At 71.7% G+C, this 112943-nt stretch carries 104 protein-coding genes and 4 pseudogenes (2 of these 108 cut by a window edge); 60 read left to right on the top strand and 48 right to left on the bottom strand.

From position 1 onward, the window contains the following. Positions 1–3317, top strand: the 3' portion of a protein-coding gene (locus WBK31_RS13825; RefSeq protein WP_406674961.1) for a CHAT domain-containing protein. It extends 94 nt beyond the left edge of the window; the window shows 3317 of its 3411 coding nt (coding positions 95–3411); the start codon falls outside the window, past its left edge; its stop codon occupies positions 3315–3317. Beyond that, on the top strand, positions 3314–4033 hold the full coding sequence (locus tag WBK31_RS13820; protein WP_378789275.1) for a hypothetical protein: 720 nt from the start codon (positions 3314–3316) through the stop codon (positions 4031–4033). The genes WBK31_RS13825 and WBK31_RS13820 overlap by 4 nt, the downstream gene beginning before the upstream one ends. Here WBK31_RS13820 and WBK31_RS13815 read toward each other — a convergent pair. The 5 genes from WBK31_RS13815 to WBK31_RS13795 all read right to left on the bottom strand — a co-directional run bounded on the left by WBK31_RS13815 (position 4005) and on the right by WBK31_RS13795 (position 8815). After that, a complete protein-coding gene (locus WBK31_RS13815; protein ID WP_378789277.1) occupies positions 4005–5444 on the bottom strand; it encodes an ATP-binding protein in 1440 nt (479 codons plus the stop codon). The genes WBK31_RS13820 and WBK31_RS13815 overlap by 29 nt on opposite strands. Next, positions 5441–6121 carry a response regulator transcription factor gene (locus WBK31_RS13810; protein ID WP_406674960.1) on the bottom strand — a complete coding sequence of 227 codons (681 nt, stop codon included), beginning with the start codon at positions 6119–6121 and terminating at the stop codon, positions 5441–5443. The genes WBK31_RS13815 and WBK31_RS13810 overlap by 4 nt, the downstream gene beginning before the upstream one ends. Continuing rightward, positions 6118–6636, bottom strand: a complete 519-nt coding sequence (locus WBK31_RS13805) for a hypothetical protein (RefSeq protein ID WP_364050323.1) — start codon at positions 6634–6636, stop codon at positions 6118–6120. The genes WBK31_RS13810 and WBK31_RS13805 overlap by 4 nt, the downstream gene beginning before the upstream one ends. Positions 6637–6647: 11 nt before the next feature. Then, the gene (locus tag WBK31_RS13800) at positions 6648–7853 is read right to left on the bottom strand and encodes an acyltransferase family protein (RefSeq protein WP_406674959.1); all 1206 of its coding nucleotides are present in this window, start codon (positions 7851–7853) and stop codon (positions 6648–6650) included. A 197-nt stretch (positions 7854–8050) separates the two neighbouring features. Then, on the bottom strand, positions 8051–8815 hold the full coding sequence (locus WBK31_RS13795; RefSeq protein WP_364050317.1) for an SGNH hydrolase domain-containing protein: 765 nt from the start codon (positions 8813–8815) through the stop codon (positions 8051–8053). 122 nt (positions 8816–8937) lie between these two features. On the opposite strand from WBK31_RS13795, the gene WBK31_RS13790 reads away from it, so the two are divergent. After that, complete coding sequence (locus WBK31_RS13790; RefSeq protein WP_406674958.1) at positions 8938–9912, top strand: threonine/serine dehydratase; 975 nt, start codon at positions 8938–8940, stop codon at positions 9910–9912. Between the two features lie 22 nt (positions 9913–9934). Here the strand turns inward: WBK31_RS13790 and WBK31_RS13785 are convergent, their stop codons facing one another. Beyond that, on the bottom strand, positions 9935–10612 hold the full coding sequence (locus WBK31_RS13785) for a TetR/AcrR family transcriptional regulator (protein WP_364050311.1): 678 nt from the start codon (positions 10610–10612) through the stop codon (positions 9935–9937). Between the two features lie 143 nt (positions 10613–10755). On the opposite strand from WBK31_RS13785, the gene WBK31_RS13780 reads away from it, so the two are divergent. Next, positions 10756–11619: an NAD(P)H-binding protein gene (locus tag WBK31_RS13780; RefSeq protein ID WP_364050308.1), complete on the top strand. Its 864-nt coding sequence runs from the start codon at positions 10756–10758 to the stop codon at positions 11617–11619. A gap of 4 nt (positions 11620–11623) precedes the next feature. Here WBK31_RS13780 and WBK31_RS13775 read toward each other — a convergent pair whose 3' ends face one another. From WBK31_RS13775 to WBK31_RS13750, 6 genes and pseudogenes are all read right to left on the bottom strand, one after another. Further along, a complete protein-coding gene (locus WBK31_RS13775) occupies positions 11624–15301 on the bottom strand; it encodes an NACHT and WD repeat domain-containing protein (RefSeq protein WP_406675494.1) in 3678 nt (1225 codons plus the stop codon). Further along, positions 15302–15586: pseudogene (locus WBK31_RS13770) on the bottom strand (serine protease); the annotation flags it as partial. Further along, positions 15587–15859, bottom strand: coding sequence for a hypothetical protein (locus tag WBK31_RS13765; RefSeq protein WP_378789293.1), 273 nt, complete (start codon positions 15857–15859; stop codon positions 15587–15589). Beyond that, the gene (locus WBK31_RS13760) at positions 15856–16215 is read right to left on the bottom strand and encodes a CU044_2847 family protein (protein ID WP_364050299.1); all 360 of its coding nucleotides are present in this window, start codon (positions 16213–16215) and stop codon (positions 15856–15858) included. Before WBK31_RS13760 ends, WBK31_RS13765 begins: the two co-directional genes overlap by 4 nt. A gap of 421 nt (positions 16216–16636) precedes the next feature. Beyond that, positions 16637–16795 (bottom strand): hypothetical protein, encoded by a 159-nt coding sequence (locus tag WBK31_RS13755; RefSeq protein ID WP_406675586.1) that lies wholly within the window; start codon positions 16793–16795, stop codon positions 16637–16639. 73 nt (positions 16796–16868) lie between these two features. Beyond that, positions 16869–17021, bottom strand: a pseudogene (locus WBK31_RS13750) (hypothetical protein); the annotation flags it as partial. A gap of 82 nt (positions 17022–17103) precedes the next feature. Here WBK31_RS13750 and WBK31_RS13745 point away from each other — a divergent pair. The 3 genes from WBK31_RS13745 to WBK31_RS13735 all read left to right on the top strand — a co-directional run bounded on the left by WBK31_RS13745 (position 17104) and on the right by WBK31_RS13735 (position 18940). Next, on the top strand, positions 17104–17415 hold the full coding sequence (locus tag WBK31_RS13745; RefSeq protein WP_406674957.1) for a carboxymuconolactone decarboxylase family protein: 312 nt from the start codon (positions 17104–17106) through the stop codon (positions 17413–17415). Between the two features lie 177 nt (positions 17416–17592). Next, positions 17593–17859 (top strand): YciI family protein, encoded by a 267-nt coding sequence (locus WBK31_RS13740; RefSeq protein ID WP_364050293.1) that lies wholly within the window; start codon positions 17593–17595, stop codon positions 17857–17859. 97 nt (positions 17860–17956) lie between these two features. Continuing rightward, positions 17957–18940 (top strand): oxidoreductase, encoded by a 984-nt coding sequence (locus tag WBK31_RS13735; protein WP_406674956.1) that lies wholly within the window; start codon positions 17957–17959, stop codon positions 18938–18940. A 197-nt stretch (positions 18941–19137) separates the two neighbouring features. Here the strand turns inward: WBK31_RS13735 and WBK31_RS13730 are convergent, their stop codons facing one another. Beyond that, positions 19138–19728, bottom strand: coding sequence for a hypothetical protein (locus tag WBK31_RS13730; RefSeq protein WP_364050287.1), 591 nt, complete (start codon positions 19726–19728; stop codon positions 19138–19140). Positions 19729–19864: 136 nt separating this feature from the next. Here WBK31_RS13730 and WBK31_RS13725 point away from each other — a divergent pair, with 136 nt between their 5' ends. Then, positions 19865–20275 (top strand): hypothetical protein, encoded by a 411-nt coding sequence (locus tag WBK31_RS13725; protein WP_364050284.1) that lies wholly within the window; start codon positions 19865–19867, stop codon positions 20273–20275. On the opposite strand, the gene WBK31_RS13720 is transcribed toward WBK31_RS13725, so the two are convergent. The 7 genes from WBK31_RS13720 to WBK31_RS13690 form a co-directional block, all read right to left on the bottom strand. Beyond that, positions 20241–21617: an AI-2E family transporter gene (locus WBK31_RS13720; RefSeq protein ID WP_406674955.1), complete on the bottom strand. Its 1377-nt coding sequence runs from the start codon at positions 21615–21617 to the stop codon at positions 20241–20243. The two genes, WBK31_RS13725 and WBK31_RS13720, sit on opposite strands and share 35 nt — an antisense overlap. Before the next feature lie 458 nt (positions 21618–22075). Beyond that, positions 22076–22954 (bottom strand): carbohydrate ABC transporter permease, encoded by an 879-nt coding sequence (locus tag WBK31_RS13715; protein ID WP_364050278.1) that lies wholly within the window; start codon positions 22952–22954, stop codon positions 22076–22078. Then, positions 22951–23805, bottom strand: a complete 855-nt coding sequence (locus tag WBK31_RS13710) for a sugar ABC transporter permease (RefSeq protein WP_364050275.1) — start codon at positions 23803–23805, stop codon at positions 22951–22953. The genes WBK31_RS13715 and WBK31_RS13710 overlap by 4 nt, the downstream gene beginning before the upstream one ends. Positions 23806–23978: 173 nt before the next feature. Then, positions 23979–25376 carry an ABC transporter substrate-binding protein gene (locus tag WBK31_RS13705; protein WP_406674954.1) on the bottom strand — a complete coding sequence of 466 codons (1398 nt, stop codon included), beginning with the start codon at positions 25374–25376 and terminating at the stop codon, positions 23979–23981. Positions 25377–25543: 167 nt separating this feature from the next. Next, complete coding sequence (locus tag WBK31_RS13700) at positions 25544–27691, bottom strand: alpha/beta hydrolase (RefSeq protein WP_406674953.1); 2148 nt, start codon at positions 27689–27691, stop codon at positions 25544–25546. A 178-nt stretch (positions 27692–27869) separates the two neighbouring features. Continuing rightward, positions 27870–28850 (bottom strand): LacI family DNA-binding transcriptional regulator, encoded by a 981-nt coding sequence (locus tag WBK31_RS13695; RefSeq protein ID WP_364050266.1) that lies wholly within the window; start codon positions 28848–28850, stop codon positions 27870–27872. Positions 28851–29006: 156 nt separating this feature from the next. Then, positions 29007–30047 carry a substrate-binding domain-containing protein gene (locus WBK31_RS13690; RefSeq protein WP_364050263.1) on the bottom strand — a complete coding sequence of 347 codons (1041 nt, stop codon included), beginning with the start codon at positions 30045–30047 and terminating at the stop codon, positions 29007–29009. A gap of 179 nt (positions 30048–30226) precedes the next feature. Here WBK31_RS13690 and WBK31_RS13685 point away from each other — a divergent pair, with 179 nt between their 5' ends. Genes WBK31_RS13685 through WBK31_RS13670 form a run of 4 tightly spaced genes read left to right on the top strand, consistent with a single transcriptional unit; the run spans position 30227 to position 35102 of the window. Beyond that, entirely contained in the window at positions 30227–31543 is a 1317-nt protein-coding gene (locus WBK31_RS13685) for an ABC transporter substrate-binding protein (RefSeq protein ID WP_406674952.1), read from the top strand. Positions 31544–31603: 60 nt separating this feature from the next. After that, positions 31604–32503 (top strand): sugar ABC transporter permease, encoded by a 900-nt coding sequence (locus WBK31_RS13680; protein ID WP_364050257.1) that lies wholly within the window; start codon positions 31604–31606, stop codon positions 32501–32503. Continuing rightward, on the top strand, positions 32487–33404 hold the full coding sequence (locus tag WBK31_RS13675; protein ID WP_364050254.1) for a carbohydrate ABC transporter permease: 918 nt from the start codon (positions 32487–32489) through the stop codon (positions 33402–33404). Before WBK31_RS13680 ends, WBK31_RS13675 begins: the two co-directional genes overlap by 17 nt. Before the next feature lie 45 nt (positions 33405–33449). After that, entirely contained in the window at positions 33450–35102 is a 1653-nt protein-coding gene (locus tag WBK31_RS13670; protein ID WP_406674951.1) for a GH39 family glycosyl hydrolase, read from the top strand. Here WBK31_RS13670 and WBK31_RS13665 read toward each other — a convergent pair. After that, a complete protein-coding gene (locus WBK31_RS13665) occupies positions 35099–35869 on the bottom strand; it encodes a FadR/GntR family transcriptional regulator (protein WP_364050248.1) in 771 nt (256 codons plus the stop codon). The genes WBK31_RS13670 and WBK31_RS13665 overlap by 4 nt on opposite strands. Before the next feature lie 138 nt (positions 35870–36007). Between WBK31_RS13665 and WBK31_RS13660 the strand changes: the two genes are divergently transcribed. From WBK31_RS13660 to WBK31_RS13640, 5 genes are read left to right on the top strand one after another with little or no spacing between them, the layout of a single operon-like run. Next, entirely contained in the window at positions 36008–37276 is a 1269-nt protein-coding gene (locus tag WBK31_RS13660) for an extracellular solute-binding protein (RefSeq protein ID WP_364050245.1), read from the top strand. A 2-nt stretch (positions 37277–37278) separates the two neighbouring features. Beyond that, complete coding sequence (locus WBK31_RS13655) at positions 37279–38214, top strand: sugar ABC transporter permease (protein ID WP_364050242.1); 936 nt, start codon at positions 37279–37281, stop codon at positions 38212–38214. Beyond that, complete coding sequence (locus WBK31_RS13650; RefSeq protein ID WP_364050239.1) at positions 38214–39041, top strand: carbohydrate ABC transporter permease; 828 nt, start codon at positions 38214–38216, stop codon at positions 39039–39041. The genes WBK31_RS13655 and WBK31_RS13650 overlap by 1 nt, the downstream gene beginning before the upstream one ends. 34 nt (positions 39042–39075) lie before the next feature. Continuing rightward, the gene (locus WBK31_RS13645; protein WP_406675493.1) at positions 39076–40179 is read left to right on the top strand and encodes a mandelate racemase/muconate lactonizing enzyme family protein; all 1104 of its coding nucleotides are present in this window, start codon (positions 39076–39078) and stop codon (positions 40177–40179) included. A 26-nt stretch (positions 40180–40205) separates the two neighbouring features. Next, positions 40206–42230 (top strand): right-handed parallel beta-helix repeat-containing protein, encoded by a 2025-nt coding sequence (locus tag WBK31_RS13640; protein WP_406674950.1) that lies wholly within the window; start codon positions 40206–40208, stop codon positions 42228–42230. Between the two features lie 91 nt (positions 42231–42321). On the opposite strand, the gene WBK31_RS13635 is transcribed toward WBK31_RS13640, so the two are convergent. Both WBK31_RS13635 and WBK31_RS13630 read right to left on the bottom strand, forming a co-directional pair. After that, positions 42322–43608, bottom strand: a complete 1287-nt coding sequence (locus tag WBK31_RS13635) for an MFS transporter (RefSeq protein ID WP_406674949.1) — start codon at positions 43606–43608, stop codon at positions 42322–42324. Positions 43609–43778: 170 nt separating this feature from the next. Beyond that, positions 43779–44567 (bottom strand): MBL fold metallo-hydrolase, encoded by a 789-nt coding sequence (locus WBK31_RS13630; RefSeq protein ID WP_378789304.1) that lies wholly within the window; start codon positions 44565–44567, stop codon positions 43779–43781. Positions 44568–44654: 87 nt separating this feature from the next. Between WBK31_RS13630 and WBK31_RS13625 the strand changes: the two genes are divergently transcribed. After that, a complete protein-coding gene (locus tag WBK31_RS13625) occupies positions 44655–45254 on the top strand; it encodes an ABATE domain-containing protein (RefSeq protein ID WP_364050225.1) in 600 nt (199 codons plus the stop codon). Positions 45255–45423: 169 nt separating this feature from the next. Here WBK31_RS13625 and WBK31_RS13620 read toward each other — a convergent pair whose 3' ends face one another. Then, positions 45424–46734 (bottom strand): PHB depolymerase family esterase, encoded by a 1311-nt coding sequence (locus WBK31_RS13620; RefSeq protein ID WP_378789306.1) that lies wholly within the window; start codon positions 46732–46734, stop codon positions 45424–45426. A gap of 662 nt (positions 46735–47396) precedes the next feature. Between WBK31_RS13620 and WBK31_RS13615 the strand changes: the two genes are divergently transcribed. From WBK31_RS13615 to WBK31_RS13580, 8 genes and pseudogenes are all read left to right on the top strand, one after another. Next, positions 47397–48749, top strand: a complete 1353-nt coding sequence (locus WBK31_RS13615) for an endo-1,4-beta-xylanase (RefSeq protein WP_378789308.1) — start codon at positions 47397–47399, stop codon at positions 48747–48749. A gap of 391 nt (positions 48750–49140) precedes the next feature. Then, positions 49141–51165, top strand: a complete 2025-nt coding sequence (locus WBK31_RS13610; protein ID WP_406674948.1) for an RICIN domain-containing protein — start codon at positions 49141–49143, stop codon at positions 51163–51165. Between the two features lie 59 nt (positions 51166–51224). Then, positions 51225–52652: a non-reducing end alpha-L-arabinofuranosidase family hydrolase gene (locus tag WBK31_RS13605; RefSeq protein ID WP_378790251.1), complete on the top strand. Its 1428-nt coding sequence runs from the start codon at positions 51225–51227 to the stop codon at positions 52650–52652. 118 nt (positions 52653–52770) lie between these two features. Then, positions 52771–53364: pseudogene (locus tag WBK31_RS13600) on the top strand (LacI family DNA-binding transcriptional regulator); the annotation flags it as partial. Positions 53365–53449: 85 nt separating this feature from the next. Next, positions 53450–53827, top strand: coding sequence for a substrate-binding domain-containing protein (locus tag WBK31_RS13595; protein ID WP_406674947.1), 378 nt, complete (start codon positions 53450–53452; stop codon positions 53825–53827). 177 nt (positions 53828–54004) lie between these two features. Further along, positions 54005–55018: a LacI family DNA-binding transcriptional regulator gene (locus WBK31_RS13590; RefSeq protein ID WP_364070784.1), complete on the top strand. Its 1014-nt coding sequence runs from the start codon at positions 54005–54007 to the stop codon at positions 55016–55018. A gap of 351 nt (positions 55019–55369) precedes the next feature. Further along, positions 55370–57169 (top strand): MFS transporter, encoded by a 1800-nt coding sequence (locus WBK31_RS13585; protein WP_406674946.1) that lies wholly within the window; start codon positions 55370–55372, stop codon positions 57167–57169. Further along, positions 57166–60453 (top strand): DUF6493 family protein, encoded by a 3288-nt coding sequence (locus WBK31_RS13580; RefSeq protein ID WP_406674945.1) that lies wholly within the window; start codon positions 57166–57168, stop codon positions 60451–60453. The genes WBK31_RS13585 and WBK31_RS13580 overlap by 4 nt, the downstream gene beginning before the upstream one ends. Before the next feature lie 131 nt (positions 60454–60584). Here WBK31_RS13580 and WBK31_RS13575 read toward each other — a convergent pair whose 3' ends face one another. The 5 genes from WBK31_RS13575 to WBK31_RS13555 form a co-directional block, all read right to left on the bottom strand. After that, a complete protein-coding gene (locus WBK31_RS13575) occupies positions 60585–61277 on the bottom strand; it encodes an aspartate/glutamate racemase family protein (protein WP_364070776.1) in 693 nt (230 codons plus the stop codon). Then, positions 61247–62716: a UDP-N-acetylmuramoyl-tripeptide--D-alanyl-D-alanine ligase gene (gene murF / locus WBK31_RS13570; RefSeq protein WP_406674944.1), complete on the bottom strand. Its 1470-nt coding sequence runs from the start codon at positions 62714–62716 to the stop codon at positions 61247–61249. The genes WBK31_RS13575 and murF overlap by 31 nt, the downstream gene beginning before the upstream one ends. 34 nt (positions 62717–62750) lie before the next feature. Then, on the bottom strand, positions 62751–63707 hold the full coding sequence (locus WBK31_RS13565; protein WP_364070770.1) for a D-alanine--D-alanine ligase family protein: 957 nt from the start codon (positions 63705–63707) through the stop codon (positions 62751–62753). Positions 63708–63824: 117 nt separating this feature from the next. Then, positions 63825–64418 carry a response regulator gene (locus WBK31_RS13560; RefSeq protein ID WP_406675492.1) on the bottom strand — a complete coding sequence of 198 codons (594 nt, stop codon included), beginning with the start codon at positions 64416–64418 and terminating at the stop codon, positions 63825–63827. Beyond that, positions 64333–65607 carry a sensor histidine kinase gene (locus WBK31_RS13555; protein WP_406674943.1) on the bottom strand — a complete coding sequence of 425 codons (1275 nt, stop codon included), beginning with the start codon at positions 65605–65607 and terminating at the stop codon, positions 64333–64335. Before WBK31_RS13555 ends, WBK31_RS13560 begins: the two co-directional genes overlap by 86 nt. Before the next feature lie 117 nt (positions 65608–65724). Between WBK31_RS13555 and WBK31_RS13550 the strand changes: the two genes are divergently transcribed. The 6 genes from WBK31_RS13550 (at position 65725) to WBK31_RS13525 (ending at position 72998) form a co-directional block, all read left to right on the top strand. Further along, the gene (locus WBK31_RS13550) at positions 65725–66423 is read left to right on the top strand and encodes an ABC transporter ATP-binding protein (RefSeq protein ID WP_364070763.1); all 699 of its coding nucleotides are present in this window, start codon (positions 65725–65727) and stop codon (positions 66421–66423) included. After that, the gene (locus tag WBK31_RS13545) at positions 66420–68723 is read left to right on the top strand and encodes an FtsX-like permease family protein (RefSeq protein WP_364070761.1); all 2304 of its coding nucleotides are present in this window, start codon (positions 66420–66422) and stop codon (positions 68721–68723) included. Before WBK31_RS13550 ends, WBK31_RS13545 begins: the two co-directional genes overlap by 4 nt. Before the next feature lie 144 nt (positions 68724–68867). Beyond that, positions 68868–69590: a polyprenyl diphosphate synthase gene (gene uppS / locus WBK31_RS13540; RefSeq protein ID WP_406674942.1), complete on the top strand. Its 723-nt coding sequence runs from the start codon at positions 68868–68870 to the stop codon at positions 69588–69590. Next, on the top strand, positions 69587–71002 hold the full coding sequence (locus tag WBK31_RS13535; protein ID WP_406674941.1) for an oxygenase MpaB family protein: 1416 nt from the start codon (positions 69587–69589) through the stop codon (positions 71000–71002). The genes uppS and WBK31_RS13535 overlap by 4 nt, the downstream gene beginning before the upstream one ends. 364 nt (positions 71003–71366) lie before the next feature. Then, complete coding sequence (nhaA, locus tag WBK31_RS13530) at positions 71367–72614, top strand: Na+/H+ antiporter NhaA (protein ID WP_364070753.1); 1248 nt, start codon at positions 71367–71369, stop codon at positions 72612–72614. Between the two features lie 27 nt (positions 72615–72641). Further along, the gene (locus tag WBK31_RS13525; protein ID WP_364070751.1) at positions 72642–72998 is read left to right on the top strand and encodes a metalloregulator ArsR/SmtB family transcription factor; all 357 of its coding nucleotides are present in this window, start codon (positions 72642–72644) and stop codon (positions 72996–72998) included. Between the two features lie 100 nt (positions 72999–73098). Here WBK31_RS13525 and WBK31_RS13520 read toward each other — a convergent pair whose 3' ends face one another. Then, positions 73099–74478: a pyridoxal phosphate-dependent decarboxylase family protein gene (locus WBK31_RS13520; protein ID WP_406674940.1), complete on the bottom strand. Its 1380-nt coding sequence runs from the start codon at positions 74476–74478 to the stop codon at positions 73099–73101. A 96-nt stretch (positions 74479–74574) separates the two neighbouring features. After that, complete coding sequence (locus WBK31_RS13515) at positions 74575–74949, bottom strand: VOC family protein (protein WP_364070747.1); 375 nt, start codon at positions 74947–74949, stop codon at positions 74575–74577. A gap of 126 nt (positions 74950–75075) precedes the next feature. On the opposite strand from WBK31_RS13515, the gene chrA reads away from it, so the two are divergent. The 4 genes from chrA to WBK31_RS13495 all read left to right on the top strand — a co-directional run bounded on the left by chrA (position 75076) and on the right by WBK31_RS13495 (position 78158). Next, positions 75076–76230, top strand: coding sequence for a chromate efflux transporter (gene chrA, locus WBK31_RS13510; protein WP_406674939.1), 1155 nt, complete (start codon positions 75076–75078; stop codon positions 76228–76230). Between the two features lie 36 nt (positions 76231–76266). Then, positions 76267–77049, top strand: a complete 783-nt coding sequence (locus WBK31_RS13505) for a MarR family transcriptional regulator (RefSeq protein ID WP_406674938.1) — start codon at positions 76267–76269, stop codon at positions 77047–77049. Then, complete coding sequence (locus WBK31_RS13500) at positions 77046–77402, top strand: MerR family transcriptional regulator (protein WP_406674937.1); 357 nt, start codon at positions 77046–77048, stop codon at positions 77400–77402. Before WBK31_RS13505 ends, WBK31_RS13500 begins: the two co-directional genes overlap by 4 nt. A 141-nt stretch (positions 77403–77543) precedes the next feature. After that, positions 77544–78158 (top strand): TetR family transcriptional regulator, encoded by a 615-nt coding sequence (locus WBK31_RS13495; protein WP_364070738.1) that lies wholly within the window; start codon positions 77544–77546, stop codon positions 78156–78158. A gap of 133 nt (positions 78159–78291) precedes the next feature. Here WBK31_RS13495 and WBK31_RS13490 read toward each other — a convergent pair whose 3' ends face one another. From WBK31_RS13490 to WBK31_RS13475, 4 genes are all read right to left on the bottom strand, one after another. Continuing rightward, complete coding sequence (locus WBK31_RS13490; RefSeq protein WP_406674936.1) at positions 78292–79254, bottom strand: phosphotransferase; 963 nt, start codon at positions 79252–79254, stop codon at positions 78292–78294. A 364-nt stretch (positions 79255–79618) separates the two neighbouring features. Beyond that, entirely contained in the window at positions 79619–79870 is a 252-nt protein-coding gene (locus WBK31_RS13485; protein WP_378789339.1) for a hypothetical protein, read from the bottom strand. A gap of 56 nt (positions 79871–79926) precedes the next feature. After that, entirely contained in the window at positions 79927–80586 is a 660-nt protein-coding gene (locus tag WBK31_RS13480; RefSeq protein WP_364070731.1) for a response regulator transcription factor, read from the bottom strand. Beyond that, complete coding sequence (locus WBK31_RS13475; protein WP_364070729.1) at positions 80583–81776, bottom strand: sensor histidine kinase; 1194 nt, start codon at positions 81774–81776, stop codon at positions 80583–80585. The genes WBK31_RS13480 and WBK31_RS13475 overlap by 4 nt, the downstream gene beginning before the upstream one ends. On the opposite strand from WBK31_RS13475, the gene WBK31_RS13470 reads away from it, so the two are divergent. From WBK31_RS13470 to WBK31_RS13460, 3 genes are read left to right on the top strand one after another with little or no spacing between them, the layout of a single operon-like run. Beyond that, positions 81775–81945 (top strand): hypothetical protein, encoded by a 171-nt coding sequence (locus WBK31_RS13470; protein ID WP_364070727.1) that lies wholly within the window; start codon positions 81775–81777, stop codon positions 81943–81945. The genes WBK31_RS13475 and WBK31_RS13470 overlap by 2 nt on opposite strands. 50 nt (positions 81946–81995) lie before the next feature. Beyond that, positions 81996–82376 (top strand): DUF6223 family protein, encoded by a 381-nt coding sequence (locus WBK31_RS13465; RefSeq protein WP_406674935.1) that lies wholly within the window; start codon positions 81996–81998, stop codon positions 82374–82376. A gap of 41 nt (positions 82377–82417) precedes the next feature. After that, positions 82418–82771 (top strand): DUF6223 family protein, encoded by a 354-nt coding sequence (locus WBK31_RS13460; RefSeq protein WP_364070722.1) that lies wholly within the window; start codon positions 82418–82420, stop codon positions 82769–82771. Positions 82772–82842: 71 nt separating this feature from the next. On the opposite strand, the gene WBK31_RS13455 is transcribed toward WBK31_RS13460, so the two are convergent. Together WBK31_RS13455 and WBK31_RS13450 are read right to left on the bottom strand one after the other, a co-directional pair. After that, a complete protein-coding gene (locus WBK31_RS13455) occupies positions 82843–83427 on the bottom strand; it encodes a hypothetical protein (RefSeq protein WP_364070721.1) in 585 nt (194 codons plus the stop codon). Continuing rightward, positions 83424–83768, bottom strand: coding sequence for an ArsR/SmtB family transcription factor (locus WBK31_RS13450; RefSeq protein ID WP_406674934.1), 345 nt, complete (start codon positions 83766–83768; stop codon positions 83424–83426). Before WBK31_RS13450 ends, WBK31_RS13455 begins: the two co-directional genes overlap by 4 nt. An 85-nt stretch (positions 83769–83853) precedes the next feature. Between WBK31_RS13450 and WBK31_RS13445 the strand changes: the two genes are divergently transcribed. Beyond that, a complete protein-coding gene (locus WBK31_RS13445; RefSeq protein WP_364070717.1) occupies positions 83854–85038 on the top strand; it encodes an MFS transporter in 1185 nt (394 codons plus the stop codon). Positions 85039–85052: 14 nt separating this feature from the next. After that, positions 85053–85511: a hypothetical protein gene (locus tag WBK31_RS13440; RefSeq protein WP_364070714.1), complete on the top strand. Its 459-nt coding sequence runs from the start codon at positions 85053–85055 to the stop codon at positions 85509–85511. Positions 85512–85696: 185 nt separating this feature from the next. Here WBK31_RS13440 and WBK31_RS13435 read toward each other — a convergent pair whose 3' ends face one another. After that, entirely contained in the window at positions 85697–86782 is a 1086-nt protein-coding gene (locus WBK31_RS13435) for a bifunctional NAD(P)H-dependent oxidoreductase/GNAT family N-acetyltransferase (RefSeq protein ID WP_364070797.1), read from the bottom strand. A gap of 37 nt (positions 86783–86819) precedes the next feature. On the opposite strand from WBK31_RS13435, the gene WBK31_RS13430 reads away from it, so the two are divergent. Then, positions 86820–87284: a MarR family transcriptional regulator gene (locus tag WBK31_RS13430; protein WP_364070712.1), complete on the top strand. Its 465-nt coding sequence runs from the start codon at positions 86820–86822 to the stop codon at positions 87282–87284. Between the two features lie 5 nt (positions 87285–87289). Here the strand turns inward: WBK31_RS13430 and WBK31_RS13425 are convergent, their stop codons facing one another. After that, positions 87290–87910 (bottom strand): YoaK family protein, encoded by a 621-nt coding sequence (locus tag WBK31_RS13425; RefSeq protein ID WP_406674933.1) that lies wholly within the window; start codon positions 87908–87910, stop codon positions 87290–87292. A gap of 162 nt (positions 87911–88072) precedes the next feature. Further along, positions 88073–88537 (bottom strand): hypothetical protein, encoded by a 465-nt coding sequence (locus WBK31_RS13420; protein ID WP_406674932.1) that lies wholly within the window; start codon positions 88535–88537, stop codon positions 88073–88075. Positions 88538–88680: 143 nt separating this feature from the next. On the opposite strand from WBK31_RS13420, the gene WBK31_RS13415 reads away from it, so the two are divergent. Continuing rightward, on the top strand, positions 88681–88995 hold the full coding sequence (locus tag WBK31_RS13415; protein WP_364070705.1) for a hypothetical protein: 315 nt from the start codon (positions 88681–88683) through the stop codon (positions 88993–88995). Positions 88996–89025: 30 nt separating this feature from the next. Here WBK31_RS13415 and WBK31_RS13410 read toward each other — a convergent pair whose 3' ends face one another. After that, entirely contained in the window at positions 89026–89634 is a 609-nt protein-coding gene (locus WBK31_RS13410) for a helix-turn-helix domain-containing protein (RefSeq protein ID WP_364070703.1), read from the bottom strand. A 219-nt stretch (positions 89635–89853) separates the two neighbouring features. Here WBK31_RS13410 and WBK31_RS13405 point away from each other — a divergent pair, with 219 nt between their 5' ends. The 3 genes from WBK31_RS13405 to WBK31_RS13395 all read left to right on the top strand — a co-directional run bounded on the left by WBK31_RS13405 (position 89854) and on the right by WBK31_RS13395 (position 91046). Beyond that, positions 89854–90078, top strand: a complete 225-nt coding sequence (locus tag WBK31_RS13405) for a hypothetical protein (RefSeq protein ID WP_364070701.1) — start codon at positions 89854–89856, stop codon at positions 90076–90078. 211 nt (positions 90079–90289) lie between these two features. Then, positions 90290–90952 (top strand): GlxA family transcriptional regulator, encoded by a 663-nt coding sequence (locus tag WBK31_RS13400; protein WP_406674931.1) that lies wholly within the window; start codon positions 90290–90292, stop codon positions 90950–90952. Continuing rightward, a complete protein-coding gene (locus tag WBK31_RS13395; protein ID WP_406675491.1) occupies positions 90891–91046 on the top strand; it encodes a helix-turn-helix domain-containing protein in 156 nt (51 codons plus the stop codon). The genes WBK31_RS13400 and WBK31_RS13395 overlap by 62 nt, the downstream gene beginning before the upstream one ends. 12 nt (positions 91047–91058) lie before the next feature. Here the strand turns inward: WBK31_RS13395 and WBK31_RS13390 are convergent, their stop codons facing one another. Then, a complete protein-coding gene (locus WBK31_RS13390; protein WP_406674930.1) occupies positions 91059–91616 on the bottom strand; it encodes a hypothetical protein in 558 nt (185 codons plus the stop codon). A gap of 788 nt (positions 91617–92404) precedes the next feature. Continuing rightward, the gene (locus WBK31_RS13385) at positions 92405–93205 is read right to left on the bottom strand and encodes a hypothetical protein (protein WP_406674929.1); all 801 of its coding nucleotides are present in this window, start codon (positions 93203–93205) and stop codon (positions 92405–92407) included. Between WBK31_RS13385 and WBK31_RS13380 the strand changes: the two genes are divergently transcribed. Next, a complete protein-coding gene (locus WBK31_RS13380; RefSeq protein ID WP_364070690.1) occupies positions 93198–93704 on the top strand; it encodes a hypothetical protein in 507 nt (168 codons plus the stop codon). The genes WBK31_RS13385 and WBK31_RS13380 overlap by 8 nt on opposite strands. Before the next feature lie 22 nt (positions 93705–93726). Here the strand turns inward: WBK31_RS13380 and WBK31_RS13375 are convergent, their stop codons facing one another. Then, entirely contained in the window at positions 93727–95232 is a 1506-nt protein-coding gene (locus WBK31_RS13375) for an MFS transporter (protein WP_406674928.1), read from the bottom strand. 105 nt (positions 95233–95337) lie between these two features. Here WBK31_RS13375 and WBK31_RS13370 point away from each other — a divergent pair, with 105 nt between their 5' ends. Continuing rightward, positions 95338–96201, top strand: a complete 864-nt coding sequence (locus WBK31_RS13370) for a helix-turn-helix transcriptional regulator (RefSeq protein WP_364070686.1) — start codon at positions 95338–95340, stop codon at positions 96199–96201. A gap of 6 nt (positions 96202–96207) precedes the next feature. On the opposite strand, the gene WBK31_RS13365 is transcribed toward WBK31_RS13370, so the two are convergent. After that, the gene (locus tag WBK31_RS13365; protein WP_378789354.1) at positions 96208–96807 is read right to left on the bottom strand and encodes a DUF1707 domain-containing protein; all 600 of its coding nucleotides are present in this window, start codon (positions 96805–96807) and stop codon (positions 96208–96210) included. Between the two features lie 145 nt (positions 96808–96952). On the opposite strand from WBK31_RS13365, the gene WBK31_RS13360 reads away from it, so the two are divergent. From WBK31_RS13360 to WBK31_RS13325, 8 genes are all read left to right on the top strand, one after another. Beyond that, positions 96953–98167 (top strand): cytochrome P450, encoded by a 1215-nt coding sequence (locus WBK31_RS13360; protein WP_378789356.1) that lies wholly within the window; start codon positions 96953–96955, stop codon positions 98165–98167. Positions 98168–98388: 221 nt separating this feature from the next. Continuing rightward, entirely contained in the window at positions 98389–99069 is a 681-nt protein-coding gene (locus WBK31_RS13355) for a CBS domain-containing protein (RefSeq protein WP_364070678.1), read from the top strand. Positions 99070–99074: 5 nt separating this feature from the next. Beyond that, positions 99075–99680, top strand: coding sequence for a CBS domain-containing protein (locus tag WBK31_RS13350; protein WP_406675490.1), 606 nt, complete (start codon positions 99075–99077; stop codon positions 99678–99680). Continuing rightward, the gene (locus WBK31_RS13345) at positions 99677–100360 is read left to right on the top strand and encodes a CBS domain-containing protein (protein ID WP_364070676.1); all 684 of its coding nucleotides are present in this window, start codon (positions 99677–99679) and stop codon (positions 100358–100360) included. Before WBK31_RS13350 ends, WBK31_RS13345 begins: the two co-directional genes overlap by 4 nt. A 41-nt stretch (positions 100361–100401) precedes the next feature. Further along, positions 100402–101292 carry a phosphotransferase gene (locus WBK31_RS13340; RefSeq protein WP_364070674.1) on the top strand — a complete coding sequence of 297 codons (891 nt, stop codon included), beginning with the start codon at positions 100402–100404 and terminating at the stop codon, positions 101290–101292. A 113-nt stretch (positions 101293–101405) separates the two neighbouring features. Continuing rightward, positions 101406–101825 (top strand): hypothetical protein, encoded by a 420-nt coding sequence (locus tag WBK31_RS13335; RefSeq protein WP_364070671.1) that lies wholly within the window; start codon positions 101406–101408, stop codon positions 101823–101825. A 53-nt stretch (positions 101826–101878) separates the two neighbouring features. Next, positions 101879–102265 (top strand): SHOCT domain-containing protein, encoded by a 387-nt coding sequence (locus WBK31_RS13330; RefSeq protein WP_364070668.1) that lies wholly within the window; start codon positions 101879–101881, stop codon positions 102263–102265. A gap of 147 nt (positions 102266–102412) precedes the next feature. Beyond that, positions 102413–103054: a response regulator gene (locus WBK31_RS13325; RefSeq protein WP_378789360.1), complete on the top strand. Its 642-nt coding sequence runs from the start codon at positions 102413–102415 to the stop codon at positions 103052–103054. A 74-nt stretch (positions 103055–103128) separates the two neighbouring features. Here the strand turns inward: WBK31_RS13325 and cydB are convergent, their stop codons facing one another. Further along, positions 103129–104121 carry a cytochrome d ubiquinol oxidase subunit II gene (gene cydB, locus WBK31_RS13320; protein WP_378789362.1) on the bottom strand — a complete coding sequence of 331 codons (993 nt, stop codon included), beginning with the start codon at positions 104119–104121 and terminating at the stop codon, positions 103129–103131. Between the two features lie 16 nt (positions 104122–104137). Further along, a pseudogene (locus tag WBK31_RS13315) lies at positions 104138–105509 on the bottom strand (cytochrome ubiquinol oxidase subunit I). A gap of 225 nt (positions 105510–105734) precedes the next feature. Between WBK31_RS13315 and WBK31_RS13310 the strand changes: the two are divergent. From WBK31_RS13310 to narI, 4 genes are read left to right on the top strand one after another with little or no spacing between them, the layout of a single operon-like run. Continuing rightward, on the top strand, positions 105735–109379 hold the full coding sequence (locus tag WBK31_RS13310; protein ID WP_406674927.1) for a nitrate reductase subunit alpha: 3645 nt from the start codon (positions 105735–105737) through the stop codon (positions 109377–109379). Continuing rightward, the gene (narH, locus tag WBK31_RS13305) at positions 109379–111016 is read left to right on the top strand and encodes a nitrate reductase subunit beta (RefSeq protein WP_406674926.1); all 1638 of its coding nucleotides are present in this window, start codon (positions 109379–109381) and stop codon (positions 111014–111016) included. The genes WBK31_RS13310 and narH overlap by 1 nt, the downstream gene beginning before the upstream one ends. Beyond that, complete coding sequence (narJ, locus tag WBK31_RS13300; protein WP_378789366.1) at positions 111013–111621, top strand: nitrate reductase molybdenum cofactor assembly chaperone; 609 nt, start codon at positions 111013–111015, stop codon at positions 111619–111621. The genes narH and narJ overlap by 4 nt, the downstream gene beginning before the upstream one ends. Further along, positions 111618–112331: a respiratory nitrate reductase subunit gamma gene (narI, locus tag WBK31_RS13295; RefSeq protein WP_364070651.1), complete on the top strand. Its 714-nt coding sequence runs from the start codon at positions 111618–111620 to the stop codon at positions 112329–112331. The genes narJ and narI overlap by 4 nt, the downstream gene beginning before the upstream one ends. Before the next feature lie 47 nt (positions 112332–112378). On the opposite strand, the gene WBK31_RS13290 is transcribed toward narI, so the two are convergent. Further along, positions 112379–112943: the 3' end of an MFS transporter gene (locus tag WBK31_RS13290; protein ID WP_364070649.1), read on the bottom strand. 635 nt of this gene lie beyond the right edge of the window; only the last 565 of its 1200 coding nucleotides appear in the window; the start codon falls outside the window, past its right edge; it ends in the stop codon at positions 112379–112381.

Genomic DNA, 112943 nt, shown 5'->3' with positions numbered 1-112943 from the left:
AGAAACCGTCGAATGGATTATTACAGAAGGCACGGATCGATGGGCTGCCGGAGATGCGATCCGTCGAGCGGGCGATGGCCGGCGAGCGGGTCCTGCCGGGCTGGGGCGTCCTCCTGGAGTCGGGCACGCTCGGCGTCGTCGTCCCGCACCACCCAAGGTTCGTCGAGGACTGCGCCGTCGATCTGCCCGGTGGCTGGGCCGAGGCGGCCGGGGCGCGCGGCGCCGTCCTCCTCGCGGTGGTCCATCCCGGCGCGTGGGACACGGTGGTCGCCGATTTCGAGTCCGCCGCGCAGGACGGGTACGTGCTGGGTGGCCTGGTGGGGTTCGACCGGGTGGTTCACGAGCCCGTGGAGGGCCCGCCCACGCTGCGCATCTTCCACAGCCCGATGGACCACCTGCTGAGCCTGGCGCAGTTCGTCAACGACGGCGTCATGACGCTCGATGAGGCCATGCGCAGGGTGCGGGATGTCCAGGAGCTCTCCGAGACGACGCCGGAGCCGGCCTGGCCCTCTGATGGGGCGCAGCTCGACCTGCTGCTGCGCGCCGGGCCGACGCTGCCCGGCACCGAGGTCCGCGGAGCGTACGCCTACGCGCGGATGCTCACCGAGATCACGGAGGCGCAGGGAGGCACGTACTGGGAGCGGGCCGCGGACCTGACGGTCGAGCACGCGGTCCGGGCGCTCGGGGTCACCGGCGACATGCGCCTGTTCCGGGACGCCGATGCGGTGTCACGGCGGCGCATCGCGATGTATCGACGCGACGGGGAGACGGCGAAGCTCGGGTGGGCGCTGGTCAACGCGGCGCGCCTGCACCTGGCCATGCAGGTGCCGCTCGACCGGGCCGGGGACGCGTACGCCGAGGCGGAGCCAGGGATGATGTCCTGCAGGAAAGCCCGCCGGACCTGGCGCAGGCTCGAGCATTTCACTGAGGCCGCCGGCGAGGAGCTGGACGCGCTGGAGCACAAAGTGGCGGCGATTCCCCTGCTGGAAGAGGCCGCGTCACTGGCCGACGACGCCACCCGTGCACGTCTCCTGGTCTGCGAGGCGCGGATGGGAGCCCGGCCCCGGCCGGGCGACGCCTTCGCGGCGGCGATGGTCAAGGACGGGCCGGAGCCCGCCTGCCGGCTCGCCCTCCTGCGGCTGGTCACCCCGTCCACCGCCGCCAAGGCCGCGAGGATCGTCTTCGCCGAGCCACCGGACGTCTACGCCGGCAGCGAGGGTACCGGCCGGGCGCGCGACGTGGTCTCGCAAGGACTCCAGATCGCCCGCGACGCGCGCGATCGTGCGCTGCTCTCCCGGGTCCTCGCTTGGGCGGACCAGTTGGGCGAGGACGACGACACGGCGTACCTGCGGCAGGTGTGGGAAGCCAGGCTCCACCTCGGCGAGGGCGTGTCATGCTCGGCCGGGGAGAGGAAACTCGCGAAACTGGCGGATCGCTTCCGTGACGAACGGCGCCGCCCGCCGGAGGCGGACGTCCTGCACCTGGCGGCCCACATACGCGAGGCCGGCCTGGCCGACCTGGGGCAGCAGCTCCTGATCGACCACGGATCCATCTGGCGCCGGTCCGCTTCGGGCGTGCTGGCCGCCGCGGATCTGCACGCACTGGCGGCCACTTGCGAGTCGCCATCCGAACAGTGGCCTCACCCGCAGACCCATCACGCGTACGCCGCGGCGAGGTATTCGGAGGTGGGCCTCTTCGACCTGGCGGGCGCCCACCTGGCCCTGTTCCGGCGCTGGCTGCGGGAAGCCGACGACCAGGCGCTGCGGCATGCCGTCGCGGCGCTGATGCAGGCGGCGCCGAGCCTGTACGGCAGCCGTGACCGTGAGCTCGCCGCCACGATCCGCAACGTCGCGCACGCCCTGACGTGGCAGGTGACCCGGCATATCGAGCACATGCCGCTCACCTACCTCCTGTACGCCATGCATTGCGCCAAGGGGGCCGAATTCGCCCGCTGGTACGGCGCCCGTGACCCGCTGGAGAGCCTCCCGCGAGCGATCGCGCCGCTGCTCAGCCGGTGCCGCCAAGCCGAAGCCGAGGTGGATCCCAGGGAGCTGGCCTCGCCGCCCGCATCGACGGATCTGCTGACCCCGTTGGAGGACGACCCGCCCGAGTCCGGGGCCACGGAGGCGGAGATCGTCCGTAACCAGCGCCGGTTCACCGATCGCCTGATCGACATGGGCCTGCTGCACGAGGGGCGGAACGGGAAACCCCTCGACGTGATGGGGCACATCATCCCCCTCCTGCAACAGCGGAACCTGCTGGACGATCGCACGGTGTTGCTGGCCTGGTTCGTACCCGAGCCGGAGCTGATCCCTGGCGATGTCGTGCTGGTCGCGTTCACCCGCGACCACAACGCGGTGCGCGTCGTCGTCCCTGACGGATCCGCGGACGAGCAGGCGTCCGCACACAGACCGCTCACCGACGACGTCCGAAGGATACGCGCGGAGATCGTCGCCGATCCCCTGTTCGACGACCTCACGCCCGACGCTCGGCGCGAACTGGCCGACAACGTCCTTCTCACCGGCAGCGCGAGCGTGCTGGAGGCCTGCCGGCGGCAGGGCAAGGACCGGCTGATCCTCTGGCCGCACGGATCATTGCACTTCTTCCCGTTCCACCTGTGCTCGGTCGGCGGCCGTACCATCGCCGACGACTGGACGGTCACCTCCATCCCGAGTCTTTCCGCACTGGTGCCGCAGACCGCGCGCGTGCGACCCCGCCGTACGGCGGTGATCGCTTCCGCGCTGGGCGGAACCCCTTTCGGGCTGACCGCGGAGGACCTGCTGGAGGAGCACGCCTGCGAGGTCGCCGCCACGGCCGGCGTGCCGGCGATCGTCGGCCCCGAGGCGACCCGGCACCGGCTGCTGCGCGAGCTCGCCGACGCCGACGTCATCCACATCGCCGCGCACGGCACCTCCGACCCCGCCGCGCCGTGGTTCCACTGCCTGTACTTAAGCCCGGATCAGGACGACGACGGCCGGGTGTTCGCCCATGACCTGCTTTCGGTGGACCTGCGCGGCGTCCGGCTGGTGACGCTCGCCGCGTGCGACTCCGCGCTCGGCCGGTTCGACCTGGGCGACAACCTGCGCGGCATCCCCGGAGCGCTGCTCGCCTCCGGCGCCGAGGCCATCGTCGGCTGCCTGTGGCCGGTACGTCCCGAGCCCGCGACGGCCTTCTTCGCGGACCTGCACCGCCGGCTCGGCAGCGCGAGCGTCGTCGACGCATTCCGCGGAGCTCAGCTCGCCACCCGTGCCGCTTATCCCCAATACCGTGACTGGGGGGCGTTCTCCCTCATCCAGGCCAGGATCACGACATCATGAACCTCACCACGCACCCCATCGATCTCCAGCCAGAACGCACCCTGGGCACCCCTCCGGACCTCGATGCGCTGCACGGCAGGCTCTCGTTCGGCTGGGACTGCCTGCCCGTGAGCGAGGGGATCGCGCCCGCCGAGTGGGTCGCGTACGCGGCGGCCGCGCCGGACCGCGAGCTCCGTCACCTCGTGCTGGTCTGCTCGTTCCATCCGGAGAGCCCGGACGCGCGCGGCGAGTTCGTGCGGGCCTCCCTCGGCCTGTCGCTGCGCACGCTCGCCGCCGACGGCCCGCCACCGAACGGCTCAGGTCCGCAGCACGACGATCCCCGTCCGATCGCGCGCGCGATCGAACCGGGCGAGCGGACCGTTCCCGGCGCCGCCGCCCAGTCCAAGATCACGCTGGAGGTCAAGGCGGGGCTGATGAACATCCAGGCGGAACGTCAGTCGCCCGATCCCGCCCCGGCTCACCACGAGTGGATCGTCCGGGGACACGGCGCCGGACAGCCTAAGCCCATGTGGCAATTCCGCCGAGTCCGCAAATATCCCTTGGTCGGCGATCACCACGTGGCGGCTCTCGTCCAGACGGTGCCCGGCCGCGTCAACCTCGCCGACGTCCTGCTCGCCGCGGAGGTGGAACACCATACCTTCGGCATCCGCCGCTACCGTGCCAGGCTCACCCCGGCGCTGTCCACCATCACCGTGTCGGACCCGCAGGCAGGGTGAGTGTCATGACCGTGCCTCTTCCAGGGGCCGGGGCGGCGGTGAGTGCGCCGCCGTGGAGGCGGGCGTTCTCGGCGGCGATGGCCAGGCCGAGGCCGCTGCCCTCGCTGCGAGTGCGCGCGGAGTCGCCCTTGGTGAAGCGGTCGAAGACGTGCGGCAGCAGGTCTGCCGGGATGCCGGGACCGTCGTCGGCGACGATGACGGCCACCCGTTCGGGGTCCGCCTCGACGCGCACGCTCACCGACACGTCCGGGCCTCCGTGGCGCAGCGCGTTGCCGATCAGGTTGGCGAGGATGACGTCCACGCGGCGCGGGTCGAGCCGGACGCGCAGGCCGGTCGGCAGGTCGGTGCGGACGCGGCCGTCCCAGTGGCGCAGCGCCAGCGTCTTGCCGATCAGCTCGCCGAGGTCCACGTCGTCGAGGTGCAGCACGGCCGCACCCGCGTCGAAGCGGGACACCTCGATGAGGTCCTCGATCAGGCGGGTGAGCTTGCGGGTCTCGTCGGAGACCAGAGCCAGCGCCTCGGCGGTGACCGGCGGCAGCCGTCCCGAGGCGGCGTCGGCGTCGAGCACGCCGGTCACGGCCGACATGGCCGCGAGCGGCGTGCGCAGTTCGTGGGAGACGTCGGCGGCGAAGCGGCGGGCCCGCTCCTCCATGGTGCGCAGCGTCTCCGCGTCGGCCTGGAGGGTTGCCGCCATGGAGTTGAACGCGCGGCCCAGGCCGGCCAGCTCGTCGTCGCCGGTGACGGTGACGCGCGTGTCGAGGCCGCCGGCCGCCATCCGTTCCGTCGCGGTGCGCAGGCGGCGCACCGGGCGCAGCAACCTGCGGGCGGCGAGCAGCGCGGGGATGATCGAGGCCAGCGCGACCGGCAGGGCCCCGGCGCGCGCGGCGGCGGCCAGGTCATCGACGTCCTGCTGCTGGGAGGCCAGCGACATGGAGGCGTAGACGGTGAGCGGGGGCGGGTCGTGCGGGCGTCCTGCGGCGGTGACCGGGACGGCCACCGCCAGCCATGGCGTCTCGCCCTGGTGGAAGCGCTGGGCGAGCGCGGTCGTCGCCGTCGCTCCTTGGGCGCGCAGCGGGGCGGGCAGCGGCGGCGCCTGCGGGTTCGCGGCGACGAGCGCCCCGCCCCGGTACGACAGCGCCGTACGCCACCCGCGCGCCCCCGCGGCCCGGTCGAGCTGCACCGCCAGCGCCCGCAGATCCGCCGCCTCGGGGTCGGCGGGCAGGTCGGGGACCCGGGCGGCGAGGTGGCCGCGCAGCTCCTGGAGCAGGTCGGCCTCGGCGCGTTCGGCGATGGCGTCGCGGCCCTGCCGATACGTGACGGCGGCGGCGGTGACCGCACTCAGCGCCGAGACCAGCAGGAACGCCAGCACGAGCTGCGCGCGCAGGCCACGGGCGAGACGCGGGCGGATCACAACGGCCCGAACCGGTAGCCGAACCCGCGTACGGTCTGGATGTAGCGGGGGTTGCGCAAGTCGTCCTCGATCTTGGCGCGCAGCCGCATGACGCACGCGTCCACCAGCCGGTAGTCACCGTGGAACGCGTGCTCCCACACCTGTTCGAGCAGCTGCTGGCGGCTGAAGGTCTGCTCGGGCGCGGCCGACAGGAACAGCAGCAGCTTCAGCTCCGTCGGGGCCAGCGCCACCTCCTCGCCGCGCTTGAGCACCCGCAGCGCGACCCGGTCGATGAGCAGGTCGCCGTACGTTGAGCGGGCGTTACCGGTCGCCGCCTGCGTGGTGCGTCGCAGCACCGCCCGCATCCTCGCCTCGATCACCTCCGTGCTGGCCGGTTTGATCACGTAGTCGTCGGCGCCGGCCTCCAGGCCGACCACCACGTCCACGTCGTCGTCGCGGGCCGACAGGATCACGATCGGCACCTGGCTGAACGCGCGGATGCGGCGGCACGTCTCCAGCCCGCTCATACCGGGCAGCATGAGGTCGAGCAGCACGATGTCGGGCGCGCTCGCCACCAGCTCCGCCAGCCCGTCTTCGCCGGTGGCGACCAGCAGCGTCTCGTGCCCCTGATGGCGCAGGCCGAGGCCCACGCCGCGGCGCACGGCCGGGTCGTCCTCGATCACCAGAACGCGGGTCACGACGTCCCCTCTCCGCCGGCCGGGACCGCCGTGCCGTGGTCGTCGCAGCGGACCTCCCACGCGCGGTCCCCCATGCCCGGCTCGTACACCTCCACGACCGGACCGCCGCCTCCGGCGGCCGTGCAGACGAGCTGGCTCACCGCGAGGTGCGGCAGGTCGCGCACCAGCCAGGGCAGCCGCAGCTCGACCCGCCCGCCGGACGTCCGCGCCCGGACCTGCTCCTTCGTCGCGGGCACCCGCGTGGCAAGGCCGCGGGCGCGCTCGTCGGCGGTGGGCCCGGCGAGCAGCGCGTCCACCGCCTCCTGCACGCCGTCGCCGGCCACGACGGGCCGCGACACCGGCCAGGTGCCCTCGGGCGTGACAAAATAGACGCGCAGCAGCCGCCCGCTCTCCCCGGTCAGGCCGCCCTGGACCGGCTCGCCCACCGGGCGTACGCCGGTGCCGGTGATGCCGCAGCCGGCCGCGAGCGCCGCCACCGCCGCGACGGCCGCCAGGCGGCCGGGCATGCGCGGCATGTGTTCCCCTTTCACTCTTCGAGCCTGCTCACATCGACGGTCCCCGCGCCGGGCCGCGGCTGCGGGATCGCCGCCCACGCCACCGCCGCGACCGTGACGGCTGCGGCCAGCGCCGCCCATCCGCGGCGGCCGGTGGTCCAGCGGGCGCGGTGGCGTACCGGATCCTCGACGAGGGCCTTCGACACTACTGCAGCCGCCAGCGACAGCCCGGCGGCGACCGCCGTCCAGGCCCAGCCGTCCAGCCCGCCGTGGCGGGGCAGCAGCAGGTAGATCGGCCAATGCCACACGTACAGGCTGTACGACACCTCGCCGATCCTGCGCGGCACCGCGCTGCCCAGGACCAGCCCTGCGCGGCCCTCCGGTGCTCCGGCCAGCAGCGCGATCAGCGCGGCGCAGGCCAGCGAGTGGGCGAACATGCCGCCCTGGAACAGGCCCGGCGCCTCCTCCCCCGCCGTCACCGCCCACGCGACGGCCGGCCCGCCCAGCAGCAACGCGCATGTCAGGTCCACGGCCGTGCGCGGCAGGCGGGCCACGGCCTCGCGGACGGGCATGGTCGCGGCCGCCGCCCCCAGCAGCACGGAGAAGGCGCGGGTGTCGGTGCCCTCGTACGCGCGCGTAGTGTCCACCGCCGCCCCCAGCCTGACCATCAGCAGGAGCGACACGACCGCACCCGTGAGCGCCACCACCGCCACCCGCCACCGTTTCCCGCCGAGCAGCGCGACGATGAGCGGCCAGGCCAGGTAGAACTGCCACTCGACCGCGATGCTCCACAGGTGCGCGAACGGGCGGGTGTCCGAGGCGTTCCAGTAGCCGATGCGCTCGGCGATGTAGTGCCAGTTCACCGCCTGGGCGAGCACCCACGGCGTGTCCTGCTGCGCCGTCCTGAGCAGGTCGGTCCTGCCCGCCGCCCAGGCCAGCGGCGGAGTCATCACGATGAGGACGGCCAGCGCGGGCAGCAACCTGCGGGCCCTCCGCTTCCAGAACGCCGCCAGGTTGAGACGTCTCTTTTCCTGCAGCAGCAGGCCCGTGATGAGGAACCCGGACAGCACGAAGAACAGATCGACCCCGAGGAACCCGCCGCTCAGGTGGCCCGCGTGGAACAGCAGCACCCCGATGACCGCGATTCCGCGCAACCCGTCCAGCGCCGCGATGTGGGCCCGGCGAGGGGCGGGCTGCGCGCCGGACGGAGCCGCGCGCCCGCCCTCGGAAGCGCCCACCGCAGCGGGCGCGCAGCCGGCGGCAGAGCCGTCCGGGCGCTTACCGCCGGAGGCGGACGCGATGGGGCGTTCTACGCCGGCAGCGGAGACGGGGCGGTCGTGGCCGGAACCGCTGCCGCCCTCGACCCGCATAAGACGGCCCGGACGTCGCAGTCCGGCCCGCGTCAGACGCCCTGGAAGTCGTCGTCCGGCGCGCATCAGGAGCAGCCGAGCTTGCTGAACCGCTCATCGTCCGTCCACGGGCCGGTGGCCCACGCGGCGGGAGGGGCCGGGGTGAAGCCGGCCAGCTCGCCCAGCCGCTTGGCGAACCACGTGGCGAAGGCCGCCGAGCCCTGCTGGCAGGAGTGAATGCCGTCCTTGCTGCGCTGGGCCTTGTCCGCGGCGTAGTCGGTGCCCCACAGCTCAGAGGCGTCCAGGAAGCGGGCGCCCGGACCCGCCGCGGCCTGGGCTGCCATGGCGGGCGCGGACTTGATGGCGGCGGCGTACGGCCGGTAGAAGTCGTCGATCTTGAACGGCGGCGCGGAGACCAGCACCAGCCGGGCCCCGGCGTCCTCGGCCGTCTCGGCGAGCTTGCGGTAGGCGGCGAGCTGCTGGCGGGCGGTGCCCCAGTCGTACGTGGTGATCTGGTAGGCGATCACCGTCGGGCGGAAGGACGCGATGCGCTCCTTGAGCGCCTTCCACGCCTCGGCGGCCGCCTTGGTGGTGACCGGGTGGTCGCCGGGGACGAGGTTGCCGCCGCCGTCGGAGGTGGCGTTCTCGACCGTCACGCCTGCGGCCTCCAGCGCCGCCTGCACGGCAGGGGCCTCTGCCCCGGCGATCGAGTCGCCCGTCCAGAGCACGCGCACACCGGGCCGGTCGTCAGCGGAGGAGGAGGCGCCGCAGCCCCCGAGCGCGGCGCCGGCCACCACGGCGAGGACCAGGGCGCCGATCGGGCGTGACAGGGGGTGGGGAATGAGTCGCATGCCCCTCAGGCAAGCAGGCCGATCGGCGGGTGGGCCGCGTTGTCACCGTTCCATCACACAACGCGTGATTCGCCGTCACGAACGCCGCCGTACGGGGCCGTTCCGTGACAGGCTTCGCGACCATGAGCGGTCTCGATCATGTCCGGCTCCGGCTCGACCGCATTCGCGCCGCAGCCGCCGCCATCGATCCGGTGTTCCTGGACACGCCGGCCATGCCGTGCCCGTCTCCGGGCCGGGCGCTCGGCTCCTCGATCACGCTGAAGGTCGAGACGCTCAATCCGGTACGCAGCTTCAAGGGACGCGGCACCGAGACCGTCGCCGCCGAGGCCGCCGCGCGGGGCGCGTCCCGCATGGTGTGCGCGAGCGCCGGCAACCTCGGCCAGGCGCTGGCCTACAGCGGCGCGCGCCGGGGCATCGACGTCACCGTGGTGGCCGCCACCACCGCGAACCCGCTCAAACTCGCCCAGATCACCGCACTCGGCGCCGACCTCCGGCTCCATGGCCAGGACATCGAGGACGCCCGCCTGCTGGCCCGCGAGCTCTCCGAGGCCGAGGGCGCGTACCACGTGGAGGACAGCCTCGACCTGGCCACCTGCGAGGGAGCCGCGACGATCGGCCCCGAACTCGTCCGCGACGACCCGGACCTCGACGTCGTGCTCGTCGCTCTGGGCGGCGGCGCGCTGGCCGGCGGCGTCGGCTCCGCCGTACACGCGCTCGCCCCGGGCGCGGAGGTGATCGGCATCCAGCCGACCGGCGCGCCCGCGATGGCCCTGTCGTGGCAGCGCCGTACCGTCGTCGAGACCGACCGCATCGACACGATCGCCGACGGCGTCGCCGGCCGCTGCCCGATCCCGGAGGTCCTGGACGATCTGCTCGTGGTCATGGACGACGTGCTGCTCGTCGGCGAGGACGCGATCAAGGCCGGCATGCGGGCCGTGTACGAGCATGCCGGCCTGGTCACCGAACCCTCGGCCGCTCTCGGCATCGCCGCCGTCATGGAACACCCCGCCCGCTTCACCGGCCGCCGCGTCACCACCGTCCTGTGCGGCAGCAACGTCCTCCCGACCGACTTCGCCCGCTGGGTCCTGGAACCGTGAGCGACCACCCTCCGCTGACGGTTCAGCGCCGGAGCCACTCGTCGAGGAGGGCGGCCTCGGCTCTGGTGAGGGTGGGCAGGCTGGGGAGCAGGGTGCGGAAGGCGGCGATCACGGCTGCGGGGTCCTCGGCGGGGGCGGTGTCGTCGGTGAGTATGGCGCGGGCGACCGCGTCGAAGGCGGCGTCGGCCAGGCGCGGGTCCTTCTGGTCCGGCGGCAGCGTCAGCAGCGTGTGGACGGTGCCGATGCCGGCCGCGTGGATGAGGTTGACCGCGCGTTCCTCGCTCACCTTGAGCCTGCCGGCGACGGCGATCCTGTGGACCAGCTCGGCCAGCATGCGCAGGCCCTCGGCCTGGGCCGGGGTGTCGCGCGGGCGGGCGAGCAGCAGGCTGAAGACGTGGGGGTGGTCGAGGCCGAAGCCGATCTGGGTGTCCCAGCCGGCGCGCAGGTCGGCCACCGGGTCGCCGGTGGGCGCGGTGGCTCGCTTGCGCGCCACGTGCTCGGCGAAGACGTGCTCGACGGCGGCGTCCAGCAGGGCGTCCTTGTCGGGGAAGAAGCGGTAGAGGGCCGGGGGCTGCAATCCGGCTTCCTGGGCGACGCGGCGGGTGGTGACCGCGGCGGGCCCTTGCTCGGTCAGCAGGCGGGCCGCGGTCGTCACGATGCGCTCGCGGGTGAGGTCACGCCGCTGTTGGATCTGCGCCATGTGAACGATGGTACTCCCAGCGCCATCGCGTTGAGAGCAAGCCTTCAGCCGGTTTCGACAACAACGGTAGTAACAACGTTAGTATCAGTGCTAACGTCAGAGGCGTTCCACCTAGAACATCCCGTGCAGACTGGAGCCAACCCATGCTGATCGTCACCGGAGCCACCGGCCGTCTCGGCTCGCTGATCCTCGACCGCCTGCTTGAGCGCGTGCCCGCCGAAAAGGTCGGGATCAGCGTCCGCGACGTGACCAGGGCCGCCGCCCTCGCCGAGCGCGGCGTACGCGTACGGGCCGGAGACTTCACCGAGCCGGACACGCTCAAGCTCGCCTTCGAGGGCGCCGAGCGGGTCCTGGTCATCTCCGCCTCCATCCGGGGAGAGGCCGCCACGGCCGCCAACATCGCCGCGATCGACGCGGCCCGCGCAGCGGGCGCGCGGCGGGTCCTCTACACCAGCCACCAGGCCGCCTCCCCGGCCTCGCTCTTCGCGCCGCAGCCCGTGCACGCGGCCACCGAGGAGCACCTGCGGCGGCTCGGCATCCCCTACACCGCCCTGCGCAACGGCTTCTACGCCTCCACGCTGGAACTCTTCCTCGAGGCGGCCATCGAGACCGGCAGGCTGGCCGCGCCGCTGGACGGCCCGGTGTCCTGGACCTCCCACGAGGACCTGGCGGAGGCCGCCGTCCTCGCGCTGACCGAAGACGGCGTGTTCGACGGCGTCACGCCGCCGCTGACCGCTCCCCGCACGCTCGACTTCGCCGGCGTCGCCGCCATCCTCAGCCGCATCACCGGCAGGACCATCGAGCGGGTCGTCATGGAGGATGAGGAGTGGGTGGCGGCGATGGTCGCCGACGGCATGCCCAGACCGGCCGCCGCGTTCCTGTTGACCATGTTCCTGGCATCGCGTAAGGGGGAGTTCGACGTCACCAGCCCGGCACTGGAGTCCGCGCTCGGACGTCCTGCGAGGTCCGTGGAGGAGGTGCTGGAGGCCGCCGTACGCTCACGCTGAGCGGTCAGGCGGATGGGCAGACGGTTTCCGGTACGTCTCGAGGCAGGCCGCGCCGCTCCTCGGCGTCAAGGTCACGTCCGAGGATGGCGCAGAGCCGCGAGGCCCACAGCTCCGGATCGACCCGGAGCACATCGGCGAACTCGCCGCGATCACGCAGCAACGTTCTGCCTTCGTCGGCCGACGCCATGAACTTCTGCTGGCCGGAAAAGGAGTAGGCCTCCACGTTCACCTCGCCCGAGCCGGTCAAGCGCAAGAAGTGGACGAAACGTCCAAACGTCAGAAAGAAGCCGGGGTTGCCGTCACCGTCCTCCTCCATCCTCCCCACCTGGGAACTTTCAGGCGCCAGGGGTCCGAGCCCGCCGTAGATTTTCCGAGGGTTCTGGCGATCGGCCACCGCCCACAGCTCGATCACCGAACCGCGCGTCAGCACCATGGCATAGCGCCCGCTAGGCTCCACCATCGCGGTGACCATGTCGTCTCCCAGCCGTATGCGCAGGTTCGGCTCCTCCTTACCGGTCGCCAGACTCACTGCGTGCAGGCTGTGGCTGGTCCTGTGCGCAACCTGTATATACCCGGGCTTGTAGTGCCGCAGTACCTGGAAGTCATTGAGCGCCAGCCCGCCTTTGAACACGCCACGCAGGTCGATAGGTTCGGATATGCGCCGACCGTCGCGAGCGTTCCAATGCTCGACCACGGTGCCGGAGACCGTCACGATCTCGTCGTCAGACAGGAAGACGAGGTTCACCTCTGGCTGGCTCCCCGTCGAGTCGCGTGAAGGTAGGCGAGCAGTGAACGTGCTCACCTCGCGCAGGTCAGGCAGGGTGTAGACGGTGATCTTGTTCGAGCCGGACACGTCGGCCACCAGCGTCTGGCTCCGGTTGGTGGCGAGTAGGTGGTTCGCGTCGGAGGGCACGGGAGGGATGGGCGCCGAACCGAGCGTTCTCCCCTTGCCTTCGACCTCCGCGACGACCAGACGGTCCGCGATCTTCCCGCCTCTCTTCCCCGTCCGGAACACAGCTGCTTGACCGCCTCTGAGGAGCACCGGCGGGTTGAACGCGCCAAGCCCGGCATCGCCGTGCAACCGCCACCCTCTCACGTCGGCTTGGCCGCGCTGGACCACGACGGGCTCCTCGGGCGTGCCGAGGAGCGGCCCCATCTTACCGATGGAGGTAATGTCTGGCCCGGTGAATCGTTGTGGCGGCGTGCTCGCTCTATCGCCGACGATCACCCAGGTGCCGCTCCCCTCGTTGACGGCGATGCGATCACCGGTCGCCGACATGGCAGGGTCGTGGCACACGCTGTACCTGGCGGTAGAAACGTAGCGGGTCAGCTCCCGGCCATCCGCGACGCGGAAGACCCGATAGACGGCTTTTTCGGCTGGTTTCCTGCACACGACCGCGACGCTGCCGTCCGCCGAGATGTCGACCCTCGGCGACAGCAACGCGTGCACGTCACGTTCAAACTTCCACACGGCTCCGGTGCGCAGATCGATCCTCACCAAAGGCTCATCATCAGTCAGCAGCGTGCCCACTAACGTGTGCTCGTCGGGACCGAACCAGACCTGCCGCAGCTTCGGCAGCCGTTTCGGCGGGTTCTGGAGCCGCCGCGTCACTAAGTCCCACACCCGCACCTGGCCCTCGAAGGCCGCCGTCGCGATCCGCCGTGCGCCCGGCGAGAAGGAGACGACGTTGTGGCCGCCGTCCCGTCCTCCGAGGGTGAACTTCCGCAGCGCGGCGCCGGGCAGCCGCTGCGCCGGTCCTAGGACGATGTCGCGCTCGGTGTAGCGCACGTCGTGCCAGTACATCGAGTCGCTACCGTCTAGCGTGTACGCGATGCGCCGGACATCCCCGCTGATCAGCGGGAAAGTCGCGTTTCCTGGGAGCCCGAGGTGCTTTCGCAGCACCTTCCCACCGGCCTGCCGATGGAACATCGTCCCCCGACCGCCCTTGGAAACGCCGAACAGCGCGGAGCCGTCGGCGCTCATCGCCATGTTCATGATTTCGCCCTGGAAACCGGAGAGCATCCAGGCCGCGTCGTTCAACGCTTCGTATCGCTGCAACAGGGCGTTCACCGCCTCCTGAGTGGGAGCGACCCGATAGGCGGCGACGGCCGCCAGGGCTGCCAGCCCCGGATCGCTCTCCAGCAAGCCCTCGATGGAACTCGCCAGTATGCGAGAGGTGTTCTCCTTCTCCCGCTCCGCGGTGGCCTGGCTCTGAGTAACACCGAAGGTGGCCAGGCCCGCGATCAGCGCGACCGCAGCCGCCACTGCGGTCCGCAGGAGACGACCGCGCCGCTTATCCGCCCGATCCCGTTTTTGTGACATGGCGATGAAGCGCCGCTGCTCCTCCGTCAGATCCCCTTCGCGCCCGGCCGACCACTGCTCGACCGCCGCGAGCTGCGCACCGGTGAGCAGCGGGCCGCCGCGCTCGTGCCGCCGCAGGTCCTGCTCCAGCTCCGCCTGCCCGGCCAGGAAGCGCCGGTCCTTCTCCACCTGGTCGCGCAGGGCGGGCCAGGCGGTGATCAGGGCCTCGTGGGCGAGTTCGGCGCTCTCCTGCTCGCCCTCGCCGCCGTGCAGCACCAGCAGCCGCGCTTCGGCCAGCTCGGTCGCTATCCGCCACTGCTGGTCGTCCACCTCGTCGCGGGTGAGCCTGCGGCGGAGCAGGATGCCGCCGTCGGGCAGCATCCGTACGAGCCTGGTGAGCAGCCGGCGCGCCGCCCTCTCGCGTTCCTGGCGGCCGGCGAAGAGACGCTTCCACGTTTCGTCCGCGTGTTGCTCCAGCGCGCCGGAGACCCGGCCGAGCTCTTCGTACGCCGCGTTGCGCAGGTGGCCGCCGTCCTGGCGTTCCCATAGCTGCTCGAGCACGAACCCCAAAAGCGGCAGGATGCCCGGCTCGTCACCGGCGTCGTCCAGCATGCGGCGGACCAGACCCGGCTCGTACGAGACCGCAGGGAGCCGCTCCACCGGCTTGGTGATCACCTCTTCGAGCTGACCCGCTGTCATGGGGGCGAGCGGCACCGTACGTCCGCCGAGCAGCGCCGGGCCCAGCTTGGGGTGGCGCAGCACCGCGTCCACCAGGTCGGAGCGGAGTGTGACGAGCACCCGCACGCCGCTCAAGCGCGTGAACAGCACGTCGACCAGTTCGTCGATCTCGGCGGGGGTGCGGTTGAGCAGCGCCTCGGCCTGGTCGAGGACGATGACGAGGTCGCCGGTCGCGTCCCGGCGGACGCGGTGCAGGGTGTCGCCGAGCCCGTGGTCCCGCAGCCAGCTTTCGATCTTGTCCACGCCGTACGAGCGGCCACATGCCTCGTGCAGCTCGGTGGCCAGCACGAACCTTATCGAGGAGATGTCCCCGGCGTTGAAGACCAGCGCCTCGTGCCCGTCCGCCCGGATGCGAGGCACCACGCCCGCCCGAGCCAGCGAGGATTTGCCGCAGCCCGACGGGCCGTAGACGGTCACCGTGCGGGAGGCGTACAGGGCGGCGACGACGGCGGTGATGTCGTCCTCGCGGCCGAAGAACACCTCAGCGTCGCCCTCCTGGTACGGCTTCAGCCCCCGGAAGGGCGAGCGCGGGCGGATGACCGGGCCGAGCGCGGGGATCTCGCGCACGATGGTCCTGGTACGCAGCGCGTACGCCTGCTGCGCCTCCCCCACCGGCTGCGCGGCCACCACGAGCCCGACCACCGCGTTGAGGGTGTCGTCCCAGACGGGGCTGCCGCTGAAGCCGGGCCGGACGTGCGCGGTCTGCCCGTCGGCCCTGGACAGCTCGATCCAGCCCTCACCGGTGGGGCCGCCGAGCCTGCCCTCGAACCAGGTGCCGCCGGGCGCGTCGCGCGGGAAGCCCACCACGCGTGCGCGCCCGCCGCGTACGCCGTCGGCCTCGGCCATCGGCAGCGGGCGGGCCCCGGGGATGGGCTCCCGCAGGCGGAGCACGGCGAGGTCGCCGGTCCGTTCGGCTCTGACCGGCACTCAGGTCTCGACCGAGGCAGGCCATCCGGTGCGGGGGCCGCCGTCCGGCGGGGGCTCGGCGAGCGGCAGCTCCACCCTGACCGGCGTGCCCGCCGCAACCTTGTCGTCGCGGGGCCGGCCCAGCGCGTCCGACACCACGTGGGCGCAGGTCAGCACCAGGTCGGGGGCGATGAGGAAGCCCGCTCCTCCCAAGGAGGCGGCTCTGACCTGGACGATGCCCGCGGCCAAGGTGTCGTACAGGCTGCCCGACCACGCCCGCGCCGTCTCCGTCACCGCTCGGACGCCTCCGGCCGCTCGGGGCGCTTCCACGTCAGGCTCACCGAGAAGTTCGCCTCGCTTGCGGTGCTCGCGATGACCACGTCCGCCTCGGCCGACAACGACACCCCGAATTCCAGCACCATCTCGTCCGGCGCGTTCTCAAGCTCTTTGAAGCGTGTGACGAAGCTTTCGGCGACGGGACGTACAGTGTCCAGCATGCGGCCGAGCGAGCGCCCCGCCCGCGTCACGGCGCCGTCGCCCCGGCCCACCCGCACGAGCCCCTCGTCCACTTCCCTGATCTGGACGCGCACCACGTCGCCGCCGTCGTCGCTCACCGGGACCTCCACCGTGTGCACGGGACGAACACTCACGGCATCCTCCAGACGTTCGCACGGCCGGCCCGGGTGAACGGCACGGCCACAGCTTCTTCACATGGCAGGTCGACTGCGAAACGCGCCGGCTGTATCGGCGAGCAAACGGGCGATTATCCGCAGGTAATCGCTGGAGTTTACCGATCGGCACCCCCGCGCCGCAGGCGATTCGACCGCCGGGAATGTACGACGCAATTGTGCACGCGCCGTCGCCATATAAGAGCCCGCCCGAATATCCTCAAATACCGTAAATATCGGGAAAATCGGCGCGGCTACTCCCGAGGCACTGGACACGCCGCAACCGCCCGCCGCCGAGCCACCGCCGCCCGCGCCCCGAACGGCACCATCCACTACAGCCAGGCCACGGGAGGCCCACCAACTGGGCGCGGCGCAAGGGCGCGCAAGCACCGCCCGACGCGGATCAGGCCGGCTTCGGCAGGTCCAGGCGCGCGAGCCGTTCCGGATCCGTCACGATCGAGATGGCCGTGATACGCCCGCCGGCGACGCTGAACGCCAGCAGCGACAGCGGCCTGCCGTCCGCCCGCCAGGCCACCACCCCGGGCCGCCCGTCCACCAGCACAGGCCGGCTCGCCGCGACCCCAGCCGTCCAGCGGCGGCGCGCGCCGGCGGCCACCGCGGTGCAGCCACGCCTCCTGCACCACGTCCTCGGCGTCGGCGTCGGCGTGCGAGCCCAGCATGCGGTACGCGACCGCGTGCAGCCGGTCGCGCTGCGCCTCGAACGCCGCAGCCACCGAAGCCGCCGAAGCCGCCGAAGCCCCCGACGTCACCGGGCCGGTCTGGGACATGTCGTTACCTTCCTCGCATCCGCTCCGTCATGGGGATGACGAGCCCGCAAGGGCACAGGTAACCGATGAAGGAGCACGACCCATGCAAGCACGGATGAACCGGCCGTCGAACCCGGACGTGACCACCGCCGTCGGGCACCTCTATAAGGCCGTCCACTCGGGCGGCGTCGATCCCCGCCTCCTGGAGCTGGTGCACCTGCGCGCCAGCCAGATCAACGGCTGCAGCCCCTGCGTGTACGCCGGGGTCGCCTCCGCCAAGAAGCACAGGGAGACCGACGAGCGGCTGCACAGCCTGGTGGCCTGGCGCAAGACGCCGTTCTACACCGGCGCCGAGCGTGCGGCGCTCGCGTTCACGGAGGCGGCCACCCGCATCCAGGACGGCGCGCCGGAGTGACCGACGAGATCTGGGACGCCGCGGCCGCGTACTTCGACGAGGACCAGCTCTCGTCGATCATCCTGCACATCGCCTGACCAACTGCTTCAACCGGATCAACCGGGCGATACGCGAGCAGGCCGGCAAGACCTGGTAGCGGGACACCCGAAAGATCGTCTTGGTACTAATGTGACGCCCATGGCGAGATTTGTACTGTTGCTCGAGTTCAAGAACGAGGACGACCGCCTGAAGGTGCGCCCGGCCCACCGGGAGCACCTTCAGGCACTGCTCGAGCAGGGCCGGCTGGTCACCGCGGGGCCGTGGGCCGACGACAAGGGCGCGATGCACATCTACGAGGTCGAGGACGAGGCGGAGTTGCGCGAGATCCTGGATCGCGACCCGTACACGGCGGTGGACGCGTACGACATCGCCTTGCTGAAGGAGTGGACCCCGATCCTCCCGTGACGAGTGGCTTCGTATCAGGACCACCCCGGCGTCCTGATACGAAGCCTCGTTTCGGCCCGCCGCCCGAGATCATGGCTTCCGGATGATCAAATCGGGCATGCTCTGTCGTACGTACCGGAACCCCCGTGAGGTGACGAGCATGGGCACCCCCCGCTCTTGGAGCTTGACCGATATACCCGACCAATCTGACAAGATCGTGGTTGTCACCGGTGCCAACAGCGGCATCGGGTACGTCACGGCGCGCGAGCTGAGCCGGCGCGGCGCGCACGTCGTGCTGGCCTGCCGCGATCCCGAGCGCGGCAAGAACGCGCTGGACAGGATGCGCGCGGAGGTTCCCGACGCGCGGCTGGAGCTGCGGCAGGTGGACCTGGCGAGCCTGGCGTCCGTACGCGAGTTCGCCGCCGGGTGGGACCACGACCGGCTCGACCTGCTGATCAACAACGCGGGCATCGCGGCGGTGCCGTTCGCACGGACCGCCGACGGGTTCGAGTCGCAGTTCGGCGTCAACCATCTGGGGCCGTTCGCGCTGACCGGGCTGCTGCTGCCGCACCTGCGGGCCGCGCCCGCCGCGCGGGTGATCTCGGTGAGCAGCATGGCGCACCGGCTGGTCCGCTTCGACCTGGACAACCTCAACGCAGAACGCTCCTACCGCGCGGCCTTCCACTACGGGCGGACCAAGCGGGCCGTGCTCTACTTCGCCATGGAGCTGCAGCGCCGGGCCGAGGCCGCCGGGCTGAAGCTGCGCAGCATGGGTGTCGAGCCCGGTTTCACCAGGACGAACGTGATGACCGGCGGCGCCAACGCCGCCCGCGGCAAGCTGTATCTGGCCACCATGCGGCTGGCCGAGCGCATCGCGTTCCGGCCGCCCGAGGAGGGGGCGAAGACCTCCCTGTACGCGGCCACCGTGCCCGGCCTGCCCGGAGGCTCGTACATCGTGCCCGACTGGCCGCTCCAGATGCGCGGCGAGCCGACCCGGCGCACTCGCGAGCCCGCCCTGTACGACGCGGTCACGGCCGGCCGCGTCTGGGAGCTGTCGGAGCGCCTCACCGGCGTCACGTACGACCTGCCCAAGCCCGCGTGAACCGCTTGCCGCGACCGGCGGCGCCTCCTTTCCCGCCGCCATCGACGGCGGGTTGGAGGGCAGCGACGCCTTAACGCGAGCTCCGCGCCGACGAGCGGCCCGTCGCCGTCATGCTCGCCGTTCACAGTCCGGCACGTGAGCGGCGACTCGGCCTGACGTCGGTCCGGCGCTCAGGAGTCGGTACGTCGGTCCGGCGCTCAGGAGTCGGTCCTCGTCTGGTCGCCGTCCTGGGATTGCTCCCGGCGGTCGTCCGGCAGGCCCGCCAGCCAGGCGTCGTACGAGCGGCTCTCCCCGCGCCCGCGCACGGCCACGATCACCCCGATCGAAACGAGCACCGCGACTGCGATGCCGCCGGCCAGCCACCACGTCCCGGCGTTCGAGGTGTGCCCGGGGACCGTGATGAGCTGGAGGTCCTTCCCGCCGGAAGGCGTCGGGAAGTTCCTGGGGATGGTGATCTTGTCTTCCTCGGTGAAGAGGTCGTTGTTGGCGCGGAAGTCGTCGAGATCCTCATAGTCCTTGCCTTGAGAATCGATGATGACGAACTCGCCGGTCTCCTTGTGGCGCACCGAATAGAGTTTGATCCACTCGAAGCTCCCGTCCTTCCTGTGCACCAGGACCGGCTGTTCGTACACCTCGGGGCCTGGAGAGCCCGACGGCGATGGCGCGGGTGAGGCGCTCGCCGAGACGGCCGGCGCACAGACGGCGAGCAGCAGGAGGAACGGCAGCGCGATGGCTGAGCGCACGGCACGGGCGGCGGTACGCGGCGCCACGCTCGTCTTGCCCGGCATCGGTCATCCTTTCTGAGCCGAGATCGCCCATCTTAGGGATCACCCGCCGGGACCGGTCCCGGCACAAGGGCCGCAGCGCCCGTACGATCGCGAACCCGCGCGCATCCTCCCCGCGACATCGGGTAACGCAGAGTGCATGGGATACACACCCGATCAGGAGCACCGCCGCCCCGAGGGGGCGGATGACCAGGCGGTACGCGCCGCCGGGATGGTGTCGGAGGCGCTGGAGACGGTCGAGCGCGCACGGGGGCACCTGTACTCGTTCCACCAGCTCACCGGCTCCGCCCACGCGACGTTGCACAAGGCCGTGAAGCTGCTGCGCGAGGGCGGGCACGACGAGCTGGCCAAACTCCTGCAGACCGAGCTGGTCGGCCGCGACGTCCTGCCGGGCCACTGGACGTTCCAGGTCGTGGAGACGTACGACGACTACTACTACGCCGTGTTCCGCGACATCGAGAAGCAGGTGCGGGACCGGCTCACGGGCGGGCGGCGGCACGTGTACGAGGCGGAGCTCAAGCAGCGCTCCCAGGCGGCCGGGGAGGCGTAGACCCGACGGAGGGCCGCTCACCCTCAGCCGCCTCAGGTGCCGCACGCCCCGCCCCGGAGGCCGGACGCCCCTCCTTGGAGGCCGGACGCTCCGCCTCGGTCGTCTTCGCCTGGTCCGCGTCGCCCTCCCCCGGCGTCTCCGGCTTCTCCTCGTCCGGTTCGGGGCCGGGCGGTGCGTCGGCGGGGCCCTCGTCCTCGGCCAGGTACGCCTCCGGCACCTCGGGCATGAGCGGCATCATCTCCTTGCGCGCCACGAACGTGTCCACCAGCGACAGCAGCATGGCCAGCACCGGCACCGCCAGCAGCGCGCCCACCGCCCCGAACAGCTGCGCCCCCAGCAGCACGCCCGCGAACGCGACCCCGGGATGCATGTTCACCGACCGGCCGCTGATGCGCGGCTCCAGCGTCAGGTTCTCCACCTGCTGGTAGAGGATCCCCCAGGCCAGCGCCGCGAGCCCGACCCAGGGCCGGGGCGAGACGAGGCCGACGACGGTGGGCAGCGCGATCGCGATGTACGTGCCGATCGTGGGCACGAACTGGGCCACCACGCCCGTCCACACGCCGAGCGCCAGCCACGACGGCAGGCCGATCAGCATGAACACCAGGGTCGAGCAGAAGGCGTTGATCGCCGCCAGGATGAGCCTGGCGGAGACGTAGCCGCCGGTCTTGACCAGCGACACGTCCCAGATCGTGATGAAGACCTGCTGGACGCGGCCGGGCAGGAGCTGGGCGAGCCAGCGCCGCAGCCGGGGCCCGTCGGCGGAGAAGTAGAACGTGAGCAGCAGCAGCGCGAAGGTGTTGAACACCGCCGCGGTGATCGTGCCGAGCAGCCCGAGCACGCCGCCCACCAGGTCTTGCGCGTAGGTGGCGGCCTGCTGCGGGGTGAGGTTGATGGAGCTGAGGATGGTATCGATGTCGTAGCGGGTGCCGAATCTTCCGTTGATCCAGTCGATGGCGCCGGTGACGACGTCGGGCAGCGCCTGTACGAGCAGCGCGGCCTGCTCGACGAACAGGTTGCCGAACAGGTAGAGGAAGAGGCCCGCGAGCACTGCGATGCCGGCCATCACGAGGACGGCCGCGGCCCCGCGGCGCATGTGCCGTGACAGCTGGCCCACGGCGGGCTCCATGGCGAGCGACAGGAACCAGGCCATCACGACGACGATGACGAGCGATCCGGCGTCGGTGAGGATGAACCTGATGAGGTACACCACGACGGCGACCGCGACGACGGCGAACCCGACCCGCCACACGTTGGCGGGCGACAGCAGCACCTGGACGCGGCGCGGCTCATCGGAGCGGTGCTTCCGGCTGCCGAGGTCGCGCGGCTCGGCGGGCTTGGTCATGGCATTCTCCTGAGCGGACCTGGATTCCACCACCAGTCTCTTCCCCCTGCCAAGCCACCATGCACGATCTCGGCCACGAGATCGACACACTGAGTCGCCACGTCGCCACGTCGCGGCCGCGGCCGGTCCGGTCACCCGCACCGGCCGACGGCGAACGGCGCGGGCGACCGCTCAGCTCGCGGTTCCCCGCGCGGGAAGGCGGAGCGGCCCCGCGCCGGGCCGGCGTGCGAGCGAGCGCGAGGCGGCGCTCAGCTCACAGCCGGACGGTGCGCCTGTTCGATCGCGGCGGGACGTTCCTCGCAGCCCGCGGGGGCGCTCGCCGTAGTTCCAGGACGACTCGCCGGGCCGTACGCCGGGGCTCCACCGGACGCCACCGAACTCGCTGCGGTACCGGCGGGTCTGCCGCGTGGCAATGCCCCCATTTGCCACGCGGCGCCGCCGCGCACAAGCCCCGGCCGCTACCGGAGGCCGCCGACGGAGAGCCCGCCGCGCCAGTGCCGCTGCAGCACGAAGAAGGAGATGATGAGCGGGATGATCGACACCAGCGCGCCGAGGATGATGAGGCTCCACAGCGAGGTGGTGCCGGCGTTGTTGGCCGAGGCGATGCCCTGCCAGAGGCCGAGCCCGACGGTGACGGGGAAGAGCCGGTTGTCCGACAGCATGGCGAGCGGCAGGAAGTAGTTGTTCCACGAGGCCACGGCCGACAGCAGCAGCACGGTGACCACCGCGGGCCGCATCAGCGGGAACGCGACCTGGAGGAACGTGCGGATCTCGCCCGCGCCGTCGGAGCGTGCCGCGTCGAGGATCTCGTCAGGGACCGCGTCGCGCGCGTACACATGCATGAGGTAGACGCCGAACGGGTTGAGCAGCGACGGCAGGATGACCGCCCAGATGGTGTTGGTCAGCCCGGCCTGGGAGAACATCATGAACGTCGGGATCACCAGCGCCGTGGCCGGGACCATGAGCGCGCCCAGCACGAGGGAGAAGCTGAAGCGCCGCCCGATGAAGCGGTATTTGGCGAACCCGTAGCCCGCCATGACGGCCAGGATCGTCGCGCCGATGCCGCCGGCCAGCGCGTAGAGGGTGGAGTTGAGTATCCACCTGCCGTAGATGCCGTTGTCGTAGGTGAACAGCTGCTGCAGGTTGCCGATGTAGTCGATGTTCTCGGCGAACCACAGGGTGTTGCCGCCGCCGAACAGGCCCGCCGCGTCCTTTGAGCTGTTGACGATCACCCACCAGAACGGCACGAGGAAGTACACGACCAGGAAGGCGAGCAGCAGGTGCAGGGGGAGGTTGCGGTTCGGCCGGCGGCCGGTGCGCGTGCTGGCGGTGGTCACAGGAAGCTCCTCCGCTTGCGGGTGAAGAACAGGAAGGCGTAGACGCCGGCGAAGACGACGCCGCCGAGGGCGAAGGAGATCGCCGATCCGTAGGTGAAGTTCGCCAGGCCGAAGGCCTGCTGGTAGGCGTACATGTTGGGGGTGAAGTCGGGGCCGATGGCGCCGGCCGCGAGCGAGCGCAGGATCTGCGGCTCGTTGAAGAACTGCAGGGTGCCGATGAGGGAGAAGACGAGGATCAGCAGCAGCGCGGGCGCGATCATCGGGATCTTGATGCGCAGCGCGATCTGCCAGCCGCTGGCGCCGTCCATGCGGGCGGCCTCGTAGAGTGCCGGGTCGATACCCTGCAGCGCCGCGTACAGGATGATCATGTAGTAGCCGGCCCACTGCCAGGTGACGATGTTGACCAGGCCGTAGAAGATCAGGTTGCTGCTGAGGAAGTCGGGGGCGGTCGCGCCGAACAGGCCGAAGATGTCGGTCAGCGGCCCGAAGCTCTTGCTGTAGAGGAAGCCCCACATGACCGCGCCGATCACCGTGGGGATCGCGTACGGCAGGAAGATCATCAGGCGCGAGAAGCGGGCGAACAGCGACGTGACCGAGTCGAGGATCAGGGCCAGCACCAGCGCGACGATGATCTGCAGCGGAATCGAGACCAGCGAGAAGCGGATGACGAACCAGGTGCCGGAGAGGAAGCTCGGGTCGGTGAACGCCTTTACGTAATTGTCGAGGAAAACGAAACTGGTGCCGCCGATCAGCCTTTTCTGGAACAGGCTGAGATACAGCGCGTACGCCAGTGGCGCGATGAGCAGCGCCAGGAAGACGAGCCCGAACGGCCCTACGAAGAGCCACCCCATCAGATGCTCGCGAAGGCGCACCTTACCGCGACTGCTCGATTTCCTGCCCTGCGTGCGTGGCGCACTCTTCTCCATCGTTAGGGTCATTTCTGGCTCCGGGAACGGTCTTGCTCAGGGGGTCGTATGCGGGCCGGCCGCCACGCTCGGGCGGCGGCCGGTCCCACGGCGTGGCGTCACTGGACGGTGAAGCCCTGCTCCTTGGCGTAGCGGGTGACGTCCTCCTGCAGCTTGTCGGCGGCCTCCGATGCGGTGACGGAGCCGTCGATGAGCGCGCTGACCTGCTTGGTCATGGCGTCGAAGTAGTACTGGCCGAACGGCGCGTACGTCATGCCCTGATAGGCGTTGGCCGCCGGGACGTACACTTCCTTGTTGGCCTGCTGGCCGTCGAAGAACTCGACCTTCAGCTCCTCGAACGCGGGGTCCTTCAGCGCCTTGAGGTTCAGCGGGAAGATGATCTGGTTGGTCCAGCCGTCGGTGAGCGACTCGTTGTCGGCGTAGAGCCCGTAGGCGACCTTCGCCGCCAGCTCGGGGTTCTTGGCCTGGCTGGTCACCGAGAAGGCCGAGCCGCCCCAGTTCACCTGCACCGGGTTGTCGGGGTCCCACTGCGGCAGCGGCGCGACGGCGAACTTGCCGGTGTCCTCGCCCTTGCCGACGCCGGCGCCGGTGAGGTAGCCGGGCGCCCAGGCCGCCGAGATGTAGGTGGCGTACTTGCCGTTGATGACGCCGGAGATGTACTCGGGCGTGAACTGGTCCTGCGTGCCGACCAGGCCCTTCTTCGCCAGCCGCCCCCAGTATTCGAGCACGTCCTTGGACGCCTGGTCGTTCAGCTTGATGCCGATCGTGTCCTTCTGCGCCGGGTCGTAGGTGAACGGCTTGGCGCCTTTCTGGATCTGCAGCGCCATGGTGAGCGCCGAGACGTTGGCGGCGAAGTCGCCGAACGCCGGGCCGCCCGCGTCCTTGACCTTCTGGGCGGCCTGCTCGTACTCGGCCCAGGTCTTCGGCGGCTTGATGTCGTACTTGTCGAAGATGTCCTTCCGATAGATCATCGCGACCGGGCCGCCGTCCACCGGCACGCCGTAGACCGCGTCACCGACCGAGACGTCCTTCCACGCGCCCTCGCTGTAGTTGTCCTTGACGGACTCGTAGCCGTACTGCTTGATGTCGACGAGCGCGTTCTGGATCTGGAAGGTCGGGATGCGGTCCATCTCGATCATGATCACGTCGGGTGCCCCGGTGCCCGCCGCGATGGCCGTCTGGAACTTGTCGTACTCGTCGCTGCCCTGGCCGACGTTGGTCCAGCAGACCTGCACCTCGCTGTTCTGCTTGTTGAAGTTGTCGACGACGAGCTGCATGTTCGGGTACCAGCCCCACATCGTGACGACCGGCAGGTCCTTCTTGGGGATGGTGTTGGTGCAGTTGCTCGCGCTGTCGCCGCCGCTTGCGGCGGTCGCGCCGTTGGTGCCGTCGGTGCCGTTCGTGCCCGTGCCGCCACCGAGGTCGGGGGCGCAGCCCGCGAGTGCGGTCGCGGCGGCGAGCATGATCGCCGCAGTGGAGAGCCGTGTCTTCTTCATGTGTGTTTCCTTGCGATCGCGGCGCACGCGGGGGTGGTGCGCCACCGGTGGGGCGGAGTGATCGGCGTGGACGGGGCACGAATGGCGTCCGTGCCCCGTCCTTCGCCGGTCCTCGTGTGAGCGCTAACACGATCCCGGCCGGTCACTGCCCGGCCGGGACGCCGTGCTCAGCGCTTGAACAGGCGTGGTGCCAGATCGATGAGGTTCTTCTGCCAGACGTCCCAGCCGTGCGGGCCGGGGGTCACGCCGTCGAACTCGTAGCGGATGCCGAGCCGGTCCAGCGTGGCCAGGGTGTCCTGGAACGACGGGTAGACGAAGTCCGTCTGGTCGCCGATGTACAGCCGCAGCATCTTGGTGCCGCGGTTGATCGCCTCGGCGTCGACGCCCTCGGCGCTGCCGAACCCGGCCGAGAACACCCCGATGTAGGCGAACCTGCCGGGATGCGCCTTGAGCACGCCGTACGTCTGGCCGCCGCCCATCGACAGGCCGGCGAGGGCCTGCTGGGACGGGTCGTCGGAGACGTTGTAGCGGGCCTGGACCGCCGGGACGACGTTCTCCAGCAGCTCGGCGTTGAAGTCCGGGACGTTGCCGTTGCTCATCACCACGACCATCGGGACGAGGTTGCCGTCCAGGAAGTGATGGTCGAGGATCTGCTTGGCCCGGCCCATCTCGGTCCAGTCGGTGTAGCTCTGGCCGCCGCCGTGCTGGAGGAAGAACACCGGGTACGGCTCCGCGCGGTCGGGGTCGTAGCCCGGCGGAGTCCACACCAGCGAGGTCCGCTCCTGGTTCACGACGTTGCTGTGGTAGGTCAGCTCCTCGACCTTGCCACCCTTGCCCTCGGGCACGTCGGTGAGCAGCCTGGAACGCTCGCCCTCGATGAGGAACGTGCTCCAGGTGGGCTCGGAGGTGACCTTCGTCGGGTTGGAGGTGTCCTTGACCGCGGTGCCGTCCACGATCAGCCGGTAGTGGTAGAACCACGGCTCCAGCGGGCCGACGGTGCCGCGCCAGCGGTCCCCCGCCTTGGCGAGCGGGACGCGCAGCCAGCTTCCGCCGGGAGCCCAGTTCGCCCACACCGTGACCTGCTGGGCGTTCGCGAACTCGGTCGTGGTCTCGAACGTGACGAACCCGTCGTCGCTCAGGAACGGCGTCGGCGTGGTGCCGGGCGGCGGCGGGGTGAACTCACCCTTCAGCTTCCCGTGCCCCTTGCTCGGGCCGTGGTCGCGCACGTTGCGGAACAGCCGCGGCAGGAAGTCGATCAGGTTCTCCTGCCAGGCGTTCCAGTTCGCACCGGCGTCGGGGTTCACGCCGTCGAACTCGTACTTGACGCGGGCGCGGTCCAGCGCCTTCGTCAGCTTGACGGTCGCGTTGTACGCGGGGTCCGTCACGTTGCCCGTGTAGAGGCGCAGCAGCTTGAGGTTGCGGGCGGGGCCGTTCGCCTCGGTCAGCAGGCCCGAGAACGAGCCGGCGTAGTCGTACTCGGCGGGGTGGCCGAGCGCGGCGCGCAGCGCCTGCGACCCGCCCTCGCCCGCGCCGGCGATGGCCTGGTGCGCCGGGCCGCCGTGCACGTTGTAGCGGTCGGCGACCGCCGTGCGCAGCTCCTTGCCGGCCTCGCCGTCGCTGAAGACGACCACCATGGGCTCGATGGCCTTGCGGGCGGAGAGGTTGTCGAGGATCTGCTTGGCCCTGCCGAGGTCGAGCCAGTCGCTCGCGGCGATGCCGTTCCCGGAGTTGAGGTACAGCACCGGCAGCTTCTTGCCCTTGCCGGTGTAGCCGCGCGGCGTCCAGACCAGGGCGGAACGCTGCTCGCCGCCGCTGCCGTAGGCGAGGGTCTCGACGTTGCCGCCCTGCCCCTCGGGCACGTCGGCGAGCAGCGCGGCCTCGTCACCCGGCACGAAGAACGTGCTCCACAGCGGCTTGGAGGCGACGCGGGTGCCGTTCGTCGGGTCCTTCAGCCCCTTGGTCCCGTTGACCGTGACCTGGTACGTGTACAGGCCGGGCGGCAGCGGGCCGAGCACGCCGGTGAACGCCTGCCCGCGCAGGGTCAGGCCGAACTGCGCCCACGTGAAGGAGGGGCCGAAGTTGCCCTCGATGAGGACCTGCGAGACCGAGCCGCCCGCCTCCGCCTCGACCTCCGAGACCGGGACGGTGAACGATGCGTAGCGGTCGTCGGAGACGTCCAGCCACGGTGTGGCGGCATGGGCCGGGCGCGGTGCGAGGACCGCGGCGGCGATCGCGATGAGCCCCGCGGTGATCGCGGCGGTGATCCTCAGCACGCCTGGGTGGCGTGACCTGCCGTGATAAAGTAAAGAAGGCATGCAAAAACTCCCTTGATGGCCGACCGTGGTTGACGCTGTGCTGGTCGGCCTGATTCGTGCGATGGACACTTGATGGTTGGTGTGCTTCGCACCTCCAATCCGTCGTGTGGATCCGCTTGCCCACCTGACTCCCGTGGCCGCGGGTGTCAGGTGCGCGGGCCTTCGTTACCGAACGTGGTCACATCGCCGCTCTCGGTGGTGCGGTGGAGCGGCGCACGACCAGGCGGGCCGGTAACACGATCTGGTGGGGGCCGTCCCACTCGCCGCGTACGAGCGCCTTGAGCATGCGGGCGGCCTCGTAGCCGAGCCGGTAGACCGACTGGTCGACCGTCGTGAGCGCGGGTTCTGCCAGCGCGGCCTCCGGGATGTCGTCGAACCCGGCCACCGACAGGTCGCCGGGCACGCTGAGCCCGAGGTCCTTCGCGACCTCCAGGGTCGTCAGCGCCATGTCGTCGTTCGCCGCGAAGATCGCCGTCGGCCGGTCGGGCCGCTCCAGCAGTGCCCGCGCGAGCGGCGCGGCGGAGCCGGGGTGGAAGTCGCCCTTCGCGATCAGCGCCGGGTCGGCGGGGATGCCGGCGCGGGCCAGCGCCTGGAGGTAGCCCTCCTCGCGGGAGCGGGAGGCGACCAGTTCCGAGCGGCCCGCGATGAAGCCGATACGCCGGTGCCCGAGCTCGATGAGGTGCTCCACCACGGCGGTCGCGCCTTCGAAGTTGGCGGCGGTGACCGAGGGCACCGTCGAGTCGGTGGCGGGATCGATGGCGACGACGGGTGTGCTGCTGCGGATCTCGCCCGAGGGCGTGACCACGATGCACCCGTCGGTGAGCGTGCCCGCGAGGCGGGACAGGTGCCGCTGCTCCCAGCCTTCCGCGTACGTGCCGTACAGGTCGCTGTCGGCGTAGATGATCAGGTCGAGGCCGGACTGGCGCAGCGCGTCCATCACGCCCTTGAGCACTTCGGCCGTGTAGGACTGGAAGCTGTGCGTCACCAGCCCCAGCACGTCCGTCTTGCGGCGCCGCAGGCTGGAGGCCACCAGGCTCGACTCGTAGCCGAGCCGTTCGATCGCCGAGCGGACCTGGGCGATGGTGCTGGCGCTCACGCCGTACCGCCCGTTGACCACGCGTGAGACCGTTGTGGTGGAGACGCCCGCCAGTCTAGCCACGTCACTCATCGTCACGGGCGAACCGCCGCCCACGGCCATACCGCCTCACTCGGTGCAATCGTTATCGGTTACGTTTGCGACGACAACGTAAGCGATAACGTTCGCGAAAAACAAGAGTAAATTTCGGTGATGACCGAACTGTGACTGACCAGGTGATCAGGACGGAGCGGGCCCGGTCGAGTCGCGGATGCTGAGGCTCGTCGCGAGCTGCAGATGCCGGGAGGCGGGCTGCACGCCCTCGGCCATGCCGAGCACGGTCTCGACGGCCATCCTGCCCATGCCGACCAGCGGCTGATGGACGGACGTCAGGCGCGGGGTGGTCCACTGCGTCTGCGGGGTGTCGTCGAAGCCGGTCACCGACAGCTCGCCGGGCACGGAGATGCCCAGCTCACCGGCCGCGGCCAGCACGCCGACCGCTATCTCGTCGTTGCCCGCGACGATGGCGGTCGGCCGGTCGGGGAGCGTGAGCAGCTCGCGGCCGTGCCGCTGCCCGGCCTCGACGGCGAACGCCTCGTGCCGGATGAGCGCGCGGTCTGGCGTGATGCCGGCCGAGTCGAGCGCGGCCTGGTAGCCGTGAAAACGTTCCAATGAGGGGGCCGAGCCGAGCGGGCCGCCGATCCAGCCGATGCGGCGGTGGCCGAGCTTGATGACGTGCTCGGTCGCCGAGCGGCCGCCCGCCCAGTTGGTGGAGCCGATGCTGACCAAGCGCGACTCGGTGGTGTCGATGGGATCGATGGTGACGATGGGCAGCTCGACGTCCTCGGCCGCCTCGATCACGGGGTCGGGTACGGCGACGGCCAGCGCGATGAGACCGACGACTCCGGACGCCTTCTGATCCTCCAGCCAGGAGCGGGCCGCCGCGCGGCTGGTGCTGACCGGCTCGCTGGGCGGCAGGCGCAGCAGCAGCTCGGCCTGCGCCGCGGTCGCGGCCTTCAGTATGCCCTGGAGCACCGTCCCCGCATACCGGGACTCGACGATGTCGAGCACCGTGACCAGCGTGTTGTCGCGGGGCCGTTCGTGCCGCGCCGCCGTGGGCTTGTAGCCGATCTCGGCCATGACGCCCAGCACCAGCTCGCGGGTCTTCGCGCCCACGTCGCTGCGGCCGTTGAGCACCTTCGAGGCCGTCGTCGGCGAGACGCCGGCCAACCGGGCGACGTCGGCCAGGGTGACGCGCTCGGAACGACCTCGCCGTCCCATCCAGGGCTCCCTTCAGGCTCTACGAAATTATTTCGCAACCTACCACGTGCCTCGGACTCCCTGGATCGCATCGTGATTTACCCGTTGACACCGGACAGACAGGACACCTAATGTCCTCGCAACACCGAACATGTTGCGAAATAATTTCGTAACCGGCTCAGGACGAGAGGCGAGACCCCATGCGGCTCTCCCGGAAGCTCAAGCTCCTCTGCGCGGCACTCGCACCCATGCTCGCGCTCACCGCGTGCTCGGGCGGCTCCAGCACGGCGGGCGCCGAGGGCGCGGACAGCGGCGAGAAGGTCAAGATCACCGTCTGGAGCTGGGACGGCACCGTCGAACGCGCCGTACCCGGCTTCCAGGCCGCGCATCCGAACATCACGGTCGAGGTCGTCAACGCGGGCTCGTCGCAGGACGAGTACAAGGCGCTCGACAACGCCATCCAGGCCGGATCCGGCGTGCCCGACCTGGTGATGTTCGAGTACTTCGCGGTGCCGTACTTCGCGGTCCCCGGCAAGCTCACCGACCTCGGCGAGCTGGGCGCGGACAAACTGAAGAGCGACTACGTGCCCGCCGCGTGGAACGACGTGACGGTCAACGGCAAGGTCTACGCACTGCCGTCCGACTACGGGCCGTCAGCGATGTTCTACAACGAGGCCACGCTGAAGAAGGCCGGCATCGACGAGCCGCCGGCCACGTGGGACGAGTACTACGAGGCGGCCAAGAAGATCCGCAAGCTGGGCGACGACTACTACATCGCCCAGGACACCGGCGACATCTTCTTCCTGCTCTCGCTCATCTGGCAGGCCGGCGGCCGCCCGTTCAAGGTGGACGGCACCAAGGTGCACATCGACTTCAGCGACCCCGGCACCACCAAGGCCGTGGCGTTCTGGCAGAAGATGCTGGACGAGGGCCTGATCAACACCAAGATCACCGGCTGGTCGGACGACTGGAACCGGGCGCTCAACGACGGCACCCTCGCCACCCAGACCATGGGCGGCTGGCTGACCTCGACCCTTCCCGAACGCGCGCCGGAGGCCAAGGGCGACTTCAAGGTGGCCCTGATGCCGCAGTGGGAGAAGGGCCAGAAGGTCGGCGCCGCGAACGGCGGCAGCTCCTTCGGCATCCCCGCGGCGGCCGAGCACAAGGAGGCGGCCTTCGCCTTCCTGGAGTACTTCACGCACGGCGACGGCCTGCAGACCCGCGTCGACGCCGGCGCGTTCGTGCCGAACCTTTCGGTGCTGGAGAACGAAGCTTTCACCGGCAAGCCCAACGAGTACTTCGGCGACCAGAAGGTGGGCGCCGTGCTGGCCGAGGCCACGGAGATCGTCCCCTCCGACTGGCAGTTCCCGCCGTTCTTCGAGTATGCGCGCTCGATCTACGGCGACCTGGCCTCGCCGTACTACACCTCGGGCCAGGGCTCGCTCGCCGAGATCCTGGAGCAGTGGCGCCAGCGCTGCATCCAGTACGGCAACGAGCAGGGCTTCCAGGTGGACTAGCGGACTCGTGCCGGGGACGGGCGGGCCTCGTCCCCGGCAGGAACCGGAAGGAACTCCGACATGACCCAGGCACTCGCACCGGCGCGCAGGCGGCGCCGGTCGCAGACCGGGCTGGCGTTCATCGCGCCCTTCGCGGCGCTGTTCGCGCTGGTGTTCATCGTGCCCATCGCGTACGCCGCCTACCTCAGCCTCTTCCAGGACAAGCTGGTCGGAGGCAACGTCTTCGTCGGCCTGGACAACTACACCAAGCTCTTCCAAGACCCGCAGTTCTGGGACGGCGTCGGGCGCGTCGCCGGCTTCACGCTGGTGCAGGTGCCGATCATGCTGCTGCTCGCGACGGCGCTGGCGCTCGCCCTGGACAGCCGGCGGCTGCACGGCGCGCGGTTCCTGCGGGTGACGATCTTCCTGCCGTACGCGGTGCCGGCAATCGTGGCGACCCTCATGTGGGGGTTCCTGCTCGGCGTCAAGTACGGCCTGTTCGGCAGCCTCAACGACGCCCTCGGCACCGACATCGACCCGTTCACCCCCGACACCACGCTCATCTCCATCGGCGTGATGGTGACGTGGGCGTTCACCGGCTTCAACATGCTCATCTTCTACGCCGCGCTCAAGGCGGTCCCCCGCGAGCTGTACGAGGCGGCCGCGATCGACGGGGCGAACGAGTGGCAGATCGTCCGCTCGATCAAGCTGCCGGCGCTGCGCGGCTCCCTGGTCGTCACCGTGATCTTCTCGATCATCGGGACGTTCCAGATGTTCAACGAGCCGCAGATCCTGCCGACGATGGTGGCCAACAGCGGCGTCACCAGCTTCTACACGCCGAACCTGTACGCGTACAACCTGGCCTTCACCGGCTCGCAGCAGGGGTACGCGGCAGCGCTGGCGCTCGTCATGGCGGCTATCACGATCGCCGTCGCCTACGCCGTACAGATCAGAGGGCTGAGGAATGCAAGCGACCAGTAGCGCTCCGGCCGCGGCGAGGACGCTCCGCCGGGGCCCCCGGCTCTACACGGTGGACAACCCGCGCAAGAGCACCACGCTCACCGTGATGACCGGACTGTTCACGCTCTACTGCCTGCTGCCGCTGGTGTGGCTGGTCATCAACGCGACCAAGTCGCAGGCGGACTTCGTCTCGACGTTCGGGCTGGCGCCCGGCCGCGAGTTCGCGCTATGGGACAACATCGTCGGGGTCTTCACCTACCAGGACGGGATCTTCTCGCGGTGGCTGCTCAACACCGTCCTGTACGTCGTGGTGGGCGCGACCGTCTCCACGTTCCTGGCCGCGCTCGGCGGGTACGCGCTGGCCAAGCTGCACTTCACCGGCAAGCGGATCTTCCTGCTGGTCATCCTGGGGTCGATCTCGGTGCCCGGCATCGCGCTGGCGATCCCGCAGTTCCTGCTGTTCGCCAAGCTCGGCCTGACCGACACCCCGTGGGCGATCCTCATCCCGTCGTTCATCAACCCGTTCGGGCTGTACCTGATGTGGGTGTTCACCGCCGAGGCCGTGCCGACCGGGCTGCTGGAGGCGGCGAAGATCGACGGCGCCGGGGAGTTCCGCACGTTCCTGCAGATCGCGCTGCCGCTGCTCGCCCCGGCGGGCGTGACCGTGCTGCTGTTCTCGTTCGTGTCGATCTGGAACAACTACTTCCTGCCGCTGATCATGCTGAAGGATCCCGACTGGTATCCGCTGACCGTCGGCATCAACCAGTGGAACAAGCTCGGCTCGTCGGCCGGCAACGGCGCCCTCGTGCAGAACCTGGTCATCACCTCGTCGCTGCTGACGATCATCCCGCTGATCATCGCGTTTCTCTGCCTGCAGCGGTACTGGCAGTCGGGCCTGACCGTGGGCGCCGTCAAGGGCTGAACCCTCTCCTGTTGTTTTCCTGCTCATTCGAATGAAAGCGAGACCATGACGAGCGACGCTGTGCCCGCATCCCGGCTGCTCATCGACGGCGAGGAGCGCGACGAGACCGCGTTCCCGCACGTGTGGAGCGCCTGCATCGGAGCCGGGCGGGCCAACGAGGCCCTGCGCGCGGACTGGCAGCGGCAGTTCGCCGAGGTGGCCGCCGCACTCAACGTGAAGTACGTGCGTTTCCACGGCCTCTTCCACGACGACATGTTCGTCTACCGGGAGAGCTACGGCGGCGGCTTCGGCCCCAACAGCCCGCTCCCCTCCCCCGTCTACACCTTCTCCTACGTGGACAAGGTCTTCGACTTCCTGCTGGAGCAGGGCGTACGCCCGTTCGTGGAGCTGGGCTTCATGCCGCGCGAGCTGGCCACCCAGACCGAGACGCTGTTCTGGTGGCGGGCGCACTGCAGCCCGCCCAAGGACATGGCGCGCTGGGCCGAGCTCGTCACCAGGACGGTCGAGCACTGGGTCGATCGGTACGGCCTGGACGAGGTGCGCCGGTGGCGCTTCGAGGTGTGGAACGAGCCCAACCTCGTCCCCCACTTCTGGACCGGCACCAAGACCCAGTACTTCGAGCTGTACGAGGCCACCGTGCGGGCGATCAAGGCGATCGACCCCGAGCTGAAGGTGGGCGGCCCCTCCACCAGCGTCTTCGTGCCGGACGACCGCTACAAGGGCGAGACCGAGGACCGCTCGGCGATGGTGGAGACGGCCGCCGCGACCGACGTGGACGCCCTCGACTGGCGGCCGGTGTGGATCGAGGACTTCCTCGCCTGGTGCGCCGAGCGCGAGCTGCCGGTCGACTTCGTCTCCACGCACCTCTACCCCACCGACTACGCCTACGGCGCCGACGGCCAGGCGGTGCAGATCACCCGGTACGCCGACGCCACGTACGACGACCTGACCCTGCTGCGCGCGCTGCTGCGCGACAGCGCCTACCCCGACGCGGAGATCCACATCACCGAGTGGTCCACCTCGCCGTCGTCGCGCGACTTCATCCACGACACCGTGTTCGCCGCCACCTCCATCACCCGCTCGTACCTGCAGTGCGCGTCCCTCGCCGACTCGATCTCCTACTGGACGTTCACCGACGTCTTCGAGGAGGGCGGGGCCGGCATCGGACCGTTCCACGGCGGGTTCGGCCTGATCAACGAGGACGGCGTCCACAAGCCGACCTACCACGCGTTCACCATGCTGGAGCGGCTCGGCGACCGGCTGCTGCTCGCCACGCCCGACGGGGTGGTGACCCGCGACAGCCGCACCTCGGCCGTGTCGGCGGTGTTCTTCAACTACCCGGACGGCATGGGGCTGAAGGGGCTGAGCGCGCGCGGCACGTACGCGGCGACCCGCGAGCTGGCCGCCGTCGGGCCGAGCCGCAGGATCCGCCACACGATCGAGGGCCTGGAGCCGGGCAGCACGTTCCTCGTCGAGGTGCTCGACTGGGAGCACGGCAACGTCGCCGAGGCGTGGTACGCCCTCGGCGCGCCGCTCAACCTCACCAGGGCGCAGCGCGAGCACCTGGGCAGGGTGGCCGACGCGCTGCGCGCGTACACGCTGACCGTGCCCGACGACGGCGTGCTGAAGCTCGACGTCAAGCTGGCGCCCTGGGCGGTGATGTCGCTGCGGCAGTCGGGACGGGAGGCCAGGGGCTAGCGTTGCAACCGCACCGGGGCGCTGGAGGCCTTGCGGCGGACCAGCCACGCCTCGGTGATGTGCGTGAACATCGCCTCGCTCGCGCCCTCGGGATCGTGCGCGGCGATGCGCTCGTAGATGCGGCGATGGCCCTGGTTGGAGGCCACGCACTGCGCGCGCTGGGGGTCGCCCATGTAGCGGGCGGTGTTGATGACCTGGCTCTCCAGCGCGCGCACGACGGCCCTGGCGATGCGGTTGCCGGACGCCTGCATGATCACATCGTGGAAGGCCCGGTCGTGGTCGGCGTAGGTGACGTGGTCGTCCACCAGCTCGTCCATGCGATCGACCAGGGCGAGCAGCCTCTCGATGGTCTCCTCGCCGGCCAGCCGGGCGGCGAGGTAGGCCATGTCGGACTCGAGCAGGCGGCGCGTGACGACGAGGTCGTCGAGGATCGCCAGGCTCTCGTCCATGTCAATCGTGGCCGCGAGCACGAGCTCGTCGAGCATGTCCCACGACGTGGACGGGGTGACCATGGTGCCGGCGCCCTGCCTGACCTGCACCAGGCCCTTCTCTTGCAGGATCTTCACCGCCTCGCGGACGACGGTCCTGCTCACCCCGAACGTCTCGCACAGCACGGGCTCAGGGGGCAGGGGCGTGCCGGACGGGTGCACGCCGCGCACGATGCGCTCCACCAGCTCCGCGGTCACCGCCCTGGCGAGATTGGCCGGCCTGCGCACCCACGCGGGCGGGACCGAGACGCCCCCGGGCGATTCCTGCGACGCCGTCATATCCCCCTCCACACCAGCGCCGCCGCCGGGGCGGCGCCCCGCCAGTATAGGCCACCCCCATTGACGTAATACGTCATACGAGTTACGTTTTCGTGGCATGCGGCCGGGGACGCCGACCGCGCTCTGGGGAGTGAAGCCATGAAGCAGCGAAGCCTCTGGGCGGCCGCGCTCGCCGTCGGGCTGGCCCTGACAGGCTGCGGAAGCGCCGCACCGGCGCGGCCCTCATCCGAAAGCACCACGAACAAGCTCGTCGTCTGGGACTGGAAGTCCGGCGAGCCGGGCGTGGCGTCCTACCTCGAGAAGGCGAAGGCCGACTTCGCCGCCAAGCACCCCGACGTGACCGTCGAGTTCGTGGCCCAGCCGTACGACCAGTACTACACGCTGCTGGGCACGGCGGCTCAGTCCGGCAAGGGCCCCGACGTCATGCTCTTCAACGGCGGCGGGCAGCTGCGCGACCGCGTGGACATGCTGCTGCCGCTCGACCGGTACGTGGCCCCCGACAAGCAGCGGCTGGCCGGCTGGGACGCCTTCAGCAAGGACGGCACGATCTACGCCGCCCCGGTGACGCTGCAGGGCCACCCCGTCTACTACAACAAGGCGATCTACGCCAAGGCCGGGCTGGACCCGGCGAACCCGCCGAAGACGTGGGAGGAGTTCGTCCGCGGCTGCGCCGCCATCAAGAAGGCCACCGGCGCCAGGTGCTTCGCGCTCGGCAACAAGGAGGGCTTCGGCATCCAGTTCTTCATGTCGGGGCTCGGACCGGGCATCCTGACGCCGAAGGAGTACGACGACTGGATCGCGGGCAAGCGCGACTGGACCTCGCCCCACGTCAAGGAGATCTTCCGGCTCTGGAAGCAGGCCGAGGACGACGGCCTGAACAACGACGGCGCCAACTCCACCGCGCTGTTCAACGACGCCTTCGCCCTCTTCGACACCGGCAAGGCCGCCCACGTGATCGGGCTGATGTCGGACGTCGGCCACTGGAAGGACTTCGGCGAGTTCCTCGGCCCGGACAACGTCGGCGTCATGACCGCGCCCGTCGTCACCGGCGATGCCGAGCCCGTCCTGCCCTATGACGGCGGCATCGGCTACGGCGTGGCCAAGACGACCAAGGATCCGGCGCTCGCCGCCGACCTCGTACGGGCGCTGACCTCGACCGCCGCGCTGACCGCCTTCTCCGCCGACGCCGGCGCGATCACCTCCGACACCACCATCGCCGCCCCGCAGGACGCACCGGCCGTCGCCGCGATCGTGCCGCAGATCACCAGCGGCAAGCCCGCGCTGCACGTCGCGCTGTCCAGCAAGGTCCTGGACCTGATGGGCAGGCTCTCCCAGCAGCTGCTGAGCGGATCGGCCGGTGTGGACGACGTCGTACGGCAGCTGGCCGCCGCGGACGAGGCGAGCTGACCGTGCCGGTCGGAACGACCTCACCCGCGCTGCGCCCCGGCCGGACCGGGCACGGGCGGCCGGGGCTGCCGCGGGGAGCGAGGGCCGAGCGGCTGGCGCCCTTCGTCCTGGTGGCGCCGGCCGTCCTCATCATCGTGGCGCTGCGGCTGTGGCCGCTGGTGCTGGGCGTCAACTTCTCCTTCACCGGCGACGGCGAGCGCAACGGCACCCCCGTCGGCTTCGACAACTACGCCGAGCTGCTGGGCGACCCGCTGTTCCGCACCGCGCTCGGCAACGTCGGGCTGCTCGTGCTGCTGCTGCCGGTCGCGGTGGCGATCCCCGGCCTGCTGGCCACGTTCATCTATCTGAAGGTGCCCGGCCACCGGTTCTTCCGCAGCGTCTACTTCTTCCCCGCCGTGCTCTCCCCCGTGATCGTCGGCGCGATCTTCAACCTGATGCTCGGCTACGACGGCCCGCTGAACACCGCGCTCGCCGCCTTCGGCCTCGGGCCCGTCGACTGGCTCGGCGACCCCGCGCTGGCCAAGTTCACGGTCATCGGCGTGCACATCTGGGCGACGTTCGGCATGGCGCTGGTGGTCTTCCTGGCCGGGTTCTCCACCCTCGACGCCGCCCTGCTGGACGCCGCCAGGATCGACGGCGCGTCGCTGCCGCGGATCATCTGGCACGTCATCATCCCGGGGCTGTCGCGCACCATCCAGTTCGTCGTCGTCACCACCATGATCGGAATGCTGACGTCCATGTTCGGCCTGCTGTACATCATGACCAGCGGAGGACCGGAGGGCTCGACGTACCTGCCGGAGTTCTACGTGTGGATCCAGCAGGGGCAGATGAACCGCCCGGCGCTCGCCTCGGCGGCCTCCACGGTCCTGTTCCTCATCATGCTCGTGGTCGGCGTCGCGCAGGTGGCGCTGCTGCGCAGGGCGGGGAGCGAGGACTGATGCCCGTCCTGCGTCTGGGCCGGTGGCTGGCCGCCGTACCGATGGCGCTGCTCGCCCTGGCCACCATCTATCCCCTGGTGTTCACCGCCAACGTGGCCGTGAAGACCCGGCGGGAGTACATCCTCGACCGGTTCTCCCCTGCCAGTGGCCTGCACCTCGACAACGTCGCCGCGGCGTGGAGCAGCGTCGGCATGGCGCGCTACTTCGCCAACTCGCTCATCGTGGTCACGGCGTCGGTGGTGGTGCTGCTGCTCCTCGGGTCGATGGCCGGGTTCGCGCTGAGCCAGTTGCGCTTCCGCGGCTCGTCGGCGCTGTTCCTCGGCTGCCTGGCGGCGCTGTTCATCCCGTTCCAGGTGATCATGGTGCCGCTGGTCAAGGTGATGGCCGACACCGGGCTCATCGACACCTATCCGGGGCTGATCCTCGCGTACGTCGCGCAGTTCCTGCCCTTCACGGTCTTCCTTATGACCAGCCACTATCGGACCATCCCGGCCGACATCGTGCACGCGGCCCGCATCGACGGCAACTCCACCTACGGCGTCTACCGGCGGATCATGATCCCGCTCGGCGCTCCCGCCCTGCTCTCCGTCGGCATCCTGGACGCGCTGTTCTGCTGGAACGACGTGCTCATCGCGCTGCTGATGATGCCGTCGCCGGAACACCGCACGCTCATGGTCGGTGTCACTTCGCTGCGCGGGCAGTACTCCGACAACATCCCCCAGTTCGCCTCAGGGGTGCTCATCGCCGCGATACCCGTCCTGCTGATCTATCTGTTCCTCCAGCGCCAGATCGCCGACGGGGTCACCGCCGGCTCTACGAAGGGCTGACATGCGAATCTCGGGGTATCGGACGTTGACGACGGTGCAGGCGTGGGGCCGCCCCGTCGGGGACGCCAACGGTGTGCACGCCGACGGGAACGTGGCCGTGCCGATCGTCCTGGTGGACACCGATGAGGGGATCACCGGCGTGGGCCTCGGGCCGCACGCCCACCTCGACGCCGTGTTCCCGGCGATCGAGGGCGAGGATCCGCGCGCCGTCACCACGCTTTACGACCGCATGCTGCGGCGGACGTTCAAGGCCGGCCACGCGGGCGCGGTGTTCGGCGCCATCGGCGCGTTCGACACCGCGCTGTGGGACATCAAGGCGCAGGCGGCGGGCGAACCGCTGTGGCGGCTGCTCGGGGGCCGCGACCGGCGGGTGCCCGCGTACGCCTCCGGGCTGGACATCGCGCTCACCGACGACGAGCTCGTCTGCGTGCACCAGGAGTACGCCCGGCACGGGCTGCGCGCGGCCAAGCTGAAGGGCGGGCTCGACATCGACCGCGACCGGCGCCGCCTGGAGCTGGTCCGCGACGTGCTGACGGAGGCGGGGCGCGGCGCGCGGCCCGCGCTGATGCTCGACGCGAACGAGACCTGGCACCGCAAGCAGGCGGTCAGGCACGTCGCCGAGCTGGAGCGCACGCTCGACCTGACGTGGATCGAGGAGCCGGTACGGCGCTGGGACGCCGAAGGGCTGGCCGCCGTCGGGCGCGGGGTCCGCGCCTCGGTCGCGACGGGCGAGAACCTCACCGGCCTCGACCAGTACCGGCCGCTGCTGGCCGCGGGCGCGGTGGACGTCGTCCAGGCCGCCGCCGTATGGGGCGTCACCCACTTCCTGCGCGTCGCCACGCTGGCGCACGCCCACGACCTGCCGGTCAGCCCGATCGGCACCACCCCGGTCGGGCTGCTGCACGCCGCCACGTCGGTGCCGAACCACCTGGTCAGCGAGCTGCAGGACCTGCGTCCGCCGCTCGGGATCTCGGTGGACGTGACCGTCGAGGACGGCGCGTTCGTCCTGGGCGACTCGCCGGGCCTCGGCATCACCGTCGACGAGACCGCGATCGCCACGCCTCCCCCGCCGACAGACGGCACCCCCGACGTGCGGCCGGAGCGCGCCGGCCTGCGGCTGTTCAGTCCCCCGTCATGACAGCACTCACAGGAAAGGGAGTAACCGTGCGTCCACCCATCGTGTCGCGCAGGCGAACGCCCGCCATGGCGTCCGCCGCCTTACTGATCGCCGGCGGGCTCATCGCCGGTCCCGCCGCCGGACCGGCCCAGGCCGCACCGGCCCGGACCATCGTGGTCGCGCCCACCGGCGCCGAGAACGCCGACGACCGGGGCCCCGGCAACGCCGGCAGGCCGCTCGCCACCCTCCAGGAGGCGCAGCGCCGGGCCCGCGCGGCGGCGGCTGAGGGCCGTGACGTCACCGTCGAGCTGCTCGACGGCACGTACCGGCTGACCGAGCCGCTGCGGTTCGGCCCCGCCGACTCCGGCAAGAAGGGGCACGTGGTGACCTGGAAGGCCGCGCGGGGAGCCGAGCCCGTGCTGAGCGGCGCCCGTCCCGTCACCGGCTGGACGCTCGACGACCCCGACAAAGGCGTCTACAAGGCGCAGGTCGGCACGGACGCCGACAGCCGGCAGCTCTACGTGGACGGCGCGCTGGCCCAGCGGGCCCGCATCGAGCTGCCCCGCGACGCCATCACGCTCACCGCGACCGGCTTCACCCTCGACGACCCCGATCTGGCCTACCTCGCCGGCCTGCCCGACCAGCAGCGCATCGAGCTGCAGGCGAAGCTGTCGTTCACCAACCGCTTCGCGCCCGTGCAGCGCATCTCCGGCACCACGGTCGTCATGCAGCAGCCGGCCTGGGACAACAACACCTTCGGCTACGACACCATCCAGTCCCCGCTGCGCACCCCCACCTTCTACCTGCAGAACTCCCGGGCGTTCCTCGACGAGCCCGGAGAGTGGTACCTGGACCGGGGCGCCGGGACCGTCTACTACAAGCCGCTGCCGGGTCAGGACATGTCCCGTGCGCGGGTGGAGCTGCCCCGCCTGGAGCGGCTGCTGGAGATCGGCGGCACGTACGACGAGCCCGCCCGCAACCTCCGCTTCGAAGGGCTGACCTTCACCGGCACCACGTGGCTGCAGCCCGGCACCAACGAGGGCTACGCCAACCAGCAGACCGGCACGTTCATCGCCGGCGTACAGGAGCACCGGCCGCAGGACGCGTTCACCTCGTGCGCCTTCGGCTGTAAGGGCTTCGAGGGCGCGCGCAACAACTGGTCGCAGGCGCCCGCCGCGGTGCAGGTGTCGGCCGCGGAGAACATCACGTTCACCGGCGACACGTTCGTCAACCTCGGCTCGGTCGGGCTCGGCATCGGCAATGACGCCAACGCCCACGCCACCGGGGTCGGGCTGGGCGCGCACAACGTGACCGTCAAGGGCAGCACGTTCACCGCGAGCGCCGGTGGCGGCATCGTCGTCGGCGGTGTACGGCCCGACGCGCACCACCCGTCCGACCCGCGCATGGTCAACAAGGACATCCGCATCAGCGGCAACCGCATCTACTCCACCGCCCGCGAGTTCCTCGACCAGGACGGCATCTTCGCCAGCTACGTCACGCGGCTGACCGTGGAGCACAACGAGGTGGCCGACATGCCGTACACCGGCATCGGGATCGGCTTCGGCTGGGGCGCCAACGACCCGGGCGGCAGCCCCGAGTACATCAACCGCGGCCTGTACGACTTCCAGCCCATCTACGACACGCCGACCACGTCCAGCGAGGTCACGGTCGTGGGCAACCACGTACGCGACGTCGTGCACACGATGTTCGACGCCGGCTGCATCTACACCCTCTCCGCGATGCCCCGAAGCCGCATCGAGCAGAATTACTGCGAGAAGAGCGGACAGCTCGGCCTGTACTTCGACGAGGGCTCCCGCTACATCTCGGCGAGCCGCAACGTGTTCGTCGGCACCGCCGCCCAGTGGGCGCACGCCAACAACCAGAACGGCAACCGCACCGGCGACATCACGCTGACCGGCAACTACACGACGAACCCCGCCATCACGGGGCTGGTGGACGGCGAGCGCGGCAACACCGTACGCGACAACACCACCGTCACCGCCGGCGACCTGCCCGACGAGGCCAAGAAGATCATCGACGAGGCCGGTCCCACCTCGAAGAACGCGCGCTGACCCCGAAGACACCGAGTGGAGCTCCCGCGCCGGGCGGCTCGATCCCGAACGGTCGAGCCGCCCGGCGCGGCCCTGCCGTCCTGCCCGCCGCTCACCGGCTGCGCGCGGCGGAGACCCCCGCCGCCATGACCACCGCCGCCAGCACGGCCGCCGCCAGGACACCGCCGCCGATGGCGAGGAGAGGGTAGCCCGCGACGGCGGCGACGACGCCCGAGAGCATGCCGCCCGCGGCACCGGCGACGGAGATGGCGGTGTCGACCATGCCCTGCGTGCGCGCGCGGACGTCCGGCGGGACGGCGTCGGCGACGATCGCGGTGCCGGCGACCAGGCCGAAGTTCCAGCCCAGTCCCAGCAGGGCGAGGGCCACGGAGAACGCGGCCACGGAGCCCGCGGGGGCGGTGGCGGCGACGATTCCGGCGATCAGGAGAACAGGCCCGGAGGCGACGGCGATCGTGAGACGGCCGTAGCGGTCGACGAGCCAGCCGGTCAGGGGCGAGGCCAGGTACATCGCGCCGATATGGAGGGCGATGACCAGACCGGCGGCGGCGGTACCGTGACCGTGGTCGCGCATGTGCACGGGCGTCATCGTCATGATCGCGACCATGATCAGCTGGGTGAGCACCATGACCAGGGCACCCACCGGCACGCCGGGGCGGCGCCTTACGGTCGCCGGGCGTGCCGGGTCGGCGGCGTCGCCAGGTCTGTCGCCGGAGTCCGCGGCGCCGTGTTCGGCGTCGAGAGCGCGAGCCAGCAGCAGCGGGTCCGGGCGCAGCCAGACGGCCAGGACGGCGGCCGCCACCGCGTACGCGGCACCGGAGAGGAGGAACGGCCCGGCCAGCTCGGGGACGCCGAGCGCGGCGGCGACGTCGCCGAAGGGCGCGGCGAGGTTGGGCCCGGCCACCCCTCCCAGGGTGGTGGCGACCAGCACGATGGACACGGCACGGGCTCGGTGGGCGGGAGCGGCCAGATCGACGCCCGCATAGCGGGCCAGCAGGTTCGCCGCCGTGCCGGCGCCGTACACGAACAGGGCGATGAGCAGCAGGAACGCGCTGCCGACGACGGCGCCCGCGATGACGCCCGCGCTGCCGGCGGCACCGGCCAGGTACCCGGCGGCGAGCCCGGAGCGGCGGCCGCGAGCCTGCGACAGGCGCCCGATGGCGACGGCCGCGAGCGCGGCACCGGCGGTTCCCACGGCGCTGGGCAGGCCGGCGAGGCCGGTGGAGCCGAACACGTCCTGCGCGAGCAGGGCGCCGACGGTCACGCCCGCCGCCAGTCCGAGACCGCTGAGGATCTGCGCGGTCACCAGGACGATCAGGGCACGGCGCTGAGCCTGGAGGCGCGGGATGTCCCCCATCGTTGCAGGCACACCAGATCTCACGAGAAGGCACCTTCGGTAGAGGTCGGATGGAGGCCGCCGCGGCGGCCCCGGGCAAGCGCGCACGAAGGCGGAGCCGGCCGACCGCCCGGCTGCTGCCGGCCGAGGCGGCAAGGTAGGTGTCCACGCCTGGCACCCGGTGTCCGGCGGCCGGCCTGGCGATGCTTGCCCGGTCAGCTCGGCCGGGCGAGGTCAAGCCGGTCGGCCAGCCCTGCGGCGGCGAAGGCCGCCACCAGCGCGTCGCGCCCCTCGGTGAGGTGGGCCCAGCTGTCGTAGTGGACGGGAACCACCCGCCGGGCGCGCAGGATCTTGGCGGCCTCGGCGGCCCGCGCGCTGTCGAGAACGATCGGCTCGCCGTCGAAGAGCACCGCGAATCGGGGGCTGCCGGCGAACAGGATGGCGGTGTCGATCGGGGCGAAGCGGCGTGCAATCTGCTCGACCGCGTCGAGCGAGGCATTGTCGCCGCTGACGTAGACGGTGGGCAGACCCGCCCCGGTCAGGACGAAGCCGACGACCTCGCCGGTGACCGGTTCGACCTCCTCGCGCGGTCCCGGTCCGTGAATGGCGGGCACGCCTGTGACGGTGATCGTGCCGCCGCCGGGGCGGTCCAGCTCGATCGCCTGCCAGTCCGCCAGCCCCTTGGCCCCCTGCCCCAGGCGGCGGCTGCCTCCGGGCGTGGTGAGCGTGAGCGGGACGTCGGCGAGCAGCGCCCGGCCGGAGTCGTCCAGGTTGTCGGGGTGCTCGTCGTGCGAGAGCAGGACCACGTCGATGCGGCCGAGGTCGCCCGGTACGGCGGCGGAGGGGGCCGTCTTGGTCAGCCGTCCGCCCGGGACCTCGTAGTCCCCGGGACCGTCGAAGGTCGGGTCGGTCAGGAAGCGGAGACCTCCGTAGTCGAAAAGGGCGGTCGGGCCGCCGAGAACGCGGACAGGAATCTGCTCGGCGGTCCTGCTGCTGTCAGTCATCTCCAACACCTCACGGATAAGGGACGCTTTATCCGTGAGCAATGTAGACGTATCTCACGGATGGCTGCAAGCCGTACCATGAGAGACATGAGGGAGACCGTGACCGCCGAGTCCGTGCCGCCGCCCGCACCGGGAGCGGCGGACTACGTCGCTCTCGACTTCGCCAACAGCGCCATCGCGTTGCCGGGCGGGCAGTTCATCGATCTCCTCGGCACCCCGGAGTCGACGAATCGGTGGCTCGCCGAACGCGGCCTCGCCCCGCCCGGCGCCGGGGTCCAGGAGATGTGCGTCACACAGCTGCGCTCACTGCGCGAACATGTCAGGGCGCTGCTCGCCGCCCGCGTCGCCGGGCTGCCCGCGTTGCCCGCGGCTCTGGCCGCCGTCAACGACGCCTTGACCAGGGCCCCCACGGCCCCCTTGCTGTACTGGGACGAGAAGCGCGGCCCCTATCGCGCGGCACCGTGCCCCGTCAACGAGGTGCTGGACCACGCTCTTGCGACCCTCGCCGCCAATACGGCCGACCTGCTCACCGGTCCCGACGCAGAGCGCCTCATCACCTGCGACTCCTCCCCCTGCAACCGCTACCTGCTGCGCCACGGCCGCCGTCACTGGTGCTCCACCCGCTGCGGCGATCGCGCCCGCGCCGCCCGCGCCTACGCCCGGCGCAGCCGGCCGAAGCCCGGCTGACACGCCTGAAAAGGTCTGGCTGGCGCGCCGCACAAGGGTCTGGCTGGCGCGCCGCACAAGGGTCTCGCTGGCGCGCCGCACAAGGGTCTCGCTGGCGCGCCGCACAAAAGGTTGCGCCCGCGCCGGAAGTCGTCCTCTGCTTCCGGCGCGGGCGGGTCCAGGGGTTCGTTCAGGAGGTGTGCGACCACCGCTGGTTGGGGCCGCCGTGGCAGGTGTAGAGCTGCAGGCCGGTGCCGTTGGCGGTGCCCTGGCCTATCGCGTCGAGGCACAGGTTCGACTGCACGCCGGTGATGGTGCCGTCGGAGTTGATCCGCCACTTCTGGTTGTCGCCGCCCCAGCAGGAGTAGATCTGGATGCGGGCGCCGTTGCTGCTGCCTCCGGCGTCCAGGCACTTGTTGCCGTAGACGCGCAGCTCGCCGGAGTCGGTCAGGGTCCACTGCTGGTTGGTGCCGCCGTTGCAGTCCCACAGCTGGACGGCGGTGCCGTCGGAGGTGGAGCCGTTCGGCACGTCGATGCAGCGGCCCGAGCCCTCGCCCTTGATCTGCCCCTCGCCCTCAACGGGCGGCTCGGTGCTGCCGCCGTCGTCGAGGCCGAAGAAGCGGATGGCGTACGCGGCCATCCCGGTGTGCGGCAGGTCGTGGCCGGCGCCGTTGATCGTGTACGCCTCGACCTGCCCCGAGCCGTAGACGCGCCGGGTCCAGCCGGACTGCGGGCTGTCGGTGGAGGTCGGGGTCTGGCTCAACCCGTGCACGTTCGTCCACTGGTCCACCTCCTCCTGCAGCATCGAGTACGGCAGCACCGAGTCGTTGGTGCCGTGCCAGGCCATCACGCGCGGCCAGGGACCGCTGTAGCCGGGGTAGGCGTTCCTGACCAGGTCGCCCCACTGCTGCGGCGACTTGTCCCCGCAGCCGGTCGGGCCGAGGCAGCTGTACGGCACGCCCGCGAACGGAGCCCCGGCCTTGAACACGTCCGGGTACGTGGCGAGCAGGTTGAGCGTTTCCATCGCCCCGGAGGAGAAGCCGGTGGCGAAGACGCGCTCGGGGTCGGCGCCGTGGCGCTGGAGCACGTACGTCACCATGGAGACGATCGAGACGGGGTCGCTGCCGCCGCCGTGGCGCAGGGCCTCGTTCGACCAGACGTCGAAGCAGTTCGACATGCCGTTGGCGCTCTTGTTGGCCTGCGGGTAGATGACGATGAAGCCGTGGCGGTCGGCGAGCGAGGCGAACTCCGTGCCCTGGTGGAAGCCCTGCGCCCAGCCGTTGCAGCCGTGCATCGCCACCAGCACCCCTGGCCGGTCCGCGAGCCGGTCCGGCACGTAGAGGTACATGCGCAGACCGCCGGGGTTGTCACCGAAGTTCGTCACCTCGGTCAGCGTCGCCGCCGACGCGCGCGGGGCGGCGGTCACGAACATGGCCAGGCTCGTCGCGAGCGCCGCGACGAGCGCCACCAGACCGGCCGTCAGGCCGGCGCACCTTCTCATAGCCGTACGTCCTTTCTGGGGGGTCGCCGTCTCCGGCGGCGGACGTGTGCTGTTAGCGCTAACAAGTGGTACCCGGGTCTCCCCGGGCGTAGGAAAGGTGGTGGCGGACGGAGCAAACCTGAGACCGAAACATCCTGTCAAGGGCCTCGGGGCGGCCGGGAGCCGCGCGAGAGCCGGGTTCAGCGCGTTCACCTGCCGTTACGCACGCCGACGGCTCTCCGCGAGGTGTGAAAGTTTCACGGGAGACGCCTGCCCTCCGAAAGTTTCAAGGTCTTGAAGTGGAGTTCGGCCACGATATGGCGGCCGCGCACGACCAGGCGGTTCCCGAAAGTTTCTCTGAATCCTTGACAACTTTCGGAGTGCTTCCCACACTGAGACCGCACGACGATCTCCCCTGCCAGAACGGTGGTGGCGGCAGGGGACGCCGTCTCGACGCCGCGGCGTTCCCGCGTGCGCCGATGTCGCGGGTGTCTCCGCGGACTCCCTTCCCCCGATATGTACATGGAGGCTCAGGCATGAGCGTCGACGCCATGTCCCCATCGTCCCCATCGTCCCCACCGTCCCGACCGTCCCGGCCCACCGGCCGAAAGTCCGGCGGGCGCAGACGCGCGCTGATCACCGGTCTGATCAGCGCGATCGGCGCCGCCGGCATGGTCGCGGCAATGACGCTGGCCACCCCCGCGCAGGCGGCGGAGAGTACGCTCGCCGCGGCGGCCGAACAGACCGGCCGCTACTTCGGCACCGCCATCGCCGCGGGCAAGCTCGGCGACTCGCAGTACACGACGATCGCGAACCGCGAGTTCAACATGATCACCGCCGAGAACGAGATGAAGATCGACGCCACCGAACCGAACCGGGGGCAGTTCAACTTCAGCAACGGCGACCGGATCTACAACTGGGCCGTGCAGAACGGCAAGCGGGTCCGCGGGCACACCCTGGCCTGGCACAACCAGCAGCCGTACTGGATGCAGCAGCTTGAGGGCTACGACCTGCGCCAGGCGATGATCAACCACATCAACGGCGTGGTGGGCCACTATAAGGGCAAGATCTACGCCTGGGACGTGGTGAACGAGGCGTTCGACGACGGCAACTCGGGCGCCCGGCGCAACTCCAACCTGCAGCGCACCGGCAACGACTGGATCGAGGTGGCCTTCCGCACCGCCCGCGCCGCCGACCCGGACGCCAAGCTCTGCTACAACGACTACAACATCGACAACTGGAACTGGGCCAAGACACAGGCCGTGTACAACATGGTCAGGGACTTCAAGTCCCGCGGCGTGCCGATCGACTGCGTCGGCCTGCAGTCCCACTTCAACAGCAACAGCCCGTACAACCCGAACTACCGGACGACCATCCAGAGCTTCGCGGCGCTGGGCGTGGACGTGCAGATCACCGAGCTGGACATCCAGGGCGGCTCGGCCTCGACGTACGCGAGCGTCGTCAACGACTGCCTGGCGGTGCCGCGCTGCACCGGCATCACGGTCTGGGGCGTGCGCGACACCGACTCCTGGCTCGGCTCCCAGGCCAGCGCGCTGCTCTTCGACGGCAACGGCAACAAGAAGGCCGCCTACACCGCGGTGCTGAACGCGCTCAACGGCGGCAGCAGCACCGAGCCGCCCGTTGAGGGCGAGGGGCAGATCAAGGGCGAGGGCTCGGGCCGCTGCATCGACGTGCCGAACGGCTCCACCTCCGACGGCACCGCCGTCCAGCTGTGGGACTGCAACGGCGGCACCAACCAGCAGTGGACCCTGACCGACTCCGGCGAGCTGCGCGTCTACGGCAACAAGTGCCTGGACGCCGGAGGCAGCAGCAACGGCGCCCGCATCCAGATCTACTCCTGCTGGGGCGGCGACAACCAGAAGTGGCGGATCAACTCCGACGGCACCATCACCGGCGTGCAGTCGAACCTGTGCCTCGACGCGATAGGCCAGGGCACCGCCAACGGCACCGGCCTGCAGCTCTACACCTGCCACGGCGGCGCGAACCAGAAGTGGACCTACAACTCCGGGTCCTGATGATCTCTCGTCCCGGCCCCGGACGGGCGGTGCCGGGACGAGAGCGGCGCGGCCGGCGGCCCATCCCTTCCGGGACGGGTGCCGGTCGCCGGCCGTCGCCGCAACTTAACCGATCAATGCATGAAATTTTCAGCTCATCGCGTCGCTCACACGGCCGGCTGAAAAGCCAGGTCAAGCCGCTTATGTCGCGGCGAGCGCGTTCTCATCAGTGACCGGCCGCCGTTGACGCCGGGCCGGAGCCTCGGATGTACTCCCGACGACGCCGCCCGAAGGAGGAGGGTCACGGCTTTATGCGACACGAAATGTTAGCGCTAACAATGGCACCTGAGTCGCGTACCTTCCGCGCCGGCACCTCGGGCACCCGGACCGACGACCACCCCTGGAGGTCCCCGTGAGGCGCGCGCTTGCGATCCTCTCGTCCCTCGTGCTCATCGGCGTGCTGCTCACGCCACAGGCGGCTGCGGCCGCGACGGTCGACACGAACGCCTGGTACGTCCTGATCAACCGCAACAGCGGCAAGGCTCTGGACGTCTACAACCTCGCCACCAACGACGGCGCCCGCATCACCCAGTGGAGCCGCAACGACCAGAACCAGCAGCAGTGGCAGTTCGTCGACTCCGGCGGCGGCTACTACCGCATCAAGTCCCGCCACTCCGGCAAGGTCCTCGACGTCTCCGACTACTCCACCGCCAACGGCGCACCCGTCGTCCAGTGGAGCGACCACAACGGCACCAACCAGCAGTGGCGCCTGGCCGACAGCTCCGACGGCTACGTGCGCTTCATCAACCGCAACAGCAACAAGGCCCTCGAAGTGCAGAACGCATCCACCAGCGACGGCGCGAACATCGTCCAGTACGACGACTGGGGCGGCGCCAACCAGCAATGGCAGCTCGTCCGCGTCGGCGGCGGCCAGAACCCCGGCGGCACCTACACCAACCCGGTCGTCTGGCAGGACTTCGCCGACGGCGACATCATCCGGGTCGGCGACACCTACTACTACTCGGCCTCGACCATGCACTACTCGCCGGGCGCGCCGATCCTGCGCTCGTACAACCTGGTCGACTGGGAGTACGCCGGGCACTCGGTGCCGCGGCTCGACTTCGGCTCCAGCGCGTACGACCTCAGCGGCGGCCGGGCGTACGTGAAGGGCATCTGGGCCTCGACGCTCAACTACCGGCCGAGCAACGCCACCTTCTACTGGATCGGCTGCATCGAGTTCAACCGCACGTACGTCTACACCGCCACCGCCGTGGACGGCACCTGGACCAAGCGCTCGCAGATCAACAACTGCTACTACGACGCGGGCCTGCTGATCGATGACGACGACACCATGTACGTCGCCTACGGCAACACCACCATCAGCGTCGCCCAGCTGTCCGCCGACGGCTTCAGCCAGGTGCGGGCCCAGCAGGTGTTCCAGACGCCGAGCAGCGTCGGCACCCTCGAGGGCGCCCGCTTCTACAAGCGCAACGGCTACTACTACATCTGGCTGACCCGCCCGGCCAACGGCCAGTACGTGCTGCGCTCCACCTCGCCGTGGGGCCCGTACGAGATGCGCCAGGTCCTGCTGAACCTGCCCGGCCCCATCTCCGGAGGCGGCGTGCCGCACCAGGGCGGGCTCGTCCAGACGCAGAACGGCGACTGGTACTACATGGCGTTCATCGACGCCTACCCCGGCGGCCGGGTCCCGGCGCTCGCGCCGATCACCTGGAGCGGCGACTGGCCGGTGCTGCAGACCGTCAACGGCACGTGGGGCGCCACCTACCCCAAGCCGAACATCCAGACCAGCAAGACCGTGGCGTCCATGATCGGCTCCGACACGTTCACATCGAGCAGCCTCGGGCACCGCTGGGAGTGGAACCACAACCCCGACACCAGCCGCTTCTCCACCGGCAACGGGCTGCGCCTGCAGACCGCGACCGTCACCGACGACCTCTACAACGCCCGCAACACGCTGACGCACCGCATCCAGGGACCGGAGTCCACGGCGACGATCGAGCTGGACTACTCGCGGATGGCCGACGGCGACCGCGCCGGGCTGGCGATGCTGCGCGACCAGTCGGCGTGGATCGGCGTCAAGCGCGACAACGGCACCACCCGCGTCGTCATGACCGACGGCCTCACCATGAACAGCTCGTGGCAGACCACCGGCACCGGCACCGAGGTGGCCAGCGCGAACGTCTCGGGCGGGCGCATCTGGCTGCGGGTCAGCGCCGACGTACGGCCCGGGTCCGGCCGGCAGGCCCGCTTCTCCTACAGCACCGACGGCAGCACGTTCGTGAGCCTCGGCCGGGCGTTCACCCTGAACAACGCCTGGCAGTTCTTCATGGGCTACCGCTTCGGGATCTTCAACTACGCAACCCGGTCGCTCGGCGGCGAAGTGACCGTGAGCCGCTTCGACCTCACCGCACCCTGACGAACCCATCGAGAAAGGCAGCTTTCGTGAACCGCAGACCCCTGGCCTTACTCGCGGCCCTGGCCACGTTACTGGCGAGCCTGCTCGTCGCACTCCAGACCGAGACGGCGCACGCGGCCACCGTCGACACCAACGCCTGGTACGTCCTGATCAACCGCAACAGCGGCAAGGCACTGGACGTCTACAACCTCGCCACCAACGACGGCGCCCGCATCACCCAGTGGACCCGTAACAACCAGAACCAGCAGCAGTGGCAGTTCGTCGACTCCGGCGGCGGCTACTACCGCATCAAGTCCCGCCACTCCGGCAAGGTCCTCGACGTCTACAACTTCTCCACCGCCAACGGCGGCGAAATCGTGCAGTGGTCCGACCACAACGGCACCAACCAGCAGTGGCGCCTGGCCGACAGCTCCGACGGCTACGTGCGCTTCATCAACCGCAACAGCAACAAGGCCCTCGAGGTGCAGGGCGGCTCGACCGCCGACGGCGCGAACATCGTCCAGTACGACGACTGGGGCGGCGCCAACCAGCAGTGGCAGCTCGTCCGCGTGGACGGCGGCGGCGACCAGAACCCCGGCGAGTGCGACCTGCCGTCGAGCTACCGCTGGACCTCCACGGGCCCGCTGGCCACGCCGCGCTCCGGCTGGGTGTCGCTCAAGGACTTCACCGTCGCCCCGTACAACGGCCAGCACCTGGTGTACGCGACCACGCACGACTACGGCACGCGCTGGGGGTCGATGAACTTCAGCTTGTTCAGCAACTGGTCGCAGATGGCGTCGGCGAGCCAGAACGCCATGAACAACAGCACCGTCGCGCCCACCCTGTTCTACTTCGCGCCGAAGAACATCTGGGTGCTCGCCTACCAGTGGGGCAGCACGCCCTTCTCGTACCGGACCTCGACCGACCCCACCAACCCGAACGGCTGGTCGGCCGAGCAGCCGCTGTTCACCGGCAGCATCTCCGGCTCCGGCACCGGGCCCATCGACCAGACGCTGATCGCCGACGACACGACCATGTACCTGTTCTTCGCCGGTGACAACGGCAAGATCTACCGGGCCAGCATGCCGATCGGGAACTTCCCCGGCAACTTCGGCTCGTCCTCGACGGTCATCATGAGCGACTCGACCAACAACCTGTTCGAGGCCGTGCAGGTCTACAAGCTGAAGGGCCAGAACAAGTACCTCATGCTGGTCGAGGCGATCGGCTCGCAGGGCCGCTACTTCCGCTCGTTCACGGCCACCAGCCTGAACGGCACGTGGACGCCGCAGGCGGCGAGCGAGAGCAACCCGTTCGCGGGCAAGGCCAACAGCGGCGCCACCTGGACGAACGACATCAGCCACGGCGAGCTGATCCGGGTCAGCGCCGACCAGACCTTCACCGTGGACCCCTGCAACCTGCAACTGCTCTACCAGGGCCGCGACCCCAACTCGGGCGGCGACTACGGCCTTCTCCCCTACCGCCCCGGCCTGCTGACCCTGCAGCGCTGACGGCCTTGACGGCCTGACGGGCCGACGCGCGGGCCGGGGCCGGATGGCCCCGGCCCGCTGCTCTGTTCACCGAAAGTTAAGGTCGAGAACGCCGAAAACAACTCGCTAGACTTCCGGCATGAGCATGGCCGCAGAGCCGACCGGCGACAGCGACACGCGGTCCCGGCCGCTGACCATCGCGCAGCTCGCCGAGCTGGCTCAGGTCTCCACGGCCACCGTGTCGAAGGTCGTCAACGGCCGTACCGAGGTCAGGCCGGAGACCCGCGCGCTCATCGAACGCCTCATCCGCGAACACGGCTACCGGCCGCAACGCCGCCGCGCCGCCTTCGCGCCCCTGGTGGAGCTGGTCTTCGGCGATCTCGACGGCGAGGCTCCCGCCGAGATCGCCGCGGGCGTGGAGCGGGTGACGCGCGCACACCGCCTGGGCGTGACCGTGTCACGGCTGCGCCATGGCGACGCCCCCTGGATCGCAGGTGTGCTGAGCCGCCGCCCCACAGGCGTGATCTCTGTCTTCTCCAGCCTGAGCGGAACCGAGCGCGAGCAGCTCGCCACCCGCGGCATCCCGCTCGTCCTGCTGGATCCACGCGGCGAGCATCCGGCGGAGGTCGTCACGGTGGGCGCCAGCGACTGGAGCGCCGGCCTCATGGCCACCCGCCACCTGCTCGCCCTCGGCCACCGCCGCATCGCCGCCCTCGCCGGCCCCGCCGACAGCTTGGCCGCCCGCGCCCGCCTGGACGGCTACCGCACCGCTCTGGACATGGCGGGCGTGCCAGGCCGACCCCGAGCTGATCACCGGCTTGGGCTTCGGAAGAGGCGGCGGGTCGCCGACGGCATCATCCGCAGACGCGGAGGTCGAGCGGCTGCTGCGGCTACCGTCGCGGCCGACGGCGATCCTCACCTGCGCCGACGGCCAGGCCGCCGCCGTCTACCGCGCGGCGCACCGGCTCGGCCTGCGCATCCCCGGCGACCTCAGCGTGGTCGGCTTCGACGCCCCGCTCGCGGGCCGGTGGATGGACCCGCCGCTCACCACCGTACGCCGGCCGCTCCCCGAGATGGCCGCGACCGCCGCCGACATGCTGCTCGGCCTTGCCCGCGGCGAGCACCCGGCACGGCCCCGCGTGGAGCTGGGCGCCGACCTCATACTCAGAGGCAGCACCACAGCCGCAGCGGCCTGATCGAACGTCACCTGGCCGGGCTCCGCGAGCGAGGGGTGCGCTCGGCGGCGAACCGAACCCTGAGACGACGCCGCGACACCCACCCACGCAAGATCCGGTCATGCCGATGGGCAGGCGGGGCGATCCCGCCGGGCCTGGACCGCCCTCATCGGCGTGTCGCCTGGCTAGACTGCGGCCATGACCACGGAGTCGTCCCCGCTCACCATCGCTCAGCTCGCCGAGCTGGCCGGCGTGTCCACCGCGACGGTCTCCAAGGTCGTCAACGGGCGTTCCGAGGTGTCGTCGGAGACCCGCGCCGCCGTGGAGGAGCTGATCCGCCGCCACGGCTACCGCCGCCAGCGCCGCCGCTCCACCCCGGCGGCCCTGGTCGAGCTGGTCTTCCACGCTCTGGAGGGCGACTACCCGGTCGAGATCACCAAGGGCGTCGCGCAGGTCGCCCGCCGGCACGAGCTGACGGTCGCGGTCTCCGACGTGCGCCGCGACAGCAACGCCGGTGACGCCTGGCTGGACGGCGTGCTGCGGCACCGCCCGAGCGGCGTGATCGCCGTGTTCTCCGGCCTGACCTTGGCCCAGCACGAGCAGCTCGCCCGCCGCGAGATCCCGCTCGTCCTGCTCGACCCCGCCGACACCCCGTCGGGCAACATCCCGTCCGTCGGCGCGGGAAACTGGCACGGCGGCCTCACCGCCACCCGCCATCTGCTCGATCTCGGCCACCGCCGCATCGGCATCATCACCGGGCCCGACTCCGCCCTGTCCAGCCGCGCCCGCCTCGACGGTTACCGCACCGCGCTCGACATGGCCGGCCTGCCCGTCGACCCCGAGCTGATCGGCCGGGGCGACTTCCTCATCGAGGGCGGCCTGGCCGAAGCCCGCCGCATGCTGAGCCTGCCCGACCGGCCCACCGCGATCTTCGCCACCAACGACGGCCAGGCCATCGGCACCTACCACGCCGCCCACCAGCTCGGCCTGCGCATCCCCGACGACCTCAGCGTGATCGGTTTCGACGACCTGCCGTCCGTCCGCTGGGCGATCCCGCCCCTGACCACCATCCGCCAGCCGCTCATCGACATGGCCGCCGCGGCCACGTCGATGCTGCTGACGTTGGCCCAGGGCGAGCAGCTCGCCCAGAGCCGTGTGGAGCTGGCCACCGAACTCGTCGTCCGCGAAAGCACCGCCCCGCCTCCTGCCTGACGCCGCCGGCCGTGCGGCTCCACGGTCGCCCCGGTCGCGCTGTCCTTCGGAGTTCTCGAGGTCACGAGCTCGGCGGGCGCGCTCGGAGTTGTCCTGGCAGCGAATCTGCCGATGGCCTGTGGCAGCACCCCCTGGGCCGCAGGGCCGAAGAAGGCGGTTCCGATGCCGCTGAGCGCTGCACAGGCCGCCATGTGCCACAAGGATGCGGTTTCCGTAAGAAGCAGTAACGCCGATGTTCCTTGACCCACGGCGGAGACGACATGGGAAAGGACCATCATGCGCACCCGCGGGACTCTGTCCGCCGCGAGCCCGCCTATGAGAGGTAACGCGATCTGAGGCAGGAAGGAGCGCTTGCACCAGGGAAACGCGCTTCTCCGGCTCTGCCTCAATATCGCCAAGGTGGCCGGACCGTCCATCGGCGGGGCTCTGGTGGTCGCATCCGGTCCGGGGTGGGGGCTCGCTCTCGACGCCGACACGTTCTTCGTCGCCGCGATTCTCCTGTCCAGGATGCGGATCCAGACAGCCCCTCGCAGGCAGGACTCGCTCGCGAAGTCCATGGCCGAGGGATGGACGGAGTTCTGGTCACGGCCCTGGCTCTGGGCCATCGTGCTGCAATTCGCACTCGTCAACGTGGCGTGGGTCGGCGCCTTCCAAGTCGTCGGCCCGGCGCTTCACAGCCAGCGCCCCGGCGGTGCGGCAGCGTGGGGATTCGTCCTTTCGGGAATGGCGCTCGGCCTGATCCTGGGAGGAGCGGTGGTGCTGTGGTGGCAGCGCCGGGACCGCGATCAAGATTTGTCGGTCGGGGAATCTATCGTCCCCGCCATGACTTCTACGACGCAGGCGTACGCGTACGCCGCGCCTTCCTCCCTTGTCGACGGTCGCCTCGGACTGGCGACCTCCGGTGGCCGGGCGCTGTCCGGTCCGGTCCTCGCGCCGCGTTTCTTCAGCGGCGTGGTCACTCAGGCGGCTCCGGCCGCCGCGGCGCTGCTCGGCATCGCCGATGTGGCGCTCGCCCGCTATCACCGGCCGCAGTCGCGGCCGGGCTGGATGCGGGATCCGGTGGTGACGTGCAACGGCGATCGGCTGCGGTTCGAGTCGTTCTCGGCCTGCGGCGGCGTGTACGCCCGGCTCGATCTGCTGGGCGGCGCGCTCGACGGCGAGGTGTTCGATCGCGGCACCACCAACGTCGACGTCAACCCGCCGCTGCGCGAGGCGCTGGCGCGGATCGGGCCGCGCGATCCGCTGCACCTCGGCGTGGGGCTGGATGAGCTGGTGGTGACCACCGGTGACGGCGCGGTGGTGGAGAAGAAGGTGCCGCTGCCGGAGCGCTGGCTGCGCGGGTTCGCCGAGGTGCAGGTGATCGCCTCGCGGATGGACCTGCGGGGCGAGCTGACGGGTATGGCGGCGGTGCGGTTCCTGCGCGGGCTGCCCAAGCGCGGCACGGTGTGGGTGGCGCAGGCGGGACGTGAGCTGAAGGTGCACGACCGGGAGGTGCCGGGGTCGGTACGGCTCTCCGGCCCCAACCGGCTGGGCACGCTCCTGCCGCTGCTGCGCTTCGCCAAGGCGCTGCGCGTCTACGGCGGGGCCGACGCCACCTCCAGCGCGTGGGAGCTGGAGCTGCCCGGCATGCGCTACACGCTCACGCTCTCCCCCGAGCGCTGGCGCGGCTTCTCCGGCGAGGGCGCGACGCTCGACGATCTCGCCACCGCCGAGGCCGAGGACGACGCCGACGTGGTGGGCATGCTGCTCAACTTCGAGCCCGAGGTCGAGATCGGCCTGCTGGCCGAGCGGGCGGGCATCCCCGCCGATCGGGTGCGCGCGGCGCTGACCCGGCTCGGCGCGGCGGGCCGGGTCGGCTACGACCTGTCGGAGGCCGCGCACTTCCACCGCGAGCTGCCGTACGACAAGGAGCACGTGATGCTGCTCAACCCGCGCCTCGCCAAGGCGCGAGCGCTGGCCGAGGCGGGCGCGGTGCGGCTCGACGGCGAGTTCGCGACCGTGACCACCGCGGGTGGCCGGCGCCGGGTCTCGCTGGCCGACGGCTCCTGTACGTGCGAGTGGTGGTGGGATCACCGCGGCTCACGCGGGCCGTGCAAGCACGTGCTCGCCGCCCGCATCGTCGCCCGCGTCGCCGTGGAGGTGGCCCCGTGACGCTCTGGACGGAGATCCGCGCCTTGATCACCGACGGCGAGGTGGACCGCCTGGCCGACCGGCTGATCGCGCTCACCGACGACGAACGCGCCGAGCTGGCGGCACGGCTGCCCGGCCTGCCCAAGGAGCTGCGCGGCGCGAAAGCCGAGGAGCTGCACGCCGAGTACCCGGCCATCGATGATTTCGTGATCCGCTGGCAGATCGACGACGCGCTCAGGATGATCTCCCCCGGGCTGCTGCTGGCCGGGGTGGGCGTCATCGGCGGTCCGGCGGCGGCGGTGACGTGGCTGACCAGCCGCGCCGTCAACCCGCGCTGGGGCCCCGACATCGACGTTGAGCAGGTGTGCCGGGTGGCGGCCGCCCGACCGGTGGCGTGGCGGCGTGACGTCGCGGTCCGGCTGGCCCGCCGGATCCGCCGGCCTGGCGACCGCATCGTGCCGCTGGCCATAGCGCTGCTGCGGGCGTCCGGCGCCGTGCCGCCCGCCGATCACGACCCGCTGGTGGCCGCCTGGCTGTCCGCGCCGATCGTCCCCGGCGATCCGCTGCTGCCGGTGCTGCTGCCCCGTGTCTTCACCGCCGAGGGCGTCGGCCGCGTCCTGCGTGACCAGTCGCTGAAGCCCGAGCCCTCCCATTGGCTGGCCGCGACGGCCCGCGAGGTGCCACGGCGGCAGGCGCTCGACGGGTGCGTGAGCCGCTTCCTGCGCGGCGGTGAGGCGCAGGACCTGCGCTTCTTCGTACGGCTGCACACCCTGCTCGACCCCACGCCCGCAGAGTCCGCCGCCCGCCTGCGCGACTACCTGCGGTTGTTACCCGCCGCGCCCGGCCCGGTCGCCGAGCTGGCCGCCGGGCGGGTGCGCGCCTGCATGCCGCTCGATCACGCCGACCTGGTGGAGGCGGTCGATGCGCTCACCTTCCGCGCCGAGGCCAAGCTCGCCGCCACGGGCCTGCGCTGGCTCGACCGGGCGCTGCGTGCCACGCCGGAGGCGGCGGGCGACTTCGTGCCCGCGCTCGTCACCGCGTACGCGCACACCTCCTTCGACGTGCGGACCCGCGCGGTGGAGCTGACGCTGCGGCATGCCGCGCTGTTCGACGGCCACGCCGAGGCGATCCGCGACGGCCTCCAGCACCTGCCCGCCGATCAGGGCGCGCGGCTGGCCGCGCGGTTCGGCGGGCAGGTCCGGCCGGAGGAGCGGGAGCGCAAGGAGTTCCCGCCGCTGCCGGAGCCGCCGCGGCCGGAGCGGTTCCCCGAGCCGTCCCTGCATCCGGACTCCTCCGAGCGATGGGTGAACAGGGAGCGCTGGCTGGCGGCCTTCGTCCGTGGGATCGCCGCCGACCGGGGCCGCCTATGCGGCGAGCTCAAGCCCTGGGCGGAGGACGGCCTCCACCACCGCTGGCGGTCCGAGGACGACTTCACCGACTCGGACGTCTGGCAGCGGGCGCTGGCCGCCGAGATCGTCACTCCCGGCAGCCTGCCGGAGGTGCCGCCGCCCGCGCCGGAGACCGCGTGGGACGACGCGAGCCACTCCGTGAGCGTGCGGGTCATCCCCCGCGGCGCGGAGCCGCCGCCGGAGCCACAGGCCGGGCGCGGTTTCCTCGTGGTGAGTCACGGCGGCCCGCAGGCTCGCTATCTCGACGACGACAGCCCGCTGCGCATCATCGACATCATCTGGACCAGCGACGAGGGACCGGCCGGCGCGGTGGCCCGCGAGGGCGGCCAGGAGATCCCCTTCGACGGCCACCGGGTCCGGCTCAACGACCTCCCCGACGACGAGCCCGCCGCTCAGGACGACGAGCGGCCACATCCGGGCTTCGAGCCGCCTGACGGTGATCATGCGGCTTTCGTCGCGTGGGATGTTGGCGGCGCGGTGTATGAGGCGATCGAGTACCTGGACCGCCTGAGCCGGTCTCTTTCGGTACGGTCGCGGCCCGGCGTCCGCTACGACGACTCCGTCGAGGCCATGCCGTCCTACATCCTCGATGACGCGTACGAGCGCATGGCCGAGCTCGGCGTCGCCCCGGCCAGGATCGAGGCGATGCGGGAGGGTCGTCCGGTGCCCCCGCCGGCCCCGGACGAACCGCTCGTCCAGGTGACCGTCTCCTTCATACCGCCCCGCCTGCGCTCCTTCATGCCGCAGGAGCTGCCCGAGGCCGAGGAGTGGCGGCGGCGCAACCGGCTGCCCCATCCCGGTGATGTCGCCCCGCCGCACGACTTCCTCCTGCACCGGTACGCGGAGATCGCCCAGGCCCTGCGCGACGGCACCCTGCCGCCGGTGCTGCTGGCCACCCCGACGTGGACGAGCGGCCACCTCGACCCCGACATGCTGGTGGACCGGCTGGAGAGCTGCGCCGCCGCCGGCGTGGAGCCGCTGCCCGCCGACCTCGCGCAGGCGCTGCTGCGGCTGCCCAGGGGCGGCCACCCGGAGGCCGCGGCCAGGGCCGCCAGGATCGGCTCGGAGGCGGCGCGCTCGGTCGTCCGCTGGCTCGAAGACGGCGGCATGGCCGACCCCGAGACCGGCCACACCTGGCAGCACATGGTCGGCGCGTCCACGGTGGACCTCGGCGAGGACGAGCCCGAGTCCCTCACCGGGGTCAGTCTGCGGCCCGTGCTGCGGGTGACCCGCCCGACCGGTCACCGGCTCATCGACGAGGTGCTGCTGCGCGAACCGCCGAGCTGGCTGAGCGGCTGGCGCCGCTATCTGCCCGACGCCTGGGCGATGCTGCCGTCCCACCGCGAGGTCGTGGCCGTGCAGGCCCTGCACCACCTCCTGCAGGGCTCCTGGGACGAGCGGCTGCACGCGACGGACGTCAGGCCCATGGCGCTCGGGCAGGGACCGCTGGGCGAGTCGTCGGCGACGATCCTCGCCTTCCTGCTGGCCGGTCAGGTGCCCGGCACGCTCCCGCTGCTGCTCGGCCTGGCCGCGCGGGGCGAGCTGCCCGCCGAGGACATCGGCAGGCGGCTCGCGCTGGTGCTGCGCCGCACCTGGCGGGAGCCCCGTACGGCGTTCGCGGCGCTGACCGAGCTGGCCGAGGCGGGCGCGCACCACGAGGTGTGGCGCATCCTGCTGGCACTGCTGCCCGCGATGCTGCCCGACCCGGCATCGGGTACGGCCCGTCGCGTCACCACCGTCCACACCACGCTGGTCGCCCTCGCCGCCGACGTGGCCGGGTGGACGGGCGCGCGCGGGGAGATCCCGGTCATCGCCGGGTACGCCCGCAGCGGGCGCAAGAGCCGGTTCGCGCACGAGTGCGCCCGCCTGCACGCCCTGCTCACCGCCACCACGTGATGGCTGGCGGCGGCCCGCGCATGACGCCGGCATCCGGCCCCTCGCGTGACGCCGGGGACGGCCATCACCGGCACCAGGTGATGGCCGTCCCCGGCGCGTGGCCCGGCTCGCCTTGCCGTGTCGTCCGGTGGTCAGCCCGCCAGAGCGAAGGCGGCGGCGGCCTCGGCGTGCAGGCGGGCGCTCGGCAGCAGCGGCACGACGCTGTCCTTCTCGCTCACCAGCAGCTCGATCTCCGTACAGCCGAGGATGACGCCCTCGGCTCCGGCGGCGGCGAGGTCGTCGATGATCCGGGTGTAGGCGTCCCTGGACGGCTCCCTGATCACGCCGCGCACCAGCTCGTCGAAGATCACATCGTGGACGAGGTCCCGCTGCTCGCGCGGCGGGACGATCACCTCGAAGCCGTGGCGGGCCAGCCGGTCCCGGTAGAAGCGCTCCTCCATGGTGAAGCGGGTGCCGAGCAGGCCGACCTTGCGCATGCCACGGGAACGGACCTCGTCAGCGACGGCGTCGGCGATGTGCAGCACGGGCACGCTGGTGGCCCGTGCCACGTCATCGCTGACCTTGCTGAAGGTGTTGCTGCAGACGAGCAGCACGCCCGCGCCGGCGTCCTGCAGTTTGCGTCCGGCGTCGGACAGGAGCGCGCTCACCTCGTCCCAGCGGCCGGCGAAGGCGAGCTCTTCGACGGTGGTGTAGTCGACCGACCAGATGAGGCTGTCGGCGGAGTGGCTGCCGCCGAGCCGCTCGCGTACCCGGCGGTTGATGACCTGGTAGTAGATGACGGTCGATTCCCAGCTCAGCCCGCCGATGAGGCCGATGACGCGCATGAGGCTCCGTTTCCTTCAAGATTGTCTGATGCGGTGGCGAGGGCGCGGGCGCAGGCGCCGAGCCCGTACTCGCTGGACGCCTTGACGAAGACCACGTCTCCCGGGTGCAGCAGCGCACGGGCCAGCTCGGCGGCGGCGCTCGGGTCGGCGGCGGTGTGGACGCATGCGCCGCCCGCCCGCGCGGCCTCGGCCATCGCGTGCACGTCGCCGCTCGCCGCCCGCGCGACCTCCTCGGTGACGCGCGCGCCGCCGGGGCCGACCGCGATGAGCAGGTCGAAGCCAAGCTCGGCGACGAGCGCGCCGATCTCGGCGTGCCGGGCGCGGGAGGCGCCGGCCTGCTGCCCCATGCCGCCGAGCACGGCGACGGTACGGCGGGCGCCCGCCAGCGCCCGCGCCGCCCGCAGCCCGGCCCGCATGGAGTCGGGGTTGGCGTTGTAGGAGTCGTCCACGACGGTGACGCCGTCGGGGCGTTCGACGATCTCCAGGCGTCCGGCGGAGCGCCGCCTGGCCTCGGTCAGCCCCGCGGCGATCTGCGAAACGTCCAGGCCGAGCGCGGTGGCGACCGCGGCGGCGGCCAGCGCGTTCGACACCTGATGCGCGCCGATGAGGCTCAGCCTGACCGGGGCCCGGCCGGACGGCGTGACCAGCTCGAACGCCGCCCGCGCCGCCTCCATGCGCACGTTCTCGGCCCGCACCCGCGCCTGCGGCGAGCGCCCGTACAGCAGCACATGCGCCTTGGTGCGGGCGGACATGGCGAGCACGTGCGGGTCGTCGGCGTTGAGCAGCGCGTGCCCGTCCGGCGGGAGCGCCTCGACCAGCTCGCCCTTGGCCTCGGCGACGTCGGCGATGCCGCCGCCCATGCGCTCGACGTGCGCGACGCCGACGTTCAGCACCAGCCCGAGCCGGGGCGGCGCGATGCCGGTCAGGTACGTCAGGTCGCCCTTCCTGGTCGCGCCCATCTCCAGCACCAGGTAGCGGGTGCCGGCGTCGGCGTGCAGCACGGTGAGCGGCAGGCCCAGCTCGTTGTTGAACGACTTGGCGGTGGCGACCGTCGTCCCCTGCCGTTCGAGCACCTGGGCCAGCAGGTCCTTGGTCGTGGTCTTGCCGACCGAGCCGGTCATGCCGATCACGGCCGGGCCGATCCGCCGCAGTACGTGCCCGGCGAGCAGGCCGATCGCGTGCTGGACGTCGTCCACGACGAGGGCGGGCACGCCGACCGGCCGCGACGCCAGCACGGCGGCGGCGCCGCCCGCGACGGCCGAGGCCGCGAAGTCGTGACCGTCGACGTTGGCACCCGCCGTCGCGACGAACAGCCCTCCCCGCGGCACCTCGCGGGAGTCCACGGCGGCGGGTGCGGTCACCAGGGCCTCCGGGTCGTCCGCGTCGTGCAGGCGCGCGCCGACGACCTCGGCGATCTCGCGCAGCGTCATGGGGATCATGCGGCGCTCCTGGCGAGCGCGAGGTCGATGCGGATCATGCGGCGCTCCTGATGAGCGCGAGGTCGATGAGGCGGCGCAGCAGCTCCGGGTACGCCACTCCGCTCGCCTCCCACACCCTGGCGTAGACGGAACGCGCGGTGAAACCGGGCATGGTGTTGATCTCGCCCACGTACAGGCGGCCCTCCTGCTCGTCGTAGAAGAAGTCGACCCGGGCGAGCCCGTAGCCGCCGATCGCGCGGAAGGCGCGCAGAGCCAGCTCGCGCACGTCCTCGGCGATGCGTTCCGGCAGTTCGGCGGGGATGGCGGCGATCTCCGCCCGGCCGAGGTATTTGGCCTCGTAGTCGAGCCACTCGCCGGGCACGATCAGCTCGCCCGGCACCGACGCCTCCGGCGTGTCATGGTCGCCGAGCACCCCGCAGACGATCTCGCGCGCCGTCACGCCCTGCTCGACGACCACCACCCGGTCGTAGGTGAGCGCGAGCTCCACGCCGGCGCGCAGCTCGTCCATGGTCGTGACGCGCGAGACGCCGATGGAGGAGCCCATGTTGGCCGGTTTGACGTACATCGGCCAGTCGAGCGGCTTCACCAGCGCCCACGGGTCGGTGGTGGCGCGCCACTCGTGGGCGGTGAACCACACGTGCGGGGTGACCGGCAGCCCCTCGGCGATGAACGCGCGCCGCATCGCCACCTTGTCCATCGCCACGGCCGAGGCCAGCACGCCGCACCCCACGTACGGCAGGCCCAGCGTCTGCAGGTGCCCCTGGACGACGCCGTCCTCGCCGAACGGCCCGTGCAGCGCGGGGAAGACGACGTCCACCAGGTCACGCCGCAGCTCCACCGGCCACCGGCCGTGCCGGTCGATGATCACGGGCACGGGCTCGTACAGGTCGGCGGGCAGCGCGTCGAGCACGGCCTGGGCCGACTGCAGCGACACCTCGTGCTCGGCGGACGGCCCGCCTCCCAGCACGGCCACGCGCAGGCGTTTCGTCACGATCCATCAGCCTTCTTCTCAGCGGTACGAGGCCGGCACTCGAGCCGGCTGCGTCCACTGTGGTGCGGCGATGTCCGCGGGACGTCAGCGTGATGTCATGAGCGTGTCACGGCGCCGCTAGCCGGATCCTGGTGTGACCAGGCCGGTCTCGTACGCGACCACGACCGCCTGGGCCCGGTCGCGCAGGCCGAGCTTGGTGAAGATGCGGGCCACGTGCGTCTTGACCGTCGCCTCGCTCAGCGTCAGCGCCTCGGCCAGCTCGGCGTTGGACAGCCCGCGGCCCACTAGCGTCAGCACCTCGATCTCGCGTGCCGTCAGCGCGCTCAGGTCGGCGGGCACGCGGGTGGCGGGCGGGCCCGCGTACCGCTCGACGAGGCGGCGGGTGATCGACGGGGCGAGCAGGGCGTCGCCGGTGGTGACCAGCCGCACGGCGCTGGCGAGGTGCTCGGCGGTGACGTCTTTGAGCAGGAAGCCGCTCGCGCCGAGCGCCAGCGCGGCGTAGACGTACCGGTCGAGGTCGAACGTGGTGAGCATGAGCACGCGGCAGTCCGGGTCCTGCGCGAGCACCCGCCTGGCCGCCTCCAGGCCGTCGAGCCTCGGCATGCGGATGTCCATCAAGACGACGTCAGGGCGCAGCTCCCGCGCCGCCGCCACCGCCTCCAGGCCGTCGGCCGCCTCGCCCACCACGTCGATGCCGCGCGTGGTGAGGATCAGCCGGAATCCGGTCCTGATGAGCCGCTGGTCGTCGACGATCAGGACGCGCGGCGCGGGCTCGGCGCTCATCGTCCGCCCTGCCGGAGCCGGGAGCCGGGGTCGGAGGGGACGGCTCGGGTGGGCGGGGCGGATCGCCCGCAAGCGGGCCGGACGGGTCGGCGGCGCGCGGGACGGCGTCAGGCGTGCTGGACGGGCCGGCGGCGGTGCCGGTCGGGCCGGACGGGTCGGGCGGGTCGGGCGGTGGGAGGGGGATGCGGGCGCGGACGCGGTAGCCGCCGCCCAGGCGCCGCCGGGCGTCCAGGTGCCCGCCATAGACGGCGACCCTTTCGCGCAGCCCGAGCAGGCCGCGCCCGGCCCCGCCGGCACGCCGCTCCCTCAGAACAGGGCTCGCGTCGTCGCGCCGCTCCCCCGGAACAGGGCTCGCCTCGTCACGCCGCTCCCCGGAACAGGGGGCCCCGCCGGCACGCCGCTCCATCGGAGCGGAGGTCCCGTCGGAGGTGAGCACGCTGGGTCCGGTGTTGAGCACCTCCACCCGTACGTGGTTACCGGCGTACCGGATCGTCACCTCGGCCTTCGTGTCGGGCTCGGCGTGTTTGAGCGCGTTGGTCAGCGCTTCCTGGACGATCCGGTAGACGGGCGCGCCGATGCCGGGCGGCAGCGGGCGCGGCTCGCCCAGGATGCGGCTCTCCACGTTCAGCCCGGCGAACGCGAACCGGTCGATCAGCCGGTCGAGGCCGCTGAGGTCGGGCGACGGGGCGAGGCCGGCGCCGGCGGGTTCGGCGGGTCCGGCGGGTTCGTCGGTGCCGTCAGGTGAGGGCGCCAGCAGTCCCAGCAGGTGGCGCAGCTCGGACATCGCGGAGCGACCGGCGTTCTCGACCTCTTTGAGCGCCTCGGCGCACTCCTCGGGCTGGACGGTCATCACCTCGCGTGCCGCGCTCGCCTGGACGACCATGAGGCTGACGTTGTGGCTGACGATGTCGTGCAGCTCCCTGGCGATCCTGGCCCGCTCGGCGTCCACCGCCGCCCGCGCCGCCCTGGCGGACTCCCGTTCCAGCATGCGGCCGCGTTCTTCGACGACCGCGCGGTAGCGGCGGTGTGCCCGTACGAGTGCGGCGCCGAGTGCCAGCGCGGCTGCGAGCAGCACCACGACGATGGCGACCAAGCCGTACGTCCACTCCGCACCCACCCCTCTACCTTGGCGCAAGCGCGTGCGGGCCCGCACTACCTCCTGAGGATGACATCGGGGCCGGATTACATCCGCAGGCCGATGCCCGCCCGGCCGGGCCGTTTGTAGCCTCCTGCCATGACAGCCGGACGCGAGGTCGTCGTAGAACTCGACCAGGTACGCAAGCACTACGGCGAGACGGTGGCGCTGGACGGCGTCTCGCTGGAGATCCGCGCCGGTGAGGCGGTCGCGGTGATGGGACCGTCCGGCTGCGGCAAGTCGACGCTGCTCAACCTTATCGCCGGGCTCGACCGGCCCAGCTCGGGCCGGGTCGTCGTGCACGGCGAGGACCTGGGCGCCATGAACGAGACCGGCCTGGCGCTGTTCCGGCGCCGCCGGGTCGGCATGATCTTCCAGTTCTTCAACCTGATCGACGACCTGTCCGCGCTGGACAACGTGGCGCTGGCCGCCCAGCTCACCGGCACGACCGCCGCCCAGGCGCGGCGGCGGGCGCTCGACCTGCTGGACGAGCTGGGCATCGCGGGCCGGGCCCGGATGTATCCGGCGGTGCTGAGCGGCGGCGAGCGCCAGCGGGTGGCCGTGGCGCGCGCCCTGATGAACCGCCCGGCCGTGCTGCTGGCCGACGAGCCGACCGGCGCGCTGGACAGCCACTCCGGCGAGCAGGTCATGGACCTGCTGCTCGACCTGCACCAGATCGGCCAGACCCTGCTGCTGGTGACCCATGACGAACGGCTGGCCGAGCGGTGCGCGAGCCGGGTGGTCGAGCTGGCCGACGGCAGGGTCACCGCCGAGCGGACGCTGGAGTCGTCCCGGTGAGCGCGGTCTGGGGCATCGCGCTTGCGGCGGTGCGGCGGCGCAGGTTGCAGAGCGCGATCCTGGCCGTGGTGGTGCTGTGCTCCACGGTGGCGATCGTGGTGGCGCTCGGCCTGCTGGAGGCGTCGTCGGGGCCGTTCGACCGGACGTTCGCCGCGCAGCGCGGGCCGCACGTCGTGGCGACCTTCGACCGGGCGGCGGTCTCCGACGCACTGCTCGCGGAGACGGCGCGCAGGCCGGGGGTCGAGGCGGCGGCGGGGCCGTACGGGCAGAGCGTGGTGACGGTCGCGGACACCCGGCAGAGCCTGCCGCCTGGACCGCTCACGGTGGTCGGACGTCCGGGGCCGGGCGGCCCGGTGGACCGGGTCGAGCTGTGGGCGGGCCGGTGGGCCGAGCGGCCCGGCGAGATCGTGGTGAACCGGCCGGTCGATCCGGTCTTCGGCGACCTCGTCGGCGCCGCCGTCCAGACCGTCGAGGGGCTGCGCTTCACCGTCGTCGGCCTGGCCTCCAGCGTCACCAGGACGGCCGAGGCGTGGGTCGCGCCCGCGCAGATGGAGGCGATGAAGCCCGCGTCCGCCCAGATGCTGTACCGGTTCGTCGCGGCGGAGACGGCGGCCGAGGTGCGCGCGGCCACGGCGGCCGTCACCGCGGGGCTGCCGCCGTCCGGTGTGCTCGGCACGCAGTCGTATCTCACGGTCAAGCGGGACGTCTCGCGCGCGGCCGAGGCGTACCTGCCGTTCCTGGCGGGGTTCGGCCTGCTGGGGCTGCTGGTGGCGGTGCTGATCGTGGCCAACGTCATCAGCGGCGCGGTCGTCGCCGGGCAGCGGCAGATCGGCGTGCTCAAATCCCTGGGGTTCACCCCCGACCAGGTCATGGCCGGCTTCCTGATGATGGTGCTGCTGCCGGCGTTCGCCGGATGCCTCGCCGGAACGGTGCTCGGGGCGCTGGTCTCGCAGAAGCTGCTTGACCTCGTGTTCGCCGGGATCGGCGCGGCCATCGGGCTCGGCATCGGCTGGCCGGTGTACGTAGCAGCGCTGCTCGGCGTGCCGGCCGTGGTCGTGCTGGCCGCGCTCGTGCCCGCCTCCCGCGCCCACCGGCTGCCGGCCGCCGAGACCATCCGCGCCGGCAGCGCGCCCAGGCCGGGACGCGGGCAGGCGGTCCAGCGCCTGCTGTCCGGCAGCCGGCTGCCCCGGCCGGTGAGCCTGGGCCTGGGCCTGCCGTTCGCCCGTCCGGGCCGTTCGGCGATGACGCTGGCCGCGATCGTGCTCGGGGTGGCGGCCGTGACGCTCGCCACCGGGCTGTTCCAGACGATGACCGCGTACGGCGACACCGCGCAGCGCGTCGGCCGCGTCCACTCCATCGTCCATGTCGGACGCCCCGGCCAGGTCAGGCCCACGCTGGACGACGCCGCCATCGAGGCGCTGCTGCGCTCCCGGCCCGGCGTCCGCCACGTCACCGCCAACGCCTGGATCGACGTGCGGCTCCCCGGCCTGACCAGCCGCAGCATGGCCCAGTTCCTGCGCGGCGACGCCGCGAGCCGGGGCGACGTGGTGGTGGCGGGCCGCTACGTAGCCGGACCGGGCGAGGTCGCCGCGCCCTCGGCGTTCATGAGGCGCTTCGGGCTGCGCGTCGGCGACCGGCTCACGCTCGCGCTCGGCGGCGCCCGCACCCAGGCCACGATCGTGGGCGAGGTCATGGACGCCGCCGACGACCTGATCATCGCGAGCTGGTCCACGCTGACCGCGCTCGACCCCGCGGGCCGCGCCACCCAGTACGAGGTGGGGCTCGCCCCCGGCACCGACGTCGAGCGGTTCAACGCCGCGGTCAAGGCGGCCGAGCCCGGCCTGTATCCGCGGGCGAAGTCGCAGGCCGATCAGCACAGCGTGGCCGTCATCGGCGCGGCGGCCCTGTTCACCGTGCTGCTGGGCACGGTGGCGACGCTGGGTGTCTTCAACACCGTCGTGCTCACCACCCGCGAGCGCCGCCGCGACCTGGCCATGCTGAAGTCGATCGGGATGACGCCGCGCCAGGTGACGCTGATGACGGTGACGTCCATGGCACTGCTGGGCGTCGTGGGCGGCCTGGCCGGCCTGCCGATCGGTGTGGCCTCGCATCGGGTCGTCGTGCTGGCCATGCTGGATGCGGCCGGGCTGGGCGCGCCCGCGATGCTGCTCGACGTGTGGCGGGTCGCGGCGCTGGCCGCGCTGCTGGTGGCGGGCGTGGCGATCGCGGTGCTGGGCGCGTTCCTGCCCGCCCGGCGGGCGGCCCGGCTCACCATCGCCGGCGCGCTGCGTACCGAATGAGCGGGGCCGGCTTCCCTGCTCGGTTGCGCGGCACGGCGGCCAGGACTCGCCGATACCACCTTCCCGGCCGGGATCGAGGATATGCCGGACCCCCGCCGAACACATACAGTATTGGCGAGGTAACGTTCGGCTATAGGAGTGGTCATGGGTGTGCCGCGTCACGTGGCGTGCGTGATGGATGGGAACGGCCGCTGGGCCGAGCAGCGTTCGCTGCCGCGCACCGCCGGTCACGAGGCCGCCGAGGCGGCCGTGATGGACGTCATCGAGGCGGCCCGCGCCGCCGGTGTCGGCTGGCTCAGCCTGTACGCGTTCTCCACGGAGAACTGGCGGCGGCCCGCCGGTGAGATCGACACGCTGATGCGGCTCGTCCGCCGCGCCATCCGCAAGCACGCGCCGGCGCTGCACGCGCGCGGCATCCGCTGCCGGTTCCTCGGCATGACAGATCCGCGCATCCCGGCCCCGCTGGTGGCCGACATCGCCGACCTGATGACGCTCACCCGCGACAACAGGAGCATGACGCTGACCGTCGCCTTCGACCACGGCGGCCGCCGCGACATCGTGCAGGCAGCCCGTTCGCTGATCAGGTCCGCGACGCCCGCCGACGAGGTCACCGAGGCGAGCTTCGCCGCGCACCTGCCCTACCCCGACACCCCCGACGTCGATCTCGTCATCCGCACCTCCGGCGAGCAGCGCATCTCCAACTTCATGCTCTGGCAGGTGGCCTACGCCGAGTGGGTCTTCCCCCAGGTGCTCTGGCCCGACTTCCGCGCCGCCCACTTCTCCGAGTGCCTCGACGTCTACATGCGCCGCCGGCGCCGCTTCGGCGACGTCCGCCCCGCCACCATGACAGGAAAGGACCCGCGATGAGCCACACCTCCACGCGGCGGGACGCCGACGTCTTCGGCCCAGACTCCCTGCTGCGCCCCCTGGTCCACGAGGCGCGCTGGGGCCTCGCGGTGCTCAGGGCCACCCTGCTGGAGGCCGCCCATCCGCAGATCGGCGCCGCGCTGATGGAGAACTCCACGTTCCTCACCCATCCGTGGCGGCGGCTGCGCAACACCGCGATGAGCGCGCGGCGGCTGCTCGACCCCGACCCGCGCGTACGCGACCGCGAGGCGGCCAGGATCAACCGCCTGCACGCCCGCATCGCCGGCACCGACGCCCAGGGCCGCCCCTACGACGCCTCCGACCGCGACGCGCGCGCCTGGGTGGTGGCCACCCTGTTCGACTCGACGGTGACGATGTGCAGGCTGAGCGGCGACGCGCTCGACGCCGATGCGATGCGGCGGCTCTACGACGAGCACCGCACGTTCCTCGCGCTGATCGACGGCACCGCCGACCACCTGCCCGCGACGCTGCGGGAGTTCTGGCCCTACTACGATCACGTGGTCGAGCACGTCCTGGAGAACAACGAAGCGGTGGGCGTCATCCTCTACCGCCTGTTCACCGGCATGCCCGCGCCTCCCGTGCTGCGCGGCCATCCGGCGATCTGGGCGGCGGGCCGGGCCGTGGCGAGCCCGCTGGCCACCGCGATCACCATCGCGTCGCTGCCCGAGGCGTTCAGCCGCCGTGTCGCGCTGCCCGACCTGCCCGGGGCCCGCACGCTCATGCAGACCACCTACCTCGGGGCCGCGCTCGCCACCCGGCACCTGCCGCAGAGCTGGACGCGGGTCGACTTCCTCATGGGGCTGCTCGACCCCTCCCACGACGGGCCGTGGGAGACGCTCCGGCGGCAGGCGGGCAAGGCCGCCGCGCTCGTCCGGCTGCTCACCCCGGCCGGCGACGACGGCGGCTCCCAGGCGACCAGGTCGGCCGACCGGTTCTTCACCGAAGTCCTCGATCAGACCGGCGACGGCTGCCTGCGCTGGCCCGACCTCGCCGCCATGGCGCGCGAGATCGCCACCCGGCTCGACCTGGGCGAGCGGGACGAGGAGCGGCTGTTCCAGGCGTACGCGGCGTGGTGGAGCGAGCTGCAGGCGGCGCTCGACAGCGACGGCGACGGCCGGATCACCCGCGACGAGTACGCCGCAGCGGCGGCCCGCCTGCCCGGCACCGGCCTCATCAAGATCGCCGACGTGCTGTTCGACGTCACCGACACCGACGACGACGAGACGATCGATGCCGAGGAGTACCGCGCTCTGTTCCGCACGGCCTTCCACCGCGACCTCGAGGGCGGCGGCGACGGCTGTTCGCGCAGCGCGTTCGTCCGGCGGTTCGTCTCCTTCATGTCCGGCCAGCAGCACTCGATCGCCTACACGTCGCTGCTCGCCTCGGGCTGATCAGGGAGGGGTGGAGAAAGGCCCGGCGCGGGCGGATCTGGGCGATCCCCGCACCGGGCAGCCGGTGACCACGGCCGGTGCCGCGGCCCGGGGTGGATCGGCGCGGGCCGGACGCGGCCGAGGCTCGCGCGCGGTGGTCACCGGCTGCCCGGTGCTGCGGCCCGGGTGGATCGGCGCGGGCCGGAGGCGTCTCAGGCTCGCTCGCGCGCGGTGGCCGGGGCAGCGGCCGGTTCACCGGCGGGCGTGCTCGCCCGGGAGCCGACCTGATGTTTACGTTTTGCGCGCTTTGGTAGGTTCTTGGGTGGTGTGCCGGGAAGCCTGGTCGGCGATTGTCCGACCTGTCCCCTGCCACGAGCGGAGTTTCATGCCCGGCACCCCGACCACGTCATCCCGCCCTGCCCGCAAACTGCTCGACCGCAGCACCTGGCCCGAAGCCCGTCGCATCGCCGCCATCCTCCGCAAGGAGACCATCGGCGGCGCGCTGCTGCTGGTGGCCGCCCTCGCGGCGCTCGTCCTGGCCAACTCTCCGTGGGCGCGAACCTACGAGGAGCTGCGCGCGTTCGAGGTGGGCCCCGCCGCGCTGCACCTGCGGCTCGACCTGGCCACCTGGGCCGCCGACGGGCTGCTGGCGATCTTCTTCTTCGTGGCGGGGCTGGAGCTGAAACGCGAGTTCGTCGCGGGCGACCTGCGCGACGCGCGGCGGGCCGCGGTGCCGGTGGCCGCCGCCTTCGGCGGCGTGCTGCTGCCCGCGCTGGTCTACCTGGCGATCGCCGGCGGCGCGGGCGGCGCTCAGGGCTGGGCCATCCCGACCGCCACCGACATCGCGTTCGCGCTCGCGGTGCTGGCCGTGATCGGGCGTTCCCTGCCGGAGGCGCTGCGGACGTTCCTGCTGACGCTGGCCGTGGTGGACGACCTGATCGCCATCGTGGTCATCGCCCTCTTCTACACCTCGCACCTCGCGGTGCTGCCGCTGCTCGCGGCCCTGGTGCCGCTGGCGGTCTTCGCGCTGCTGGTACGGCGCGGGGTGCGGGCCTGGTGGCTGCTGCTGCCGGCGGCGTTCGCCACGTGGGCGCTGGTGCACGCCTCGGGGGTGCACGCCACCGTGGCCGGGGTGCTGCTGGCGCTGACCGTCCCCGTCGCGGCACGTGACGGAGCCGAGGCGACCGGGCCCGCCGAGCATTTCGAGCACCGCTTCCGGCCGATATCGGCGGGCGTCGCCGTGCCGGTCTTCGCGTTCTTCTCCGCCGGGGTGTCGCTCGGCGGGCTCTCCGGGCTCGCGGACACGCTGACCGAGCCGATCGCCCTCGGCATTCTGGCCGGCCTGCTGGTCGGCAAGCCGCTCGGCATCCTGGGCGCGACGTGGCTGGTGTCCCGCTTCACCCGTGCCACGCTGGACGAAGGGCTCGGCTGGATCGACATGGCGGGGCTCGCCGTGCTGTCCGGCATCGGGTTCACCGTGTCGCTGCTGATCGGGGAGCTGGCCTTCGGCGCGGCCGGGGCCGAGCAGGTGAAGGTCGCGGTGCTGACCGGGTCGCTGGCGGCTGCGGTGGTGGCCATGGTGATCCTGCGGTTGCGGGCCCGCGTTCACGCCGCCGCGTCTCCTATCATTTAGACCGTCATCGAAACAGAGGGGGGAGCCATGACCGCGTGCTGCGCGCCCATCACCCGCGAGCCGATCTCGGAGGGTGCGGCCGCCGAGGCCGCGGTCCTGCTCAAGGCCGTCGCCGACCCCGTACGGCTGCGTCTGCTGTCGATGATCGGCTGCCATCCGGGCGGCGAGGCGTGCGTGTGCGATCTCACCGGCGCCTTCGATCTGACAGCGCCGACGATCTCGCACCACCTCAAGGTGCTGCGCACCGCCGGGCTCATCGATGGTGAGCGGCGCGGCACCTGGGTCTACTACCGGATCGCGCCCGAGACGGTGAGCAAGCTGGGGGCGCTGTTCACTCCGCTGGCCGAAGCCGCTCAAGCACGAACGGAAGCCGCCCCGGCCTGAGCCAGGCCGGCCCCGCTTGAGCCGGGTCCCCGTCCTGGCGCAAGGTCGCCTCCGCCCGAGCTGATACCTGCTCGGGCCCAGTCCGCTCACGTCCGAGCGGTCAGCCCGCCGCGCGTTCCAGGGCCTTGGCCACGCGGTCCACGTCGGCCTCGGTCGTCCGCCAGTTGGAGAACGCCGCCCGCAGCGCGGGGACGCCCGCGTACTCGGTGGTGGTGAGCAGCGCCTCGCCGGTTTCGGCGACCGCGCGCGCCACCTCCGCGATGCGCTCCGGGGCGGAGGCGAGCGTGAAGCAGACGACGTTCAGCCGGACCGGGGCGAGCAGCCGGTAGGCGGGCATGGCGGCCAGCCGTTCGCCGAGCCGGGCGGCGAGCGCGATGTCCCGCCGGACGATCTCCGCGTGCCCCTCCCGCCCGTACGCGGCCAGCGTGAACCAGGCGGGCAGCGCCCGCAGCCGGCGGGAGTTCTCCGGCGTCAGGTGCAGGTAGTCGGGCCGGTCGCCGAGCGGGCCGAGGTAGGCGGCGGAGTTCCGAAAAACGCGCGCCTGCAGGTCGCGGCGGCGGGTGAACTGCACCGCGCTGTCGTAGGGGACGTTCAGCCACTTGTGCAGGTCGAGGCAGATCGAGTCGGCCGCGCCCAGCCCGTCGACCAGGTGGGCGTGCTCGGGCGAGAGCGCCGCGAACGCGCCGAACGCGGCGTCCACGTGGAGCCAGAACGGATACCGCTCCCGCAGCGCGGCGACCGCCCGCAGGTCGTCGAAGTCGGCGGTGTTGACCGTGCCGGCGTTGGCGACCACGATGGCGGGCTCGCCGTCCAGCTCGCGCAGCGCCGCTTCAAGCCGTTCGACGTCCACCGCCTCCCTGCCGGGCAGCGCGCCGACCCGCCGCAGCGCCGACCTGCCGAGCCCGAGCACCGACAGCGCCTTGCCGACGCTGGAGTGCGGCGTGCCGGACAGCACCCGCACCGGACCGAGCGCGGCCAGGCCCTGCTCGGCCACCGAGACGCCGCGCCGCTCGCCGATCCACTCGCGGGCGATGGCCAGGCCGGTGGCGTTGGACATGGTGGCGCCGCTGACGAACGCCCCCTCCTGCTCGGCGGGCAACCCGAGCAGGTCGCGCAGCCAGGTGACGGTCTCGCGTTCGAGGTCGGCGGCCGAGGAGTCGCCGCCGCTCGCCGCGTTCTGGTCGTAGGCGCTGGTCAGCCAGTCGCCGGCGAGCGCGGCGGGCGTGCTGCCGCCGGTGACGAAGCCCAGGTAGCGGGGGCCGGGGCTGGCCGAGAGGCCGGGCTCCCAGCGGCGTTCGAACGCCTCCAGCGCGCCCCGAGTCCCCTGAACGCGCTCGGGCAGCGGGACGGGCTCGCGCGGCGCAGGCGGCGGCCCGACCGGCCGCTCCCCCACCCCTGCCAGGAACCGGGCGGCGCGCTCGCGCGCCTCGTGCAGCAGGACGGGCAGGTCGGCGAGATCGTCACTCAGTCGCTGGTCCATGAGGACAGCGTAAGGACGCGACCGCGACGGCGATCGGGAGGGCGGTCGGGCAGGCCGAAGCGGGGCGGAGGGCCGACGGACCGGCGAGGCGGCGGGTCAGCGGGGCTCGAACAGCTCGACGAGGTTGCCCGACGGGTCGGCGAGCAGGATCTGCCGCCCGCCGGGACCCGAGACGACCTCACTGCGGAACGGCACGCCGCCCTCGCGCAGCCGCTTGATCTCGGCGTCGAGGTCGTCACAGACGAGGTGGATGCGGTTGCGGCCCGCCGGGGTGCCTTCCGGGGTGGCGCGGGCGCCGGAGCTGGACGGCCCGGACAGCAGGAGCCGCAGCGGCCCGCGTACGACGTCGGCGAACGCGGGCACGACCGCGATGCGGACGGTGAAGCCGAGATGGGTCGTGTAGAAGTCGACGGCCGCCTGGACGTCGTCGACGAGGTAGCGGACGCCGGCGTACTGCTCGGGTGCGGCCATGACGGTGCCTCCTGACGAGGGTCCGACGCGGTGGGGCGGCGCCCGGCCGGGGCCGCCGGTTGAGACAGTACATCAATCTGGTTTGATGTACTAGCAAGCGCCGATGCAAGGGAAGGACGGGCAGGGGTGGACGAGCACTCCGGCGGGGACCGGACGGGGCGGGCCGGGGAGGTGGCCCTGCTCTTCCTGAAGCTGGGCACGATCGCCTTCGGCGGCCCGGCCGCGCACACCGCGATGATGCGCGATGAGCTCGTACGCCGCCGCGGCTGGGTGACCGACGAGCGCTTCGCCGACCTCATGGGCGCCACCAACCTGATCCCCGGCCCCAACTCCACCGAGCTGGCCATCCATCTGGGCCACGACCGGGCGGGCAGGCGTGGCCTGATCCTGGCGGGGGCGTGCTTCATCCTGCCCGCCGCGCTCATCGTCACCGCGCTGGCCTGGGCGTACGTCACCTACGGCGGCACCCCGGCGGTCGAGGGCATCCTGTACGGCGTCGTCCCCGTGGTGATCGCCATCATCGCCCACGCCCTGTTCGGCCTGCTGAAGACCGTGATCAAGTCCTGGTGGCTGGGTGCGGTGTCGGTCGCGGCGCTGGCGGCGTACCTGCTGGGCGTCAACGAGCTGCTGATCCTCGCGGCCGGCGCGCTGCTGGCCGCCGCCGCGCACCTGCCGCGCTCGCGCGAGGGCCTGCAGGGGCTGCTCGCCGCGCCCGTGCTCGCGCTCGGCGGCGCGCCCACGTTCCCCGACCCGGCCGGGGGCCAGCTCGCCCAGCTCTTCCTCACCATGCTGAAGATCGGCTCGGTGCTGTACGGCAGCGGCTACGTTCTGCTGGCCTTCCTGCAGGGCGACTTCGTCGAGCGGCTCGGCTGGATCACCTCGCAGCAGCTCACCGACGCCGTCTCGGTCGGCCAGGTGACGCCGGGTCCGGTCTTCACCACGGCCACGTTCGTCGGCTACCTCGTCGCCGGGCAGGCCGGCGCGTTCCTCGCGACCGTGGCGATCTTCCTGCCGTCGTTCGTCTTCGTCGGCCTGCTCACCAGGATCACGAGCAGGCTGCGCGCATCACGGTGGACGTCCGCGCTGCTCGACGGCGTCAACGCCACCGCGCTGGCGCTCATGGCCGGGGTGTCCCACGAGCTCGCGCGCACCGCGCTCATCGACCTGCCGACCGCCGCCATCGCGTTGATCAGTCTGGTGCTGCTGTGGCGTACCCGGCTGAGCAACGCCTGGCTCATCGCGGGCGGCGCCGCGATCGGCCTGGCGCACTCCCTTCTCTGACTGATCGAATCATTTTGATGTATGTTGAGACATACGATGAGTGACACTCCCCCGCCGCCGGACTTCCTGCGCCTGACCGGCCACCCGGTGCGGTGGCGGCTGCTGAGCGAGCTGGCGCGCGGCGACCGGCAGGTCCGCGAGCTGACGGCGCTGGTCGGCCAGACGCAGGGCCTGACGTCGTACCATCTCGGCCGGCTGCGCGCGGGCGGGCTGGTGACCATGCGGCGCAGCTCGGCCGACAAGCGCGACACGTACTACAGCCTCGACCTCGCCGCCTGCCGCGACCTGCTCGTACGGGCCGGGGCGGCGCTGCACCCGGGCCTGCGCATGATCCCGGCCGCGCCGCCCCCGCCGCCGGACGGCTCGGCCGCGCCGCCGCCCGTCCGGGTGCTGTTCCTGTGCACCGGCAACAGCTCCAGGTCGCAGATGGCCGAGGCGATCCTGCGCCATCTCGGCGGCCCACGGGTCGAGGTCGCCAGCGCGGGCAGCGCGCCCAAGCCGCTGCACCCCGACGCCGTCCGCGTCATGCACGAACGCGGGCTCGACATGACCGGCCACCGCCCCAAGCACCTCGACGAGCTCGCCAGGCCGCTTCGACCGGGTGATCACCCTGTGCGACCGGGTGCGCGAGGTGTGCCCCGAGTTCCCGGGGGCTCCGGAGGTGACGCACTGGAGCCTGCCGGACCCGGCCGGCGAGGGCGGTCATGCGGCCTTCGTCCGTACGGCCGACGAGCTCACCACCCGCATCCGGTTCCTGCTGCACACCTTCTCCGCCGTTTGACGTGGAGTGCACTCCAACACCTAGCGTTCGTCCCATGAGCGACGGACATGCACTCAAGCAGGAGCCGCCGGCCCTCACGATCACCCAGGTCGCCGCACGTACCGGCCTCTCCGCCGACACACTGCGCTATTACGAACGGGCCGGGCTGATCGAACGGGTCGCGCGCACTCCCCACGGCCATCGCAGCGACGCGGCCTCCGACCTCGGCTGGCTGGAGTTCCTGATCCGGCTGCGCGAGACCGGCATGTCCATCAGCCGTATGCAGCAGTACGCCCGGCTGCGCAGCAGCGACGCCAGCGCCACCTGCTGCGGCGAGGCGCCGAGGCGGGCGGCGACGTCGCTCAGCGTCCGCAGCGGGGTGAAGCCGCCGAGCGGGAAGAACGCGGCGTAGGCGGTGATGCCCAGCTCGACCACCTCGCGCGGCACGACGATGGCCGCGTCGGGCTCCTTGGGCGAGCAGAAGACGCCCGGGCCTGCGGCTGGCGCTCACGACGTAAATCAAAAGTTAGTTACTTGCGCTAGAGTGATCCGCATGGCCACGAACGCCTCGCGATCTTCACGCCCCCGCGACAGCGCCGCCACCAAGGAGCTGCTGCTCGCCGCGGCCACCACCGAGTTCGCCGAGCACGGCCTGGCCGGCGCCCGCATCGACCGTATCGCCGAGCGGGCCGGCGCCAACAAACGCCTGCTGTACGTCTACTTCGGCGACAAGGAGCAGCTGTTCGACGCCGTGCTGCGGCGCCAGATCGGCGAGCTGGCCCGCGAGACGCCGCTCATCGACGGCGACCTCGTCGCGTACGCCGGCGCCCGATTCGACTACATGCTCGCCCACCCGCAGACCGCCAGGCTCGCCGCCTGGCGCCGCTTCGAGCAGGGCGAGCCCGGCGAGGCCGAGATCGAGGGCTACCGCGCGAAGGTGGAGGCGGTCGCCGCCGCGCAGCGCGAGGGCCGCATCGACGACCGCCTGCCCGCGGTGGACCTGTTCGCCATGGTGCTGCGCCTGACCGAGAGCTGGCTCGACGCCCCACCCGCGCTGGCGGCGGTCGCGGGCGACGATCCCCGCTCGGCCGGACGGCTCCGCGAGCATCGCGCCGCGCTCCTCGAAGCCGTCCGCCGCATCACCGCGCCACGCCCGAAGAACGCCTGACCGCACGGCGTCTTCAGGACGCGTCACGTTCCGGCCTGAAGGACGCTTGACACCGCCGCGTTCCAGAGCCGCCTGCAGCCCCGCGTCTCAGAGACGGCCGGCGCCCCGTGCCCCGGGAACGCCTGAGCGCTGGTCAGGGGCTGAGGCGGTGGAACAGCTCGACGCGGATGCGGTGATATTCCAGGTCCTCCTCGTTGTGCCGCACGCCCGCCTGGACGGCCTTGTGGAAGTAGGCGTACTCCCTGCGGAGCTTGTGCCGTACGAGCTGGGCCGGCGACTCCTCATCCAGCGGCCGCGCCGTGCCGCCCGCCTCGTGGTAGGCGGCCACGAACTCCCTGCTCGGCCCGGCCACGTCGTCGCCCCGCTCCAGAGCGGCGGCGGCCAGCTCCAGCTCGGGGGCGCCGACGAACGCCTCGTCCCAGTCCAGCACCGCCACGAGCCGGCCGTCCCTGGCCAGGGTGTTGCCGGTGTAGTAGTCGCCGTGCAGGGCGTGGCGGGTGGGGTGGCGGGCGTGGAAGCCGGCGAGCCAGCGGTCCAGGTCGGGGTCGCGCAGCTCGGCGGCGTCCCGGGGCGGGTCGCCGTACAGGCCGGACTCCTGGAAGGCGGGCACCGGGCGCGGGCCGGGACGTACGTCGGCCAGGGCTCTGCGCAGCCTGGCGAGCAGGCGGGCCCCGGCGTCGCGCTGGGCGGGGACGTCGGCGTCCGGCCATTCGCCCTCGACGTACGGCCGGCACGAGATCGGGCGGCCCGCCACGACGATGACCGTCGTCCCCTCGGAGGTCGGCAGCGGCGCGACGGCCTCGGGGAGCCCGGCGGCGGCGTGGCGGGCGATCGCGTGGCACCATTCCAGCTCGGCGGTGGCGCGCCCGGCCGGGCCGATGCGGATGACGTGCCCGTCGAGGCGGTAGGCCGCCGACTCCTCCCCGCCGTGCAGCCGCTCGCCATCGCCTGTGACGCCCCAGGTCCGCTCGACGGCCTCGCGGATCTCCCGGGTCAGGGGCGTCTTGACGTGGCTCGCCCGGTCGATCGGGTCGGTCGGAAAGATCGCGACCAGCAGAATGCCGACCGCACGCCACCAGCAGCGCGATCCCGGCACGTGACTGACCGCCGCCTGCCGGCAACCTGGCACCGGCACGCGGCCGGTCGGTTCCGGCCGGCGGCGCAGTACTGGTACGCGACCGGCCGGTTCCGGCCAGGAGTGCGGCCAGCGCGAGCGAACCCAGCCCCCAGGCCGCGCATCCCACGGTGAACGGCCACCCGCCAGAGCCGAGCACGTGCTCGCTGACCGTCACGCTGACCGGATCCAGCTCCGGCTGCAGTCCGTGAAGCGTTAGAGCGGCGGCGAGAAAGGCGAGGGTGCCGACGGCGCTGAGCAGAGCCAGCGCCCGGGACCCGATCATCGGCGAGCCACCCGGGCGCGGGACCCGATCATCGGCGAGCCACCCGGGCGCGGGACCGGATCATCGGCGGGCCGACCGGATGTGGCGGGCGAAGCGCTGGTGGGCGGCCTGCCTGCTGACGCCGAAGGCGGCGCCGACGTCCGTCCACGACGCCTGCGCCGTGATGCAGGCCGCCGCGACGGCGCGCTGTGCGGCGTCGCGCGCGAGGGCTTCGGCCTGCGCCGCGGCCCGCATCGCCGCGATGGGGTCGTCGCGGATCAGCTCGTCCAAGGTGTCGCGCAACGTTCGAAGCGCTCGATCCAAGTCGCTCATGGTGTCAAGGATCCTTGACACACCATGCACGCCTGTCAAGGATCCTTGACAGGTGCTTACGGGCTGACCAGGCCGGTCTGGTAGGCGATCACGACGAGCTGCGCGCGATCGCGGGCGCCCAGCTTGGTCATCGCCCGGCTGACGTGCGTACGCGCGGTGGCCGGGCTGAGGAACAGCCGGGCGCCGATCTCCTGGTTGCTCAGCCCCTCCCCCACCAGCGCCAGCACCTCGCGCTCGCGCTCGGTCAGCACCGCCAGCCGGTCCTCGGCGGCCTTGGCGGCGGCCCGGCTCGCGGCGAAGTGGCCGATGAGGCGGCGCGTGATGCGCGGCGCGAGCAGCGCCTCCCCCGCGGCGATCACCCGGATGGCGTGCAGCAGCTCGGCCGGTCCGGCGTCCTTGAGCAGGAAGCCGCTGGCCCCGGCCTGCAGGGCGTCGAAGACGTACTCGTCGGTGTCGTACGTGGTGAGGATGAGCACGCGGACCTCTTCCAGCCCGCGCGTCCCGGCGATCTCGGCGGTGGCCTGGATGCCGTCCACCTTGGGCATGCGGATGTCCATGAGCACGACGTCGGGACGGGTGGCGCGGGCACGTTCGACGGCCTCCGCGCCGGTGGTGGCCTCCCCCACCACCGTGATGTCGTCCTCGAGGTCGAGCAGGACCTTGAACCCGGACCGTACGAGGCCCTCGTCGTCGGCGATCAGCACCTTGATGGTCACAGGCGCGCTCCCGTCGGCGCGAGCGGCAGCCGTGCTCTGACCTCGAACCCGCCGCCCGGCCTCGGACCGGCGTCGAACTCCCCGCCGAGCAGCAGGCAGCGCTCGCGCATGCCGATGATCCCGCGACCGGGCTCGGAGTACGCCTCCTGGACGGGAGCCTCACGGCGGCCCTCGTCGGTCACGCGGATCTCCAACGCGTCCGGCCCGGAACGCAGCGCCACCGTCACCCGGGTGGGGCCGACGTGGCGGACCACGTTCGTGATCGACTCCTGGACGATCCGGTACGCGGCGCCGCCGACCGCGCTGGGCAGCGGCGCGACCGGCGGGTCCTCCTCGATCGTGATGTCCAGCCCGGCGTCACGGGCCTTGGCCGCCAGCTCGCCGATCTGGTCAAGCCCCGGGTACGGCACCCGCCCCTCCTCGTCGTCGCCGCGCAGCACGCCGAGGATGGCCCGCATCTCGTGCAGCGCGCGGGAGCTGGTCTGTTCGATGGTGCGCAGCGCCTCGCGCGCCACGTCGGGCCGCTTGTCGAGGACGTGCGCGGTCACCCCTGACTGGACGTTGATGATGGCTATGGCGTGCGCGACGGTGTCGTGGACCTCGCGGGCGATCCGCAGCCGTTCGGCGTCGACGCGCGCCCTGGCCTCCTCTTCGCGGGTGCGTTCGGCCAGCTCGGCGCGGCGCTGGGCCTCGGCGGCGATGACCTGCCTGGTCCGTACGGACTCGCCGAGCGCGACGCTCATCACCGACGCGCCGATCCTGAAGTACACCCAGCCGATCGCCGCGCGCGGCTCGATGTCGGCCGCGGCGACCAGCCAGCAGGCGGAGAGCACGGCCATGCCTCCACCGGCGATCAGCAGCGAGCGGCGTCCGTCGCCGTAAGCGGCGACCGTGTAGAGGGCGATGAAGAGCCCGAGCCAGCCGGACCCGTCGGGGTAGCCGAGGACGTAGTACGCCGCACTGGCGAGCGCGGCCACGGCGAACACCGGCACCGGCCAGCGGCGGCGCACGGCGACGGCCAGGCCGCTCACGATGAGCAGGGCGTACGCGAGGCCGTCGAGCGGGCGCTGCACGACCTCGCCGGCGTTGCGCACGATCGTGCCCTGGACCTGCATGACGGCGATGAAGAGCGCGAGCAACGCGTCCTGCACCGCAACCGGCAGGCGCAGCGACGGCACGCGGTGTTCCATGCCGAGATCCTACGATCGCCGCAGGCAGGACCGCCTCAGCCCGCAGTCCCGGCCCGTCTACGTCGGCGGGCGTACCGAGGGAGCGGATGTGTACGCGCGATTGCGTACCGGCCGCCGTCCGCTGCCCGAGGCGGCGGCCCCCTCATCGGCGCGACGCTCGATCACGTGAAGCCCGCAGAACGCTCGCGGGCACCCGCCACCCGACCGAAAGGACGTCCGATGTCCCTCCTGCTCGCACTCGCATCGCCGGTCTGTACGTCGCCCGCGGAATGCGCGGGCCAGGGGATCGACACCTTCATCGGCACTCCCGCGCGCGTCTGGGCGAGCGTGGCCGCCCTGGTGGCGCTGGCCGGCGCGATCACCGGCTGGCTGGCACTGCGCTCCGCCCGCCGTCCCGGCACCGGTGGCAGAAGGCTGTCCGTCGCGGCCCTGACGCTGGGGCTGATCGGCGAGGTCAACGGCGCGGTGAAGCTGGCCGTCGCCGATGGCGGTCTCGGCACCGGTAACGGCGTTTTCGGGGCGGCCGTGGCCCTCGCGCTCGGCCTGGCCGGCGCCTTCCTCGGCGGCCTGGCTCGGAACCGGGCCGCCGCGTCGAGCTGAGCGGCTGATCACAACGAACCCGATCGACCGAAAGGATCACCATGTTCATTTCGCACGCGCTGAGCGCAGCCGCCGCGCAGGTTCTGGCCCAGCCTGTCGGTGCGTACGACCTGACCACCGGTCGCCTCTGGTCGGTGGTGGGCGGGGTGCTGGGCGTTGCCGGCATCGTCATCGGGGGCCTGGCCCTCGTCCGTTCCACGAGGAGGGGTGCCATCGTCGCCCTGGCCGCGGGGCTGGGTGCCGCGGTCATCGGCGGGCTGGTCGTGGCCGCCGCCGAGGGCGGTCCCGGCACCGGGTACGGCATCGTCGGCGGCTTCGTGGACCTGGTGGTCGGCCCGATCGCCATGCTTCTCGGCGGTCTCGCGCTGGCCCGGTCGCGCCGCCGCGCCTCCTGAACTCGTGCCGTCGGGTTCGGCCCGATCCCGCCGCCGCGCCTCCTGAACTCGCGCCGGCGCGTCCTCTGAGCTCAACCCGCCGGGATCGGTGCGGTGACCAGCGCGGCCGACCAGAAGTACACCTTGGGCTCCCCGAGCCCCGAGGCGGTGAGCCATTGCGCGGCCCTGCGCGCCTGCTGCTCGTCGAGGATCAGCCCGCCGGAGCCGGGCCGGATGCGGGTGGCTCGGGCGACGTCGGTGACGAGGCCGCCGATGCAGGTCCAGGAGTGCCAGATCCCGCCGCCGTAGCCGACCGGCTCGAACCCCAGCCGCCGCTCGCCGGGGCCGGGGAACGGCTCGCGCCGCTCCAGCCGTTCCGGGAGGGTGTCGCCCGCCGCCTTCGCGCCGTCGGCCATGTCGGCCAGCAGCTCGGGCAGGTCGGCGGCGGCGAACCCGACCCCGAGCACGTGCCATCCGGGACCCGCCCGCCGCCTGGCGCTCTCGGCCTCCTCCGGGTCGGCGAACCAGTGGTCCCAGCCTGCGGAGTCCGAGGCCACCAGCTCCACCATGCAGTCGCTCAGCGACACCAGCCGGGGCACGGTGAGCCCGGCATCCCACCAGTCCTGCCGCTCCGCGCGGGCGGCGACCCGGTAGCCGGCGCGGACGTACCCGGTCACCAGGTCGCGAGGATGGCGCGGCCCTGCGGAACGGCGATGTCGAGCAGGCCGGGGAAGCGGGCGTCGAGGTCGTCGCGGCGCAGGCTGTTGAGCCTGCGGGTGCCCTCGTCCCGCTGCCGGATCACGCCGGCCTTGCGCAGCACCTTGAAGTGGCCGCTCTGGGTGGACTTGCTGACCGGCAGCGCGAACGTCGTACACGCCAGCTCTCCGTCGGGCCACACGTCGGCGAGCCGGGCGACGATGGCCAGCCGCACCGGGTCGCTCAGGGCGGCGAGCACGGTGGTGAACTCCAGGTCGGCGCGGTCGGGGTGGACGAGTGCGGTGGCGGTCCTGCTGGCCATGGGTCCAGCCTACCAACCATGTTCAGGATTCATGAACATGTGTTATGTTCGGCGAACCCGAACATAACCTGTCACTGGAGGACCCATGTCCGTGGATCGCCGTGCCCGCTGGAAGTTCTGGGGCACCGCGTACGCGATGCTGGTCCTGCTGACCGGCACGAATCTGCCCACGCCGCTGTATCGCGGCTATGAGGAGCGCTTCGGCTTCTCGCCGCTGGTGGTGACGCTGATCTTCGCCGTGTACGCCGCCGTGCTGATCCCGTCCCTGCTGGTGGCCGGGCCGCTGGCGGACACCGTGGGCCGCCGCACGGTGCTCCTGCCGGCGGTGGGCGTGGCGGCGCTGGGGTCGCTGGCGTTCGCGCTGGCCGAGAGCACCGCGTGGCTGTTCGCCGCCCGCGTTTTGCAGGGCATCGCGCTCGGCACGGCGTCGGGGGCGCTGACCGCCGTGCTCGCCGAGCTCGAACCCACCGGCGACCGCCGCAGGGCCGCGCTGGTGTCCACCGTGGCCGCCGCAGCCGGGCTCGGGCTCGGGCCCGTGCTGGCGGGGCTGCTGGCCGAGTACGCCCCGGCCCCGCACGTCCTGCCGTACGTGCTGGAGATCGCGCTGCTGGTCCCCGCGGCGGCCGTGATCCTGGCGCTGCCCAAGGCGGAGGCGACGAGCCGCTGGCGGCCCCGCCGCCCGGAGGTGCCCGCCGAGGTCCGGCCGGTGTTCGCGACCAGCGGGACGGCGGCCTTCCTCGCCTTCGCCGTGGTCGGCCTCTTCCTCTCGCTCGTCCCCGCGTACGTCGCGACGCTCTCGGGCAGCCGCAACCTGTTCCTGAGCGGCGCGGCCGTCGCGCTGATGCTGCTGTGCTCCGCGCTCGCCCAGCTCGCCGGGTACGGCAGGCCGGCCCGGCGCCTGGAGCGGGCCGGACTTCCGCTCCTGGCCGCCGGGCTCGTCCTGCTGGCGCTGGCCGGGGCCGTCTCGTCGCCGCCCCTGCTGCTGGCCGCCACCGTGGTCGGCGGCGTCGGGCAGGGCCTGGTGTTCCTCGGCGGCCTCACCGCCGTCAGCCAGGCCGCCCCGCGCGACCGGCACGCCGAGGTGCTGTCCGGCTTCTACGTGGTCGTCTACCTCGGTGTCGGGCTGCCGGTGATCGGCGTCGGCCTGCTCGCCACGGTCACCGGCCTGCTCGCGGCCGTGCAGTGGTTCGCCGCCGCCGTCGCCCTGCTCTGCCTGGTGCTGCCGGCCGCGCTGGCCCGCGTACAGCGCCGCCGCCCGATCCCCGCCTGACTCGAAGGAACGCCATGGACACCACAGCACTGGAAGCCGCCTACACCGACCTGATCGCCGCCGCGCGGGCGATCGGCGAGCCGACACCCGAGGCCGACTGGACGCTGAGCCACATAGCGCTGAGCGACCGCATGCTCGCCACCGCCGCCCGCCGGCTGCACGCGAACCTGCCCGTCACGATCGACAACCGCCCCGCCATGGACGCGAACGCGATCGCCGCGCTCATCGCCTCCACCACGCACGCCGAGCGCATCGACCTCGTCCGCCGCCACGGAGCCGACCTCGTGGCCGCGATCGGCGAACTGCCGGAAGCCGCCGCCACCGTTGCCGTGCGCCTGCGCCTGGTCACGCGGGGCGGCGAGCCGGTGCCGGACCAGGACCTGACCTGGGGCGACCTGGTACGGCTCCGGGCGCGCGATCACCTTCCCGGGCACGCCGCCCGGCTCAGCGGAAGCAGCACGAGGTCCTGCTGATCGAGGCGCCGGCACCTCTTCTGGCCTTCTCCACGCAGGCTGAAACACGTCATTCGTAGCCCCCTCTGCCGTGATTCGTCGGTTGTGGCGATGAACGCAAGGAACGTTACGGATAACCGGTATGTTTTCGGTATGTTCTGCAGCCACTCCGGGCCGGCAGCCTCGAACATCGGTGTCGCGGCAGGTCAGCTCGCCATCGCCGGCTCGTCACCGGCATACGCGGAAACGGCTTTGGCCAGGACCGTCGAAAGACCGTCCGACGACTCCACCCGGTAGCCCTGGGCCTGGTAGAGGCGGAGGTTGCGGGCGCTGCGCGCGCCGGTGGACAGCACGATGCGGCGGCAGCCCGGCTCGGCGGCGGACTCGGCCTCGTGCAGGAGGTGGCGTCCTGCGCCCTGGCCGCGCAGGTCGGGGACGACGGCGAGGCGGCCCACGTGCCAGTCGTCGCCGACGCGGCGCGTCCGCACCATGCCGAGCAGCCGGCCGTCCCGCCACAGGCCGAGCGCCTGCCAGGCCGCCAGCCAGGCGCGTACGTCCTCCAGCGACTCCCCCAGGGCCGTGATGTCCAGGGTGTCGTTGGCCAGCGCCTCATCCACCCAGCAGCAGCGCTGCAACACCAGGACGTCCGGGGCGTCGTCCGGGGTCAGCGGCCTGACGTACGCGCCGGGCAGCGGCGCGGGCACGGCATCGGGGCGCAGGCGCTCGCGCATCGGCCGCAGGGCGTGGGCCAGGCGGACCAGCTCGTCCAGCATCCCGGCGGCGGCCCGATCGCGGGCGGGGTCCGGGCGCAGGCTCCCGCCCTCGACGGCGTCCCCGATGCGCAGGGCGACCGTCGCGCCCAGCGGCACCAGCCGCAGCGTGGTGACGACCTGCTTGGCGTGCTGGACCGACCGGGTGCCGGCCGAGGTGTTGCCGTAGCTGACGAAGCCCATCGGCTTCCACGCCCACTCCCTGCTCAGGTAGTCGAGGGCGTTCTTGAACGCGGCCGGCATGCCGTAGTTGTACTCGGGGGTGACCGCGATGAAGCCGTCGGCGGCGTCCACCATGGCGCTCCACCGCCGGGTGTGCTCGTTGCGGTAGCGGCCGCCGGCGGGCGGCTCCTCTTCGTCGAGGAACGGCAGGTCAAGGTCGCTCAGGGCGACGGGTACGAGCTCGGCGCCGAGCTGCGCCGCCCGTTCGGCGAGGGCGCCGGTCAGCCACCGGGTCACGACCGGGCCAAGTGCGCCGGGACGGGTGCTGCACGTGATCACGAGAATCCGCAGGGAAGTCATTGACACGTAAACGAACGCTAGCTGCTATCTTGTTTACATGTCAACGAAACGGTCCGGCGAGACGGTGCGCTGGCTCGACACCGACGAGGAGCGCGCCTGGCGCGCCCTGCGCCGCATGATGATCGCGATCCAGTCACGCACCGCGGCGGACCTGGCCGCGATCGGCCTGTCCGACCCCGACTACGAGGTGCTCAGCACACTGTCGGAACGGCCGGGCCACTCCGCGACGCTGCGCGATCAGGCCGCCAAGATGGGCTGGTCGCGCAGCCGCCTCTCACGGCACGCCACCCGCATGGAGGAGCGCGGCCTGGTACGCCGCGAGCCCGATCCCGACGACGGCCGCGGCTGCTTTCTCGTGCTCACCGAGCACGGCCTGCGCACGCTCGAGGACGCCGCCCCCGCCCACCTGGAGTCGGTGCGCCGCCACGTGATCGACCGGCTCTCCCGCGAGGACCTGGCCGCGCTGGAGGCCATCGCCCGCAAGCTGGAAGAACCCGCCTGAAGCCGCTACCGCTGCACCGGGCGCGGCATGAGGTCGCGGGCCACGTACGCGATGAGGGCGAGCAGGACGAAGTCCGCCGCCAGCGGCGCGGCCATGCCGGCGGCCAGGTAGAGCCCGGTGCCCACGAGCGCGCCGGCGAACAGGGCGGCGACCGCGCACGCCCGGCGCCGCCACGCGTGCTCGGCCTTCTCCGACACCAGCCGGGTGACGATGCTCGTGACGACCGTGATGTTGACCAGGTCGGGCACCGCCATGCGGAGCGCGACGGCGTTCTGCATGCCCATGCCGTAGCCGAGCAGCACGATCAGCGCCGCCTGCGGGCCGGGGCCCCGCTCACCTGTCAGCAGGACCACGGCCAGCGCCGCCGCCACCAGGATCGCGTGCGTGGCCGTGAGGTGGAACAACCGGCGCCGGAGTTCTGCGATCTTTCTGGCCACGCGGCCCTCGCTCCACGCCCCGGCGGCGAAGGCCGCCAGGGCCAGCAGGTGCGCCCAGAGCTGGTGCCGGGGCGAGCCGGAGATCGCGAAGCCGGAGAAGACGACGTTGCCGGTCATGTTGGCGACGAAGACGTGGTTCAGGCCGAGGAAGGTGACGGCGTCGACGAGGCCGGAGGAGACCATCAGCATGACGAGCAGCGCCGGCAGGGGCCGTGCTTGTTCGTGCCATGCGGGAACAGCGCATCGGAGAACCAGTGCGCCGGCCTGTTCACGGTCGACCTCCCAGACGTTTCACCCGATGCCGACTACTCGTACCCGGACGGGCGGGCATTCATCCGGAAACGTCAGGTCTTAAGGGGCCTCGCCCAGCTGCTCGGTGAGCCGTTCCAGACCGCCCCTGATGAGACGGCCATAGTCGTCGTCGGCGAGTACGCCGATCTCCTCCCGCGCCCGCCGCAGGTGCTCGCGGGCACTGCCGAGATCGCCCAGCTTGCGGGAGCACTCGGCCAGGTTGAGGTGCAGCGACGGATACAGGCCCGCCACCGAGAGCGGCACGCCCGCCTCGGCCACCCGCTCATCGGTGATCCGATCGGCCGCCGCCAGCGCCCGCAGGTCCCAGGTCAGCTCTTCGCGTACATCGTCCTGCACGTCGGCCATGGAGTGGGCGAGCACGCACACGTGCAGCGGGTCGCCCCGCTCGCCGCCGATGTCATCCCAGATGCGGGCGAACAGCTCGCGGGCGGCCTCCCGCTGCCCGCGCTGGTGGTGCAGCTCCACACCCTCGCCGATGCGTGCCATCGTCGGGTCGGGGTACATCGGCGGCTCCCTCGCGCCTCGGCTCCCGGTGCACCCGTACTCAACAGTGAGATCCGGCTTGACGCAACCGGGCTTCCTACAATGGGACGTGTCAGGCAGCATCCTCCGGTTGGAGCACGTACGGGGTGACGAGGAGGTGTCTGATGAACGCTTCCGTTCTCAACGCCGCTCTCAACACCGCCGATGCCGGCGAGACCTTGCCGGAAGAACGCTCGCGGCCCGAGCCGTCGCCGGGCCCGCAGGTGGTGGCGCTGCTGTCTCCCACGCCGGTTCCCGGGACGCCGCCCGGCTCGTTCCTGCCGGGCGTCCAGGCCACCGGCGCGCAGAGCCGTGACGGGCGCGTCGTGGCGATCACACGGCTGGCGAACGCGGCGCCGGGCAGGCCGGACGGTGAGGTCGACACCCGTCCGCTGCGTCCCATCTGGGAGCCGGACGACACCGAGTGGCCGGAGCCATGAGACCGGCCCGATGAGCGGGAGGGCGTCGCGTCAGCCGCCCGCCGCGGCGGCGTCGCCGGTGGCGGTGTAGACCTCCAGCAGCCGTTCGACCCCGTGCAGGAACGTCTCGCTGACCAGCTCGGGGTCGAACAGGCAGCCGGCCGCCATCGCGCCGTCGCGCAGCATCACGTAGTGGCGCGCGGCGGGCTCGGCACCGTCGTGGCGGATCTGAGCGAGCAGGTCCGTGATCGTGTCGAGGAACCACTGGCGGTGGGCGATCACGGCCTTGCGCACCGGCGACTCGGGGTCGGGATATTCGGCGGCGGCGTTGAGGAAAGCGCAGCCGCGGAAGCCCTGCGACTGGATGCCCTCGGCGATGGAACGGCTGATGGCAAGGATCGCCTCGGCGGGCGGCAGCCCGGCCGCCTGGGCCTCCTCGGCCGGGGCCCGCATGGCCTTGTCGACCCCGCTCAGGTAGGCGAGGACCAGCTCCTCCTTGCCGGGGAAGTGCCGGTAGAGGGTGGCACGGGTGACCTGCGCCTCGTTGACGATGCGATCGATGCCGACGGCGTGGATGCCCTCCCCGTAGAAGAGCCGGGTGGCCGTTTCGAGGAGCCGGGACCGCGCTTCGGACGGCCGGCCTTCGGTGTCGGTACGCATGCTGCCATCCTAGTGGATCGACCGTTCTGTCTTGGCGGCCGATTTCCGCTGGCGGCCGGGCGATCCTCATGGTTGAGTGATCGCGTGACCACCTTAGGTAGACGGGCGCGCCCGCTGATCCCGGCCGCCACCCTCCTGCTGGCGGCCGCGTGCGCCGGCGACGAGCCTCACACGCTCACCCTCGACCTCCAAGGCGAAGGAACGTACTCTCTCACATACGTGATCAACGGCAAGTCCACGACCGAACCCCAGGTGACGCTCCCCTGGCGCAAGGACATCACGCTCGACGCGCCCGGCAAGGACACCTGGCGCCTGACCGTCAAGCGCCTGACCGACGGCTCCATGACAGCGGTTGCCTATGTCGACGGCCGCGCGACCTCGATGAGTTCGAGCGCCGGTTCGGGCGGCGGCGGCAGCAGCGAGCTCAGCGGCTCCATCGGCTGACGGCCTCCCCCATGAGCGATGTCGTCTTCGCCGTGTCGGACGGCGTGCTGCTGCTCGATGTCGCCGGGCCCGTCCAGGTGTTCGGCAGCGCCGGGGGCTACCGGGTGCGGCTGGCCTCGGTGGACGGACGGCCCGTCCGCACCGACGTCGGCATCTCGCTCAGCGTCGACCTCGCGCTCGGCGCGCTGGACGGCGACGTGGACACCTGGTCGTGCCGGGATACCCCCGGGACGAGTTCGCCCGCGTGCCGCCCGAGCTGGTGGACGCCGTACGACGGGTGGCGGCCCGCGCGCGGCGGGTGGTCTCCGTGTGCACAGGAGCGTTCGTCCTCGCGCGGGCGGGGCTGCTCGACGGGCGGCGGGCCACGACCCACTGGCTGGCCTGCGCGGCGCTGGCGGAGGCGTTTCCCCAGGTACGCGTGGAACCCGACGCCATCTACGTACGGGACGGCCCGATCGTCACGTCCGCCGGGGTGACCGCCGGGATCGACGTCGCGCTCGCGCTCGTCGGCGAGGACCGGGGCGAGGACCGGGCGCGCGCGGTCGCGAAGTACCTGGTCGTGTTCCTGCAGCGGCCCGGCGGCCAGTCGCAGTTCCGCGCCCGCGACGCCATGGCCGGTCCGCGCAGCGCGACCCTGCGCCGCGCGCTGGACCTCGTGGCCGCTGATCCGGCCGGTGACCACCGCCTCCCGACGATGGCGGCCAAGCTCGCGGTGAGCGAGCGCCAGCTGAGCCGGCTCTTCCGGCGCGAAGCTCGCGATGACGTGCGGCCAGTTCGTCGAACGCGTCCGGGTCGAGGCCGCACAGGCACTCCTGGAGTCCGGCGACGACCCGGTGCCCGCCGTCGCGCGGGCCTGCGGGTTCGGCTCGGATGAGACGATGCGGCGGGCGTTCCTGCGCGTTCTCGGCGTCTCGCCGTCCGCCTACCGGCACCGCTTCCGGCTCGCCGGCCGGCGGAACGCGCCCTGACCGGTCCCCGGCTCAGCCCGCGAACGCGAGGACGATGGCTCCGAGGCCCAGGGGCACGTCCAGGAACATGCAGGCTTCGGCCAGCGACGGGGCGACGACCAGCCTGCGGCGAAGGTGGATCGCGTCCCAGACCGCGTGGCTCGCGAGCGCGAGCCCGGCCACGACCAAGCCCACCCGAGGTGTGACGAGAACGGAGATCGCGACGGCGCAGCCGAACCCGGCCACGGCGAAGGCCTGGGCGAGCAGCGCCGATCGCGGCGCCCGCAGGGCGAGGCCGACGATGACGAGGACGGCGGACGTACCGCCGAGGCCGGCCCACCAGGCGATCCCGATCAGCTCGCCGATGACGACGACCAGGCTCGCGCCGAGGACGGCCGGCCACACGGTCCACGGCCTGCCCAGCGCCGCTGCGGCGAGGTAGCACACGACGGCGGCGGACAGCGTGATGGCCAGGCTTTCGCGGTCGCCGCCGGTCGCCAAGGAGAGGATCGCGACCGCCAGTCCCAGCGCGGCGGGCCAGCGGCGGAGGACGAGGTGCCGGCGGTCGGCTGTCGACGTTGGGGCGCTCATGCCGGGGAGGCTATGAGCGCGGCTCGCCGCCGTGAAGGGGTTTGCCGGAGTCGTGGGATGCATGGCCGGATGCGTGGGAAGCCGAGGCCCACGGGGTCGCGCCGGCCGTCGTACCAGCGGGGCTTTGGTAGATCTTTCTCCGTCATTCGGGTCGGCCTGAGCAGCGGCAGCGCCTCTCCGGCTTGGGCTTCTCTCTCCGCAGCGCCGTCGATCGCGTCTTCCCGAGCGTGTGACCTGCAAGAACTTCATGTACGCTCGCTCCACCCACAGGCTTCCGGTTTATCCCCTTAAGCCGTTCATAATCCTCTTCATCATGGTCTGAATGGTTTCGTCCGGAATGGTCCCGGGAGGTCCCCCACTGCCATGACGCCAGACATCCAGAAGTCCTCTCAGAACGACGCGGAGATCACCGCTCGGCAGGCCCCCGATGGCCACGCGGGCTCACCGGGCGACCCGCATGACGGGCCGCGTACCGGCATGGACGGCTCCCAGGACGGTCAAGGGAGGTATCAGGGCTCTCACGGGAAGGGCCGGGACTCTCAGGAGTTCGGCCACGGTTTCCGGAACGAGCCGTCGTTCCCGTCCGGCCCGGACCGGGACGGCTTCGGCCACGGCGGCATCGGCCGGGACGGTGTCGGCCGGGACGGTGTCGGCCGAGACGGTGTCGGCCGGGACGGCACCGGCCAAGGCGGCCCGGACCGGCACGGATCTCATGACGGCGACTCCCGCCACGACGATGGCGGCCCGTCACCTGTGAAAACCCGTCCCGCGCCGGAGCCGACCCACGCTCAGGACGCGCCCACGCACGACGGCACCCCGCCCCACCACAGCGCTCCTCCGCACGAAACGGCACCGCCGCACAAGACCGCTCCCCCGCGCGAGACCGCTCCCCCGCACGAAACGGCACCGCCGCAGGAGACCACGCCGCCGCACGAGACCGCGTCGCCATCGCACCCCCCGACGGCCACGCCCACCGCGACGCCAGGCGAACCCACCGCCACCCCCACCGCGACATCGGGCGAACCCACCGCCACCCCCACCGCGACGCCAGGCGAACCCACCGCCACCCCTACCTCCGACACACCGACGTCCACCGAGACGCCGTCGGCCACCCCGACCCCCACCGTGTCGGAGTCGCCCGCCCCCACCGAGTCTCCCTCGGCCACCCCAACGACATCCGCATCGCCCTCGCCCACGGAAACCGCCACGGCATCCGCATCGCCATCCCCCACGGAGACCGCCACAGCGTCAGAGCCGCCGCCCGCGGAGTCGCAGGCACCCGCTGAGACCGAGTCCCCAGCCCCCGAGGAGACCGCGACGACGTCGGAGCCGTCAGAGGCCGCTTCCTCCAGCGACGAAGCGGAAGCGTCCGCCAGCACTTCAGCAGCAGCGGAGGAGGAGGACACCGCGAACTCGTCCTCGAAGTCGACGGTGACCTCAGCCGCGCCGGATGACGCCGCCGACGAGGAGGAGGCCGCCGCCACCACGCCGTCGGGCGCCGGCACCACGGCCACCACCGCCGCACCGACGCACATCAACACCGCGGCGTCCAGCCAGCAGCGGGACTTCTCCACCACGGCGATGGTCACCTCGGCCCTGCTGCTCGTGGCGGCCCTGCTGACCGTGTTCGCGGTGCTCGTGGCCAGGTCCCGCCGGGCCCGCCTCGCCGCCGTGGACCACGCGGAGCCCGTCGACCTCGTTCCCCCGGCTCCGGCTCCGGCCCCGAGCCCGAACCCGCTGCCCGTCAGGCCGCCCGTTCAGGAGGACAACCCGTTCACGCGGCAGCTCATCGAGGCCCTCGAGAACATGATCGAGCTCGAAGAGCGGGATGGCGCCAAGCCCGACGCGGAACAGCAGCGCCCCGAGGCTGACGCATCCGCGCAGGACCCCGACGCCGACCCTGAGGCGACCGCCGCCTGGACGCCGCCCTTCGCGCCCTCCGACCCGCCCGAGCCGCCGGGCTCCCTCTTCGAGCCCACGCCACCCGAGCCGGCCGACGATGTCCCCGGAGACGAGCCGCTCGATGAGGAACCGGCCTCCGACGAGGACGACGCCCGTCCAGGAGACACCGGCGACTCGACCCCGTAGCAGGCGGCCGGACGCACGACGGCTACTGCGCCGGCGGGTTCGGGTTCTCCTGCTGACGGTGTGCACGTGAGCCGCCGTTCCTGAGCCAGCGCAGGGCCAGGGCTCCGAGCACGACGTGCAGGACGGCGGCCGCGGCGGCGGCCGCGTGCAGGCCGGTGACGAACGCCGTCTTGGCCTCGGCGGCGAGCACCGGCGTGAGGTCCGGAAGCTGCAGGGTCTCGTCGAGGGTGGGGGCGAGGTCCGGCCCCTGCAGGCGGAAGACGAGGGCGGCGAGCGAGCCGAGGAGCGCGATGCCGAGCGCGTTGCCGATCTCGTTGCTGGTCTCCGCGATCGCCCCCGCCGAGCCGGCCCGCTCGACGGGTACGGCGTCCACGGCGGTGTCGGCGACGACGCTGAAGCAGATGCCGTAGCCGACGCCGGCGACGACCGTGGAGGCGACGTACCAGCCGATCCCTCCCGTGATGGCGGTGGGCAGCAGGAGCAGCAGGCCGGCCGCGATGGAGAAGTGGCAGGCGACGAGTGCGGCCCGCTTGCCGATGCGATCGACGACGTGGGGCGTGACGACGCAGGTCACGGTGAGCACGGCGGCGCCGGGGACGGCGAGCAGCGCCGCGTTCAGCACCGGCAGGCCGAGGACGGACTGGAGGTAGACGCCCGCCAGGTACGCGCTCGCCGACCAGGCCGCCAGCGGCACCAGACCGGTGACGATCGCCAGCGTGAAGACGCGGTCGCGGAAGAGCGAGAAGTCCATCAGGGGATGCGCGAGGTGCCGTTGCCTGCGGGCGAACCACGCCAGCAGTACCAGCCCCGCGGCACCGGCGACGGCCGCGCCGCCGGACGGGCCGTCAGCGGCCACGCGCTTTACGGCGTAGATCACAAGTAGCAGCCCGATCGCGGAGGTCACGACGCTCGGCACGTCGATCCGGCCCGGACTCGTCGCGCGCACCTCGCGCAGCAGGGCGGGCGCGAAGATCAGGAACAGGGCGGTGACGGGCAGGTTGATCAGGAACACCGAGCCCCACCAGAACCGCTCCAGCAGCACGCCGCCCGCGATCGGCCCGATGGCGAACCCGGCCGCGAACGCCGCGGCGAAGATGCCGATGGCCTGTGCCCGCCGCCGCGGGTCGGTGAACAACTCGCTCAGCACCGCCAGGGCCGACGGCAGCAGGGTCGCGCCCGCCACGCCCATCAGCGCGCGGGCCACGATCAGCAGTTCGGCGCTCGGCGCGAAGGCGGCCGCCGCCGAGCCGATGCCGAAGACCGTGGTGCCGATCATGAGGAGTTCGAGCCGGCCATACCGGTCGCCGAGGTTGCCGAACGCGATCAGCAGGGAGCCGACGGCGAAGCCGTAGACGTCGAGGATCCACAGGGCCTGGCCGGCGGTCGGCGTCAGGTCCTGGCTGATCCGGGGCATCGCCAGGAAGAGGATGGATCCGTCCATGGAGACCAGCAGGACGGGTCCGAGGATCACCGTGAGGCCGAGCCAGGCCCGCAGCCCCGGTGACGAGTGCACATGCTGTGTGGTCATGGCCCGCACTGTCCGCCGGGAGCGGCCCGCACAGCCATCTCCCTGCTGTGGGTGCACCTGACAGGTACACCCACGAGGGCGATTCCTCCGCCTACGATCGCTGGTGTGGAGAGTCTCGGAACGTTCCTCAAGCGGCGGCGCGACCAGGTGACACCGGCCATGGCCGGGCTGCGCACCTACGGCACCACGCGCCGCGTGCCGGGCCTGCGGCGCGAAGAGCTGGCGCAGCTCGCGGGCGTGAGCGTCGGCTACTACACCCGCCTGGAGCAGGGCCTGGCGGAGACCGCGTCCAAGCAGGTGCTCGACGCCATCGCGCGGGTGCTACAGCTCGATCCGATCGAGACCGTGCACCTCCACAACCTCGCCAGGCAGCCCTCCGCCTCCGGCCTGTCAGAGCCTCCCGAGGAGCAGCCGCACCCGAGGGTCATCGCGCTGCTGGAGTCGCTGGGCGAGGCGATGCCGGCGATCGTCCTGGGCCGCCGGGGCGACGTGCTCGCCTGGAACCGCACCGGGCACGCGCTCATGGCCGAGCACGTCCCGTACGACGCCCCGCGGGATCCGGCGCGCCGCCCGTCGATGCCGCGGATGTTCTTCCTCGACCCGTTCACCCGCGACCTGCACCGCAACTGGGACGAGCTGGCCCGCATCCACGTCGCCTACCTCCGGCTCACCGCCGGGCGCTTCCCCACGGACGCCCGCCTGGCGCGGCTGATCGGCGAGCTGACCATGCGCAGCTCCGAGTTCGCCACGATGTGGGCGATCGGGGAGGTCGCCGACTGCACCGTCGGCACCCTTGACCTGCGGCATCCCACCGTCGGTGCCGCCAACGTCACATACCAGGTCTGGCTCCAGCCCGACAGCCCCGACCACCGGCTCGAGGTCTATACGCCGAACGACCCGGGCTCCGCCGACGCGCTGCGCCTCCTGGCCCACCAGAGCAGCCGTCCGGCACCCGCCGAGCAGCACTGAGGGACGTCAGCGCCGTTCTTGGAGGCGGCGCAGCTTGCGGCGTTCCCAGCTGTTGGGATGGCGGACGACCACTCCCCCGGCGCCGCCGTTGCCGGACAGGCGGACGAGCGGCGTCCTGGGCTGCCGTTCGGGGGTGGTCTTGTCGCGGAAGCCGCCGAGCCCGGAGCTCATGCCGGACGTCTCCGTGCCCCAGTCGTCGGGGATGACGATCGTGACGCCACCCATTTCGCCGTGCGCCTCGATGGCGATCTCGGGCAGGCGGCTCTCGACCTGGGTGAAGTCGAGCTTGACGGAGCCCATGCCGCCGTACGCGATGATGCGGGGCGGCACGTCCCAGCGGCCGGTACGCGTCTCGCCGTGCATGCCGCCGCTGAGGACCAGCGGCTCCTGGTTCACCGGTACGTCCGGCGGCAGGTCGGCGGTGAGGGCGTCGAGGTCGGCGTACGTCTTGGCGGTCAACGCCTTGCTCAGGCGCACGTCCAGTTCGTCGAGGTCGAGCCGGCCCTCGGCGGCGGCGTTGTTCAGCCGTTCCACCACCGCTTCGCGCTCGTCGTGCGAGACGCGCCACTGGTCGCGGCGGACGGGTTCCGGGTGCCCCTGAGTCATGACTCGATATTACGGGCATAAAGCGATCTGGCAGGCGCGTCCGGGATCGATTGGACTATTCAGCATTGCTAGGTACCGGTAGTCAGTGTTACTTTCTACCAGTACTTAGCATCACCAAGTAGCCACGCCCCCGATTCCCCTAAGGATGACCGTGACCGCATCCCCGCACGTCCTCACCACCATGCCCGCCGAGCCCCCGCCGGGCTGCCCGTTCGACCCGCCCGCCGGACTGATCGCGGCCCGCACGCATGGCCCGGTCAGCCGGCTCACCTTCGCCGACGGCCACGAGGGCCTGGTCGTCACCGGCTTCGACCTGGCCCGCGCGATCCTCGCCGACCCCCGCTTCAGCTCCCGCAAGGAGCTCATGCGCCACCACCCGACCGTCGACTACGGCGACATCGAGGTCCCTCCGGCACCGCCCGGCGAGTTCCTGCTCATGGACGAGCCGCAGCACGGCCGCTACCGCAAGCCCCTGGCCGGCAAGTTCACCGTACGCAGGATGCGGCTGCTCACCGAACGCGTGGAGCAGATCACCGCCGAACACCTGAACGCCATGGAACAGGCGGGCCCGCCGGCCGACCTGGTGACCGCGTTCGCCAAGCCCGTCCCGGCCATGGTCATCTGCGAGCTACTGGGCGTGCCCTACGCCGACCGGGACCGCTTCCAGGAGAACATCGACATCTTCCTCGGCGGCGAGGCGAGTGACGAGAAGCTGATCGCCGCGTACGTCGCGACCCGGCAGTACCTCGCCGAACTGGTCGCCGCCAAGCGCGCCCACCCCACCGACGACGTGCTCAGCGACCTGCTCGACACCGACCTGACCGACGAGGAGCTGCAGGGCATGGCCCTGATCCTGCTGTCGGCCGGTTTCGACACCACCGCCAACATGCTGTCGCTCGGCACGTTCGCGCTGCTGCGCAACCCGGACCAGCTCGCCGCCCTGCGCGCCGACCCCGCCCTCATCGACCAGGCGGTGGAGGAGCTGCTGCGGTACCTGTCCGTGGCCAAGCAGTTCTACCGGGTCGCGCTGGAGGATGTGGAGATCGCGGGCCACACCGTCCCGGCCGGCACCACCGTCATCCTGTCGCTCGCCACCGCCAACCGCGACCCCGAACGCTTCCCCGACCCCCATAGGCTCGACCTGCACCGGCGGGACGGCGGCCACCTGGCCTTCAGCCACGGCGTCCACCAGTGCCTCGGCCAGCAGCTCGCCCGCGTCGAGATGCGTGTCGCGCTCCCCGCGCTGCTCGCCCGCTTCCCCACGCTGCGCCTGGCCGTACCGGAGAACGAGGTCCCGCTGCGCCCGGAGACCTCGGACATCCGCGGCGTCAAGAGCCTCCCCGTCACCTGGGACGCCTGACCGCCACCAGGCCTTACGAGCCGTACGCGGTGGCGATCGCGCGATCTCCACCCTGGGGTGGAGATCCGCCGCGAGCGGACGGCGCTGAGAAGGTCCGGGTCACGTCGCCCGCGCACATCACGCACACGGCTGACCATCGTCCGGCCGGGCCGGGACCTTCGACTCTGCGCGGCGCAGCCCGTACGGCATGTGATGGAGGTGGGCCGACGAGGGAGGACGACATGCGCATGACCGTGGCGGACGTGATGACGGAGAAGGTCGTCGCGGTGTCCGCCGACACGCCGTTCAAGGAGGTCGCCGAGACGCTCATCCAGGCCGGCGTGAGCGCGGTGCCGGTCGTCGGCGACGACCGGCGCGTGCTCGGCATGGTGTCGGAAGCCGACCTGCTGCGCAAGGAGGAGTTCCGGGAGCAGTTCTACCGCGAGGGCTACCGGCCACCGCTGCGCGCCCGGCTGCGCCACCCCAAGGGCAGGCGGAAGGCCGAGGGCGACACCGCGGCCGAGCTGATGACCAGCCCCGCCGTCACCATCACCCCGGCCTCGACCACGGTGGAAGCCGCCCGGCTGATGGACGAGCGGGACGTCAAGCGGCTCGCGGTCGTCGACTACGACGGCCGTCTCGCCGGCATCGTCAGCCGCCGCGACCTGGTGAAGGTGTTCCTGCGGCCGGACGAGGACATCGCCCGCGAGATCCGCGACGAGGTGCTCGACAAGACCCTGTGGGTGAACACCGACGGCGTCCGGGTCGAGGTGGAGCGGGGCGTGGTGACGCTGTCGGGCCGGATGGAGCGCCGGACGGAGGCCGCGATCGCCGCGCGCATGGCCGCCCGGGTCAACGGCGTGGTCGACGTCGTCGACAAGCTGTCCTGGAGGCAGGATGACGCGGCCTGGGTGGGCAGGTGACCGTCATGCTCGTACGCGAGGTCATGACCAGCCCGGCCGTCACCGTCCACCGCGCCGACCCGGTGCGGCGGGCCATCCGCGTCCTGTACGGCAACGACATCACCCCCGCCCCGGTCGTGGACGAGTCCGGCCGCCTGGTGGGCGTGGTCAGCGAGCTGGACCTGCTGCGCGGGGAGTTCGAGCCCGATCCCCGCGCCGCCCTGCGTCCGGTGCCGGCGGCCGGTGAGCCGCCGCCCCGCCGCGTCCTGGAGGTGATGACCCGGCGGCCGGTCACGGTCACGCCGGCGACGGACGTCACCGCCGCCATCGGCCTCATGGTGGGCGAGCGGATCAAGAGCCTGCCCGTGGTCGAGGGCGGCCGGGTCGTCGGCATGGTGAGCCGGCGCGACCTCATGGCGATGCTGGCCCGTTCCGACGACGACCTGCGCCGGGACGTCGTCGACGCGCTGCGCGAGCAGTATCCGTTCGGGCCGGGCTGGGACGTCACCGTGCGCGACGGCGTCGCCGAGCTGAGCGGCCCGCCCCACGAGCACGCCGACAAGATCGCCGACGTGCTCGCCCGCACCGTCCCCGGCATCGTCCGGGTCAAGCACATCAGGAGGTCGCCATGACCGCTCTGGTCGGGAACGTGATGACCACCGACGTGGCCGCCGTCCGCGAGACCGACTCCTTCCACAAGGTCGCCGAGCTGCTCATCGAGCGGGGCGTCAGCGGCGTTCCCGTGGTGGACGGCGAGGGCCGCGTGCTCGGCGTCGTGTCCGAGGCCGACCTGCTGGCCAAGGAGGAGTTCAAGCAGCGCTACTACGGCGACGACTACCGTCCGCCGCTGCGCGCCCGCATCCGCCACGCGGCCGGCAGCGAGGGCAGCGGCCTGCGCAAGGCGCGGGGCGAGACCGCGGGCGAGCTGATGACCGGCCCCGCCCACGTCACCACCCCGGACGCGCCCGTGGTGTCGGCCGCCCGGCTGATGGACCGGCACGGCGTCAAGCGGCTGCCCGTCGTGGACGCGGACGGCCGCCTGGCCGGCATCGTCAGCCGCCGCGACCTGATCAAGGTGTTCCTGCGTCCCGACGAGGACATCGAGCGCGAGGTACGCGAGGCCCTGCAGGGCCAGGCGGGCGTCGCCGTGCGGGACGCCGTCGTCACCCTGACCGGCATGTACGAGGAGCGCAGCCAGGCCATGACCGCCGTCCGCCTGGCCGAGAACATCGACGGCGTCGTGGCCGTGCGCGACGAGCTGAGCTGGAAGCACGACGACGTCGCCGACCTGCCCGTTTGGGGCGGGGCATAACCCCCTGCGCCTTGACACCGGGCCGGATCCGGATCACGTTTGTGCAGTGGGGGAAGGATGACAGGCGCGGCTCAGGTCCGGCGGAGCCGCTGCGCGCGTGGGTCGAGGATCGGCTCGGTGATCGGATCGGGGCGGTAAGGTCCCTGCACGACGGGGAGAGCCCCTGGTGGGTCGATCTGGCAGCCCCTGGCGGGGCGACGTCATCGGTGGTGCTGCGGGCGCCGAGCAGCCGCATCGGGCCGGAGCTCATAGCGACGAACGCGGCGGCGCTGCTCGTCGCCGAGAAGCACGGGCTGACGGCTCCGCGTCTGCTCGCGGCCGATCTCGACGGCCGCGCGGCCGGGGTACCGGCGACCTTGGAGACCGTCATATCCGGGACCAGCGCATGGCCCGCGACGGTCTCCCCTGAGCTGCTCCTGGCGGCGGGCGCGGCGCTCGCCCGCGTGCACGCGGTCGCCCTCGATCCGCAGCCGGATCTTCCGTTCCGGCCGCGCCCCATCGCGGTCGACGACTTCGCCCGAGACCGCCGGGAGGGCAGGATGCCGACCACGGCGCTGCTGCAGAAAGCCGACGAACGCGTCCAGGCGATCAAGCTTCCGGCCACGCCGAACGTCTTCGTGCACGGCGATGTGTGGCCCGGCAACACGGTGCTCGCCGGCAGCGGGGTGCGCGCGCTGATCGACTGGAAGACGGCCGGCGTCGGCGATCCCGGCGTGGATCTCGGCGAGCTGCGCAAGCAGGCCGCGATCCTGTACGACGACGACGCGCCCGCCTATGTGCTGGCGGGCTGGGAACGTGCCACCGGCACGCGGGCCGAGGACGTCCCGTACTGGGACGCCGTGGCCGCGCTCAACACGCCGACCGAGGGCCACAGCCCTCACGTCACCCGCCGGCGCGACCGGTTCCTCGAGGCCGCGATCGCGCGGTTGTGATCGGCGACGGACCCTCGCCGATCCGGGAATCGTTGCTGGTTTGGTGGTCGGCCTGCGGGTAGCTGGACGGCGTCCGTGCGTTCATCGCGCGTGCCCGAGGACGAGGAGTCGAGATGTCCTCAACGACAACCGGTCATCGCCCGTCCGGCTGGGTGGTGGGACTGGCCTACTTCGCCGGAAGCATGATGGTGCTGAGCGGGCTGTTCGGCGCGCTCTCCGGAATCGCCGCCATCTTCCGGAACGACGTGTACGTCTTCCGCGGAGACTATGTCTTCAAATGGGACCTGACCGCGTGGGGCTGGGTCCACCTCGCCATCGGCGTCCTCATCTTCCTGGCCGGCCTGGCCGTGTTCGCCGCCCAGGCGTGGGGGCGCGCCGTGGGCATCGTGCTCGCCGTGCTGAGCGCCGTGGCGAACTTCCTGTTCCTGCCCTACTACCCGCTCTGGAGCGTGCTGATCATCGTGCTGAACGTCCTGGTCATCTGGGCCTTGACGATGTACAACCGCCGGGCCGGGGGCTCGGCGGCCCAATGACGACGGGGCAGGCCGCTCCCGTCGGGCTCGGCCCCATAGGAGGGACGGCTGACATGGACGACTATCCGCTGCTGAACATCTTCCTCACCATGATGTGGTTCTTCCTCTGGGTCGTCTGGCTGATGCTGGTCTTCCGCGTCATCGTGGACCTCTTCCGCGACGACACCGTGAACGGCTGGGCCAAGGCGGGCTGGTCGATTCTGGTCATCGTCCTGCCGCTGGTGGGCGTCCTCCTCTACCTGATCGTGCGCGGCAAGGGGATGGGCCGCCGCGAGGCCGCCGCGGCGATCGAACGCGAGGCCCGCTACTACGAGGCCGCCGGACGGCGGACGGCCACCGGCCAGGCCGATGAGCTCGCGCGGCTGGCCGATCTCAAGAACCACGGGGACCTCACGCCGGAGGAGTACGAGCGCGCCAAGACCAAGGTCCTGGCGGCGTAGGAGGCCGGCGCAGGTGAGCGGGCGGCCCGTGGGGGTGATCGCCCGCGCCGGCACGGAGGCCACGTCGCGACCGCGGGGGACCTTCGCCGGTCCGACTCGGGACCTTCGTCCTTTGACCCGGGTCGCCGGTTGGGTAGCGTCACTTCCATGATTCGTGTGTTCCTCCTCGACGATCACGAGGTCGTCCGCCGGGGTGTCGCGGCGCTGCTGGACTCGGAGGACGACATCGAGGTGGTCGGCGAGGCGGGCACGGCCGAGTCCGCGATCGCGCGCATCCCCGCGCTCAGGCCCGACGTGGCGATCCTGGACGTCCGGCTGCCCGACGGCAGCGGCGTGGACGTCTGCCGCGAGGTGCGCTCGCGGGTGCCGGGGCTGGCGTGCCTGATGCTGACGTCGTTCGCCGACGACGACGCGCTGTTCGACGCGGTGATGGCCGGGGCCGCCGGTTACGTGCTCAAGCAGATCCACGGCTCCGACCTGGTGGGCGCGGTCCGTACGGTGGCGTCGGGACAGTCGCTGCTCGACCCGCAGACGACGGCCACCATGCTGCAGCGGCTGCGCGACCAGGCCGCCAAGAAAGACCCGCTCGCCGCGCTGACCGAGCAGGAGCGCCACATCCTCGACCTCATCGGCGAGGGGCTCACCAATCGGCAGATCGGCGAGCGCATGTTCCTCGCCGAGAAGACCGTGAAGAACTACGTGTCGAACCTGCTGTCCAAGCTCGACATGCAGCGCCGCACGCAGGCGGCCGCGCTGGCGGCGCGGCTGCGCGCCGGCCGCAAGGACTGACCGGGTTCCGCCGGCGTGACCGCCGCGCCGCCGGCTGGGTCAGACGCCGTGGTTCCCCGGGAGAGGGGGCCTTCTCACCGGGAGCCGGCGGGCGGCCCGGTGAGCCGGCGGCGGAAGACCCAGTACGTCCACGCCTGGTAGGCCAGCACCACGGGCGTGAAGATGGCCGCCACCCAGGTCATCACCGTGAGCGTGTACGGCGTGGAGGCGGCGTTGGTCACGGTCAGGCTGTTGGCCGGGTCGAGCGCGGGCAGCACGTTCGGGAACAACCTGACGAACAGGCCGGCCACCACCGCGACCACGGCGACCGCGCTCGCGGTGAAGGCCCAGCCGTCGCGGCCGCGCAGCGTCGCCGCCGTCGCGCCCAGCAGGCCGAGCGCCGCCAGCGCCACCGCCGCCCACCAGGCGCCCTCCAGGACGGGCCGCGGTCCGCCGATGGTGAGCAGGAACGCCATCACCACCACGATCGTCGCCGGCGCCAGGCTCCTCGCCGCCCGCGAGGCGGCCGCACGCAGCTCGCCGGTGGTGCGCAGGGCGAGGAAGACCGCGCCGTGCGAGGTGCACAGCAGCAGCGTGGCGAGCCCGCCGAGCAGCGCGAACGGGTTGAGCAGGGTGAACAGGGTGCCGGTGTACTCGTGGCGGGCGTCCAGCGGCACCCCGCGCACGATGTTGGCGAACGCCACGCCCCACAGGAAGGCCGGGCCGAGCGACCCCCAGAAGAAGGCCCGGTCCCAGCCGCGCGGGCTGCCGGACTTGCCGCGATACTCCAGCGCCACGCCACGCGCGATGAGCGCCAGCAGGATGAGGAACAAAGGCAGGTAGAAGCCGCTGAACAGGGTGGCGTACCACTCGGGGAACGCGGCGAACGTCGCCCCGCCCGCCACCAGCAGCCACACCTCGTTGCCGTCCCAGACGGGCCCGATCGAGCGGACGATGACGCGCCGGTCCGCCTCGTCCCTGCTCAGGAACGGCAGCAGCACGCCGACGCCGAAGTCGAAGCCCTCCAGCAGGAAGTAGCCGGTCCACAGCACGGCGATCAGCACGAACCAGACGGTGGTCAGTTCCATGACGGTGATGTCCTTGTCAGTAGCTGAGTGCGGGGACGGAGGTTTCCTGTTCTGCCTGCTCGTCCGGCCCGATGCGGATGAACTTGATCAGCAGCCGCACCTCGATCGCCGCGAGCACGGCGTAGACCAGGGTGAAGCCGGCGAGCGTGATGGCCACCGACGTGACGTCCGCGGTGGGCGAGACCGCGGCGGCAGTGCGCATGATGCCGAAGACCGTCCACGGCTGGCGGCCCATCTCGGTGAAGATCCACCCCAGGGTGTTGGCCAGGAAGGGCAGCCCAATCCCGGCGATGGCCAGCCGGTAGGCCCAGCGGCCTGACGGGAGCCTGCCGCGCCGGGTCAGCCAGAGCCCGGCGGCCGCGAGCAGCGCCGACAGCGCACCGAACCCGATCATCAGGCGGAACGACCAGTACGCCAGGCCCACGACCGGCCGGTAGTCGCCGGGACCGTAAAGGGCCTGGTAGCGGGCCTGGATGTCATTGATCCCCTCGACCTTGCCGTCCAGGCTGTTGGTGGCCAGCAGGCTGAGGCCGTACGGGATCTGCAGGTTGACGTGGTTGCGGCCGTTCTCCACGTCACCGATCGCGAACAGCGAGAACCCGGCCGACGTCTCGTCCTCCCACAGCGCCTCGGCGGCGGCCATCTTCATCGGCTGCTGCTCGGTCATGATCTGCGCCTGCCAGTGGCCGGAGAACGCCACGCCCACGGCCGAGACGAGCGCGACGACGAGCGCCATCCTGGCGGAGGTGCGAAAGAGCGGCTGGTCGCGTTTGTGGAGCAGGAACCAGGCGCTGACACCGAGCACGAAGGCCGCCGCGGTCAGGAACGCGCCGAAGATGACGTGCGGGAAGGTGACCAGGGTGGTGGAGTTGGTGAGCACCGCCCAGATGTCGGTCAGTTCGGCCCGCCCACCGGCGATCCGGTAGCCGACGGGATGCTGCATCCAGGAGTTGGCGGCGAGGATGAAGTACGCCGAGATGTTCGTGCCGATGGCGGCCAGCCAGATCGTGGCCAGGTGCACCCGGCGCGGCAGCCGGTCCCAGCCGAAGATCCACAGGCCGAGGAAGGTGGACTCCAGGAAGAAGGCCAGCAGCCCTTCCATGGCCAGCGGCGCTCCGAACACGTCACCGACGAACCTGGAGTAGGCGCTCCAGTTCATCCCGAACTGGAACTCCTGCACGATGCCGGTCACCACGCCCATCGCGAAGTTGATGAGAAGAGCCTGCCCAGAACCGGGTCAGCTTCAGGTACTCCGGTCTCCCCGTCCGGTGCCAGGCGGTCTGCAGCCCGGCCACGATGATCGACAGCCCGATGGTGAGGGGCACGAACAGGAAGTGGTAGACGGTCGTGACGCCGAACTGCCAGCGGGAGAGATCAAGGACGTCCATGCCGGTCAGGCTGCTGCACGGCCCGGCCCGCTCCCCAGGGGCGTCAGGCCCCGCCCGAAGGGACCTTGGTCCTCCACCGGGAGGCCCTTCGGCCGCCGTGCCCGCCGCCCTGATCGGCAAGGGTGAGGAGAAAGGCATCCGCGAGGATGGCGAGCCACGTTTCTCCCGCCGCCGGCGGACTAGGTAACGGAACGTGTCAGATCGGTGACGGCAGGGGCGAAAGACATGGCGGGGATGGATGGACCGGTCAGCGACGCGCTGCTGCGGATGGGCCGCCACCTGCGGCCGGGCACGGTCTCGCCGGACCTCCGCGCCCTCTACCAGGTGGGCGGCAGGCAGGCGGACGACTTCTACCGGGACCGGTGGAGCCATGACAAGGTGGTCCGCTCCACGCACGGCGTGAACTGCACCGGCTCGTGCTCGTGGAAGGTGTACGTCAAGGACGGCATCATCACCTGGGAGGCGCAGCAGACCGACTACCCGAGCGTGGGCGGCGACCGGCCGGAGTACGAGCCGCGCGGCTGCCCCAGGGGCGCGGCGTTCTCCTGGTACACCTACTCCCCCACCCGCGTGCGCTACCCGTACGCGCGCGGCGTCCTGGTCGAGCTGTACCGGGAGGCGAAGGCGCGGCTGGGCGACCCGGTCGCGGCGTGGGCGGAAATCACCTCCGACCCGGACAAGCGGCGCCGCTACCAGTCCGTCCGGGGCAAGGGCGGGCTGGTCCGGATCACGTGGGACGAGGCGTGCGAGATCATCGCGGCGGCGCACGTGCACACGATCAAGACGTACGGACCCGACCGGATCGCGGGCTTCTCCCCGATCCCGGCCATGTCGATGGCCTCGCACGCGGTCGGCGCCCGGTTCATCTCGCTGATCGGCGGCGCGATGCTGTCGTTCTACGACTGGTACGCCGACCTGCCGGTGGCCTCGCCGCAGGTGTTCGGCGACCAGACGGACGTGCCGGAGTCGGCCGACTGGTGGGACGCGGCGTACCTGATGCTGTGGGGCTCCAACGTGCCGGTCACCCGCACACCCGACGCCCACTACATGGCCGAGGCGCGCTACCGCGGGCAGAAGGTGGTGGTGCTCGCGCCCGACTACAGCGACGCCGCGAAGTTCGCCGACGAGTGGCTGGCCCCGCGCCCCGGCACGGACGGCGCGCTGGCCATGGCGATGGGCCACGTGATCCTCAAGGAGTTCTTCGCCGACCGCGCCACGCCCGCGTTCACCGAGTACGTCAAGCGCTTCACGGACCTGCCGTTCCTGGTCAGGCTGCGCGAGCGCGGCGGGACGTACGTGCCGGACACGTTCCTCACCGCGGCCGACCTGGACCGGCCGGAGGGGGCGTTCGCGACGGTGCTGCTGGACGCGCGCACCGGCGCGCCGGCCGTGCCGAACGGCTCGCTCGCCTTCCGCTACTCCGAGCGGGGTGAGGGCCGCTGGAACCTCGACCTGGACGGCGTGGACCCGCTGCTGACCGTCTACGGGGGCGAGGCGGTGCCGGTCGCGCTCCCCCGCTTCGACGACGGCGGCGGCGTGCTGGAGCGGGGCGTTCCGGTACGGCGGGTCGGCGGCCACCTCGTCACCACGGTCTACGACCTGCTGCTCGCCCAGTACGGCGTGGCCCGCGACGGGCTGCCGGGGCGCTGGCCGTCGGGGTACGAGGACGCGGCGGAGCCGTACACGCCGGCCTGGCAGGAGCAGATCACCGGCGTGCCGGCGCGGGCGGCGGCCAGGATCGCCAGGGAGTTCGCCGCGAACGCCGAACAGTCGGGCGGCCGCTCGATGATCATCATGGGGGCGGGGACCAACCACTGGTTCCACTCCGACACCATCTACCGGGCCATGCTGGCGCTGACCACGCTGACCGGCTGCCAGGGCGTCAACGGCGGCGGCTGGGCCCACTACGTCGGGCAGGAGAAGTGCCGGCCGATCACCGGGTGGGCGCAGCTCGCGTTCGGGCTGGACTGGCAACGCCCGCCCCGGCAGATGATCGGCACCGCCTACTGGTACCTGCACACCTGCCAGTGGCGCTACGACACCTACAGCGCCGACGCCGTCTCCTCGCCGCTCGCCGACGGCGCGTTCGCCGGGAAGGCCACCGCCGACCTGCTGGCGCAGTCCGCCAGGCTCGGCTGGATGCCGTCGTATCCGACGTTCGACCGCAACCCGCTCGACCTGGCCGACGAGGCCGGCGCAGCCGGCGACGGCCCGGCGGCGTACGTGGCGGGTGAGGTCGCGGCCGGGCGGCTCGGCTTCGCCTGCGAGGACCCCGACGCGCCGGGCAACTGGCCGCGCGTGCTGACGGTGTGGCGGGCGAACCTGCTGGGCTCCTCGGCCAAGGGCAACGAGTACTTCCTGCGGCACCTGCTGGGCGCGGACTCCGCCGTACGCGCCCAAGAAGCCCCGCCCGACCGGCGCCCCGGCGACGTTGCGTGGGTGGACGAGGCGCCGCGCGGCAAGCTGGACCTGCTGCTGTCGCTGGACTTCCGGATGACGTCCACGACGCTGTTCTCCGACATCGTGCTCCCGGCCGCCACCTGGTACGAGAAGCACGATCTGTCCTCGACCGACATGCACCCGTTCGTGCACGCGTTCACCCCCGCCATCGACCCGCCCTGGCAGACCCGTACGGACTTCGCCGCCTTCCACGCCATCGCCCGCGCGTTCAGCGACCTGGCCCGCACCCACCTGGGCACGCGCAACGATCTGGTGGCCCTGCCGCTGCTGCACGACACCCCCGACGAGCTGGCCACCCCGCACGGCCGGGTGCATGACTGGCGCGCCACCGGCCGGCCGCCCACGCCGGGCCGGGACTTCCCCAAGGTGGTCGTGGTGGAGCGCGACTACGGGGCGGTCGCGGAGAAGATGGCCTCGCTGGGCCCGCTGCTGGAGCGGCTCGGCGCGACCACCAAGGGCCTGACGTACGACGTGTCCGGCGAGATCGACCGGCTGGCCCGCATGACCGGCACCGCACCCAACGGCCGCCCGTCGCTGGCCCGCGACCGCGACCTGTGCGAGGCCATCCTGGCGCTGTCGGGCACTACCAACGGCCGCCTGGCCGCCCAGGGCTTCGCCACGCTGGCCCGGCGGACCGGCACGTCGTTCGACGGGCTGGCCGACGAGCACCGGCAGATCACGTTCGCCGACACCCAGGCCAGACCCGTCCCGGTGATCACCTCGCCGGAGTGGTCGGGCAGCGAGAGCGGCGGGCGGCGCTACGCGCCGTTCACCATCAACGTCGAGCACCGCAAGCCCTGGCACACCCTCACCGGCCGCCAGCACTTCTACCTCGACCACCACTGGATGCACGAGGCGGGCGAGGCGCTGCCCGTCTACCGGCCGCCGCTGAACATGACCGCGCTCTTCGGCGAGCCGCCGCTCGGCGAGCAAAGCGAGCAGGGCGTCGTCGAAGGTGTCGTCGTCCGCTACCTGACCCCGCATTCCAAGTGGTCCATCCACTCCGAGTACCAGGACAACCTGCTCATGCTGACGCTGTCGCGGGGCGGGCCGACGATCTGGATGAGCCCGGCCGACGCCGCGAAGGCCGGCATCGGCGACAACGACTGGGTGGAGGCGGTCAACCGCAACGGCGTCGTGGTGGCCCGCGCGGTGGTCTCGCACCGCATGCCGGAGGGCACGGTGTACATGTACCACGCCCAGGAACGCGTGGTGGACGTGCCCAAGAGCGAGACGTCCGGGCTGCGCGGCGGCATCCACAACTCGCTCACCCGGCTCCTCGTCAAGCCCACCCATCTGATCGGCGGATACGCCCAGCTCAGCTTCGCCTTCAACTATCTGGGCCCGACCGGCAACCAGCGCGACGAGATCACCGTGATCCGCCGCCGCGGCCAGGAGGTCGACTACTGATGCGCGTGATGGCACAGCTCGCCATGGTGATGAACCTCGACAAGTGCATCGGCTGCCACACCTGCTCGGTCACCTGCAAGCAGGCGTGGACCAACCGGGCGGGCACCGAGTACGTCTGGTTCAACAACGTCGAGACCCGGCCAGGACAGGGCTATCCCCGCCGCTACCAGGACCAGGAGCGGTGGAAGGGCGGCTGGGAGCTGAACCGGCGCGGCCGCCTCACGCTCAAGGCCGGCGGCCGGTTCAGAAAGCTCCTGACGATCTTCGCGAACCCGCTCATGCCGTCCATCCAGGACTACTACGAGCCCTGGACGTACGACTACGACCGGCTCTTCTCCGCTCCCCTCCAGGACGACACCCCGGTGGCGCGGCCCCGCTCGCTCATCAGCGGCAAGCCCATGAAGATCGGCTGGAGCGCGAACTGGGACGACGACCTGGCCGGCGACCCCTCGCCCGACCCGGTGCTGCGCAAGGTGTCGGAGCAGGTGAGGCTGGAGTTCGAGCGTGCGTTCATGTTCTACCTGCCGCGCATCTGCGAGCACTGCCTCAACCCGTCCTGCGTGGCCTCCTGCCCGTCGGGGGCGCTGTACAAGCGGTCGGAGGACGGCATCGTGCTGGTCGATCAGGACCGCTGCCGGGGGTGGCGGATGTGCGTGACCGGATGCCCGTACAAGAAGGTGTACTTCAACCACCGCACCGGCAAGGCGGAGAAGTGCACGTTCTGCTTCCCGCGCGTCGAGGTCGGCATCCCCACGGTCTGCTCGGAGACGTGCGTCGGGCGGCTGCGCTACATCGGCCTGGTGCTGTACGACGCCGACCGCGTCGCCGAGGCCGCCTCCGTGCCCGACGAGCGCGACCTGTACGAGGCGCAGAAGGGTGTGCTGCTCGACCCGCGCGACCCCGCCGTCATCGCCGCCGCCCGCGACTCCGGCATCCCCGACGACTGGCTGGACGCCGCCCGCGAATCGCCGATCCACCGGCTGATCTTCGAGTACGGGGTGGCGCTGCCGCTGCATCCGGAGTACCGCACGATGCCGATGGTCTGGTACATCCCGCCGCTGTCCCCCGTCGTGGACGTGCTCGCCGCCACCGGGCACGACGGCGAGGACGCAGGGAATTTGTTCGGCGCCATCGACGCGCTGCGCATCCCGGTGGGCTACCTGGCCGAGCTGTTCACCGCCGGCGACCCTGCTCCGGTGCGCACGGTGCTGCGCAGGCTGGCCGCGATGCGCTCGTACATGCGACGGCTCAACCTCGGCCAGGAGCCCGACGAGTCGATCGCGCGCGCCGCCGGCATGACCGGCCCGCAGGTCGAGGGCATGCACCGGCTGCTCGCGCTGGCCCCGTACGCCGAACGGTACGTCATCCCCACGGCGCACGCCGAGCAGGCCGCCGGGCTGGAGGAGCTGGGGTGCAGCCTCGACTACGAGGGCGGCCCCGGCATGAACGGCCCCTTCGGCGAGGCGTCCGGGCGGCCCGCCCCGGTCGCGGTGGAGAGCTTCCACGCCCTGCGCGAACGTCAGCAGGGCGACGACCTGGACGACGCCGACGAGCTGCGCGGCCGGGTGAACCTGCTCAACTGGGACGGCAAGGGCACCCCGGACGGCCTGTTCCCCAAGAGGAGGAGGAGGAAATGAGCGCGCGGACCGTCCACATGGTGGCCTCGGTGCTGCTCGGCTATCCCGACGAGCGGCTCCGCGACGGGCTCGGCGTGCTGCGCGAGGCCGTCTCCGGGCTGCCGTCCGGCGAGGCACGCGACCGGCTGTCGGCCTTCCTTGCGTATGTGGCGGGCACGGACCTTCGTGCGCTGGCGGCGCACTACGTGGCGACGTTCGACCTCAAGCGGCGCTGCTGCCCGTACCTCACCTACTACGCGTACGGCGACACCCGCAGGCGCGGTCCGGCGCTGCTGCGGTTCCAGCACGCGGTGAAGGCGGCTGGGTTCGAGCTCGACGGCGGCGAGCTGCCCGATCACCTGGCCGTGGTGTGCGAGCTGTGGGCGCGCGGCGCGGAACGCGAGGCCCGGCGGCTGCTGCTGGAGCATCGGGCGGGCGTGGAGGTGCTGCACGCGGCGCTGCGCGAGGAGGGCTCGCCGTACGCGGACGTGGTGGCCGCCGTGCTGGCCACGCTGCCCCCGGCGGGCGCGCGCGAACGGCAGGCCGCGCTGCGGCTCGCCGCCGAAGGCCCGCCCGCCGAGGCGGTCGGACTGGAACCCTACGCGATCATGGAGGCGGGCCGATGAGCGTCCTGCTGTGGGTGGTGCTGCCGTACGTGGCGCTGACCGTGTTCGTGCTCGGCCACCTCTGGCGCTACCGCTACGACAAGTTCGGCTGGACGACGCGCTCGTCCCAGATGTACGAGTCGCGGCTGCTGCGCATCGGCAGTCCGCTGTTCCACTTCGGCATCCTCATCGTGGCGCTGGGCCACGTCGGCGGCCTGGTGATCCCGAAGACCTGGACCGAGGCTGTGGGTATCAGCGAGAGCCTCTATCACCTGCTCGCCGTCGTGCTCGGCACGATCGCGGGCATCGCCACCGTGGGCGGCCTGGCCATCCTCATCTACCGCCGCCGCACGGTCGGCCCCGTCTTCACCGCCACCACCCGCAACGACAAGCTCATGTACGCGGTGCTCGCGCTCACCATCGCCCTCGGCCTGGCCGCCACCGTGCACGCCAACCTCGTCGGCGGCGGCTACGACTACCGCACCACCGTCTCGCCCTGGTTCCGGTCCATCTTCCTGTTCCAGCCGCGGCCCGACCTGATGGCGGGCGCGCCCCCGCTGTTCCAGCTGCACGCGCTCAGCGCGCTGGTGCTGTTCGCGATCTGGCCGTTCACCCGGCTCGTGCACATGCTCACCGCGCCCCTCGGCTACCTCACCCGGCCGTACATCGTGTACCGCAGCAGGGACGAGAGCCGGCCTGCGGTCCGGCGCGGCTGGGAACCGACCCGCTGACGATCACGTGCTCGACGGCCTCGAGGCGACGAGGGGCGCTTTGACGCTCAGGTCGTGGACGCGTGCCGGACCGCGAGACTGCGCACCGCGGTCAGGGTCAGAACCACCGCCAGCCCGGCGGTGACCGCCAGCAGCGCCAGGCCCAGCCCGTACGAACCGAGCCGCCCGTAGATGAACCCCATGACCAGCGGCGGCACGAACCCGCCCAGCCCGCCGGCCGCCCCCACCAGCCCGGTGACCGATCCGACCTTGTCGGCCGGAGCCACCTGCGCCACCAGCGCGAACGTGGCCCCGCTGCCCGCGCCGAGCGCCGCCGCCATCGACAGGAACGCGACCGTGCCCACCGGCAGCAGCGGCGGCGTCAGCGCCTGGACCGCCGCCATGACCGCGACCACCGCGAACACCCCCGCCAGCACCCGTACCGGGCCGAACCGGTCCGACAGCCATCCGCCCAGCGGCCGCGCCAGGACCGCGAGCACCACGAACCCGGCCATCCGGTAGGCGGCGTCCGCCTGCTCCAGGTCGTACTCGGTCTCCAGGTAGGTCGGCAGGTAGACGGAGAAGGCGACGTACCCGCCGAACGCGACCGCGTACAGCAGGCACGCCTGCCAG

It is taken from the genome of Nonomuraea sp. N2-4H, assembly GCF_045291505.1.
In the GTDB taxonomy this organism is placed as follows: domain Bacteria; phylum Actinomycetota; class Actinomycetes; order Streptosporangiales; family Streptosporangiaceae; genus Nonomuraea; species Nonomuraea fastidiosa.
Note: the sequence above shows the minus strand (reverse complement) of the source record. Positions and strands in the feature narration are given on the sequence as shown.

What these genes read in the sequence shown, in the direction of transcription:
- WBK31_RS13820 (WP_378789275.1), top strand. Translation starts at nt 3,314, where the DNA reads ATGAACCTCACCACGCACCCCATCGATCTCCAGCCAGAACGCACCCTG.
- WBK31_RS13805 (WP_364050323.1), bottom strand. Translation starts at nt 6,636, where the DNA reads ATGCCGCGCATGCCCGGCCGCCTGGCGGCCGTCGCGGCGGTGGCGGCG.
- WBK31_RS13795 (WP_364050317.1), bottom strand. Translation starts at nt 8,815, where the DNA reads ATGCGACTCATTCCCCACCCCCTGTCACGCCCGATCGGCGCCCTGGTC.
- WBK31_RS13790 (WP_406674958.1), top strand. Translation starts at nt 8,938, where the DNA reads ATGAGCGGTCTCGATCATGTCCGGCTCCGGCTCGACCGCATTCGCGCC.
- WBK31_RS13785 (WP_364050311.1), bottom strand. Translation starts at nt 10,612, where the DNA reads ATGGCGCAGATCCAACAGCGGCGTGACCTCACCCGCGAGCGCATCGTG.
- WBK31_RS13780 (WP_364050308.1), top strand. Translation starts at nt 10,756, where the DNA reads ATGCTGATCGTCACCGGAGCCACCGGCCGTCTCGGCTCGCTGATCCTC.
- WBK31_RS13745 (WP_406674957.1), top strand. Translation starts at nt 17,104, where the DNA reads ATGCAAGCACGGATGAACCGGCCGTCGAACCCGGACGTGACCACCGCC.
- WBK31_RS13740 (WP_364050293.1), top strand. Translation starts at nt 17,593, where the DNA reads ATGGCGAGATTTGTACTGTTGCTCGAGTTCAAGAACGAGGACGACCGC.
- WBK31_RS13735 (WP_406674956.1), top strand. Translation starts at nt 17,957, where the DNA reads ATGCTCTGTCGTACGTACCGGAACCCCCGTGAGGTGACGAGCATGGGC.
- WBK31_RS13730 (WP_364050287.1), bottom strand. Translation starts at nt 19,728, where the DNA reads ATGCCGGGCAAGACGAGCGTGGCGCCGCGTACCGCCGCCCGTGCCGTG.
- WBK31_RS13725 (WP_364050284.1), top strand. Translation starts at nt 19,865, where the DNA reads ATGGGATACACACCCGATCAGGAGCACCGCCGCCCCGAGGGGGCGGAT.
- WBK31_RS13720 (WP_406674955.1), bottom strand. Translation starts at nt 21,617, where the DNA reads ATGACCAAGCCCGCCGAGCCGCGCGACCTCGGCAGCCGGAAGCACCGC.
- WBK31_RS13710 (WP_364050275.1), bottom strand. Translation starts at nt 23,805, where the DNA reads ATGGGGTGGCTCTTCGTAGGGCCGTTCGGGCTCGTCTTCCTGGCGCTG.
- WBK31_RS13705 (WP_406674954.1), bottom strand. Translation starts at nt 25,376, where the DNA reads ATGAAGAAGACACGGCTCTCCACTGCGGCGATCATGCTCGCCGCCGCG.
- WBK31_RS13700 (WP_406674953.1), bottom strand. Translation starts at nt 27,691, where the DNA reads ATGCCTTCTTTACTTTATCACGGCAGGTCACGCCACCCAGGCGTGCTG.
- WBK31_RS13690 (WP_364050263.1), bottom strand. Translation starts at nt 30,047, where the DNA reads ATGGGACGGCGAGGTCGTTCCGAGCGCGTCACCCTGGCCGACGTCGCC.
- WBK31_RS13685 (WP_406674952.1), top strand. Translation starts at nt 30,227, where the DNA reads ATGCGGCTCTCCCGGAAGCTCAAGCTCCTCTGCGCGGCACTCGCACCC.
- WBK31_RS13680 (WP_364050257.1), top strand. Translation starts at nt 31,604, where the DNA reads ATGACCCAGGCACTCGCACCGGCGCGCAGGCGGCGCCGGTCGCAGACC.
- WBK31_RS13675 (WP_364050254.1), top strand. Translation starts at nt 32,487, where the DNA reads ATGCAAGCGACCAGTAGCGCTCCGGCCGCGGCGAGGACGCTCCGCCGG.
- WBK31_RS13670 (WP_406674951.1), top strand. Translation starts at nt 33,450, where the DNA reads ATGACGAGCGACGCTGTGCCCGCATCCCGGCTGCTCATCGACGGCGAG.
- WBK31_RS13665 (WP_364050248.1), bottom strand. Translation starts at nt 35,869, where the DNA reads ATGACGGCGTCGCAGGAATCGCCCGGGGGCGTCTCGGTCCCGCCCGCG.
- WBK31_RS13660 (WP_364050245.1), top strand. Translation starts at nt 36,008, where the DNA reads ATGAAGCAGCGAAGCCTCTGGGCGGCCGCGCTCGCCGTCGGGCTGGCC.
- WBK31_RS13650 (WP_364050239.1), top strand. Translation starts at nt 38,214, where the DNA reads ATGCCCGTCCTGCGTCTGGGCCGGTGGCTGGCCGCCGTACCGATGGCG.
- WBK31_RS13630 (WP_378789304.1), bottom strand. Translation starts at nt 44,567, where the DNA reads ATGACTGACAGCAGCAGGACCGCCGAGCAGATTCCTGTCCGCGTTCTC.
- WBK31_RS13625 (WP_364050225.1), top strand. Translation starts at nt 44,655, where the DNA reads ATGAGGGAGACCGTGACCGCCGAGTCCGTGCCGCCGCCCGCACCGGGA.
- WBK31_RS13620 (WP_378789306.1), bottom strand. Translation starts at nt 46,734, where the DNA reads ATGAGAAGGTGCGCCGGCCTGACGGCCGGTCTGGTGGCGCTCGTCGCG.
- WBK31_RS13615 (WP_378789308.1), top strand. Translation starts at nt 47,397, where the DNA reads ATGACGCTGGCCACCCCCGCGCAGGCGGCGGAGAGTACGCTCGCCGCG.
- WBK31_RS13590 (WP_364070784.1), top strand. Translation starts at nt 54,005, where the DNA reads ATGACCACGGAGTCGTCCCCGCTCACCATCGCTCAGCTCGCCGAGCTG.
- WBK31_RS13575 (WP_364070776.1), bottom strand. Translation starts at nt 61,277, where the DNA reads ATGCGCGTCATCGGCCTCATCGGCGGGCTGAGCTGGGAATCGACCGTC.
- murF (WP_406674944.1), bottom strand. Translation starts at nt 62,716, where the DNA reads ATGATCCCCATGACGCTGCGCGAGATCGCCGAGGTCGTCGGCGCGCGC.
- WBK31_RS13550 (WP_364070763.1), top strand. Translation starts at nt 65,725, where the DNA reads ATGACAGCCGGACGCGAGGTCGTCGTAGAACTCGACCAGGTACGCAAG.
- uppS (WP_406674942.1), top strand. Translation starts at nt 68,868, where the DNA reads ATGGGTGTGCCGCGTCACGTGGCGTGCGTGATGGATGGGAACGGCCGC.
- WBK31_RS13535 (WP_406674941.1), top strand. Translation starts at nt 69,587, where the DNA reads ATGAGCCACACCTCCACGCGGCGGGACGCCGACGTCTTCGGCCCAGAC.
- nhaA (WP_364070753.1), top strand. Translation starts at nt 71,367, where the DNA reads ATGCCCGGCACCCCGACCACGTCATCCCGCCCTGCCCGCAAACTGCTC.
- WBK31_RS13525 (WP_364070751.1), top strand. Translation starts at nt 72,642, where the DNA reads ATGACCGCGTGCTGCGCGCCCATCACCCGCGAGCCGATCTCGGAGGGT.
- WBK31_RS13520 (WP_406674940.1), bottom strand. Translation starts at nt 74,478, where the DNA reads ATGGACCAGCGACTGAGTGACGATCTCGCCGACCTGCCCGTCCTGCTG.
- WBK31_RS13515 (WP_364070747.1), bottom strand. Translation starts at nt 74,949, where the DNA reads ATGGCCGCACCCGAGCAGTACGCCGGCGTCCGCTACCTCGTCGACGAC.
- WBK31_RS13505 (WP_406674938.1), top strand. Translation starts at nt 76,267, where the DNA reads ATGAGTGACACTCCCCCGCCGCCGGACTTCCTGCGCCTGACCGGCCAC.
- WBK31_RS13500 (WP_406674937.1), top strand. Translation starts at nt 77,046, where the DNA reads ATGAGCGACGGACATGCACTCAAGCAGGAGCCGCCGGCCCTCACGATC.
- WBK31_RS13495 (WP_364070738.1), top strand. Translation starts at nt 77,544, where the DNA reads ATGGCCACGAACGCCTCGCGATCTTCACGCCCCCGCGACAGCGCCGCC.
- WBK31_RS13485 (WP_378789339.1), bottom strand. Translation starts at nt 79,870, where the DNA reads ATGAGCGACTTGGATCGAGCGCTTCGAACGTTGCGCGACACCTTGGAC.
- WBK31_RS13470 (WP_364070727.1), top strand. Translation starts at nt 81,775, where the DNA reads ATGCCGAGATCCTACGATCGCCGCAGGCAGGACCGCCTCAGCCCGCAG.
- WBK31_RS13475 (WP_364070729.1), bottom strand. Translation starts at nt 81,776, where the DNA reads ATGGAACACCGCGTGCCGTCGCTGCGCCTGCCGGTTGCGGTGCAGGAC.
- WBK31_RS13465 (WP_406674935.1), top strand. Translation starts at nt 81,996, where the DNA reads ATGTCCCTCCTGCTCGCACTCGCATCGCCGGTCTGTACGTCGCCCGCG.
- WBK31_RS13460 (WP_364070722.1), top strand. Translation starts at nt 82,418, where the DNA reads ATGTTCATTTCGCACGCGCTGAGCGCAGCCGCCGCGCAGGTTCTGGCC.
- WBK31_RS13450 (WP_406674934.1), bottom strand. Translation starts at nt 83,768, where the DNA reads ATGGCCAGCAGGACCGCCACCGCACTCGTCCACCCCGACCGCGCCGAC.
- WBK31_RS13445 (WP_364070717.1), top strand. Translation starts at nt 83,854, where the DNA reads ATGTCCGTGGATCGCCGTGCCCGCTGGAAGTTCTGGGGCACCGCGTAC.
- WBK31_RS13440 (WP_364070714.1), top strand. Translation starts at nt 85,053, where the DNA reads ATGGACACCACAGCACTGGAAGCCGCCTACACCGACCTGATCGCCGCC.
- WBK31_RS13435 (WP_364070797.1), bottom strand. Translation starts at nt 86,782, where the DNA reads ATGACTTCCCTGCGGATTCTCGTGATCACGTGCAGCACCCGTCCCGGC.
- WBK31_RS13430 (WP_364070712.1), top strand. Translation starts at nt 86,820, where the DNA reads ATGTCAACGAAACGGTCCGGCGAGACGGTGCGCTGGCTCGACACCGAC.
- WBK31_RS13425 (WP_406674933.1), bottom strand. Translation starts at nt 87,910, where the DNA reads ATGCTGATGGTCTCCTCCGGCCTCGTCGACGCCGTCACCTTCCTCGGC.
- WBK31_RS13420 (WP_406674932.1), bottom strand. Translation starts at nt 88,537, where the DNA reads ATGTACCCCGACCCGACGATGGCACGCATCGGCGAGGGTGTGGAGCTG.
- WBK31_RS13415 (WP_364070705.1), top strand. Translation starts at nt 88,681, where the DNA reads ATGAACGCTTCCGTTCTCAACGCCGCTCTCAACACCGCCGATGCCGGC.
- WBK31_RS13410 (WP_364070703.1), bottom strand. Translation starts at nt 89,634, where the DNA reads ATGCGTACCGACACCGAAGGCCGGCCGTCCGAAGCGCGGTCCCGGCTC.
- WBK31_RS13390 (WP_406674930.1), bottom strand. Translation starts at nt 91,616, where the DNA reads ATGAGCGCCCCAACGTCGACAGCCGACCGCCGGCACCTCGTCCTCCGC.
- WBK31_RS13380 (WP_364070690.1), top strand. Translation starts at nt 93,198, where the DNA reads ATGGTCACCTCGGCCCTGCTGCTCGTGGCGGCCCTGCTGACCGTGTTC.
- WBK31_RS13375 (WP_406674928.1), bottom strand. Translation starts at nt 95,232, where the DNA reads ATGACCACACAGCATGTGCACTCGTCACCGGGGCTGCGGGCCTGGCTC.
- WBK31_RS13365 (WP_378789354.1), bottom strand. Translation starts at nt 96,807, where the DNA reads ATGACTCAGGGGCACCCGGAACCCGTCCGCCGCGACCAGTGGCGCGTC.
- WBK31_RS13360 (WP_378789356.1), top strand. Translation starts at nt 96,953, where the DNA reads ATGACCGTGACCGCATCCCCGCACGTCCTCACCACCATGCCCGCCGAG.
- WBK31_RS13355 (WP_364070678.1), top strand. Translation starts at nt 98,389, where the DNA reads ATGCGCATGACCGTGGCGGACGTGATGACGGAGAAGGTCGTCGCGGTG.
- WBK31_RS13350 (WP_406675490.1), top strand. Translation starts at nt 99,075, where the DNA reads ATGCTCGTACGCGAGGTCATGACCAGCCCGGCCGTCACCGTCCACCGC.
- WBK31_RS13345 (WP_364070676.1), top strand. Translation starts at nt 99,677, where the DNA reads ATGACCGCTCTGGTCGGGAACGTGATGACCACCGACGTGGCCGCCGTC.
- WBK31_RS13335 (WP_364070671.1), top strand. Translation starts at nt 101,406, where the DNA reads ATGTCCTCAACGACAACCGGTCATCGCCCGTCCGGCTGGGTGGTGGGA.
- WBK31_RS13330 (WP_364070668.1), top strand. Translation starts at nt 101,879, where the DNA reads ATGGACGACTATCCGCTGCTGAACATCTTCCTCACCATGATGTGGTTC.
- WBK31_RS13325 (WP_378789360.1), top strand. Translation starts at nt 102,413, where the DNA reads ATGATTCGTGTGTTCCTCCTCGACGATCACGAGGTCGTCCGCCGGGGT.
- cydB (WP_378789362.1), bottom strand. Translation starts at nt 104,121, where the DNA reads ATGGAACTGACCACCGTCTGGTTCGTGCTGATCGCCGTGCTGTGGACC.
- WBK31_RS13310 (WP_406674927.1), top strand. Translation starts at nt 105,735, where the DNA reads ATGGCGGGGATGGATGGACCGGTCAGCGACGCGCTGCTGCGGATGGGC.
- narH (WP_406674926.1), top strand. Translation starts at nt 109,379, where the DNA reads ATGCGCGTGATGGCACAGCTCGCCATGGTGATGAACCTCGACAAGTGC.
- narJ (WP_378789366.1), top strand. Translation starts at nt 111,013, where the DNA reads ATGAGCGCGCGGACCGTCCACATGGTGGCCTCGGTGCTGCTCGGCTAT.
- narI (WP_364070651.1), top strand. Translation starts at nt 111,618, where the DNA reads ATGAGCGTCCTGCTGTGGGTGGTGCTGCCGTACGTGGCGCTGACCGTG.